The sequence below is a fragment of the Halomarina salina genome (assembly GCF_023074835.1).
In the GTDB taxonomy this organism is placed as follows: Archaea; Halobacteriota; Halobacteria; order Halobacteriales; family Haloarculaceae; genus Halomarina; species Halomarina salina.
Map to the genome: position 1 here is coordinate 1,393,792 of NZ_JALLGW010000001.1, position 115,343 is coordinate 1,509,134.

A 115,343-nucleotide genomic window follows, 5' to 3' on the forward strand; every position below is an offset into this window, starting at 1 on the left:
GCCTCGCGCACTGCCTGCGACTCAACGACCCCGACGACTACACCTACACCAGTTTCTCCGAGGCGCTGGAGGAGGCTCGCGGCCTCATCGACGACGACGGCCGCGTCCCCAAACACCTCCGCAACGCCGTCGAGGGCCACCTCTCTAACTTCAACATCTCCGTCGGCGTCACGGACGAGTTCATGGACGCGCTCTACGAGGGCGAGGAGTACGTCTTCGAGAACCCGCGCACGGAGGAGCCACACGTCGCGACGCCCGAGACCAAGGAGATGTACTCGCGCTACGGTCTCGGCGAGTACATCGAACCGGGCGAGGTCATGTCCATCCCCGCCGACGTGCTCTGGGACCGCATCGTCTCCGGCGCACACGAGAACGGCGAACCGGGCGTCATCTACCTCGAACGCGTCAACAAGGAGCACTCCTTCGACGTCGAGGAGCACCCCGACCACCGAATCCTCGCGACGAACCCGTGTGGCGAGCAGCCACTGGAGGAGTACGAGGCGTGCAACCTCGGGCACATCAACCTCTCGACCATCGTCGCCGAGGACGCCCCCGACTGGCGCGTCTTCCGCGAGAACCACGACGGCGACCTCGACTCGGCCGTCGAGGCGTTCCTGGCGGAGGCCATCGACACCGAGGAGTTCGACCGTCGCATCGAACTCGGGACGCGGTTCCTGGAGGACGTCGTCACGATGTCGGACTTCCCGGTCCAGAAGATCGAGGACAAGGTCCGCGCGATGCGGAAGATCGGACTCGGCGTCATGGGCCTCGCACAGCTCTACATCCAGCTGGGCATCCGCTACGGCAGCGACGAGGGCAACGAGGTCGCCCGACAGCTGATGACCCACATCAACCACGGCTCGAAGGCCGCCTCCCACGACCTCGCCGAGGAGCGCGGCCCCTTCGAGGACTACGAGGACTCGAAGTACGCGAACCCCACGCAGTACCGCGAGTGGTTCGAGCACCAGACCGGCGAGTCCGCCGACGACTGGGCGGACGGCTACCCGATGCGCAACCACAACACGACCACCATCGCGCCCACGGGGACCACGTCGATGGTCGGCAACACGACGGGTGGCTGTGAGCCCATCTACAACGTCGCGTACTACAAGAACGTCTCCGACGACGTGCAGGGCGACGAGATGCTCGTCGAGTTCGACGACTACTTCCTGCGCACGCTGGAGGCCAACGACATCGACGCCGAGGAGGTCAAGCGCGAGGCCCAGGAGCAGATGGCGACCAACGAGTTCGACGGCGTCGAGGGGCTGGAGACGGTCCCGAACGCTATCGGCGAGCTGTTCGTCGTCACCGCCGACCTCTCGGGCAAGCAGCACGCTGCGGTCCAGTGTGCCTGCCAGGAGGGCGTCGACTCCGCCATCTCGAAGACCTGCAACTTCCCGAACTCCGCCTCGAAGGAGGACATGGACGAGGTGTACCGCTACATCTACGACCACGGCGGGAAGGGCGTCACCGTCTACCGCGACGGCACCCGCTCGAAGCAGGTGCTGACCACGCGCGCGGACAACGCCGAGTTCGCCGACGAGGAGGAGGCCGCCGAGGCCATCGTCTCCCAGATCGAGGAGGTGTTCGGCGGCCTCGACGGGTTCCTCGACGACGAGAACGTCCGTGCGGCGCTCGACACGGAGGTCGACGCCGTCATCGGCGGCGCGGCCGCCCCGGACTACGCCGAGAAGCAGGCCCGTCCCGACGTGCTCCACGGCGTCACCCAGCGCATCGACACGGGCTACGGCAAGGTGTACGTCAACATCAACGAGGACGACCACGGCCGCCCGTTCGAACTGTTCGCGAACATCGGTCACTCCGGCGGGTTCACCAACTCCTTCACCGAGGCGCTGGCGAAGGTCATCTCGACGGCCCTGCGCTCCGGTGTCGACCCAGAGGAGATCGTCGACGAACTGCAGGGCACCCGTAGCCCGAAGGTGGCGTGGGACAAGGGCGAGCAGATCCAGTCCATCCCCGACGCCATCGGGACGGCGATGCGCCGCTACCTCGACGACGAGATCGACAAGCCGTACCCCAAACAGCAGAACCTCACCGAACTCGCGGAGGGCGACGCGGACGCACCCGAAACCGACGGCGGGGTCGCCGCCGAGGCCGGTCTCGCCGCCCAGGACGACACCGCCACCGACGAGAACCAGGACATCACGAAGGACCTCATCGCCGCCGGCGAGAGCCCCGAGTGCCCGACCTGCGGGTCGATGTCGCTGTACATGAGCGAGGGCTGCAAGACCTGCCAGTCGTGTGGCTGGTCGGAGTGCTCGTAAGCTGAACTGAGGCGTCTGGACTACACTTCTTCCCGTCTTTTACGAACCTCCCGAGCGGTAGTGCTGTCTCGTCTCGACTGCCGTTAGCGGTGGCTGGCGCACGCCGCCGGTCGGTCTACTCGCTCTCGAAGGCGACGACGCCGTGCTCGGTCTGGACGTACAGTCGACCGCCAGCGACGACTGGCTCGCCGACGGCATCCGGTGGGAGGTCGTACGTCGCCTGTCGCTCGCCACTGGCGAGGTCGAAGACGCGAAGTGAGGCTCCCTCACGACCCCACTGTGTGTGGGTGAGGTAGAGTCGGTCGCCCGCGACCGTCGGTGTCGAGTACACGTCGCCGCCTCCCTCGTCCTCGCCCACGAACTCCCACCGCTGGTCACCCGTCGCGGTGTCGTAGGCGACGACGCGGTCGGGGTCGACCCCGTAGAACCCGACGCAGGTGAGGACGACGTCGTCGGTCACCGCGCCGACGGTGAACTCGCCGCGGTCTCGCCCACTCTCGTCGTCTGTCGTTCCGAGGTCGTGCTCGACCGACCAGACGGATTCGCGTCGGTCGACGTCGAACGCATCCAACCGCGTGTGGAGTTGCTCCTCGCCGGTCGGTGTGAGCGTGTAGAGTCGCCCGTCATGGAAGGGAACCGTCTCCTGGGTCGGCTGGGTGCTGCCCCAGCGCCGCTCACCCGAACGGGCGTCGAACGCGAGCAGGTGGTCCTCACCGTCGCCGGCGAACTGGCCGTAGTAGACGTCGTCCGGGCCGACCGTCGCCATCCACGGAATCGAACCAGCGACGTCCTGAGCCCACCACTGTTCGCCGGTTCGAGGGTCGAGTGCGGCGAACCGGCTCTCGTCACGCTCGGCGAGCGGTTCCGAGACGTGGACCAGACCGTGGGCGGGAACCGCCGTCCTGGCCTGGCGGAGGTCGAACCGTTTCGACCAGAGAACCTGACCATCGGCAGCATTGAGGGCGTAGAGGGTCGTTCCGTCGTCACTCGTGGCATCCACGAAAACCGTTTCACCAGCGACTGTGGCCTGTGGGCCGACGATGGCGGCGTCGTCCCCACCCTGCACGAAGCGCCATCGCTCCGCACCGGTCCGTGCATCGATGGCGAGGAGCCGAATCGGAAACCGTCGGCCGTAATCGACGACCTGTGTGAGGTACACCTGTCCGTCGGCGACGACCGGTGTCGCCTGGTGGCCCACGTCTCTGCTGTCGAATGACGCCGACCACGTCCGCTGGAGTGGTCCGTCGGGTGCGGCCTCGGCGGGGGCCGCGTTCGTGTTGGCGGCGTCGTAGTTCGGCTGTGGCCAGTCGGTCGGCTCGTGGAGGAACGGGACTGGTGCCTCGGGCGTGGACTGGTCGTCGCCGTCGTCGTCGGAGAACGACGGCACGGAGCTACACCCGGCAGTCAACGCGACACCGCACGTCGCGAGCACCTGCCGGCGGGAGGGCGACATAGGGTCGCCTTCGTTTGGGGTAGAATAAGTCTGTGGACTGACGAGTCCGCCCGACTACTTCACCGTCACGTACGTCAGGAACGTCAGCGCCAGCGCCTGCAACCCGCGCAGGAGGGCGACGACCTGTTCGACGCCTGGGTCCATCGCGTACAGCGACTGCATGCTGAAGAAGAAGTAGACGGCGACTGCGTTCTCGACGAACATCACCGCGCCGAACGCGACGAGGCCGGCGACCATCCCCGACCGGAACGTCCGGTAGTTGCGGAGCCAGATAGCGGTCAGCACGCCCAGCAGGAGGAGGTTGACCCCGGCGAGGGCGGTGGCGAGCAGCATCCAGGAACCCATCTCGGCCATCAGATGTGCTCCGTGATTGCCTCGAAGCGGTCGCGGTGGCGTTCGAAGCGGTCGGTGAGGAAGTACAGTTTCCCGTAGTCACCGCCGCCGGTCTCGACGACGTCGTGTTCCAGTAGCATGTCCAGGTGGTGTCGAACGGTGTTGTAGTCCACGTTCAGGCACTCCGAGAGCTGGTTGGCGTTGCGGGGGCGCTCGGAGAGGGCTCGGATGATGCGCGCCCGGTTCGCGCCGCCGCGGGTCCCGACGAGCAGGTACCAGAGTGCCTTCTCCATCCGTCAGTACGGGTCGCTCGCGTCGTGGTAACTCCATCGGTCGTGAACAGAGCGCTGTCGGGCGCTCGCGCTCGGTAGCACCTGATCACGGCGACACCGTCTTGGTGACCCACCCGGAGGGGCCGCTCGGGAAGGACTGCTCGCGCTTCTCCGGTTGCATCGTCCCCTCGCCGTCGTACGCCCGGACGACCACCTCGTGGTCGCCGTCCGGCGGGTCGTAGCGGTAGGCCCACTGCCGCCAGACGTCCTCCCCCGGCAACTCCTCCGAGAGGCGCGCCTCGGACCACGACCCGCCGCCGTCGGTCGAGACTTCGACCTTCGAGATGCCTCGCGTCCCGGCGTAGGCGTGCCCCGCCACCTCGATAGAGCCGTCGTCGTCGTGGTTCGTGACGTGGAGCTTCGCGACGGTGTTGACGGGACCGGTGCCGTGCCAGCCGCGTTCCTCCCAGTAGCCCGTCGCCTCCTCCTCCAGTATCTCGAGTTCGGTGAGCCACTTCACGTTGATCTCGCCCCAGTGGCCGGGGACGAGCAGTCGGGCGGGCGCGCCGTGTGAACGGGGCAGGGACTCGCTGTTCATCGCGTAGGCGATGCGGGCGTTCCGGAGGGCCGACAGCGGGAACTCCTCGTAGAAGCCGTCCTCGGCGCGGGCCATGACACAGCAGTTCTCGTCGCCGACGCCGACCTCGTCGAGCAACGGGGCGACGGGGACCGTCTCCCACAGTGCGTTGTCCATCTTCTTGCCGTTGAGGCCCTCGCCGACGCAACGGAGCGTGACGAACTCCGGGCTGGAGTCCATCGCGCGCAGGTCGTCGTAGTCGTAGCTGACCTCCTCGGCGACGTTACCCGTGAACGTCAGCGTCCAGGTGTCGGCGTCGATGGTCGGGTCGACGGCGTTGATATCGACGTTGTAGAACGAATCGCTCACCAGCGGTTCGAGCCCCTCGACGTCGAGCGACCGTTCGCTCGCCTGCGCGAGGAGCGTCTCGGTGTCGGCGCTCCCGGCCGGCTCGGACGGTCCTGCGGCTCCCCCGCCCGCCCCGTCGACGCCGCCGAAGCGACTGCCGAGAGTGACGCCGAGGGCACCGAACGCGAACGCGGCGGCCAGCGCGGCGAGTGCGCCCCGTCGGTCGGGGTCGACGCCGCTGGTCCCTGCTGTCCGTCCTGTCGGTCTCTGCTGACCCCCTCGACCGTATCGGGCGTACAGGTCCACCGCGCCGAGGACGACGGCGACGGGCACCGCCGCGCCGAGCGACGCGAGCGGTGCGCCGGTCACCAGCACGGCCCCAGCACCGACGACCACCCCCGCGGCGAGCGCCCCGACCAGCGGCGGCGTGCGTCCCGCGACCAGCAGTCCGCCGAGTGCGAGGGCCGCGACGACGCCGACGACGAGCAGCGTCGCCGTCAGCAGGCTCACCTGCTGGCCGAGGCTCCCGAGCGTCGTGATGGCGAACGTGACGACCGCGCCCGGCATCGCCTGCGACAGGGCCGACTCGACCGGTGCGACGACGTAGCCGGTGGTCGACCCCGCGACGGCGTACGACCCGGCGACGCCCGCGACGCCCGCCGCGAGGGCGACGCCGACCGCCGGGAGAGCCGCTCGTGTCCTCCGCGCGTACTCGTTCATACCCGACCGGAGGCCAGGCACACCTAAACGGGTTGTCCGAACTGGTTCTAGAATTGGACCCGAATCCCAACCGTGAAGCGACTCGCGGCGAACTGCGACGCATGAGCGAACGCAGTGGTCGGCCCTGTCCGTACTGCGAGGCGGCGATGTTCAAGCGCCACTGCAAGTACGTCTGCCCGAACCACGGCGTCGTCGTGGACTGCTCGGACCCGTTCGTCTGAGCCGTCGTCGCTCGTCTCGCTCTCCGCTACTGCTTCAGCTCCCGCCGCTCGTCGGCGCTCCTCCGACTACTCCGGTGCTCCGGTCGTGAGCTGTCGGTACACCGGGCCGCCCAGGAGCAGTGCGCCGACGGCGACGCCGCCGACGACGAGCGGGAGTCCGGCCGACAGGCCCTCCGTCGTCAGCGACTCCATCGAACTCCCGGCGAGCAGCGCGGCGACGACCCACGGTAGTTCCCCCAGCGCCGTCCCGACGAGGTACGGTTCGAGCGCGACGCTGGAGAGGCCCGCACCGTACGAGACGACGTCCGTCGGGAGCGGTGCGAGGCGAGCGACGACCACCCCGCGGGTGTCGCCGGCCGTCTCGAAGCAGTCCGCGCCCGCGTCGCCGACCCACCCGAGGACCCCCTCCGTCGGGCGGTAGCGCCGCGCGAGGAGGTACGGGAGGACGCTCGTCCCGACGGCGACGGCGACGCCGAGTGCCAGTGCGGGCAGGCTGAGACCGAGGACGTAGCCCACGGCACCGACCAGCGGCGTCATCGGCCACGCGACGACCGGCCGGAGGAGGGCGAGGCCGAGCACCGCGAGCGCGAACACGACGGGGTCGGCGGCGACGCCCGCGACGGCGTGCAACACCTGCTCGGGCGAGACGACGAGCGAGGCGACGGCGACGACACCGACGGCCAGCGCCAGTCCCGTCAGTTGCCGCCGCGTCGCCGGTTCCATACAGTGCGGTTCTACGGACCGGGTAAGTCCCTTCTGGTCGTCGCACTCGTCTGCACTCTGTCGTTCCCTCGGTCCTCGCCCCCGCTCGTCGTACCGTTTAAGCGGGCGGCCACTGTATCGCCCTCCGTGAGCGACGAGACGGTCGAACTCGGCGTCCAGCTACTCGAACGCCTCGAACACGAGGAGCTGTCGCTCGCCGAGGTCGTCGACCGTCTCGAGACCATCACCAGCGACCCGACGACGACGCGGACCATCCTCGACACCGCAGAGAAGCGCGGCATCGTCGACCGCGAGGACGGCATCATCCGACCGACCGGCGGCCGATTCCTGCGGTTCCAGAGCGAGGTCGTCGAGAAGAAAGGCGACTTCACCTGCAGGCGCTGTGGCGCGTCCATCTCGACTGGCTACTTCATGCGCCTCCAGGCGGGCGAACACGGTCCGTTCGGCTCCTCGTGTATCCGGAAGGTGACCGGTCGGGAGTCGTGAGCGCGGCTCTCGGTCCACTGCTGTCACGAAGAGAGCCCACGACGGCCGACGCTGACTGTCTGTAGTGTCGCGAGGCCCGCGTGGCCGGACCGCTCGCCGGACGCGCGTCGGGAAAGCGCTTCCACCTTCGTTCCCGTCCCCATCCTCTCGCGTGCCGAACGAGCGGGTCCGGCCGCTACTGTACAACGTAGCGACATAAGTTTTGTTCCCGCAATACTTGCGGAACAGAATACACGGCGTAATTTATTTACTGCATATAGTTTTGAGCGGGAACAACCCATCTCGCCCGTCGTCAGCGGCCCTGGCGGAGCTCCTCGATGAGCAGTTCGAGGGTCTCCTGTTGTCGTTCGATGAGTTCCGTCTGGTGCTCGACGGTCGCCTCCAGCGCCTCCAGTCGTTCGAGCACCTCGTCGTCGTGGACCGCCGTGCCCGTGACGCCGTTCGTCTGCGCGGTAGCGGTGCTGGACGACTGCTCGCTCGCCCGCCGTCCGGTCGGTCCGTCGTCCGAGTCGTCGGTGAGGAGCGGTTCGACCGTCCGTCCGGCGTCGCGTCCCCCGGCTTCGGCGGCGTCCGACTCGGTGTCGCTTCCGTCGTCGTCCCTGTCCTCGCCCGCTCCCCCGCTCTCCGCCTCGGTTTCGTCGGCGTTCTTCGTCCGGAGGGCGACCAAAGAGTCGACGCCGTGGTAGTCACAGAGCGCCCCTTCGAGGGTCTGTCGGACCGTCCCGGCCTGCTCGTTCGGGGTCTTGATTCGCTGTGGCCGACCGTCGACCGTGAGGACGAGTTGCGTGGCGACGCTCCCCTCCTCGACGCTCAGGTCGGTCACCGCCGAGAACGGGTACGACTCGTACTCGGTGTCCCAGAGCGCGGTCCCGATGTGTTTGACGACACGGCCCTCGGTGACGACGAGCGTGAGCTCGCTGAACCGGTACACCGCCAGCATCGCCTCGTCGTCGGCCGTCTCGCCCGCGGCGCGGAGGACGCCGTTCAGCAGCGGCGAGAGGACGTCGTCCAGACGCTTCGTCGGGACGGTGAACTCCTCCTCGCCGGTGAGCGAACTCGTCGCGATGGTCGTCTTCCGGCGACCCTCCGTCAGTTCCACGCGGTCGACGTCGTGTGCGATGGTCTCGACGGCTTCGTCGCGGAGCAGGCCCTCCGCCCGGTAGATGAGCGTTCGTGTCGGCGTGACGACGAGGCGGTCGTCGCCACCGAGGGGGACCTCCGCCTCGACGGGTTCGCCCTCGCACGCCACCGCGAGCAGACTCGGGGTTTCCATGCCACCGCCTCCGTCTGATATCTTATAAATCCCTGGGGGAAGATGGGAAGAGTCAAGTGCGAAACGGGGAAACTCGGAGACGGGCCGGGTGGCTTAGCTGGACATAGCGCCGCACTCATAGGGTTCACACTCGCGCGGCACCTAGCCCGCATCCCGCGGGGTCTCGCCGACCCCGCACCTGGGACATGCGGAGATCGTGGGTTCGGAGCCCACCCCGGCCACTACTCGTTTCGTCGACGGCACTGACTCCCGAGCAGTCGCTCCACGTCTCGCTCTGCACATTCATATCTGAACGCTGACGGTTGCGTGCCGCGATTGCCATCCGTCTCGTGCGGCGAACCGAACGGCCGCATCGCGGTTTCGGTCTATCCACACGCTGAGGCGCGAAATATACCTCTGATTACTTATACTATCGGCTCCAAACAGTTCTATGATGGGTGATGTATCGACGTTGTTCGAACTGCTCGCCTCTGAGACCCGACGTAAACTCCTCGTGATGCTGTGTGATACGGAGTCCATCGACGTATCGAACGGCCTCCCGATGCGGTGTACCGCGGCCACTGCCTCGTCGCCGACGACCCAGCGGACGGCGTCGTCGCGCGACATCGAACTGTACCACGTCCACCTGCCGAAACTGGAGGCGGAGGGCGTCGTCGAGTGGGACCGGACGGTCGGCTCGGTCTCGCGGGGCCCCGAGTTCGACGCGGTGGAACCGACGATACGACTGCTCGCGGAGAACGAATCGACCCTCCCCGGTCCGTTCTACTGACCACGCTCGGAGCGGCTCGACGGAAGCGACGACTCTCAGAGGAGTGAGCGACGCGTCTGCCGGTCGACACGGTCCGCTAGAGTCGTCACAGTACCGGAGCAGTCACCAGAAACCGACAGTTGGTCCTGACGGACGAGGGAGGGACCCCGCTGGACGGGCGCTCACGCCCCTGGGACGCCCAGTGCCTCGAAGCCGACCAGTCCGGCCGTCGCCAGCAGCCACAGCAGCCCCACCGCGACGAGCCACGCGACGACGCCGATAGCCGCCGCGGTGACCCACCCGCCCGGATACTGCCAGTTGATGAGCGTCACCCAGACGACGAGCCCCAGCAACGGGGCGAGCACCGGTATCCCCGGTACGAAGAAGACGACGAGCGCCCACACCAGCGCTCCCGCCAGGGCCGTGATCGCTGCCCGAGTGTAGCCGGTGTCCACGTCGACCACGAGCATCGCGCCGAGGTGGATGGCACCGACGCCGATGACGAGGTTGACGACGAACGCGAGGACGGAGTCGGCGAGTGCGGCGTCGCCTCCCGCCTGCAGGAGCGTCACGCCTCTCGCCCTCCTGTCAGTCGTCGCATCGTCGCGTTCGCTACCCCCCCGCCGCCCGCCGTCGACCTTCTATCGCGAATCATCGATACGACGTGGTACACGAGCGGGGGGACCAAGGGGCTACTGCCAGCGTTCACAGGCGACCCCGTCCGCCGTCGGCCGGTCGGCGTCCTGTCTAGCGATTTGACTATTGGTTCTATCTTTCTTTATTAATTCAAGATTAAATATCTAAAATCTATTCAGTAAAATTGATTGTATGAGCGGGCATGGGTAAAATCGTCATGTCCGATACCAAGGTCTCGACGTTCCTGGCAGAGCACCCGAAGATGACCGGCGTCCTGTTCACGACGCTCCTGTTGCTGTCCCAGTCGGGGGCAGTGTCCGCGGCACAGTGTGCCAGCAACAACGGTCCGTAATCGACTCGACCCGATTCAGTCGAGGCGCAGTTCGTCACTCCAGCCCAGTTCTCCGTCGAAGTTAGTGGGCGTCCGTTCGCTCTTGAGGTACTGGAGGAGTTCCTCGCGGTCGACGACGGACTGCACGAACCGCCCCGAGTTGAGGTAGCGTGTCGTGTCGTCCCCGATGTTCGGTGTGATGAGCGTCCCCATCCCGAACGTCGCGGTCGGGTAGCCGTAGATAGAGAGGTCGTACCGGCCGTCCGACCGTCGAGCGATTTCGTTTCTCACCGGCGTTCCACTCCGACTGTCGGCGATCTGTAGCTGTGCGTCGCCGAGGACGGTGTACTGGCGACCGGTGATGGTGTCGCTCGAGATGATGTCCAGCGCCCCGGCCATCGAGAACCCCGCGTTGAGGAGCCGTGCGAGCGTCCGGCCGACCCGCGTCGCCGGTTCGTTGCCGACCTCGGCCAGGGTGACGACGCCCGCGATGGCTCCCTTCTCGACGAGTTCCATCCCCTGTTCGAAGGAGCGACAGGCGTTGAGGACGAACGCGCGTGCTCCGACGTAGTCGAGCGTCGTCGCGTCGAGACGGCCGTCGGCACACTGCATGCCATCGTCGTCGACGTGGCCGACGTAGTGGACGAAGTCGTAGTCGTCGGCGAGCACCCGCGCCAGTTCCGAACCGGTCAGGTCCTCGAACATGTCGATGTCGAACGCGACGAGTTCTCGCAGGCCGTAGAGGTCGCGCACGTCGGTCTCGGCGCGCATCTCCGGGGAGTTCGAGACGACGGCCACCTCGATGGCACCGCTCGGCTGGGCTTCGAGCCGACGCTTGCACGCCGCGACCGTCGGCTTCGACGCACCCATCGGGACGCCGTCGCCGACCCACGCGTGCTCGATGGTGTCGGTGGGTTCGGGCTGGACGACGGTGACGTCGTCGTCGAACGGGGTGCCCTCGGGACGACGGACGCTGCCGCGTGCGACCCCGCCGTCGGCGCGGTAGAAGTCGCTGATGGCCTCCGACGGCCCCGTCGAGTCGGTGGCGAGCGTCGGTTGCGGGCAGCGGACGCGCGCGAGGTCGGCCGTCGCGAACGGGAGGTGGACGAGGTTCTCTGTGGTCGGCGTGAGGTCGACGGTCGACTTCCAGGTCGGAATCGCCGGTTCGACGACCTCCTGTGGCGTGTCGAGGTACGCCTGCAACTGCTCGGTGAACGGAGCGTCGTACAGCGACGCCACGTCGAACGGTAGGTCACCCTCGACGAGCCGTCGGGCGTGGAGGTCGACGGGGTACAGCCCCTCCGTCCTGACGATACAGTCGAGGGTGAACAGTCGTTCGAGCGTCCGGTGGACGGTCCGTTCGAACCCGCCGTCGCCGTCGAGCGGGTACGACCGACCGCCGACGCGCAGTCGCGGCTCGGCACCGATGGCCACCACGGCGTCGGTGTAGTACGCCAGCGGCGCGACCGGGAACAGCGAGGCCACGTCCGGCGGCACCTCGATCCGGACGGGGCCGTCTCGGCGTTCGGCCTCCGGTGGCGCGTCGAACGTCTCGCCGAGTTCCAGCAGTGGCGGGTGGCCCCGGAGGGTCGGCCACGACCGTTCCGGCGAGGTCGTCTTGAGCGCCGACCCGAGACAGGAGAGCGCGCGGGCGACGTCGTCCGGCCGAGCGGTCGTCGTCACCGTCGTCGCGGGGTACTCGTGCATCGAGCGGATACCGAGCCGGACGTGGTCGGTCCCCTCTACGAGGAGTCGACGCCCCACCTCGTCGGTCGTCGAGCGGAGCGCACCGTCGACGGCGAGGTACGTCTTGACGGCGAGGGCGGTCACCTCGACCACGTACTCGCCGTCCGGGAGGTCGACGTCCGTCCGGTTGACACCCTCGGCGACGACCTGTCCCTCGACGTCGCGGACGATGACGTTGACGTGTTGTGGGATGCGGAGGGCGGTAGTGTCGAGGCGGACCGCCACGTCGACGGGGAACACGAACCCCTCGGGCGTACTCGGTTCGGGACTGACCGGCGTCGGCGTCTCCAGCCGCGTGGTGACGCCCTGGATGTCGTCGGCGACCTCCACGCCCACGGGGTCGTCGATGGCGGTGACGGTCAGATAGCGAGCGCTCACACTGGCTCTTCGACTCCCCACCTATAACAGCATCCACTCGGTCGATTCGTCCGAGTCGATGAACGACCACCGCTGCTCCGGCGGGAGGCCGTCGCGCTGCCGGAGGTCGATGCGGGCGTCGAACGCGGACTGGAGCGTCCTCACCGTGGGTGCGGCGGTCGGACCGGCGACGTGACAGTGGTACATCCCCCGGTGCTCGCGCACGGCGGCTCCGAGCGACCGAACGACCCGACCACATCGCTCCGGACCGTAGCGGTCGGTCAGCGTTCCGAGACCGACGAGGCCGACCCGGAGTTCGGCGGGTGCGAACGCCCCCGGCGCGTCGCCCTCGGCGTCGATGGCGGCGAGCGTCGCGGCGTGGAAGTCGGCGAGCGGGTCGACCGACGCGTTCAACGGGGCCGGTTCGGCGCTGGCCGTGGCTCCCGACCGGAGGGGGTCCGCGTGCTCGACGACGGTGACCCGGTCGTCCGTCGGCGTGACCGGGTGAGGGAGGTACTGCGACGGCGAGGAGTCGTCGGCCAGCGCGAGGACGCGAGCGCGCTCCTCGGACGGCGACCCGAGCAGTCGGCGCGTCTGCTGTGCCCGGACTGCGCGTCCCACCTCTCCCGTGACGAGGAGGCTGGCTCCCTCGCGTTTGAGCCGCTGGAGGGTCGCGGCGACCGCAGGCGACCCTCCGTCTCCTGCTCGCGGCGTTTCGTCCACAGTGGTAACCCAACGACAATTATTAAATAGCTAACGTCTGATACGCTGCGGGCCAGCCACACTCGCGGCCTCCCTCTCCTCTCTGGCTCTTGGATTTATGGTCGGGCCGTGAGTGTCTGGAAACGATACATGGAGCCGTCACTGCCAGTGAGAGGCACCGTACGTCGAACCGAGCGGCCGTTCCGGACCACTCGTCGGTCGGAGGCGGACAGATGAGTACGCTACTCGCGTTACAACAGGACGGGAGCGAGTCGGATGGGTTCACCGTCCCGGAGACGCCCGCCGAGGCGCTCGACGCGTTCAGCGGCGTCATCACGGCCGCGGGGAAGTTCCTCGTCGCCTTCGTCGTCGTCTACCTCCTGGGCCGGTTCGTCCTCGTCCCGCTGACGAAACGTGCGATGAAGGCCCGCGGGTTCAACGCGACCATCCGGAGCCTCGCCGACGACGTGCTCTCCGCGGTCGTCCTGTTCGCGGCGCTGGCCATCGCGCTGACGCTGGCGGGGTTCGGCACGTTCCTCGCGGCGTTCGCCACCATCGGCGGTGCGCTGGCGCTGGCGGTCGGCTTCGCCGCGCAGGACCTCATGGGCAACTTCGTCGCGGGGGTGTTCATCCTCAAGGACAAGCCGTTCGAGGTGGGCGACTGGATAGAACAGGACGACCTCGTCGGCCGGGTCGAGGACATCGACCTCCGGGTGACGACCGTCCGGACGTTCGACAACGAGAAGATAACCGTCCCGAACTCCGAACTCGCCGACAACCCGGTGAAGAACCCGGTCGCGTACGACAAACTCCGGCAGAAGTTCGTCTTCGGCATCGGCTACGACGACGACATCGACCACGCCCGGCGGGTCATCCTCGACGAGGCGAGCAAGCAGGGGGAGATCCTCGACGACCCCGCGCCCGACGTGCGCGTGACCGAACTCGCCGACTCGTACATCGGCCTCCAGACGCGGTTCTGGATGGACAACCCCTCGAGATCGGGGTTCACCACCATCCGCTCGGACTTCGTCCAGGCGGTCAAGGAGCGCTGTGACGCCGAAGGTATCGACATGCCGTACCCCTACGTGCAGGTCGTCGGCGGCCTCGACGTCGAGATGGACGGCGAACTCGCGACCCAGCAGCTACAGCCGTCGGCCGACGACTGACGGCGTCACTCGCCGTCGGCGTCGGACTTCCGTGACCACGGCCGTCCTAGACGGTTTTCCGTCTCGACACTGGTCAATCCGGGAGGGAGAACGGACTTTGCGGCACGCCTCCCTGTTCCCCCTGTGAACCGCGACACCGCGCGCCGGGTGCTCGCCACCGCACTCCCCGAGCGTCGCGTCGAGGCGCTCGCTCCGACGGCGACGGGCAACACGAAACGGACGTTCCTGGCGACGCTCGACGGCGCTGACCGGGTGGTCGTACACCTCCATCCCGCCCCCGAACACCTCCGCCTCGAAGCGGCGCTCGCCCACGCTATCGCCGCCAGGACGTCCCTCCGCGTCCCCGCCGTCCGCGCGACCGGTCGCCTCGACGGGGCCGGCTACCTCGTCGCCGACTACGCACCCGGTGTGGACCTCCACGAACGGTTCACCACGCTCCCACCGGACGAACGGCGGTCCGTCGTCGCCGCGTTCGGTCGGGCGCTGGGGACGCTCCACGAGACGTTCCGCTTCACGGGACACGGCCGACTCACGCTCGACGACCAGGAGGACTGGGACGACAGGAACGGCCGGGAGGACCGGGTGGACCCGCTCCCCGACGGTCACCGCCTCACCGTCGCCGACCCCCAGTCGTGGCCGTCCTGGTTCGACACCCTTGCGAACGAGGGTCTGGCGGCGCTCCCGGACTCGCTGGCTGACCAGCGCGGCCGGGTCGCAGCGGCGCTCGACGACTTCTCACCGGACGACGCACCCGCGACGCTGTTCCCGTGGGACCTCCGCCCCGGCAACGCGCGGTACGCCGAGGACGCCGGCGAGAACGTCGACGCCGACCAGAGCGCCGAGGACGCGACTGTCGACACCCCCACCGGCACTGCGGCCGCCGAGCGCCTGACGCTCATCGACTGGGGCGACCCGCTGACCGCCCACGCCGAGTTCTCGCTGGCGAAGGCGGAGTACGTCGTCGTCGACTGGTACGCGCCCTCCCCGGCGCTCCGGGCGGCGTTCCACGACGGCTACCGCGAGGCGAGGACGCTCGCGGCCGACTACCGGGCGGCGCGTCGCCCCTACTACCGACTGGCGGCCATCGTCCGGACGGCCGTCGACGCACGCGGTGTCGTCACTCGACCGGGCTATCCCGAGCGTGACGGCGACCAGGCGATGGCGTTCCACCGCGCTCATCTGGACCGCGTGCTACGGACGCTCGAAAACGAGTAGTCGTGGTTCGTGGCCGAACGCGGTCGGTCGCGGTCGGTTCAGTCGCGGCGTGCCAGCAGCGCGGTCGCACCGAGTGCGACGAGCGCCGCGAGGACGCCGAAGCCGGGTCCGCTCCCGTCCGACGTGTCGTTCCCCTCGCCACCGATGACCTGTGCGGTCCGCGTGGCGTTCTCGCCAGCGGCCGTCGTCCCCGTCTCGTTGGCGGGTGCGCCAGGCCCGGCGGCCGGTGCCGAGGTGGTGTTCGCCCCACCTTCGCCGGTCGCCGTGTCGTCGGTGGTCGCGGACTCGCTCCCGGCCGTGGAGTCGGTCGTGTCGCCGCCGGTCGCTGCCGAGGTGGTCGCGTCGGCCTCGTTACTGTCCGGCGACTGGTCGATGGTGGACTGCTCGGTGCTCTCTGTGCCGTCGGACCCACCGGCGTCTCCACCGTCGCCAGCACCAGCGTCGCCGTCACCGGCTCCGGCGTCGCCGTCTCCGCTACCGTCCCCGCTGCTACCGTCGTCGGTCGGTGCGGCCGTCGTCGGTGCAGTGGTGGTCGGTTCGTCGGTGGTCGGTTCGCTGGTCGGCTGCTCCGTCGTGGGTTCGTCGGTCGTCGGTTCGTCGCCCACGAGCTGGCCGTCGCCGGTCCGCGGGTCGGTCACGTAGTACGGGTCGAACCGGACGTTCGAGACGCCCGACTCCGACCCCTCGCTGACGCTGTCGCCGCTGCCGTCGGCGAGTCTGCCCGTCGCGGGGTCCTCGACGTTCCCGGAGGGACCGCTGTCGGCACCCCACCAGTTCTCGCGGGCGTCGACCTGCCCGCGCTCGGCGCTCACGCCGTTCCCGTTGCCGGCGATGATGGTGTACTGGATGGTCGTGGACTCCGGCATGGACACACTGATACCGTTGTTACCGTTGTTCTCGACGGCGCTCCGGTCGACCGTCAGCGAACTCGAATCGGTGACGATGCCGTCCCCGTCGTTGTTCGAGACGGTGCTCTGTTCGAGGACGATGTCCGCGTAGAGGCCCCCGATACCGTTCGCGTTCTCGGTCACGTCGACGCTGCTGAGGGTGACCTGACTCTCCTCGACGAGGATACCGTAGTCGTTGCCGGTCGCCGTTGAGTCGCTGACCGTCGCCTCGACGGTCTGGCCGAACGTGATACCGCGCTGGTTCCCGCTGACCGTCACGCCGTCGACGCTGGCACCGTAGGCGTCGACGAGGTCGATACCGTTCGTCCACCCGGTGACCGTCACGTCACCGATGGCGACGTTCTGCTGGCCGCGCTGGACGAGGATGCCGGTGTCCGCGCCACCGGCGTTGTCGACTGAGTGGCCGTTCCCGTCGAGCGTCACGTCGCCCGCCGCGATGGTGAGGCAGGCCTCCCCGGAGGCGTTCGCGCCCACGTCGCTCGTGAGCGTGTACTCCCCGGCCTGGTCGATGGTCGTACAGGTGTCGATTTCGTTCTGTGTCGACTGCTGTGCGGTCACAGCGGCCGACGCGGTGGGTACCGCGACGAGGGCGACGACGAGTGCCAGGATGGCGACCCGCCGCCCGTGCGAGACTGTCATCGTCCCTACTGAGCTAGATGGATGCTTCGTTACCCGGGCGTTTCAATCGAAAGGCAGCGCACAACCGACGTGGAACGGACGGTGAGGCTCCGGTTACCACCCCGGTTACGTGCTGCCGTTTCACCGGCAACAGTTTCCGGATTGACGAGTTCGCTTCGGGTCGTTGTCAGGTGAATCGTATCGTCTCGCTACCGGGGTCGACGACGACCCGACCACCGACGGGGAGGGGGACGGTCGGGTTGGTGTGACCGAAGTCGAGGTCGAAGACGACGGGCGCGTCGGGGTTGTAGCGCGCGAGTTCGCCCAGGATAGCCTCACGCTGTTCGCGCCGATAGCGCTCCCGTCGCTCGTTCGACGGGCGTTCGAAGCGGTTCCGGGTCTGTGGGCGGCCGACGAGCACCGCGTCGAACCGTTCGAGCAGGCCGCGTTCGCCCATGCACATCAGCGTCTGCCGGACCTGCTCTGCGCGGGGGAGGTCCTCGGCGGTCTCCAGGGCGAGCACCTGGCCGTCGAGTCGCTCGGGCGCGGGGAGGTAGCGGTCGGTCGCCAGGTGCCAGTCGACGATAGCGAGACAGCCACCCCACACGCGGCCCGTCACTCGCTCGGTCCCACCTGCCCACGTCCAGTCGGGAGCCGGTTCGTACTCCGGGGTCGTCTCGGCGTACTCCGGGTTCGACCACTCGATGGTGTCGTCGGTCCAGCGCGGGGCGCCGTCGAGGTCACCCAGCGTCTCGTCGAACAGCGCCCGTCGCAGGTAGCGTTCGGTGAACGCCGGGAGGCGACCGGGCGCCCCGACCTGGTTGAGCAACTGGCCGCCGTTGTACGAGACGACGCCCTCGCGCCAGAGGAGCAGCTGGAGGTTCGTGTTGTCGCTCATCCCGAAGAAGCGCGTCGGGTGCTCGCGCAGCACCTCGGGGTCCAGATATCGGAGGACGCGTAGCTGGTCAGCCCCGCCGATGGTGGCGAAGACGGCCCGAATCTCGGGGTCGCGGAACGCCTCGTGGACGGCCGCCGCGCGTGCTCGCGGGTGCGCCGAGAGGAACTCGTCGCCCTGCCGGGCGGTGGGGTGGACGACCGGGTCGAGGCCGAACCGGTCGCGGAGCCGGTCGAGCGCCAGCGAGAGGACGTGTGGCGCGCGGCGCGCACCGCCGCTGGAGGGCGCGACGACGGCGACCCGGTCACCGGCGACGAGGGGAGGCGGGGTGCGGAACTCCATGCGACGGATTCGCAGAGGCTGCGGAAAGGCGTTCGGGGAGCCGTGTCACCGTGTGAGAGTTCGGCGATGCCGGTGGTTCGGCGCGCCGACGCGGCGGCCGTGGTGGTTAAGCACCAGCGACCGTTCCCTCGGAGCGTGGACCCGACCGCCGTCCGTTCGCTCGCCGTCACCGTCGACGACGTGGTGAGCGCCGCGGAGGCCCGACGGAACGGTCGTCCGGTCGTGTTGCGAGCGACGCCGCCGTTCCACGGCCGGATGCGGGCGCGCCTCCACGTGGCGACGCCCGACCGCACCGAGCCCCCGGCCGGCTGCGGCGCGTGGGTGGTCACCGACCCCGACGCGATTCACGTCGACCCGTGGGCGCTGTTCGACGCGGACGCGCCCCCGTACCCGACCACCGCCGAGACGGAGGACCGCCTGCGGGCGAACGATGGGCCGTTCAGCACCGACGCGCACCACGACTACCACGCGACGGCGGTGGCCGCGTGGCGTCGCGCCGTCGTCGACCACCTCCGCGACGACCTCCAGCTCTCCACCGCCGACGGCGCCAGGCGACTCCGGGTCGGCAGACTCGGCTGAAGTGGCCGTGGGCCCGTCTCCACCGGTGAATCGGCACTTAACTCCGGGTTGTACGGCCCCTATAACGCGCCGTGGGAGACGGTGGCGCACGTTGACGGCTTCGTTCGTCCGTCTCGACGACGACAGAATCGACTCGGCGAGAGTGTCACGAAAAGCGACGAGAGCGGGCGATAAAAGTTCTAACCGTCTCTGGGCGCTCCGTGAAAGGTCGGGTATCATTGTCTTCCGGGGTGAAAAGTCATGAAATACGACGAACGCTCTGCGGGCTATAAGCCCTCACAGGATGAGGTGAGGACGAGTCCCCGATGTCAACCGAAACGCTCCGTTCCGAACCGACGCGGACGCCCTCCCTCCCCGTACAGTACCTCAGAACGACGGCGCGGACGGTCTCGGCCATGGCCTTCTGGCTCGCGGTGGCCCTGCCGTTCTGCTACCTCCCGCTGCTCGCGGGCGGTCTCGACTCCCTCTCGACGCAGTCGACCGTCGGCGCCCTCCTCGCGCTGAACGCGGTCTGTCTCGTCCTCGGCCACGCACACCGCCGCGACGGGGACGGGGACGCGGCCCCTGGCGACGCGGCCCCCGTGCGCGACGACTGAACCCGTTCCGGTCCGGCCTGGACGCTCCTCGACCCCCTCCTCTCTTCGTGGCCGAACGCCCGTCGGTGTGACCGTCGGTCCACCGCCGAGCGGTCCACCGCCGCGACTAAGACCCATCCGCACGACGGCGGCGGTATGGACCTCGATACGGTGCCGCTCGGCCGAACCGGTACGACCGTCTCCTCGCTCTCCTTCGGGACGTGGCGCTTCGGCCGCGAGACCGACGCCGGAACGGTAGAGGTCGAGAAGGGCCAGGCGTTCGACCTCCTCGACGCCTACGCCGACCACGGCGGGAACTTCATCGACACGGCCGACATGTACGGCGACGGCCTCAGCGAGGAGTGGATCGGCGACTGGCTGGCGAACCGCGACCGGGAGGACTTCGTCGTCGCATCGAAGGTGTACTGGCCGACCCGCGAGGACGACCCCAACGGTCGCGGCATCGGCCGCAAACACCTCCGACGGCAGCTCAAACACATCCTCCAGCGCCTCGGAACGGACTACCTCGACGTGCTCTACTGTCACCGGTTCGACGACCAGACGCCCCCGGAGGAGTTCATGCGGACGCTCGACGGGTTCGTCGACGACGGCCGGGTGAACTACCTCGGCGCGTCGACGTTCGAACCGAACGCGTGGGAGGTCGCACGGGCGAACGAGATTGCCGACCGACGCGGCTACGAGCCGTTCACGCTCGCGCAGCCCCGCTACAACCTCGTCAACCGCGAGATAGAGTACGACTACGTCGACATGTGCGAGACGTACGACGTCGGTATCTGCCCGTGGTCGCCGCTCGCTGGCGGGTTCCTGACGGGCAAGTACACCCGCGAGGCGGACATGCCGGAGGGGACCCGCGGCGCGGAGTCGAGTCGGTTCGCCGAGCGCTACCTGACCGAGGAGAACTTCGACGCCCTCGACGTGGTCCGCGAGGTGGCCGACGAGGTCGACGCCACGCCCGCACAGGTGAGCCTCGCGTACCTCCAGCACCACCCGCAGGTGACCGCGCCCATCGTCGGCGCGCGGACCGTCGAGCAACTCGAGGAGAACCTCGTCGCGGACGACGTGACGCTCGACGACGACCAGTTCGAGCGACTGGCGGCGTCGAAGAACGTCTCGTTCATGGACTGACCGTCGGACCTCGACTGCGCGTCGTCCCCCCGGCGGACGACACGTCGGTCGCTCTTCTTGGCCCTCCTCGTCCGCCGTCCTACACCTCCTGAATGTTCGACCGGGCTAGCTGGACCGTCTCCTCGTCCAGCGTCAGGTCGGGGTGTGTCTGCTGTGCGTGCGCTTCCGCCTGCGCCATCACCTCGTCCTCGCTCTCGCCCTCGATGGAGGCGTCACAGCCGTCGACGATGCATTCCAGTCTCTTTGACATGTCCGGTGCCGGGTTGGGTAGTCGGTCGGTTAACGGTGTCGTCGGTCATCACGGAACACAGTCACCCTGCGGGGTTGGTCTGGTCCGGGGTGAGTTACGCTACCCTCGCGTCGTGGCCGGTGGAAGGGGTGCCCGATATCCAACCTGTTAAACCGACCGCCGACCGATTCGATTCCATGCAACTGGGCATCGTCGCGCAGCGGGACAACCCACGAGCGGCGGCGCTCGCGGGCGACATCAGCGATGCCGTGGCGGCGGAGGTGGTGGTCGACGACGCGACCGGCGCGGCCATCGACGCGTCCGGCGTCCCCGTCGACGCGATGAGCGACCGCGACCTGGTGGTGAGCATCGGCGGCGACGGAACGTTCCTGTTCACGGCCCGCGGCGCGGGCGAGACACCCGTGATGGGCGTCAACCTGGGCGAGGTCGGGTTCCTCAACGTCACGGCCCCCGAGGACGCCGTCACCGCCGTCGAACGCGTCGTCGACCAGTACCGGCGCGACGAGATGCCCGTCAAGGAACTCCCGCGGGTGCGGGCGACGGGCGAGGACTGGGCGCTCCCGGCGTCGCTCAACGAGGTGGTCGTGATGGGCGAACGGCGCGGCCACGGCGGCGGCGTGGAGGTCGAGGTGCGCGTGGACGGGTCGCTGTACTCGGGCGGCAGGGCGGACGGCGTTCTCGTCGCCACGCCGACCGGGAGCACCGCGTACAACCTCAGCGAGGGTGGGCCGCTCGTCCACCCCGAGACATCGGGCCTGGTCGTCACGGAGATGTGCGCGAGCGAGGGGATGCCGCCGCTCGTCGTCGGCCCCGACAGCGACGTCGTGGTCCGCGTCGACGGCCCGGACCGGGCCGTCGTGGTCAGCGACGGTCGACGCGTCCAGGAGGTGACGCCGCCGACCGACGTGACCATCCGGCGGTCCGGGACGCCGGTGCGCATCGCGGGGCCGGACCTCGACTTCTTCGCGGCGCTGGCGAAACTCGACTGAGCGGAGACGAGCGGCCGGGACCGCTCGGCGACCGCGGCGTCGGCGTCGTCACTTGCCGCTATCTCGGATTCCGACGGTAAGAAGCCGACAGAGTGTACTCGTTACTGGTCTCGGCGTTGGCGCTTTCGGAACCCATAACAGACTGGCAAGCCAACTGTATATTAATGAGCAAACAGCTACCGGACGTCCAGGCGACGAGCCCGGACGTCACGGTTGGGCTCAATCGCGTCGGTGTGACCGGCGTCGAGAAACTCGTGAAACTGGACCGCGACGAGCGACGGCCCATCGTCTTGATGGCCGAGTTCGAGGTGTACGTCGACCTGCCGTCGTGGCGGAAGGGCGCCGACATGAGCCGGAACATGGAGGTCATCGACGAGACGCTGGAGCAGGCCGTCAGCGAGACGGCCTACCGCGTCGAGGACGTCTGTGGCGACGCCGCCGAACGACTGCTCGCGAAACACGAGTACACGACCGAGGCGGAGGTCCGGATGGAGGCGACGTACGTCACCCACGACCGGACGCCCGCGTCGGACCGCGTCACGCAGTCGACGGCCGACATCATCGCCGCGGCGACGGCCACCGACGACGGCACCCGCGAGACGGTCGGTGCGCGCGTTACCGGGATGACCGTCTGCCCCTGTTCGCAGGGCATGTCCGAGTCCCGTGCCCGGACGACGCTGGAGGACCTCGGCGTCGAACGCGAGACCATCGACGAGTTCCTCGACCAGGTTCCACAGCCAGGACACTCCCAGCGCGGGCACGCGACGCTCACCATCGAGGCCGACGGCTCGCCCGACGTCGACCTCACGGACGTCATCGACGTCGCCCGCGACTCGATGAGCGCTCGCATCTACAACCTCGCCAAGCGCCCCGACGAGGACCACATGACCTACGAGAGCCACGCCGACGCGAAGTTCGTCGAGGACTGCGTCCGCGCGATGGCAGACGGCGTGGTCGAACAGTTCGAACACCTCCCGGACGACGCCATCGTCACGATGAAGCAGTCGAACGACGAGTCCATCCACCAGCACAACGCCCACGCCGAACGCGTCGCCGAGGTGGCGACGCTCCGCGGCGAGGTCAACGGGCACGACGAGAACTGACGGAAGACGCTCGGAATCGGCCGTCTGGAGGCTGCTGCGCGTTCTTCACTCGCTCACTTTCACCCCGCTAGGCGCGCGTTCATTGCCGGTCGTTGCCAACTCCGACTGCCGGGGAGTCCCCGGCGGAGCGCACCATGACACACGCTATCATCTGGTTCGACGTACCGGCAGAGGACCTCGACCGGGCGGCCGAGTTCTACTCGACGGTGTTCGACACGGAGCTACAGGAGGCGAGCGACACGGACGAACCCTACCTCATGTTCGCCGTCGAGGAGGGCGAGGTCGGCGGCGGCCTGTTCGAAGCGGGCGAGATGACGTTCGGCGGTGGCGACACCGTGTCGTTCGACCCCGGCGAGACAGGGCCGACCGTCTACCTCACCGTGACCGACGCGATGAGCGACGCACTCGACAGGGTCAGGAGTGCAGGTGGTGAGATCCTCGTCGGGGCGGAGGACATCGAGGGCGAGTCGATGGTGTACGCCATCGTCCGCGACACCGAGGGCAACCGTATCGGACTGATGGGCGACCACTGAGGAGGCCCGTCGGCTATCGGTCAGCTGTCTTCAGTTTTCCACCGCCATCCAGTTCGGACGCTCGGAGTCTGCAGAGGCAGTGCGATGGTGGCGTCACACACAATCGTTCCATCGTACCCCGAGCGAACGCAGTGAGCGAGCGGGGTGACTGAACCACCGAGTGAGCGTAGCGAACGAGGTGGTGAGGGAATCCTTTTATCGAGCTTTTACCCTGTGGGGTGAGCGAGCCGGGCGAGACGGCGAAGCCGTCTCGCTGGAAGCCGGCGGCTCCGCCGCCGGCGACGAAGCGAGCGAACCCCCACTCGTGGATAAAAGGTCGTTTAGAAGCTCAGCGGTTCGGCTCCAGCCCACCGCGGTTCGAACTCGTCGCGGATCTCGCCGGCGAACTCGCGGTCCTTGAGGTCGATCATGGCGAACGTGCCGTCCGAGTGGAGCGGGTGGGGGACCTCGATACAGGCCTCGACACCGTCGATGACGGTGAAACTCCCCGTCACGTCGTCGCTGGTCCGACAGTCGAACTGGTCGTGTGGCGACAGCGAGTTCCGGTAGCGCTGGCCGACCGACTGCGGGAGGTCGTCGATGAGCTGGGGGCGCATGAGGAGCGAAATCTCGACGCCGCGGTCGAGCGCGCGTTCGAGTTCTCGGGCGATGCGCTCGCCCAGGTCGTTCACGTCGAGGCCCTGGGAGAACGTCGAGGCGACCATCAGGATGCGGTCGTCCGCGGCGGCCAGTCGCTCCACCATCAGGTCCTGGGTCTCTCCCGGCCCGACGGCGGCGGTCCAGAAGCGCTCCTCGACCGTGTTCGCAGTGTCCAGGCTCCCGACGAGGTCGTCGACGATGCCCTCGTACTGGGTCTCCTTCTCGGCCAGTTCGCGCTTCTTGTCCTGCAGGAGGCGGTCGAGCGCGGTCTCGGGTTCGACCGCGACGTACTTCTTGGGGCGGGAGGCGCTCTGCGAGCGAACGAGGTTGTACTGCTCGATGCTGTTGAGCACGTCGTAGATGCGGCCCATCGGCACGTCGCTCACCTGCGACAACTCTTTCGCGGTTGTCGGCCCGGTCGTCAGGAGTGCACGATACGCTCGTGCCTCGTACTCGGACAGACCCAGGTCGCGGAGGCTAGCCATTACACGTTCCACGGACCCATCTACCAAAAACGATTCGGGAGTTTAGTTCAGTTCGGGAACACGACGCTGGAGTTCGGCCGGTGTCGTGGCCGTCGCGTGCGTCCCGTTCGCGGTGATTCGAGCGAACGGTGCGTCGCCGTCCTCGGGGTCGCCGTCCACCGTGGCACCGGGGACGACGACCTTCTCGTGGTCCGCGACCCGGAGCGCCGCGCGGTGGAGGTCGCTCCCGGCGTCGCTCGTCACCTCGATGGTCAGCGGCCGGTCGACGACGCGCGCCGCCGCGGTGGCGTAGCCCGCGACGTCGACGCCCATGCGGTCTCGCGCCCCGGCGAACGCTTCGAGGCTCTCGCGGGCCGTCTCGCGGTAGCGCTCTTCGCCGGTGAGGACTGCCAGGTCGACCAGCGCGTCGGCGAACTCGACGGTGGTGTCGATGGGTCGGAGCGGCCGGTCGAGCAGGCCGAGCGCGTCGTCCGCGGGCGGACTGTCGAGGAGGCTCCCGTCGACGAACAGCGTCTCGACGGTGCGGTCGGCGACGCGGCGTGCGGCGTCGACGTACCGCTCGTCGCCCAGGACCTGCGCGGCGGTCGTGAGCGCGCCACAGGGGCGGGCCTGGTCGCCGATGAGGAACGTCGGGCCACCGTCGTGGTGAGCGACGACACCGTCGGATTCGAGCGTGTCGAGGACGGTGTCGAGCGCTGTCGCTGCGTACCGGCGTGCAGTGTCGTCGTCGGTGTACGCGTGGTACCACAGCAGGGCGTCGACCGCGAGCGCGTTGCGGTCGGCGAACGCCGTCGCGTCGACGTGGGGTGCGTCCGCGTCGCCTCGGTCGTCGACCGGGCGTTCGAAGTAGTCGTCCTCCCCGGACTGACTCCCCGCGAACGCGCCCGTCGGCTCGGTCTCTGCCGTCACCCCGCCGTCCGTCGTTTCCTCGTCACTATCGGTCCAGAGCGTCGTCGTGAGGTAGCCGACAGCGTTCTCGGCGACGTCGCGGTACTGCTCGTCGCCCGTGTGGAGGTAGGCGTTGGCGAACGCGCGGAGCAGGGCGGCGTTCTCGTCGAGCAGGCGCTCGTAGTGGGGGTCCGACCAGTCGCGGGTCGTCGCGTAGCGGTAGAACCCGCCGTCCGGGTCGGCGAGGTTCCCGGCGACGGCGTCGAGAGTGCGGAGCGCGCGCTGTCGGTCCCGCTTGAGCGCGAACTCGACGGTCCGCGGGAGCGGGAACTTCGCGTCCGTGCCCCACCCGGCGAACTGCTCGTCGAACGAGTCCTCCAGCTGTCCCGCCATGTGGGCCTCGACGCGGTCGTCCAGCGCGCCACGTGGCGGGTCGGGGTCCTGCAGCGCACGCGGGACGCGCCCCGTCTCCGCGCCGCGTTCGGTCCACACCTCGCGGACGCGCTCGACCACCGAGCGCAGGCCCTCCGGGTCGAGGTACGTCGCGCCGGTGACGAGTCGGCCGTCGGGCGTGAGGAAGACGAGCGACGGGAACCCGCCCATCTGGTAGCGCTCGCGGACCGCGGGCTCCCGGTCGGCGTCGACCCGGACCGGGACGAACGCCTCGCTGACGTTCGCGGCGATCATCGGACTGCCGAACCCCTCGCGCTCCATCCGGTCACACCAGGTACACCACGGCGCGGTCAGGAACACCGCCAGCGGCGCGTCGCGGTCCCGTGCAGACGCGAACGCCTCCGGCCCCCACTCGTACCAGTCGACGAGCGACTCGTTGGTCATGCGTCCGAGTCGGGTGGCGTCCGTCGAAAGGGTTCTGACTCGGGCGGTCGTTGCGACCGTCGTTCTCCGGCCCGGAGACGCGGCAGGCCGGAACACGTTTGCGTCCGGACGGACTATCGTGGCCCATGGGAATGCTGCGTATCGTCGGGCTGTTGCTGCTCATCCCCCTCCTCGACGTGCTCGTGCTGCTCGTCGGCGTGCGGCCGATTCTCGGCCTGGTACCGACCGTCGCGCTCGTCGTCCTGACGGGACTCGTCGGGCTGTTGCTCGTCCGCGCCGAAGGCCGTCACACGGCGCGGCGCATCCAGCGCAAACTCGCCCGTGGGTCGCTCCCCGAGGACGAACTCATCGACGGTGCGTTGCTCGTCGCGGCGGGCGCGTTCCTGCTCACGCCGGGGCTGGTGACCGACTCCATCGGGTTCCTGCTGGTGTTGCCGCCGACGCGCTACCCGGTCCGCGTCGCGGTCCGACGGTGGGTCGTCCGCCCCTACGTCGACGCGAAGACTGGCGGCTTCGCCACCGGGCAGGTGTACACCAGCGGGTTCCCGGACGACGACGACCCGTACGACCTCGACGACGACGAGTACGACGTGGGTCGGAGTAGCGGGAGCGACAACTGAAACCGGGCGACGAGAGACAGTCGACGCTGCCGAAGCGACACGCTTAATTGTATCTCGCCGGTATCCCGAACTGCGCCCTGACGGGTCGATAGCTCAGTTAGGTTGAGCGCTCGGCTGATAACCGGGAGGTCCGCGGTTCAAATCCGTGTCGACCCATCCGGTCGCCACCCGGCGACCGAACCGAAACGGGGCGTACCTCCCCAGCCATTCAATCTCGGACTCGCACTTCGAGGAGCACCTGCGTCGATTCGTACCGGTTCTGTTTCGTTTCCCACGCCGTTCTGTACGACAGAACGTAGTGACGGTTCTTCGGTCGGGAGTGGCCACGAACGCTGAGTCTATCGGTTCGCGACAATTGACACTAGGCTTATGGGTCTGGACTTCTCAGAGAAGTTACACGCACGGCTCCGGTCCGGTCACAGGTGGGTTTCCGAGATGTGGGGATGCGGAACGTGGCCCGTCGAGTAGCGTGGGCCACTGCCCGGCCGGAGCGGTGCGTGTTCCGACTCTCGGGTGCGACGTATTTAACTAATGTCCGGGATTCGCGTGAGTGTGTCCGTCCCATAGGGATAGGTAAGACTGTATTATCGTCCTTAACTAGCCCGAAGTGCGCCGCTCGTCCGACGACGAGGACGCAGTTGCTGGACGTGTCGAGAGGAGTGCCGCCAGTGCATTCCGGGCACTGGCGGTACACACACGGGCCGTCGGGGCCTGTCTGGAGCGTGTGTGGGTCGAGACGTGCCGCCCGTGAGCATGAACGGGACTCGTCCACCTTCCTTCACTGTCGGTCCCGAGGGAGCGACGACGTCTCTACCATCGACTCGCGGCGCACCATACTTAATTCTATTGACAACTATAGCGACCGGGTACCGTCTACTGGCCGTGACGCTCACCGAACGGGGGACTCGCTACGCGGTCGTGAACCGCTGGACCATGTCACGCGAGAGTTCCTCCTTGGAGAAGACCGTCACCACGTCGTCCGGGCGGATGGCGGTCTCACCGCGCGGCGTGATTATCTGGCCGTCGCGTTCGATGGCGACGACGAGGAGTCCGTCGTCGAGCAGGCCGTCCTCGTTGGCCTCCTCGAGCGTGTGGCCGGCGACCGGTGCGTCGGACGTGACGGTCACCTCGACGACCTGCGCGTGGCCCGCGAGACTGATGAAGTCCGTCAGCGAGGCCGTTCCGTGACCGTTCTCCGGGCCGAACGGCGCGTAGGGTTCGATGTGTTCGCGCTGGAGCAGGTCCTCGCCGTCGATCTCCAGGTCGAACGACGCGATGGCCCGCGAGATGCGCGTCAGGTCCTCCATGCTGGTCCCGACGGCGACGACGTGGAGGTTCCGCTGCCCGGTCATCACCTCTCGGACGTTGACGACGCCCGGAATCTGGCTCACCTGCGCGGCGAGTTTCGCCCGCTCCGGGACCGGGACGGTACAGACGATGAGGTTGGTCAGCCGCTTCTCGACCCGCTCGAAGTCCACGTTGACGTGGTAGCCCGTGATGATGTCGTGCTCTTCGAGCTGGCGGATGCGGTTGCGGATGGTGCCCGGCGAGACGTTCATCTCCGAGGCGATGTCGGGCGCGGAGGTGTTCCGCGCGTCCTCCATCAGCCGGTAGATGACTCGCTTGTCTATCTCGTCGAGTCGATAATCCATAGACAAGAGAGCAGGGGTCCGGTACTAATCCTTTCCACTCACAGTCTCCTCGTCACTGCTCGACCGGTCCGAGCGAGGCCCAGTGGAGGTGCGTCGTCCCGTCGGGGTGGCGCTCCTCCGTGACGTGATAGAGGAACGGCCCGTGCGGACAGTCCGAACAGCCCTCGGCGCAGGGCTCTCGTTTCACCACTTCGGTGTACGCCTCCCGCTCGGTGACCTCGACGAACTCCTCGCCCGGTTGCGGTTCGAGGTGTGTCGACACCGGGTCGTGGAGTTCGTCGAGCCGTCGTCGGCAGTACTCGACGAGCGTCCTGACCGCTCGCTCGTCCAGTTCGTCGACGCTGGTTCGCAACTCCTCGGGGACGGTGGCGGTGGTCGCTGTCTCGTCGTCATCGTCCATAGACCCGGTACTCGACTCACCGCCTTAACTCCCACCCCGAATCGCGGGATATTCTACTGCTAGTGTGGGGAATCGAGTTCTAAATTCCTCTTTCGATATCTGAGGAGGATGTAGATACGCCTCCAGCAATAGATCGGGATGCTGCCTGCCCGCTGACCGACACCGAGGGGCCCGTCCTCGGTGAGCGTGCACTTGGTCGCCATCGACCGGCCGGACCCCGACGCCGCTGGCGTGAGGCCGCGGTCAGCTAGGCCGTCCCGGCGTCCGAGTGCGCGGCGGAGGGTACCGTCACCACTGGGACCGAGGCAGTCTGGACGACGTGCGCCGCGACGCTCCCCAGTACGAGGCGGTCGAGGCCGGTTCGTCCGTGTGTGCCGACCACGACGAGGTCGACGCCGTGGTCCGCGACGTACTCGACGATGGCTTCGTGGGGGACGCCCTCGACCAGTTCCGTGCGGACGTGGACTCCCGCCTCGGCGGCCCTGTCGAGCACCGACCGGAGCGCTCGATACCCCTCGTCCTCCACGAACTCCCGGAACGACGAGCGCGCGTATCGTCGCTCGACGACCGATATGGCGTGGAGCGTCGCCTCGTACTCCGCCGCCAGCGCGACGGCGTGCTCGACGGCCCTGGCCGACCCCGGACTCCCGTCAGTCGCGACGAGGATATCGGCGTACTCCGTCGTGGGGTCGCCGCGCTCGGTGGCCGTCTCGTCGGATTCAGCGCGGAGCGTCAGCACCGGTACCGGGGAGGCTCGAACGACACGCTCGGTCGTACTGCCGACGAAGAGGCGACGAATGCGGGACGTCCGCCGTGGTCCCATCACGACGAGGTCGGTCGCCGTCTCCTCGATGGTGTCGAGGACGACCTGTGCGGGGTGACCGTGTCGAATCGAACGGACGACCGATATCGTCGGCGAGCGCTCCTGAGCGAGCAGTGCGAGGTCGTCGAGCGCCGCGTTCGCCTCGCGTTCTGCGTCCTCGTAGACGCTCCTCCAGGCGTCGTCGTCCGGGAACTCCGCCTCCGAGTAGCCCAGGTCGACGACGTACAGCGCGTGGACCGACGCGTCGAACCGCTCGGCGATGGCGAGTCCGTGTTCGAAGGCCGGCGTCGTCTCGGTCGACCCGTCGGTCGGAATGAGGATGGTGTCGTAGGTCACGGTCACTCACGACGTGTCACTACGCGAGCCGGTCGCTTGAGTCGTGTCGAACGGTTCCTGACGCTCGGTCTCGGAAGGAAGTCGCTTCGTCCCGTCCGCGGGCGCAGCGAGCACTGCCCCCCTAGACAGCTAGGCGGTACTGATTCCTCGTTGGGGGACCGACACGTTGCTGGCGGTTGTCGGGGAGTTGTCAGAGGCACCCACCGTCCCCCGCTCGTCGCTCCTCCTCGCATCGACCGGTCAGTACCTGTGACGACCTGTTCCGCACCGACGAGTCACGTCCCTATCACCGCGGTCCAGCACCCCCGTCGGCGACTCCTATCGGCGACCGTTCGGCGTCTCGGTCCCCCCGACGCCCGCACCCGGTCGCTCGGGCCGCTCGCCGAGTTCGACGGTCACCGTTCGCTCCTCGCCGTCCCGGAGCACGGTCACGTCGACTGCCTCCCCGGGCGAGGCCTGGAGCGCGAGGTACGACGAGAGCTGCTGGCGGGTGTCGACGGCCGTCCCACCGATGCCGACGACGACGTCGCCACCCGTCGGTACCGCCGCACCGTCGACGCGCTGTCGGCCGTCGCTTCCCTGCAGGGCACCGTCGGACGGCCCGCCGCCGAGCACCCGGTCGACGTAGACGCCGCGCGGTCGCTCCAGCCCGTTCGCCTCGGCGAGCGCGGGCGTCACCGTCGCCAGCCCGACGCCCACGTAGGCGTGGGTGTAGTCGCCGTCCTCGACCAGTGCGGGGACGACGCGACGTGCGAGCGCCGCCGAGATGGCGAACGCGATGTTCTCGCCGCCGCCGGAGTTGATGACGCCGGCGACCCGGCCGTCGAGGTCCACGAGCGGGCCGCCGGAGTTACCGGGGTTGACCGCGGCGTCGGTCTGGACGGCGTCGGGGATCGTGTAGCCGTTCTGTGCCGGAATCGACCGGTTGACGCCGCTGACGATGCCAGCCGAAGCCGACCCGTCGAACCGCCCGAACGGGTTGCCGATGGCGACGACCTCCGTCCCGATGGCCGGTTCGTCCTCGCGGAACCGGAGGTCATCGGCGTAGTCGGGCCGGTCGTCGACCTGGACGACCGCGAGGTCGCTGGAGACGTCCGTGCCGACGACCGAGGCCGAGCGCCACTCGCCTCGGGAGAAGCGCACCTGGACGTCGGTAGCATCCGCGACGACGTGCTCGTTGGTCACGACGTACTCGTCCCGGAAGACGAACCCCGACCCCTGTCCCTCGCCGCTGGCGGTGGTCACGTTCAGCAGGACGACCGACGGCATCGCGTCGCGGTACACCTGCGTGTACGGGCTCTCGCTCCCGTCCGCGGTGCCGTTTCCGGCGTCGGTCGTTGGGGGCTCGGTCGCGCTCTCGTTCGACTCCTGGTCACCGAGGACGCCCGAACATCCGGCCAGTCCGCTGGCGGCGGCGGTCGCGAGACCGCCGAGGTAGCGCCGACGCGAGAGCGAGCGGTCACTCATCGCTCGCCCTCCAGTCGCCGTTCGTCACGGTTCCGTCCCTGCGTCCGGGGGTCCGTCCGACCGGAGAGCGGTGCGTCGACTGCGTTCGACCGTCGGCTCGTGAGTCGCTCCATCGTGGGTGGAGGTGGGGGCTACGCGGGGAAAGGTACCCGAGCGCGACTAGATTCGATGAAAACGCCCCCGTCGAGCCGGTGGTGCGGTCGGTCGCCCCGGCGCGACGCCTCACTGGTACAGCGAGTAGACGAGCGCCAGCAGTCCGAGCGCGACCATCGTCGTCTGGACGGTCTGGAGTCGCAGCAGCTCCACCCCGCCGAGGACGTACGAGCGCCGGACGACCGACTGGTAGAACGGGATGACGACGCTCCCGGCCGTGAGCAGCGCGAACCCGACGGTGGCGGTGCGGAGCGACCGTCGCTCCTCCCGGCGGTAGGCGAGGTAGCTGACGGCCGCGAGCGCGCCGCCGACGACGAGCAGGAGGAGGGTGCTGACGGCCGTCGTCCAGAGTTCGGGTGGCTGGGACATGGGGGTGCTCGGTCCGTTGGGTGACGCGCCGCGTTCAGTCGGAGGGCGCTTCGAGGTCGTTCCAGAGGTCGCCGAACCGGTCGACGACGTCGAGTTGTCGCCGGACGGTGGCGAGGAACCCCGACTGGTTGAGGTCGAACCGGACGTAGTCGAGGTTCGTGCGGTACACGGTGTAGTGGTTGCCGTCGGGGTCGAGTTCGGTCCGCTCTTCGAGCATGCCGAGGTCGACGAGGGCCTCGACGTGGCGGTAGACGGTCGGGAGCGAGACGTCGCAGTGGTCGGCGAACTCCTCGGCCGAGAACTGCTCGGACGCGGCCGCCACGAGCATCTCGCGGGCGTGCGCGCTGCAGAGCGCCGCGAACACCTCGGCCGACTCCCGCTCCGTGCTCACACACGACTCGGACTCCGGCGTGCACAATATGTCTGTCCCTCCGGGAGGTTCGGAGGTCGAGAGGCATCGGACGGGCGGCCTGCGGCGCGGTCCGGACTACTCCTCGCCCGGTTCTGCGTGGCCGGACCGCCCCGACCCACCGCCCTCCTGGCCGTCGGCGACGAGTCGGAGCGTCGTCCCCTCGCCGTCGCTCTGGGTGCGCGTCACCGTGTACTCGCCAGCGGTCAGCCAGTCGGCGTCGACTTCGAGCAGGTCGCGGGTCGGCGTGTCCCAGACCGTCGCCGAGACGCCGTCGGGCGACGGTTCGGGTGACGGCTCCGTGGGTGGAGACGGTGCGGGGGCCCCACCGTGGCCGACCGCGGCGCGGTAGTCGGCGAGTCCGGCCCCGTCGCGTGGCTGGTCCTTGATGTCGCGGGCGGTCTCCTCGAACGCGGTGACGATATCTGCGGGGGCGGCGTCGGGGTGGACGCCGAGGTACTTCGCGACCATCCCCGCGACCTCGGGTGCGCTGAACGACGTGCCGGAGGCCTTCACCCAGCGCCCGGAGAGCTCCGTGCCCATCGTCGTCCCGTCGGCCTGCGCGAGTCGGTTGTCCTTCCCGATGGCGGTGACGTCGGGGTTGTCGCGCCGTGGGTTGTACGAGGAGAACTCCGCCATCGTCCCGTCCACGGTACACGCGCCGACGCTGAACGCCCGGTCGGCGGTCGCGGGGCTGCCGCCCTTCTCGCCGCTGTTCCCGGCCGCGACGACGCCGCGGACGCCCTTCGCTATCAGTTCGTTGTGCGTCCTGTCGATCTGCTCCGAGCGTTGCTGTGCGCCCCAGGACATGTTGACGACGTCGTACTCGCCGGTGTTGTTGTGGAGCCACTCGTACGCGCGCATGATGACGTTCGTCTTCGTCTGCCCCTGCTCCCCGAAGATGCGGAGGGAGACGAGGTCCGCCTCGGGAGCGAGCCGGGTGACCTGCCCGAGCACGGCCGTCCCGTGCCCGACGGCGTCGCCCCTCCCGCTCCCGGTGACGTCGACCTGCTCGATGGTCGCGTCGCTGAACACGGGATGGGAGGTGTCGACCCCCGAGTCCATCGCCACCACCGTCACGCCGCTCCCGCGCGCGCTCTTCGCGGGGACGTCGTGGAGCCGTCGGACGTCCTCGATGGTGGCGACGTCGTCGGGGTTCTCGCTGACGTACTCGGGTTCGAGACGGAGGGTCGCCGTGTGGTTCTCCTCGATGCTGTGGACCCGGTCGTCGGCTTCTAGCACCGACGCCGCCTCGGCCTCGGTGTCGTACTCGACGAGCGCCGCCGACCCCCAGCGGCCGAAGTCGTAGGTCTCCTTGACGGTACACGGACAGTCGTACAGGAACTCGGGACGTCCCGTGACGAGGATGATGCGTTCGGCCATAGTTCACTCTGGGTCGGCCGCCGGCTACCGGTGACCGACCTCGCTATTGGTTCGCGCGACGTTGTGTTAAACCAACCGACCAGATAGCTGATTGTTCGATTCGGCTATCGTCTCGTCCGTCATCGCCCACCTCCGAACCGGTCCGACATCGACCGGTAGGGCGGTCGGTTGAGCCACCTGTCTAGCACTCCCGCTGGGCACCGCCAGTTTTTATCTGACGACTTCGATCGCGAACCTCTTTTTCATACACTTATAAACATCTTCGAAATCACTGCATTTATCATATACACACGAGACGTTTGAGTGTCGACAAATGCTCCTACGTCGGTTCTCGTCGCACGCCGATTCGTTCGGAACGACTCCTAGCTCCCAGTGCGCGTCATGAGCACTATCGCCCGTTTCGCGATTCCTGCAGACCAGTTCGCGCTGGGTGACGTCCTCGAAGTCCGACGGGGAATCAGAGTCCGTCTCGAATCGATGATTCCGACGGGCGAGGCGACGATACCGTACTTCTGGGTCCCGACTGACGACGCCGACGCCGTCGACGAGGCCCTCCGAGCGTCAGAACTCGTCGACGACGTCCGAATCCTCGACCAGACGGACACGGAGACCCTCTTCCGGGTCGACTGGTCCCGAGCGGTCGACGGTCTCGTCGACATCATCGAGCAGTCCGAAGCCGTCATACTGGAGGCACAGGGCGAGGGAGACGACTGGTCGTTCCGGATGCGGTTCCCCGAGCAGGAGGACATCTCCGAGTTCTACCAGACCTGTGTCGACGCGGGACTCTCCCCGAGACTCGAAGAGATCAACAACCCGCGCTGGCAGAACGACGACGGGTTCGGCCTCACCGACGCTCAGCGCGACGCACTCGTGACGGCGCTCGACGCTGGCTACTTCGCGGTCCCCCGGAAGACCACCCTGCAGGAACTCGCCGAGCAGTTCGACATCTCGGACACGGCCTTCTCACAACGACTCCGACGCGGGCTGACGAAGCTCCTCTCGTCGACGATGGGGGAAGAGCCCCGCCTGTCCGTCGAAGCGGAAGACGACGATTGAGGTCGGTCTCCTCGATATCCTCGCTAGTACTCGTGAGGGCCGGTCGGCTGCAACCAGTCAGTTTATAAGGCATTGACTTCTATACCGAATACGACGACAGATGCCATCGGAGCCTGGCAGTACGTTTCTGGCCGGAGCGACCGGCTACGCGACCCCCCCGACGAGACGTCGGTGTGCGGGTCGACGGGACAGTCGCTCTCGGTGGCGGGTCCACCGATGAGCATCTTCGCCGAGTTCTCGCTCCCGGTGACGGCGTTCCCACCGAGCAGTCGACTCACGGAGGACCCCGACATCAGCGCGGAACTCGAACGGATCGTACCGACCGGGAGCGTCACGCACTACCTCTGGTTCGTCGGCGGTGAGTACGACCGTGCTATCGAACACCTCCGGACCGACGCAGAGGTCGAGTCGCTGGACGTACTCGACGAATTCGACGACCGTGTGCTCGTTCGTATCCACTGGAAACGCCTCCAGATGCCCGTGTTCGACCTCATCGAGGAGACCGGGGGACTGCTGGTCGAAGCGACGGGCACCGCGGCAGGGTGGGACGTCGCCCTCCGATTCCCCAGTCAGGATGCCCTCGCCCGCTTCTACAGCGAGTGTCGACAGCGCGGTATCACGCTCGAACTGCGCGGCATCAACGAATCCGGGTTCGGGGAGCAGGACGGCGACTACGGACTGACGTCGGCACAGCGCGAGACGGTCGAGGCAGCGTTCCAGGCCGGGTACTTCGAGGTCCCGCGACAGACGACGCTCGCTGCACTGGCCGAGGAGCTCGGCGTCTCCGAACAGGCGGTCTCCGAACGCCTCCGTCGCGGCCTGCTGAAGTTCCTCACGGCGACGTTGAAGGCGCCGGACTCCCACTGAGCCGGTCGCCGGACCGTCGGTACCCACTCTCAGGACCGCCCGAACGCCGCGACCCGGTCGGTAGACCGGTAGTGGCCATCGATATCGAAGGCGAAGTCGGATTGCCGTCACTCGGCGACTGTTAGGTATGGGGAGGAGACACACGGCCAGTTCGAGAGAGCTGACCGAGGAGGAACGCACTGCGCTCCGAACGGCGCTCGAAGCGGGATACTTCGCCGTCCCGCGCCGCATCTCGACGGTCGAACTCGCCGAGTGCCTGGAGACGTCCAGCAGTACGCTCGTCGAACGACTCCGTCGAGGGACGGCGAAGCTCGCTGTCACCCAGCTCGAGACAGACTGACCGGGCGACGAGCCTGGGGCTGAGGCTGCCACGAGCGTGAGCTCCGCGGCCGCCGTTCTCGTCTCTGTCGCCTGCGAGGAGGGTTCGGCTCGTGTCGGACCCGTGCGTCGCGGGGGTCACCACACCGGTCACGACGCGTTCGAGCGTGCCGACGACGACGCTCGGTTCGATGGCCTCGCCAGTTCTCCTCACCAGACCGTCTCCGTTCTCGTCTCTCCAGACACCGACGCCGACCATCCCGGCACCGTCGACCCCGTGTCTGTCTCCGCACGAGGGACGTAATTTATATCTCTCTTACTTGGGCATCGAAGGTATTTTAGTCTGGAGCACGTACGTCGCCTCAGGAAACCCAGATGAGTGTTATCGCTAGCATCGAGATCGCAGCCGAGGATTTCAGCTTCGGCGGAGCGCTAGCTGCAGATACTGGTCTCCGGATTCGACTCGAGCGGGTCGTGCCGATGGGGTCGACGTTCATCCCGTACTTCTGGGTGGAGGACGGCTCCATCGAGCACATCGAGCGGTCGCTCGAATCCGACGGAGCCATCGAATCGGTCGACGTCGTGGACTCGCTGAACGGCGAGTCGCTCGTCCGGGTACGGTGGGAAGAGGACCTCGACGGACTCCTCGACGCGATGGTCGAGACGGGTGCGGTCATCCTCGAAGGGACCGGCGAGGAGGGCCGCTGGACGTTCCAGTTCCGGTTCCCGGACCACGACGCACTCACCGACTTCTACCGACAGTGTATCGACCGGAACATCCCGCTCGACCTCCAGAGCGTCCACAACCCCGGTCTCCCCGAGAGCATGGGGCTGGGACTCGGCGTCACCGACGCCCAGCGAGAAGCGCTGCTCTTAGCGCTCGACAGGGGCTACTTCGACGTTCCGCGTCGAATCAACCTCACGGACCTCTCCTCGGAGATGGGCATCTCGGATACGGCGGTCTCCCAGCGCATCCGACGTGGTATCACGTCGATTCTCGCCGCGACCCTCCCCGAGGCCGACGAGGGGTCCCACTGAGCGGTACGTCGATGGCCGCCCCCGCCGTGCCTTCTCCTCTCTTCTTTTAAAACAGAGACCTTGGGAACCGCCGCGTTATTTATGTCGCTGCCGTGCGTGTCGTCGTTGGCCATGCTGCCCGTACCGACTCGACTTCGACCCGTCCAGTCGTCGGCGCACTCCCGCGCCCGTCACGCCTCGACGCCGTTGGAGGGACTGACCGACCCGGTTCTCGAGACGCGACCGTCCGAAGCCACGCCACGGAGCGCTCCTCGCGAGAGCGTTCGTGCCTCGGCGAGTTCATGACCGGCGACCCGGAGGCGGTCACGACCCGCGCGGAGTTCCAGCAGCAGTTGACGGCGCTCATCGCCGCCGCTGTAGCGAACGACGTGAGGGTGAGCGGGGCGTACGACTGCTACGCCGAGACGACGAACAGCCACTACGACGTACAGGTCACCGAGGTCGTGTCCCGCGACTCGTAGACGAACCGGTCCCCGAGACGCACTCGGAGCGCTCTGGTCCCCCGAAGTGTTCCGAGGCGGTGACTGTGTCTCGTCTCTCTACAAAGACATATGTGGTAACATACCATCGTATACGATGGTGCTTAAGTAGCGGTCGGTGGGTCCCGCGATTCGAGAGCACCACAGCGGCCGGGCGAACGAGCGTCCGAACGCTCGGGAAGGTGGAATGTGAGTGCGGTGCTGCGCGGCGGGTCGCCCGACGCGGCGGTCCGATCGGCTGTCAGAGGCACTGACGATGTGAGGCGTGCGGCCCCTCGCCTGGCGCGCGTCGGGACCGCTTCCACTCTCACTTCTCGACTCACTTCTCCGTAGCGCGCGTGGTGTCGCTGTCGTCGCCGTCGACCAGGTTCTCTCCAGCACGTCGACGACAGCACCATCGCTCGCTGGTGGTCAGATGTCGGGCGTGTGAGGATGTGCTCGATGGTTCGAGCACGGGGCTCTGTGATGAGTTCGCGTTCTGTTTCCCTTCTCGATGGTCGTGTATTGTTGGGCCTACCGGTCGTCGTACCGTGTGATGTACGTTTCTCGCAACCAGTAACTCGCCTTCGTGGACCTGTGTAGACTGTGGGTTAGCTGACGAGACGGCTCTCTCGACTGTCGTCGCTCGTGAATCGCCACCCGACGGAAAGTATTGTGTAATCGTGTCGATACGCGCAGTGAGGGAGTTATCAACCAAATACCATAAACCTCTTGATGTTAGCATGACCGACGAGGAATCAGCGGTGTCCCGCAGGGCGTTTCTCGCGACTGGTGGCGTGGCACTCGGTGGCAGTCTCCTGAGTACCGTCGACTCTGGACTCCCCGGCGAGGGTCCGACGGAGTCCGGACCATCGACGGCCACGTCGCAGACGACGACCGAGACCGAGACTGTGGCGAGCGGCCAACCAACCGACACGCCGACGGAGACACCCGCTCCGGGCGAGGTCGTACCGCCGTACCTCGGCGCGTTCTTCCCCGACGGCGACCTGGTCGACGACATGAGCGACCTCTCGCGGTGGTCCGGCGAGGGCACCGTTCGCGCCGACGAGGCCGCCCGATTCCGCGGTGACCAGTCCCTGTACTACGAGAACGAGGGAGCCGTCCGGCTCACGGGCGACTACCACGACGACCCCATCGACCTCTCCGGGCGGGCGCTGTCCGTCGCGACGTGGTTCGGGGAACCGAAAGGCGAACAGCCGACGTTCTCCATCCGCGCCCACGCTCCCGACAGACACAACACGGTCACCATGCGGACGTCCTGGACCGGGAACAAAGACGCCCGGTGGCAGCGACAGGACCTCGCAGTGAGCCAGGTCGACGGCTCACCCGACCTCTCGACCGTGACACGACTCGACGTCGGCGCGTGGGCGTCGGGGGCGACGTTCGAACTCCACCTCGCGGACATCCGCACGCACCCGAAACCCGAGACGGGGAAGTTCGTCTTCCTGTTCGACGACACCCACCGCCACCACTACGACGACTACTTCCCCATCCTCCAGCGGTACGACTACCCGGCCATCGAAGCCGTCGTGAAGGAGTACGTCGGTCGTGGCGACCGACTCACCGTCGCCCAGATTCACGAACTGCGCGACGCGGGGTGGGACGTGTGTAACCACATGGTCGACCACGAGAACGTCACCGAACTCTCCACCGAGGAACTCAGGGCGAACATCGCCGAGATGGACGCGTTCTTCGAGGACATCGGTGCCCCCGAGGGGAAGGCGTTTGCCATCTACTGCTTCGGCGCGTATGACGGTCCGAGCCTCGACGTGATGGCCGAACACTTCGACTTCGTGTTCGGCGGTGGTGGCCTCGGCAACTACGACCTCACGAACCCCGGCGTGGTCGCCTGCGACGGCATCGACGACAACGTCGAGCGTGGCTTCGAACTCGCTACCCACGCCGCGGAGTACCAGAGCGTCGGCATCCCGACCATCCACGACCTGGAGGTGGAGCAGTTCGAACGCCTCGTCGAGCACGTCCATGACCTCGACGAAGCGGGGAAATCGACGTCGTGACCGCCTCCGACCTCCAGTTACACCGTTATGGGTAACTTGGGGTGAGCTACGATGTCAACTTCGGGTATTCCAGGCTGTTGATGTCCTCTTCGCCGCGAACGGCGCAATTCTCTCATAGAATCAGAGAGAGTGCGAAACCTGTGGGAAACGCATATATATTAGCAAAAGTGACTATAACTGTAATGGATCATTCTCCCCAAAGGACCAGAGCACAGAGTGAGGTACTCGGATTCGTGTTACTCGTGGGGATGGTCGCGGTGGCAGTTACGACGATAGTGGTCATCGGAGGCGGTGCGATGGATGATCTCACAGAAGCCAGTAATGCCGAGAACGCTGAAATCATGATGTCGCAGTTCGACTCACAGGTGAGTGCAGTCTCTCTAGGGGACAGCGACCGGCAGTCGTTCACTTTCAGTGGGGATGGCTCAGCAAGTGTTGATGAGGGTGCAGGAACGATCACCGTCACACAGATCGGCTGTGGGTCGTGCTCACAGGAGATTCTCCACACACATCTCGGTGCGGTCAAGTATATGACTGGGTCGACGACAGTTGCCTATCAGGGTGGGGGCGTCTGGCGAACGGACGGTCAGCACACAAGGATGGTTTCGCCACCGGAGTTCCACTACACGTGGCGGAATGACCCTTCCTCAAACCCGACGCTGACCTTCCCTGTCGTCAGTATCACTGGCTCTGAGCCCCTCTCGGGACCTGCAACGATTTCGAAGACCAACTCGAAATCGCTGTTCCCGGGCGACGACGCTGCGCAGACCAATCCCCTTTCATCGGGAAGCATTGAGGTCGTCATTCAGAGCGAGTACTACGAAGGCTGGGCAACGTATTTCGAGGAACGGACGAGTGCAGAAAGCGTAGACGTCGACGATGAAAAGCAATTAGTCACAGTCATTCTCTCGGTACCGAATAAGAGTCGGGAAGTCGCCGACGGCATCGCAACCGCTGACCCGACGCTCAAGATTCAGGGAAGCGGCGGCGTCGACAGCTATGACTCCTCGGTAGGCTCCTATGCCGCGACGAAAGGGGAGGAGGGCAGTGTCTTTGTCGGGAACGGGCTGAAATACTCCGGAGGGAGCACAATCAAAGGCGACATGCGCATTAACGGTGATTTCGATGCCGGTGGCGGTATCGATGTCACTGGCCGTCTCATCGTCAACGGCGATGTCACATTCGGTGGCGGGTCGAAAATCGACAACGAGGTCATTGCCGATGGCGACCTCACGTTCTATGGGAATTCTATCAACGCCCCTGTGACCATCGCCGGGGACATCTACACGAAAGGCGGTTCCAATGTGAATGGGGAGATTACTGCCGGTGGCGACTTCGATTGGGACGGGAATAGCATCAACGACAATGTCTACCTCGGTGGTGCGTTCAATCCTAAGAGCTGGAACGAGCCACCGGCTGGGACGGTCCACGAACACTACGCTGCGCTTGACCTCAGCGCAGTCGATGAGGCAGCTGACCTCACGCCTCCTGAGATGACTGCAATTGACCCGACGATTGAGGCACGTGTCGATGCCTACCGGGCGACAAACGACAACACAGGGTCAGATGCCAGTCGCATCGAGGCAGGGCACTGTGCAGATGGGTACTCGTCGTGCACGCTCACAGCGGGAACGTACTATTTCGACGACTTCGAGTTGCAGAACGACGACATCACGTTCGACACGAGTGATGGACCGATCTACATCGCTGTTGATGGCGAAGTTAGCTCTACAGGATCGGCGAGCGTTCAAATCACGGGATCTGACCGGGTCCACCTCTACACGACCGGCGACACCAAGGTAACGAGTGGGACGACCTGGAAGAGCGATGACTCACGTGGTGACCATCTCTGGCTGTATGGGTCGAGTAGTTCGACGGTGAAGATTTCGGGTGGAGCCACCTTCTATGGCGTCGTCTACGCCCCAAGTAACGAGGACATTACCGTCACTGGTGGCTCGGATGTCTATGGCGCGCTCGTTGGGAGCGCAAGTAAGGTCACTGGGGACTCGGCAGTCCACTACGATATCGTGTTAAAAGATCAGAAACCGGACCTCGTTGGTGGTGGTGGCGTTCCGCTGACGTACCTCCACATTAGCCACAATGAAGTCGTTGTCAAGAACGCAAACTGAACGACCTCACCAAACTCGTCTCCAAACACCTCTCCATTCCAGCCATCGCCAAGAGTGGTTCTATCCACCCCGGCAAAAGGAGTGGATCACTGGTGTCTTCGAGATATGACGATAGCGATGTTGAGCGACCGACGGTAAGCGGGCTCGTGTCCACCCTAACCCGATTGATTCACTTCTCGATTCAACCTCACCTGCGAGATGTGCCTGCGTCATGTGATTAAACCGACGATTAATCTCTATTTGCACCTCGGCAGAATACGTTAGCGATACTATAGCTTTGGTGGGATAGTCCTGAATCCCATCTATGGGGGAAAGCATCAATTATCCAAGCCGTCCATCGGACACCGGAATGCAACCTGGCTGTTCTGGCTTAACGGCCGAGACACCAGTCGCTACTCCGCCCAGTCCAACGATACTCCCAGCGTTCGATTCTCACTGCGGATGGACACCCTCGGACCTCCTGTGGTTTGTTGATGGGGTCTTTGAGGTGGTTACGACAGTGAATCGGATCGTTCTCTCGCGCAAATCAGTCTCCATTGAGATTGCATGTGCCCGAGGAATCTACCACGTCACGACGCGCATTCGTGGAACTACATACAACCATCACCAGGCCACGACACTTCGGACAGCGTTGGCTGGTGTCCGCCGTGATCTCAGCCGAGAGCAACTCTGAGCGAATTGAGTGAAGCGCACTGATCACAGAAAGCCGAGGAGAAAGCCCACAGCTTCAATCGTGGGAGAAATCACTTGGTCGAGAGCTCGATTCCCCAGTGCCTGACCGCCTGCTGCAGTACCTCTGGTGACTACTCCCACGACTGAAGTCGTGGGCTTCCCTCACTGAGGGTTAGGCCCACGTCGTCTGGGGAGTTCGCAGGTTCCATCTCACCGTTAGGTCCTTCGAGTACGACCTGCGTTTCGGGCTGAGCCACAACAGCCCCCACCGTCGATAGCGGACTCTGAATGTTCTTACCGACGGCTCGTTTGCCGATGTTCGTCGCACCATTCTTGTCGCCGTTGTCGTCCAGTCCACAGTCGTGGCACTCGACACGCCCCTGCACTTCCCGCGATGTGTTCTGCGACCCACAGCGCCAGCACGTCCGCGACGTGTCGTGTTCTTGCACCGGCAGACACTCCCGCCCATCGAGGAGCGACTTGTATGTGAGGATGTTCGCCATCTTCGCGTACGGCATCTTGTGGGTCTTGTCGTTTACGTATCGCCCCTTGTCGTTGTCGAAGCGCAACCCCGTCATATCACCGAACACGATGACGGCGTTGCGCTCCCGAGCGCGAGCGACGAGTTCGTTCGCCACTTGGTGCAGTTCGTGTTCGACCGTTCTGGATTCCTTGTTCCCGAGGCGTTCGATGACCTGCGCTCCCGAACGCACCTTCGCCTTCCCGATTGACTTGCGGAGTTGCTTGTAGTGTTCACGGACGCGACGGACTTCTGCACCGTGGAACTGTGTGTTTCGGTCGGAGAGGAACGTGCTGACCGAAATCCACTTCGCACCCATATCGACGGCGAGTACGTCGTCGTATTCGTCTGCGACGGCCACAGACCGTTTGCAGACGACGTGGACGTACCACTCGCCGTCTCGGTGGACAAGTTCTGAGTCGCGGATGCAGTCGTCGGTGAGCAGGTGCGTGTCCTTCTCGGGGACGCGAACGGGCACCCAGATGCTATCTCCGCGTTCCTTCTCGGGGTTGTAGACGGGGAGTTTGAACCACCACGACGAGAGCACGGTGTCCTCGTCGTGTTCGATGGTGATGCAGTCGTTGCGGAGAACGACGGGTTGCTCGGTATCTTCTCCCGGGTTCTTGTTCGAGCGGACTTTGCCCGCCTGTTGTTTGGTGGCGGAGTAGAGGTTCGCGTCGTCGTTACCGTGAACGGCGTCTTGGAACGCGGAGTATTCGCGTTCAACGAGTCGGGCTTTCCACTCGGTGAGTGAGTGGAGTTTGACCCGTACCGTGGTGGTGACGTCTCGATGCATCGTTATCGTCCAGTCTGTGCATTGATGTACTCCTCGATGGTCTGACTCGACACTTCGCCTGCTGAGGAGACGAAGTACGAGCGCGTCCACAGCGAGGGGAGGCCGAAGTCGAACTCGTCGCGGAGGTTGCGCGAGGTGTAGCCCTTGACCTGCTGGATGATTTTGTTCGGGGCGAGTTTCGGGTTCCCCGTGATGAACAGGTGTACGTGGTCGGATTGGATTGCCAGCCGGAGGATGTCGAGGTCGAGTTCGTTGGCTTTCTCCTCGATGAGTTGTTCGAGGCGGTCGGCAACCTCGTCGGTCAGCACCGGCTTGCGGTACTTCGGGCACCACACGAAGTGGTAGTGGAGGTTGTGAACCGACGTTCGCTCTCGACTGTACCCCCGGGGCATACTGTTAGATAAAACCTATCTATATTAGATATTGCGATTTCATCAACCCTCGGTCGGCTATTGAGGATGGTTTGTGTCGTGTGTGGTCGGATTCATCCCACGACTGAAGTCGTGGGCTTTCTCCTCGATTTCGTGTAACGCCAGCTGGCCTCGAAGAGTTCTTCCGAGAAGTCGGGATGGCCGCTCAACGGCGTGAGACACCACCGCCTGCGGAACCGGATGCCGCCGCACTGACTGCGGCCGCAGCGCCGTACGGCCTCGACATCCTCGGCCCCCTCCCGAGATAACTCGACAACGTGCGTTCTGCCCTCGCACTACTCGTCGAAGTGGTAGGAGACCCTCCGCTGGTGTGCATCCTGTCAGTATGGTCGTGCCGTAAACTGTCTCGGTGTCAACACACGAGCCACTGCCGGCTCCGCTAGAAGTGCCCGACGACGAGAACCTGCCCGCACACTCGATACGCACGACCAGCTCTCAACAACGGACTCGTGAGTAGTATTCCGACTCGGCGAAGCCCTCCTCCGACAGATGGTCTGCCACGGTCGGTGACAGATATTCCTCAGCCTCGGGGGTTGACCCTACGTCACCGCCTGCAGACAGCCACCCGCCCTCGGTGTGGCCCGTCTCGTCGGTGAACTCGGTCTGGCCGACGACGTTGTGCAGCAACTCGTGTGTCACCGTATTCACGCGAAGGCTGACGCTCCCTTCAAGGATATTCGAGCGATACTCCCCCTCGACAAACGAGAACCGACCTGGTGTCTCTCCGAGCCCTGCAATGCCCTCACCAGCGATTTCGCCGACGACGCTGAGGTGGTACGAACACTGGCGCTCACCCATGTAAGCGCGTGTGTAGTAGCGCTGTTGATAGTCTCGCATCTCGCTGCCCGTGGTGAGAACCGGTTGCTCCTCGAGGGCCGTCTCGACGAGGTGGATGTCAATGCCCGCTGAGCCATCGGGATTCGAGACTGGCATCTCAGCCCACACCTCCCGGAGGTCTGCCTTCTCGGTCTCTGTGAGCGCCTCCACATCAGTGGCGTAGCTCACCTGCACGTAGAGGTCTGTTCGCAGTGGATCTGCCCCCGGGAGGTCCGCGCCTTCGTCCGTCCGCTGTTTGACCTCCCACCCATCGCCCAGTCGGTCACCGTCAGTGTCCCATGCCCATGGGTCGGTCCCGAGTGCTCGTTCTCGGTTCGAGGAGAGCCCGTCACGGTCAACGTCGAGCTCGCCCACGAGGTGGTCGACCTCGTCGCCGAGCGTCTCAGGGACCGAAACCACCCCCAGTCCGACCACAATCGCGACGAGGAGTGCGCCGAAGAGCGTCACGAGGAGTGCGTATCGGACGAGTCTCCGGACGACGCTCCCGATTGACTGTATGCTCTCGCGCCAGGACCAATCGCGTCTCACTACTAGACCTTCTAGGTGACCGAGGCAGGTAGCTTTCACGCTGGGTCGGCCGGGAGTGAGAATTCCACACGACTCGCAGTCCGTCACGAATCATCGGCTGCCCCTCCTGTTACTATCGAGACTCCGAGAATACAGACAGGCGCATCAGGCTCGGCAGCGTCGATGCTTGAATCGAGGCCCTCGAACCCATGAGCAGCCAGGCCACCGTGACGGTTGCACTCGTGGACGAACCCTCACCCGACGACTCTGCCACCCAACCGTCGGCCGTCAATACGCCTCCATTGTGGGCCGACTGTCGACGCGGCCAGAATCCCGCTCAGGATGCGCTTCTAGCAGTCTACCGACGAAACGCACGTAGAGTACTTAATCACGCTTTTCAGATAGCATCAGACACTTTCCGACGGCCCACGAATGTATATTCACGTGTCAGAGGGTCTGTCAACCGGTGCTCCACTCTGGAGGAGTCAGTAATGTCGGAGGATAAGCAATCGCTCTGGAGGGGACAGGTGGGCGGTGGAGGCGTCCTCGCCGAGCGACTGCTCGAGTCACTGGGTGAGTCGGAGACTGGTTCTGTCGAGGGATACATACGATGACGACGGCCACAGCCTCAGACGGACGTGGAGAGACGCTCGACTCCCCGCACGGATGGTTGGTCGTCGCGCTCGGCATCTGTATGCTCACGCTGATATGGGGGACTGTCTTCACCTTCACTGTCTACGCGGACCGACTCGCAGCCACCTTCACACTCTCGGAACTGCAGGTCTCGTCCGTCTTTTCGATCACCACCTCCGTGTTCCTCGCCGTTGGTGGACTGTTCGGTATTTTCGCGGCTAGATTCCCACTTAGGCCAGTCCTCACAGCAGTCGGCGTCGGTCTGACTGTCGCAGCGTTGCTCCTGCAAGTCGTCACCTCGTATCTCGGTGTTCTCGCCGCCTTCGCGCTGCTCGGTATGGCGGGTGGAACTGCGTTCACGATTATCGTCTCGCTGGCTCCGCAGTGGTTCGACACCTACCAGGGACTCGCGACCAGTGTCACGATGACTGGTGTCGGCTTGGGCCCGCTGGTACTGCCATTTGCGTGGCTTTGGCTCTTCAACCGGACCGGCTTCAGGACGTCACTCGCCACCATCGTCGGTGTAATGGTGGCCATCGTGTTCGTCTCGAGTCTCTTCTATCGTCGACCGGCCGGCCCTGCGCAAGCAGGGGAGACTGTGGACACAGCGTGGATTCGGAGGAGAGTACGCAATCCTCGATTTCTGAGCACGGCAATCGGATTTCCCCTCGTGTTCGTTTGGTTCTACGTCCTGTCGGCACATCTGGTCAGTATCCTCACGACGAACGGTATCGACGCCGGCGTGGCCGCGGCTGGCATCAGTGTTATCGGCGGTGTCAGCGTGTTCACTCGTGTCGGGGGTGGGTTTGTCGGCGACCGAATCGGCCAGCGTGCGACGTTCCTGATGAGTGCTGTCCTCGCCAGCGTGTGCGCGCTCTCGCTGCCGTTCGCTCACTCTCGCCTACTCGTCTACGGCACACTCTTCGGCTTGGGTGTCGCCCTCGGCCCCCTCGCCTCGCTCTGGTCGCCGATCATCCTGACTCGGTTCGGACAGGAGAACGCGACCGCGACGGTCGGCTTACTCAATATCTCGATGGCCGGATTCGCACTGCTCGCACCACTGGCAGTCGGTCCGCTCAAACACATGACTGGGGGGTACGTCGTGCCGCTCGTCGCACTGGGTGTCGTCACTGCCCTCGGAGCAGGCCTCTTCGGCTGGGGAACGACACCCGTCGGCAATCGACCAGAGAGAGGACGTTGACCCCGAACAGGGGTTGTTGAACGAATAAGCGGTACAGAGGTGAAGTACCACGGGGACAAGCCCCGTGGCTTCACCGTTTAGGGACCGCACCGCGCCCGCAGGCGAATTTAGTTCCCCTCGGCCTCCCGCTCGCGCGGTCGGCTGGAATCAACACCCGAACGCTCGGTGCGTCCGTGAGGGTCGGGCCCTCCACCAGCCCCCGATAGTACCCGTCTTACCGCCATTGGCGGGTGTTGAAAGATACCACATTTCCTGTCCGAACGACCGCTTCACGTTACGGTCGTTAACGCCCTTTACGGTCGTTAATCGCCCTACAATCCTCCGTTAGGTAACTGTTCGTGTCGGCTTCACCCTCGGGGTCAAGCCTTGAGGCACTCGCCTGGTTTATCTGTAGATGCTCAGGCGGGCCGATTGTGAAAATCGCTCGCCTTCCTGTTCGCCTGGCGTCGCATCGTGTGTCTCCCTTCCAGAACCGCTGCGGTTCACTACCGTGGAGCGTCCCGTGTGTAGGGACAATCCCACAGAGTAACTACAAATTCTGGCCCCCCATTTGTCCGTTCATGTCTCATCGAGGCAGATCAACCGCGACGAACCGTCACGTAACACCGGTAGCGAGCACGCGAGGAGTCGAGCAATGAGCGAGCAAGAACTGACGGATTATCTTATCCTTCGAGAGATTGATCCACCGGTGACACACGCCGAACGTGAACGTGCCAGCGAACGGTCGATCGCGGCCCTGGAAACAGTGCGAGATGACGGTGCGGACATCGATTGGGTACAATCGGAGATAATGACCAACGAAGACGACATGGTAACAGGAACGTTCTGTCACTTCAGGGCAGAATCGGAAGAAGCACTCTACGACCACGCAGACTGTGCGGGGATTCCGGTGTCACGGGTCTTTCATCGTGGACCGTTCGTAGACGGCCCGGATCAGTAGGAGAGATCTCACACACTCAGTCTCTACGTGTCAGCGTCGATTGCCTCCCGAAGCGCCTTTGGATGGAACCGATTCAAGCGGGTCGCTTCGCTCCAATATGATTCGAAGAGTGTCTCTGCCCACGCACGTGCTGTCGGTGTGTCGATATCGATAAACGCCTGGGGGACTCCCGAATCTTGGTCGCGAATCCCGATGCCGATACAGGAGTCGAAGAGAACGAGTCCGAATGGGAGAGAATCGTGCAACCGCATCCGTAGGTAGTCGCTCGCGCAGAGTTCGACGCACTTCCGCGGGTAGTTCTCCATGATGTCCAACGCGATGTCGGGTTGCTCGATGACGTCTGTCACCAACCCGTCGAGCACTCGGCCGTGGATCTCATCCATATACGTCGGGGCAACGGCATACGAATCGAACATGCGTAGCGTCTCGGTCTCTTCGACCAGTGAGACGAACCGAGCCAGCGGGCCGAATGGGTCACCGCGCTCTGCTGTCGTAACCGTCGCGTCCGAGAATTCCTCGATGGGGCACTCAGGTTGGACGCTGGACACGACCTCGAACAGTGGGGCGAGTCGGTGAGCGGTCTGCATCTCCGCTTCGAACGTTGCAACGATCTCTGCGACTACCTTGCCGAACTCGGTGAGTTCGTACTCCCCATCGACTCGCTCGATGAGGCCCCTCTCGGCAAGTGTGGTGGTGTTCCGATGGGCGGTCGATTTCGAGATGTCGAGTCGGTGCTCCAGGGTTCGTCGGTCGAGGGCCCCCTCACGCAGGGCCGAGATCATCGATGCTCGCTTGATGACCTCGACCCGGAGATCGGAACCGTCCGGGAGATCTCGTACCATAGACGTGGTTGTTGGTAACACTATACAATAATTTCTACAGCCAGTGGTCCGACTTCTGACGAAGGTTCCAGCATCCCGTTCGGCTATATTTCGACAGGACAGATATCTTAACGCCCCGTACCAAACAAAAATGGCAACCAGTGAACTGGGTTGTCTTCAGGCCGATCGCGGTGACTCGGCTGGTAGATTCGTTCCGCGAGTCTAACACCGACGCTCCTACCAGATTGCGTGCATATCGTCCCCTGACCTGCTGAATATAGAGGGTGTATCCAGCACGGGTACGTACGGCGCCACCTGTTGAGGGAACCTCATAGCAACCGGCAAATCGGCCGGCAAATGGAGTCGTCTTGACCGCTGAGCAGAGACGGTACATTCGGTGGTAGAGTCGCTCGGTCGGGTATTTACTCGTCCGTGACGATGACTGCACCGCGCATCCCGAACTCGTTGTAGACCTCTCCTCCGATGCCGTTCACCTTACGGGGTGCTCCGTGAGGCGTGCAGTAGTAGAGGTAGTTGCCCGGCTCGTCGAAAATGTGAGAGAAGTCCGGGAGGACGGGGCCACCTGGGGAGGCAGTTCCTCCCGGGTAACGGTATCCACTGTTGAACAGTCCGTCCAACGAAACCACGTCGTGAGGAATCGGAATCGGGTACTCTGGCCACACCCAAGTGACGGTCGTCCCAGGGGTGACCTTGATGGCCATCGGGTTGAACGCGACTGGCGCCACTTCCATCTCTTCGAATCCTTCGATTGGTATTTCGACGTTCGTTATCGCACCGCTGAGCACTTCGACAGTGTCCTGCTCGGTCATATCGACGACCCCGTCAGCCCAGATAGGCGAGGGCTTATACAGGGCTTTCTCGTTCAGGAAGGCCCCGATTCCGTTCCCGTTGCCGAAGTTGTTGCCCTTCCGCTCGGGCTTGTCTGCAAGCGCGGTACCGACGCCAACAGTCGTGAGCAGCGAGAAGGCCCCTGCGGTCTTCAGTACGTTACGGCGACTGATAGTTGGAAATTTTGATTGCTGCATAATGTACGACTTCGAATGTAGTCACGCCCCAGTAGTATGCTGACCATATGAATGTATATGTGACAACACTTAGCGCAGCACTGTTATCACCACCGAACTTGGAGGGGTTGGCCACTCCACTGATGGACTCACGCTCTCTGTCTAACAATAGCGGCAACCGATGCGACCGGTTTCTTTCGCGGTGAGTCGCGGTGACTCAGTTGTTAGACGTGTGCTGCGAGTGTAACAGTTGTATCTCTTCTAATTTCACAGAAAGCTTATCGCTCGAACGTTTCTGTTCACCGATATAATGGTCCGTTCACGGTCCCGGCGTCGTGCCCTCTTCGCGTGTGGAACGGCGCTCACAGCGCTCGCGGGCTGTGTGACAGACTCGCGCTCCACTCCTGAGACCGCTGAGCCGAGCCCCACTCCTGAGACAGCCACTCCGCAATATGACGTGCCAGTTCAGAACCTCCTCATCACGCCATCGCTGGTCGTGGCCGGTGACGACTCGATTGGTGTGGAAGGAGCCCCCTCCGAGCAGTTCGTCGTGGTCGACGTATCGGACAGAGGACTAGCATCGTCGGAGGACCAGTCGTCACCCAGCGACTCGACGTACCGCCTCGTCACTGGGTCGGCGACGTACGACCCGGTCGTCAACGGTCAGCCCGGTCGTATCGACGGGTATAGTGGGGCCTTCTGGCCACAGGTCTACGAGGGTCTCAGGAACCAGCCGGTCGTCTTCGCCGTCCCGAAGCCGCTCGACGCCAGTTCGGTGTCGTTTCACTGGCAGGGTGGCGACTACGCGTTCGGGGACCAGCTAGTCCAGTGCCTCACCCGACCGCCGACGGCATTCACTGTTCGTGAGTTCTCCGCCCCGGACACGGTCGCTGATGGAAGGGAGATAACCGCGATGCTCGTCGTGGAGAATACGGGAGACCACGACGGGACCTTTGTGGGGGCGCTCAACCGCATCGGGCCGGAAGTCGCGTACACCCCGGTCACAGGCATCTGGCTGGACATCACGGCGGGAGAACAAAAGACATGGACGTACTCGTACACGCCGACACCGTCGCCGAACGTCGAAGACCCACGAATGCAGTACGTTCTGGAAGTTCGTGACGGGCGAGAGGACCTCAATATCGACATCTCCCGAGATTCGTAACACTCACGCTCTGCGTCTCTCGAACGGGCCGAGTGAGCGATGCGTGCCGCGTGTGTATCAGTGTAGTAGAGCCGTTCGATTCTACGAGTCAGTATCCGGTGGAGTAGCAGTAGGCCATATATCTAAACAAGAGCGAAGTTCAGAATATAATTAACATTTGGCATTCTATGGGTCAGCACTTGCACCTACCACCAGTCCTCCTCGATACCGTCCTACACGACACTGACCATCACCCAGTTCTGATCCGCCAACAACGTATTCACACTATCCAATATCCGATTCACTCATTTCATGTGGTTAAGACAACATATAAGCCGCTGCCCAGAGTACAGTAACGGCGGACGTACGGACCGCAACGAAGAGGAGATGAGTACCACAACGCAGGAACCAGGATCATCAGCGAACCCACCCGGGCCCACTACAACTGGAGGGACGGAGGATGGAACATCGCTCGCTCGATTGTACCTACTCTCTGGACTAACTATCATCGGTGTCGTCGCACTCCTCATTGGAGTCGCCATCTTCGTGCAGATGACGGGCATCGTCTCATTTGCTCCCACCATCAGCATTGGTGACCTCTTCACCGGGCTGTCACTGATTGCAGGCGCCATCATCGCACGAGCGGAATATCGACGTGCAAAGAAGGCAGCTCAAATCGGCCATACAACTGACCTCCTGACAGAACTCTCGACGAACGATAGCCTGTTCGAATCACTGACAGCTGTCTACCACATGGACGGCGCTGCCGTCGCCGCCGCATTCAAACACGATAGTCTCGACCAGTCACAACTGGAACACATCGTTCGCGTCTTCAATTACTACAATTTCGTCGCCAACTCTTGTTCGGCTGGATACGCCAACAGAGACTCGATATTTACCCTCCGTGGTGAGGCCATGTGGCAAACCTACACCAATTACTATGAGTTCATCACCGAGGTGCGTAACCAAAGGGATGATCAGACGGTTTGGTGTGAGTTCACCGCGCTCGCGGAAGCGTACGGCCGAAAAAAAGGAAAGTCCCTTCCTGCCCCATCACCCAGTAATGACTCACTCCCATCTCCGATCTAACCACCGCCGCAGTGACCGAACCACACGCTCACACCGTACCGATTCCCCCGATCCACACTGCTAGTGACGATCACCTCCGTTCTTCTCTCCGAACCCACCAGAACGAACTGAACCACGCCCACCCCCGGTCGCCCCCCTTAATCTCACTAACAATCACGCCCTAGCCGCCACAATTATATTGGACCTTCATCACATCCGTGACTCCCCACGACCCCCACAACCCCTGAAACACCAGATAACGCCCCATTAAGCCCGTCTCTGCAATGTTTAAGGCGGAGATACTCTTCAACAAGTGAAAGTTAGGAATTTAGGATAGACTTATATTCTCCCAGTCATACAGGTGTAATTGAAGCGAACCCGACGCTCAGGACAACGGTGACACAACGCCCGGTGGGATGACCCACCGCGGCGATACTCGCCGCGCATCCGCGCACTCCGAGCCACTGCTGTGGCTCACGTGGAGGTGTGGCAGCCCGACTCCGAGCAAAAGTTCGCGACAGGTACGACAACATGATTCAGAAACTCAAAGCGCGGTTCGACGCAGACGATAGGGCAGTCAGTCCTGTCATTGGTGTGATTTTGATGGTTGCTATTACTGTGATTCTGGCAGCCGTCATTGCTTCAATGACGCTCGGGCTTGGGAACTCTGTGAGCAACACTGCCCCTAACGCCCAAATGTCTGCAGAATACGACGGAACTGAACTCACGATAGAACACAAAGGCGGAGAGAAGCTGAAATCGGGGGAGACCGAAATCGTCGTTGACGCAGACACTGAAGAGACCTTTGGCCCCGATGGAAGTGCTGAAGTAGGCGTTGGTGACTCCATTACTATCACTGCAGGGACTGCTGGAGCTAACTGGCAGGGAACTACGGTTGCAAGCTCAACTTCCGTTGCCATCAGTAGCGACCAGACGATATCGGTCACAGTAATCGACACAGAGAGCAACCAAATTATCTACGAAACTGAGATTGATGTCTGAATGATTCAAAAGATAATCGGACAGTACAAGACCGAAGATAGGGCCGTGAGCCCTGTCATTGGTGTGATTTTGATGGTGGCTATTACAGTGATCCTGGCTGCCGTCATAGCATCAATGACGCTCGGCCTTGGGAACTCGGTGGGCAGTACAGCGCCAAGTGTGCAGATGGACGCAAATGTAGATGCTGGTGACGGTGTCTACGACGACGACGACTCTGACGGAACCGATGACCAGAGTGCAACAATTACTTTGGAACACAAGGGTGGAGAAAGTCTAGATTCGGATAGAACGGAGGTCGTCGTTGAAGCAAATGGCGAACGATGGGTGTTGACAGGAGACGGAAGCTCTCAACTCTCTGTTGGTGACAGCTCTACCTTAATGATGGTGTCCAAACTTGACACTGTACCTACGCCTAGTGAGTATTCAACTGAACTCTCACCAGGTGGGAGTTGGCTTGGTTCTGCATCCGCTTCAGTAGATGCTAATCCCATAGATTCGCCATCTGATGTCCCGGAGATCGCCTCAGGAGACACTGTCTTAATCAAGGTCATTGACACCGGAAGTGACCAAATCGTTTATGAGACAGAGATAGACGCGTAAGCAGTTCCATCTGAACGAATTTCTCGATTCGTTCTTATCTTGCCATAGCGGGCACTTCCCCACGATGCTGCCCTACCGTGGCTCTCATTTTTCGAACGCTAGCTAACGAGCGACAGCCCTGTAGAGGGCTACCGACTCATCCTGTTCTCCCACTGGACGTGGCAGGACCGACAGAGCGATACGAGGTTCTCCAACTGATTCGCCGTCCCGAGTGAGTCGAACGTCCGCACCTTCTGCAGATGGTGGACATCCAACCCTTGGCCGTACTGAACGCGATGCTCGTGGTCGGTCATCTCGCAGTTTTCGTCCTGGCACACCCAGTCGTCGCGCTCGAGTGCTTTGAGACGCTGAGTAGCCCAGTTGACGCCGTATTCGACGGTTCCCTCAACCGTGCCGTGTTCTTTATTAATGCTGAGGCCCGCCGCCTCGACTGCTTCGTTGTGCGACCCGAAAGCACGGATGTATGGCCAGATGGAGTACTCCCCGAGTTCGTTCACTTGGTCGAAGGTGGGAGTGCGACCCAACTCCGTGGCGAGTTCACGCAGCGCTCTCAAGAGGTTCTCGTCGGAAGTGGCCTGACTCCGCCCTGCATTGGGGTCCAGCCCCGCCGCTTCCAGTGCAGTGCCCCATGTTCCGAACTCCCGATAGTAGGGCCTATGGCAGTACTCACCACTCTGGTTCATCTCCTCCTGTGAGGGTGGTCGACCCACATCTTCGGCTAACTCAACGAGCGCAGAGAGCAACGCTTCCCGTCCAATCTTCCGCGTCGTCTCGGTCCGTTGTTGCAACCCTGCGGCCTTCCGCGCTGCGGGCCACGACCCGAACCGTCGATGATACGCTGAGGCCGAAAACCTGCCATGCTCGTCCATATCGGCCATACGCGGCACCCTTTCAACCTCTTCAGCAACCCTGCGCAACTCCTCTATCAACTCCTCCTCTGGAACCGTATTCCGGTGATTGGGACCCATCCCAGCCGCTTTTAGAGCATCGTTCCAACTCCCAAACTTCGTATAATACGGCTGACCCGAATATCGACCCTGTTCGTTCATCTGCGTGCGCGTGGGCGTTCCACCGACCTCTTCAGCCAACTCACACAACGCTTCGATCAACTCGTCTGCAGAAATCCCGGACATTACCGAGTGTCTCCCTGTCCTATTATTTCAACCTGCGACTCGACTGCGCCCTGGGGCCGTTCTACCGTGTTGTTGTGTTGCTGTGCTCCCTGCTTACTGGTGTGCAATTCGGGCACGCCCTGTCGTGCCCGACGATAAACTCGGGGAGTGAGCAGTTGGTGACGAGAGTGAGCTGAGCGGGTTCGTTGAATACTCGACGTCTCACTCGCTGGTAGACATCAACTGTTACATCAACATCCAGCAAGTGGTGGTTTGGTCAACACCACTACAAGCGAAGTACCCGAATATGTGAAACAGATGTTATATACTCGACCGCCGTAATTCATACTGAACACAACGGTTAGAAGACGCAGCTCACGTGGAGGGTATATCTAGAACGTTGGAGCGTCCTAGCAAACCCCAAGACGTACCTTCGATTGGTGAGCCCGGGAGTGCTGTCATCACTACTCCGGTCGAATCACCCCCCCGCCGTTGTGTGGTCTACAGTTGACCATTCTCTAGGAGAGTGGGACTGTACTGGGCTGCGTTTTCCTCGTTCCTATTGATGAGCATTAGCTGGTAGTTAGTAGCCGACGTTCACCGTTCCCAATGCATCAGCGATGTTCGGGTACTCATCGGTCACGTTTTCGATGACCTGGTCTCGTTTATCAGCAGCCACGGCGGAATACTCGGAGGGTGTCTCTGGACATACCCCACCTTCCGACCATGCGACAAATCGGTCCCGAGGAAATTCTCCGCATGTGTTTCGAATCGTGGTCGGGCTATAAGGAATTTTATCATAGAAGCCTTTTCTCGCATTACTCCACTGGTCGTGATTGCGAGTACCCCGGAGAGTAATATCAAGGCGGATTGTCTCCACCTCGCTACCATCTCTCTGATCAATTTCATATTCGATTTTCGCAAGCCGATGTGAGAGGAGGGTCGCAAGCAACGCTGTTGGATAGTACGAATCGAGCTGTACGCAGTTCGTCATTGCAAATTCCTGGTTGAGGCCGCTCAGTGCTCTATAGACATGAACAGCAGTACTTTCATTACCACTGTCCATGATAATTGCGTCACTCTCAGCAGAGAGGTCTGAGACGAGCAGTGCCGACTGAATCGCTCGTATCTTAACTTCGTTAACGGTCTGTGGCTTATGAGTCTCGAATCTGAATGCCTGAATATGATCTTCAAGATTGGGGAAACGCTCTCTCAGAATCCTTACCAGCTCAATATAGTATTCTGGGTTATGTGAGTCGAAGTGCCCCTTGTTATTCATATTGAAGAAGCGTAGTTCGGGGGGCTCCCCGCCAACATTCAATTTCGCTTCAATCATTGCGTCAAATATCTCTAGCTCTTCTTCCCGAGTTGCCTTGACCCCTACAGACACAAAGACTCTGCTGTCGGTCGCTTCTTCTGGATGAGAGCTTTGAGCCAACATGATCGAGGTGTCAGTATTGAATCTTCCATCTGGACTCTCAAACGACTCCATGAGATATTGTAGTCTTGTCTGAATATCTTTTTAACTACTCTTCTCGGAGTAATTCTTGTTCTTTTACCAATGAATCACTCCGTACAGAAATTTGGGTCTCCAGTTTGTCGATAGCGAGCTTGACATCATCATTCATCAGTGGAATACCTTTCTCGTATACTTCAAACGACGAACAGAGATAATTGAGAAAATAAATGCCGTCTTCGACTCGCCGTAGACTCATGCTCTGTTCTCGAAGGTCTTCGAGTAAACCTTTCACATCACCCGCATCGCTTTCGTGAATCATTCTGTATTCGACACCATCAAGTATATTCCTCGTAGCTCGATTTTTCGAATGTAGGTACTTCGCCTTCAACGCTTTGACAAGTAGGTCTGCCCTCGCTAATGATTCCAGTTCTCGCTCAATCTGCTCGGCCTTGTTTTTCCGTTCAAACAGCTCAATATTACGTTCGTATTCCCGCTCAAACAGTTCTTTGTCACGCTCGTACTGTTCATCGAACTTCTCTTTGTCACGCTGATACTCTTCGTCAAACATTTTTCGTGTCCTGTAGGCCTGCCAAATCGTGAGCAACACCAGAAACACCGTCGCAACGCTGGAGGAAATCGAAACAATGTCTCGCGTCCCCGCGGTCTCACCTTGCAAAAATAGCTGGTAGCCGGTCCAGCCCAATATCAGAATCACGATCGTGAACGTGACAATCGGAATCCAGAAAATCAGATCTTTAGCCTTCATCATGCAATCCTCAGACTACTCTGGTCATGTCAACGATTAAATGCACTGTTGGTTCAGGTTCTCAATCAATCGATTCTATCTTCATCATTGACCGAGGCCATCTTCGATATCTTCGGGGCGTTGGCGAACGTACGCCGGTTGTCGGGTGGAGTCCCCACTGAAGTAACCCTCGCTCTAGAACTTCCAAAGGTCCGATTGGAGGAACTGCTCATTACGTCGTCGCCCCTCAGTGACGATGTAAATCATCGTCTAGACACAGAGATACTGCGAATCGCGGAAGATACTTGCCCGCCCACACCTGCGTTCTCAACATCTCCGATATAATCGGAAACAATAATGAATCTCGAAGCCCGCCTTGCTGCGATTGGTCCCGCATTTCAGGTGACATGGAAGAGTACCGAGGTGCGAACGGTGACGATGGCCGTCGTCCTCGGTGAGTTATTGGTCCGCTGGGTGCTCATCTGGCAGACCACCCCCGTGGTCGCCGTCCTGTGCCCGCCCGTGTTCGCCGTCCTCGGGGCAGCGGCGGCCGTCTCGCCTGCTCGTGAGGCGCTCGGTGACGCTGCTTTCTCGCAACTCCCGCCCTATCGGGGTCGACTCCCTTCGTTGATTGCGCTCTCGGTCATTGGGCACGTTCTCGCGCTGCTGGGTGGGCTTGTGCTGTTCTTCCTCGTCGATACGCCTGTTCGGTTCATGTTGTACGCACTGGCCCGGGGTGACCTCATTTCGGCGGGGGTGGTGGCGGTTGGCCCGCTCATCGAGATTGCGATTGGGACACTTCTGGTGTGGGTCATCCCCGGTATCGCGGTGATTCGGTGCGTAGAGGGTGAGTCACTCACTGTAGCGCTTCGGAACGCACTTGCGGTACTGTTCGACACCCCACGAACCGTGGTCGTCGGGATGGGATTCAACGGCTATCTAGCGCTGGTTGGTGGGTTGTTGCTCGTCGTGTTCTTCCAGACGAACTCGAATCCCGTGTTTGGCAACCTGCGCTATCATTACCGGATTCAGTCGCTGTTTCTCACGGTGCTCCTCGGTGGGGTTGCCGTGGTCGTGCTTGGGTTGGGGCTCGCCGTCTCGGTGTCGTATTTCGTGAGCCAAGTTCCACCGCGACCGTCGCCCACACCGCTCCCATCGACGGGTCGGCTCCTGATCGCTGGAGTCGTCGTACTGTCGCTCGCCGCTGGGGCAGGCGCGATACGAGCAAGCGAGACGCGGCCACTGGGAACGGGAACGACGCCGTTGCCTGATGATGCAGACCGGATGTACGCGGCAGCGGTGTCGAACACGTTTGCTGGGGGTTACGAACACCGTGCGGTCACAATCGAGGACGGGGCCGGATCGAATAGGTTGTGGCAGGTAGATCGCCGTAACCGGCAGGTCCGCTACACGTGGTGGGAAGAAGGTGAGTCAAGACCGACCGGAGTGACCGATGGCTCTGTCTCCTACGCGACGATGGGGTTGTACGCACCGGGGTCTGAGTCACCCTTCAGGTTGGGGTCGTGGACGGTGATGGAGGTTCGAGAGGCAGACATCGCGCCTGGATACGCTGCTGTTGACGACGAGCGCCTGTCACTCGCGAACCGTCGGTTAGCGCCGATTGACGCCGAGGGGTGGACTGTCATCGACCGGTCTGCAGAGACGGTGATGCTCGAAATCGACCTGCAGCGCCACCTGCTTCGGGAGACGTACGGCTACACAGATCACGACCTCCAACCGGTCGAGACGGGTGACGGTCGAACGTTCGTTATCGTCGGGTCTGAGACCGGGGCGACGGTTCACGTACAGGAGACGACCGTCCGAGTGGTCGTCGACCGCGAGACGGGTGAACTCCGCTCTGGCACACAGACTGTTGACGTTCGTATCGAACACGACGCTGGGGAGACGTCGACGGCTCGTACAGAACGGCATCGACGGGTTGTCTCACACTCCTTCCAGACCGAGACTGACGTCACACGTCCGGCCGACCTCGGACCCGTCCGCCCAGGAGAGTGGGTGTGGAGACTCCTCGCGTACTGATTCAGTGTGTCCTGTGCAGTCGAACGACGGACGACATCACTGTTCGCCCTTGTCTCCTGTCCGAGGATGGCTCCGATGTGCCGAGTCCCGAGCAGTGGTAGCTGTGGGCGGACGCTCTCTGCAAAGCTGTTGTCCGATGGGTGAGGGTTAGGACCTGTCGTGCCCGACGATAAAATCAGGGAGCGAGAAGCGTGCCCGCCATCAACTCGTTGCAGGAAGTCGTTGTAGTCAACTGCCGTAGCTATGAGCCTCTCCCGTCCGATAGCACGTCGCGTGGGAATACCGAAGTCCATGAAAGCACTCAGATCAGTGGTTCCAACAGTCTCACCACAAAGAATATGCTACGGACTACTTGAATTGTCAGTATGAGAACCAGACGGTCCCTGCTCACTGTTGCGATTCCCCTCCTTGTCGGTGGTTGTCTCACCGACATGCCCGCGACTGACTCCTCAGAAACGTCCTCAACTCCCGAGTCGACCGGGGATGCCCCCTCCACGAGTGATCAACCGACGAGTAATCAACCAACTGACGGTCTGTCTACGCCGGAGTGCGTGCAAGGGTACACGGTCTCGCTATCTGCGTTCGCTCCCACCAGGCAGTTTCCCACGACGTTCCGCCCGTCTCAACAACGGCTTCTCGAGCGAATCATCGCTGAAGACGGCGTTGCGTTGCAGACGTACGGTCGGCCGCCACTCCGGGATGGACAGTACGCCGAGCACGAAGCAGCCTATTATCACGTTGAGGTCGATCGATTGGGGACTGAAGAAGTGCCCGGCCGTCTCGCCGCCCTCTCGTGGGAGAACGGGCAGACTGCACCTGCAGGCGAGACCGCCATCGCCTATTCGAATCTTCCTGCAGTCGACCAGCGTGCCCTCGACCTGTTGATACACGGCCCGGAGTATTCGCCGAAAGGGCTTCCCACACAGCGTCTGTCCGTTTCGGATGCTCCGGCACCTTATCCAGACGGCATTGATGACTCGACACTCGTCGGCGCAGGGACGACGTGGGTGGAGTGGGATGACCGGGTGTATGATATCACCATCTCTGACGAAGCGGAGTCACTCACTCGCCGAGGATACGACTACAGCGTAACGCAGGTTGCCACATCCGAAGCGGAGTTCCAGGAGTTCGTTGCCGACAGGTACCTGATAGCGCTCGATGACCTCTCGAGCGAAGAGCGGTCTGTCCTCGACAGAGCAGTGGACGCTGGCGAGGACGATCACTACGAAGACTGCAACGAGCCCTCACCTGGGTACACACAGTTGCGGCAGCGAATGAAGAACGAACGTGGGCTCCCGAATCCACAGAGTGGCTGGTACGTTACCTACGAGGGTGAGCGGTATCTACTCGACATTGGTGAATGGGTCGTCTGAGTCGTTGGTTAGGGCAGATCCTTGGGCGCTCTGAAGGATGCACCCTCGAGGGATGCTGCGGTAATCGATAACGAATGAAATCGTGTCACTATTGATGTGGTCAGTTGCTCGTGAGAGGTCGCCCTATGGTGCCTGATGATAATGCGGGTCGTGATTGCGATACCAAAGAGCGTGATGTCACTTTTCGTACGTTACGAGTTCGACATCCGAGGAGGATTCGAGGGCGGAGAGGACGCGACTGAAATCTTTCTCGTTGGCAGAAAGCACTGACTCGCTATGGACGAGGTCTGTTGCGGCGATGATGACATCAAGTGGCCCGACTTCGTTCCCTTCTGCGACGAGGCGGCCGTGTGTCTGGCCTGCGGTCTTCATCACTTGGGTGTCGGCATCGAGAACAGGCCGGTCGTCAAGTACGGCCTCGATTTTCTCGCGCCGCTCATCGGGTTGGTCAACACGAGCGATGCTGTGGTGCAGTTCGAAGAGCGTCACACTCGAAATGAACTGCGGTTCAGCGGTGGCTTCGAGGTCATCGAGCGCTGCCACGGCCCCCTCTTGACCGGCCATCACGTCGATGATGAAGTCAGTGTCGAGTAACACGACTCAATTCGATGTGAACCGGGCAGCGGTCTCATCGAGATCATCCTGGGTTTGCTTATCGAGGTCCTCGAGATATCCCCGCATCTCCTCGGCCTCATCATCGGAGAGGATACCAACGAGTTCTCGTAGTGACCGTCCGCCCGCGAGGCGGTCGATCGTCTCAACGAGCGATTCGCCCTCGCGCTGATGCGCCTCGACGCGCTCGTAGACATCGTCGGGGAGTCGAACCGTCTTGCTCATGCTGACCCATTGGTGTCCCGGACCAAAAACACCCGGTCGCGTGGTGCCTCCGACCGTTCTATACCACTAATTCGCCTGTTCAACGTACGCGTCTGGGTGTCTCCGGCCATGTCGTATGACACCTCGATTAGCTTCTCCTCGGAAATCCCGAGCCAGTACTGATGTTCCCCCTGTCCTGGTAGTCCACCCTGCAACTCGACCGCGCTCAGGGGCCGTTCTGCCGTGTCGTTTGACTGCTGTGCTCCCTGCGTACTGGCGTGCAATTCGGGCACGCCCTGTCGTGCCTGATGATAAACGAGGGGTTAGAATCGACGCGAGACACGTGGGGACGATTCAGTACGTCTCGGTACGACGGTTTATTCCCCGCAGTCAAGAGATGCACTCTCTCTGGTGAATGCCCGGAAGCGAAGCGTACGTCAGTGAACCCGATTTGATCCGCCCGGTGGTCTCCAGGCCACGTGAGCCATCATTCCTGACAGAGTGCTACGGCCAGGGGAGTGAGCCTGTCTTACGATCTGTCCTCAACATCGGTGGCTGTAGTCGGAGGAGACGGAACTCTTTTCAATAAGATAGACAAGTTGAATGTAACCTCCTCCCACATGGACTGTCCTGACTCAATGTACTCGTCCCCCTCCGAGACAAGAAATGGCGTCTGAGCACTCATCCCCGAATGTTCTGTTGGTAGTCCTGGACTCCGTCCGGGCGTCGAGTACGTCGCTCCATGACCCCGAATTGACGACGACACCGACGCTTGCGTCCCTCGCGGAGTCAGCGACGGTGTTCGAGCAGGCGCGAGCGCCAGCGAGTTGGAGTCTGCCAAGCCATACGAGTATGTTCACGGGCGTTCCTGCCCACGAACACGGCGTCAACGCGGTGAAAGACAGCCTCGAGCCGGGAAACACCGTGTTCGAGGAACTGTCAGAGGCGGGCTATCAGACGGGCGTGTTCTCCAACCTTCCCTGGCTAGTGAAGACGGACAATGGGCTCAAGAGCGCCTTCGACCACGTTGGTGGGAAGGACAACGTGTTGTTCCCCAGTGCGATGGACCCGAACACGTTCGTCTTGGAGCACGGGACCGGCCAGTTCAGCGACTATCTAGAAGCCTGTTTGCGTAGTGGTCGGCCGGTTCGCTCATTGCTCAACGGCGTCGCGCTCAAGGCCAACTCGGATTTCGGGATCCTCCCCGGTCTCTCGAACGACCACCCGACGGACCAACCGGTTATTGACCGGTTCGATGCCTGGCAGTCGTCGGTCGACGACGCTCCGTGGGCGGCGTGTATCAACCTCCTCGACGCCCACACTCCATTTGCGCCGGTTGAGCGGACGGAGGCGACAGACGAGGACGTTGAACTGGCCACTGATATTGGAGACTACGTGTGGGATTTCTACTCCGAGCGTCTTCCGTGGTCCCAGCTCGAGCAGATGGAGCGACTATACCGCGATAGTATCCGGCAGGTCGACGCATTGGTCGACAATCTGGCTCACCTGCTCAAGCGGCGTGGTGAACTGGAGAACACCTTGCTCATCATCACAGGTGACCACGGGGAAGCGTTCGGTGAGGAAAGTGAAGTCGTCCCTGACTGCCCTGTCGCCAGCCATGGCCGATTCACCCATGAGGAACTCCTCCATGTCCCACTGCTGGTCAAGGCACCGGGACAGCGCGTCGGCCGTCGTGAGTCGAGTCTCACGAGTCTGGATGCCATTCCAGACGCTGTTCACGCAGCGCGAGAGGGCACGTCTGTCGACGAGGCCCTCACTTCGGGTAGGATAGAGACTGCCTTCGTCAGGTGGTCAGACCGCCAGTTCGCGGATGTTGACGACCTCGATACAGAGCTCCTCGGTGAACTTGAGACGCCCGCCCACGTCGTCTACATTGATGAGGTGCCCGCAAGCGTGGTTGTGGAGGCAGAAGGGAGAACGCCGATTGGCGAGTGTTGACACCCGAACCAAAAGCGTTTGAGGCGCCGTGACGAATGGACGAGTAGCTATTCGGAGTTCGCATCGATAACTGACTCCAAGACAACGTAACTGACATCTTCGATTACAATGTCCAGAATTCAACCGCACGGTTCACCTACACCTCTCAATGGATCCCCGAGCCCACTAGGCCCAATCCAGAGTGAGTTCAGGCGGCTTAACCAGTTCTTGGGTCTTCTGTTCGAAAACCCAGAGGAAGAGCTCCAGGACCTCACGACTGATATTCTGGCGCTGGATGAAAACGAGCGCTTCACCTCGTCTCTCGAGCTGGTGCACGAACGACTGCTCGGAGAGGACGGGGACATCGAAACCATACAAGCGATTGCTCCGAATGTGAACCCTGAGCGGATTCAGCGGTTAATGGATGTTGTCCTCGGAGAGATCAATCAGGGCCTGTACGGTCTCATCGACAGTCACCGTAACGCAGAGATTCCGACAGCGTTGCTCGCTGCGTTCGTCGCGCTCGCTGCAGGGATAGACGAACTCGACAGCGATGCACTGAGTGACGATAATGAAGAGCAAGTCCTCTCTTCGATGGTGGCGCTCTTTTGCCGGCTTCAGCGTCTCGTCGATGCCGACGAGACGAGCGATGAGTCTGTACGAATTCTCATCCACGATGTCGGAGCAACCCTGTATTACGTCGATAAGGCACTGGACGATGAGTCTGACTTTCCATCCCCTTCTGAGACGGATTTTGAAACACTCCGTGCATCTGTCCTCGAATTCGGAGCTGCGGTTGCCTACGCTAACATGCCGATTTCGATTGGCAGGGGTGCGGAACTAGCTGACTGCTCTCGTTTTGAATTTGAATCGGTTCTTGAGGATCTCGATATTGAGGTTCGTCGAGGACCGTCTTCCGTCGAAGAATTGCACAACGATGGTACTGGAATCCTGAATGAGTAGGCCAGCAGGGTTCATCCTCGATACAAACGTCCTCTCATCGTTCTACGCCGTTGACTGGCTGTCCAACCTATCGTTCTGGCATCCCGAACGCATGCTCTGGTCACCAGAACGTGTCTGGACAGAGTTCACAGCGTACCACAACGCGGAGCAACCGTCCTGGCTTGAGATACACGATGTCGCTCTCGAAGACGTAGAGGTGGAGGATCCAATGCGGCTGGCCACGGCTGACTGGGCATGTATCATTCTTGCAGAGACGATGGACGATGGCTGTGTCGTGACGAACGACCGGGCGATGCATGATGCAGCAGAGCAACGAGATGTCTCCTATCAGTGGGGGACGCAGTTTCTTCTCAGCACCTTTCATGGTTGTGGCATCTCTGAACTTGAGCTATCGGCTGGTCTTTCTGAATACACCACTGACCTTGGGTTGACCGACCGCGTCGTTGCAGAGGTCAAATCAGCCGAGAAATAAGTGGAAATCAACGCTCCGAGAGGGGGAGTCGTTCAAAGGACATTACTTGGAATGAGGCGCTACGCCCCCGTCCTCAATGAGCGAACGGAGCGGCCGAATAGGATGGAATCAAGCGGCTGGTAGTCGCTGATCGACTCGAATCCGCTCGAACTAGGGCTGATTTTCATAATCGGTTTCCGTCTATCGATTATGGGTCTCGAAACCGGCCATTGTATTCGCCTCTCGTCCCGCTACTGTCTACCCCGGTTGTCCTGAACCGGGCAGCGAGCGTCGCTCGCGGCCGTCTGGCTGAAACTGGTGAGGAGTGGAGCTGGTTCCAGGTCGGGTGATTCGGTGTTCATACTCAGATTCGCGGGCGTAGCGTCGTTTCTGGCCCGTATGGCGCGTTCTGCGTTCTCAACGGCCCGGTCATAATCGGGCGATTCCTCCGCAAGAGACCTGCAGCAAGCTGTGTATGAGCGGTTCAGTGTGTGGTGACCAGAGACGGAAACCTGGTGTTTGGAGGTCCCTTGGGCGCTCAGACGGCCACTGCGTGAGTTCGAGGAGAGCATCGCTGGTGCTGTCTCGGGCAGCTGTGTTTCATACTCGGTTGCCGTCTGGCGATTCTGGGTGTCTGGAACTGCGCTCATTCGACTGTCTGGTTGGTTATGAATCGTTGCATTGCGCTCAACAGGTGATAGCGGCGCGCTCCGTGCTGTCTGACTCGTCGCAGGAACACTCGTATTCACGCCATCCGGGGGCACCTCCTGGTTCATAGTTGGCTCACACGGGGGCTCTTGCGGGGGAAAACACCGATTATGATGATTCGACCAACGGTGGAGCGACCACGAGAACGATGCTTGAGAGCACTGGAGCCGCGACACCGAGTATGAACCCTGGCGGCCATCCCCTGCGGTACAGATTGGCGGGTGCCCGCTCGTTGGGCACCCATTGATTCCCGCGTCTTTAGGCGCGGGAGGAGGTCAATACTTTGACACTCCACCGCCTGAGATTAGATAGGTATCAACAACGCACGAATAGTAAAATCGTAATTAGTAAAATCCACGTTTAGATAACCGACGCGATTATGCTGAGTGACCTCGAACGACGTGCATGGCCACGCCGCATTTTGTGAACCGGGAAGAGGAACTCACGCTGCTCGAATCGCGGTTTGGGAGTGAGAGCGCGGAGTGTCTCGTCGTCTACGGACGCCGACGACTCGGCAAGAGTGCACTCGTTCGGGAAGCGATTCGAGACCGCGATGATGCGGTCTACTGGCAAGCGACTGAGGAAACCGCCGATGCACAGCTCACGAACTTCGTCGAGACGGCTGGCGAGGTGTATCCACAAGTCACGGACATCCAGCGCGATTGGGAAGCACTCCTTCGAACGCTCGGCAGAGAAGACGCGGTCGTCATCCTCGACGAATTTCCATACCTCATCGCATCGGATGAGGCACTCCCATCGAAGATTCAGCGCGTCTGGGACCTTGACCTCGAAGAGACAGCGATGACACTGGTTCTCGTCGGGTCGTCGATTAGCGTCATGGAAGAGAAGGTTCTGAGCGGTGGCAGCCCACTGTACGGCCGCCGGACTGAGACAATCGACCTTCCACCACTCACGCTCGATGAGTCCCTCCCGTTCTATCCAGAGACGGAACCGGAAGCGGTCATCGAGACGTGGAGCGTGTTCGGCGGGACGCCGTACTATCTGCGTGCGTTGACCCCATCGGAATCACTGGCAGAGAACGTTCAGCGACACATCCTTTCTGAACATGGCGTTCTCCACAACGAACCAGAGTTCTTGTTGCGAACAGAATTTGGGATTCGTGAGCCCCAGACGTACTACACGATTCTGCGGGCGATTGCGCGAGGAAAACGAGCGGCGAACGAGATTGCGGATTTCGCCGGGGTTGAGTCGAACGTGTTAGGAACGTATCTCGCGAAGCTCCGACGACTTCGACTCGTTAAGCGAGACATCCCTATCACGGCGGACCCAAACGCGACACGGAAGAGTCGGTATCGACTGACTGAACCGCTGTTTCGGTTCTGGTTTCGCTACGTCTATGCCCAGGAAGCGACACTCACCCAACTCGGTGATGCAGCGTACGAGCAGGTCGTTGCCCCGACGTTTTCGGAGTACATGGGGCCGATGTTCGAAGTCGTCTGTCAGAACGCACTCCCCTCGCTCGTGTCGAAAACCTATCGAGGAATCGGCTATTGGTGGCACAAGCACCACGAACTCGATGTCGTCGGCCTGGCGAGGGATGGGACCCTCGTCGTCGGAGAGTGTAAGTACACAACTCGGGAGATGACCGAAGGGGACCTTGCAGACGTAGAACGAAGCGCAGCACAGGTCAGATGGACGCCACCAGCCGGTGGGGACCCAGAGTACCACTACTGCTGCTTCAGCCGGTCAGGGTTTTCTAACGGCCTCGAACAGGTTGCTGCCGAGCGTGAGAACCTCTCATTGTTCACACCCGCCGATATCGTCGGGAATCCACCAGTAGAGGAAAGAAAGTAGTGAACGATGTCTGTTCGGCCGTCGATAGTCGAGGGCCCTACGACGACGTTGAGAAGGTCCGGGCCGTAAACTACCCCACCCTACTTCGCTCGTTCGAAACCGACCTCGCTCGTTGAGGGTGTCGTCAGAACGCGTCGCGTTCTGACTGCTAACCAGAACTCGGATATTTCTGGTGATGGGGCTTTCGCGTGGACTCCCGTTCTATGCCGTCGAGTGCTCGCTGGCAGGGGGAACGTACTCCCCACTCACGTTCAGCGTCCCGCGATTCAAGCGCACGTCTACAGGTGCGCCTCCGTCGTCTGCATTTTGCCGACGGCGGAGATACTTCCAACCGATGTTTTTCGCCGCGTTGTAGTCCGCGTGGTTCTCGTAGCCACATTTCTGACAGGCGAACGCCTCACCAGAGCGATTATCGTCGTGGGTACACCCGCACGTCGAACAGCGTTTCGAGGTGTTCCGTGGGTCCACCTGCACGACTTCGAGGCCGTACTCGGCGGCTTTGTACTCGACGTACTCATAGAGGCGACGGAACGCCCAGACGTGTTGCCACGTCGCCTCGGGAATGTTCTCGCGGATGTGCGTCAAATCCTCGAAGACGATGTGCGAGCAGTTGGTGTCGAGGGCTTCCTCGATTAGTTCGTTCGATACCGTGTGCAACTGTATCTCGAATCGACCTGTCTCTTTCCGACCGACCGATTCGATATTCTCGTGGGCGTGTCGAGAGCCACATTGCTGAAGCGACCCACGACGCTTCTCGTACTCTCGACGCCAGTGGTTAAACTCGTCTGCTGACCAGAATCGCCCTGTCGAAGCAACGGCGAGGTTGTTGACACCCAAATCAACACCAAGGACTGTTCTTCCTCCCCGCCCTACTCGTTCCCGTCGGTCGCTCCTTGAGGACGGGGCCTCCACCTCGGTTTTCTGGTGAAGCCACGGATTGTCCACCGTCCACGCCTCCGGTCGAGATACGGGGGGCTCCCGCTGTGTTGTCTGTGACGCTGGCGAAGGTGTAGGACGAAGCGTACCGAAAGAGGGTCTCGAATGGGCGGTCGGGCCATCACAGTCGTGTGCGAGTACTGCACATTCTAATAACGGCAACCCGGAGTGATCCACAGGCACTCATGATGGCCAGCATAGATGAGTTCCACACATGGCTTCAGTCCCCGGTAGAACACCTCGCAAACGGATTTGTGGATATGGGATGGCGTTCAGGGACACTCTGAGGGGTACTGTGGGGTGGAGCGACTCGGCGGTGGTGACCCGGCTGAAACGCTGTCTTCATGGCCCAGAAGGGTTCTTAGTATGGAATCGGGATGGTGGCGATCGCCCCTTGATTCACTGTTGTCGCTCTCCTCGACACGAACCGTGCGCTCAATATTCCACACTTGGGTGCCGTGTGGCGATTTTGCAGTTGGGAAGCTGGTCGAGTGAGTTGAGACGGACCCACTATGTAGCTGGCGAAATGCGAGTGTAGAATGCTTGAAACGGCGCTCTCCTTGGCGTTTGCCGGTCGCGACAGTACTCGAGCGTCGCCACTGAACGCCGACTATAGAGCCCGCTGTGAGTTCCACACATGGTCGCAGTAGGGCGATTTTTCAATTGTGGTGCCCTGGTGCGTTAGGCGATCGTCGCCGAATTCGAATCGCTCTACAGCCTGAATTCGAGGGGTTCACTCGACTGCCAACCGTGGCGCCTCTCTTGCCTCCGCTGGGGCAGTAATCGAGGGCGATGAATAGTCCACAATCCACTCTCTAGAGTCTTCTACCGGAGACTACGGCCATGTGTGGTACCTGCGGTCGGACTTCGGTCTGCTGCGTTGCTGGTCGGTTGTCACTCCCATGGATGCGTCCGTCAAAGACGTGCGCACTTCGTACAAGGCTGACCCTCCCCTGAACAAGACTTCACAGGGATCCATCGATGTGATGAGGGAGACGAGTCGGGCCATGTGACGGGCTTCTCGACCAACTCTGGCCAAAACGAAGATAGCAATGAAGATAGGCGGTAAGCCTACCTCAAGGAGCGAGCACAGCGAGTGGGTAGGGTAGTTCACACCGGTGGGTACGACGCTTCGTCGAGGACGATTCCGTCTTCGTTGGCGACCAACACGGTGTCGGGATTGCTGTTGTTCAACACTGGACCACCGAAGTCAGCGTAGAGCGTCGACTCGGTGTCCTCACCGGGCCCGTTCCGGACCGTGACCGTCTCGCCGGGGCCGAGGGTGAACTCACCGAAGGTGTAGTTCTGACTTCCCGCTTCGAAGCTGAGGATGAACCCCGAGAAGTCGATCGTGGTGTCACCCGTATTTTTCACCGTCGCATACTCGTTGTTGAGGTCGCCGTCCTGGTTTGGTCTGATGTCTGCGATTTCGACGGCGGTCTGCTGGGGTTGGGCGGGCCGTTCGGAGGCCAACGTCGCACCTGGCTCGCCGGCATCAGTCGTGAACGACGCGACCGTGCTCACGGTGGCTTCAGGCTTCTCGACCGTCGAAACGACACGATAGTCGGTCTGCCACTGCTCAGGGGTGATCGTACAGCGGACGTACCCTCGGTCGTCGTTGAAGAATCGCTGCCAGGGCTCACCGAGTGACGGCCCGTACTGTGTGATACCGGACCCATCGCCGAACGAGGATGCCGAGGTGCCGACGTACTCGGTGCCGACCGTCTCCGAGTCAGGATTCGAAAAGTCGGCTTTGAGATTGTACGCGTAGTTCCGATGGACGTCGCCGGTGATTACGACCGGATTCAACTCAGGATCGTCGGCCATGACACCGAGTAGTCGCTCGCGGTCGGCTCGGTAGCCGTCCCATTTGTCGCCGCCACCGAAGTCCTGGACGTCTGGATTCGGGTTCTCATCGGTCGCCGCGAACGGAACTTGATTCGCCAGCACGTTCCACTGGGAGGTGGAGTCGGTCAGCCCATCGACCAACCAGTTTTCTTGTTCATCGCCGAGGATGGTCCGTCCAGGGTCGTCGGCTTCCTCGGCAGAGTAGACCTGGTCGTCGCGGTACTGCCGCGTGTCGAGGACGTTGAACTCGACTAAGTCTCCGAACGTGAACCGTCGATACAGCGGCAGGTTTGGGCCCTCGGGCATCCGCGAGGGGCGCAACGGTTGGTGTTCGAAATACGCTTGATAGGCGTTTGCCCGGCGTTCGAGGAACTCCTCTGTCAGGGCGTTGTCTTCAGACGTCGCATCAGCGTAGTTGTTTTCGACCTCGTGATCGTCCCACGTCACGAGCCACGGGAAGGCGGCGTGGGCGTCCTGGAGGTTTGGATCCGTCTTATACTGTGCCTGCCGGATTCGGTAATCGCTGAGATTCTGAATTTCGCGTGGCGGCTCGTGCCCGCGGCCGAACACGCCCTGGCCGCCGCCTTCGTAGATGTAGTCCCCCAACTGGATGGCCAGATCAAGGTCTTCATCAGCGAGGTGGTCGTGAGCGGTGTAATACCCGAAGGGGTAGTTCTGACACGAGGTGAACGCGAAGGTGAACTCGCTGACATCCATCCCCGGCTCAGGAGCGGTTTTCGTTCGTCCGACCGGGCTCCGGTCGGAGCCGACTTTGAACTGATAGTAGTACTCTGTGTCGGCATCCAGTCCTTTCACGTCGATGTGGACCGAATGGCCGTATTCAGGACGGGCTTTTGCGGTGCCTTTTCCAACGACCTGGCTCATCGCCTCGTCGGTCGCTATCTCCCACTGTACCGGCACCTGGTGGCCGGGCATTCCACCGGCTTCGGTGAGTGGTTCTGGTGCGAGGCGCGTCCAGAGGACAACGGAATCCGGTAGCGGATCACCAGAGGCAACGCCGAGCGTGAACGGGTTCTCGTGTTGGGGTGCCTGTCCGCCGTGTTCCTCTGCAGCAGCGACCTCAGTCCCTGATGCACCGAGACCGGCGACTGTAGCGGTGGTGACTGCCTTTCGAAGGAATTCGCGTCGGGTGTCGTCGAGTGGGTGGGCTGAGTGGTCGTCCACACCTCATTTCGGGCCGGTAACATGGATGAATTTATATATTTTTAGTATTTACTAATCGAATTAGAAATTGGTTATATAGTCGGCTGTGGAGAGGAACCCTCTCCAAGGGATTGCGAGCAGTACCGCATGGGACGGGGCTGCTGTTCACACTACTCGAGGGCGATCCTCGGGAGGGGATTCTCCGTCGCTGTGGCTGCAGTGGGGTCTAGTGACGGAGCCAGTTTACGGAGACACAAGGAGGAAGCTCGACCCTTCAGAGGCGGGTAGTTGACAGCATAAACACCGTTTACGCCCCGGCAGCCCCGGCGTCCACGCCGGGAAGGATGTCACTTGTGACCGCGACTCGCCCTGTGGAGGTCACGAACCTCGGTCATGCCATCGACGTACGCCTCTAAATCCACTGAGTTCGTAGTGAACGTCTTCTCACGGAGTGACTGGTATTCTTCCTCCCAGTTGTCCTGGAAGCTCTGTTCGATGGCCGCCTCATGGATGCGTTCGATGAGCTCGTCATCGCTGACGTCTGGTGACTCCAATTCGTCTATACTGACGACGTCATCTGCGATGGCTTTCACGACGACACCTGCGGTGTAGTCGCCTTCGCGGAGTTCGCGTTCCCACGTCGTGACCCAGTTTCCGATGCGTGCGAGGCGCTGGGCGTCCCAGACGACCTCCCGGAGCTCACCGATGTCGGTCGCGGCGAACGCTGGTGAGTGCATGATGTCGATTGCAGCGTAGCTGAACATGGTCATATTGTGCGGGCCGTACGTGTCTGTGCCACGTGGAGTAGCGGCCTCCGGGGTGTCGTTGATGAGCCACCCGTAGTCCATGGCGTTGATCGCCTGCCGAAGGTCGAAGTGGAACAGGGTGACGAACTCGTTGTACCGCGGGGCCTCAAGGAGACAGTCCTCGAAGGTATGCCAGACGCTTTCGGTAAAGGAGAGGTAATCGGTGTTGACTCCCTCCCGCCCGTAGTCAAGCGGTGCGTCGGAAAAGGGGAGTCGTCGAGCTTCGTCGAACGTGGTTTGTCGTCGTAGACGTCGGCGAAGTCGTCGAGCAGAGTGATGTACATCGTGAGGAGGACTTTCTGCTCGAGAACCCGTTCAGTGGAGGCGGCAGGGACGCTGGAGAGACGGATTGGTGGGAAGACGGCATGCAGCCACTTCCAGATGTATTCATCACGGTGGCCGATAGTGGCGTTGTATTCCTCGGTGAGTTCGGCCACGCTCGGAGAGAGGATGATGCAGCCAATATCGGCCTAGCTGGTGGATGTATCGGCTTCTGACTGTGAACTACCAGCTTTGGGACGTTATTATTGGGGCCAACGAACGTCAAACAGCCCACTCGAAGATGATGAGCGACTGAGCGCTACTGATACTCACGGTGGGTCGAGTTGAGTTGTGAAAGAATGTTGTGATGTAACTACTATCTCTGAGTATATATTGGGTTTGAGACTGTGACAGTGCCATTAGTTAGGGTTATGTGTCTTGTTAGGCCAATGTGTGGCGTATGGTACTGGATGACGTGGACGAGCTCAATGCAACCGTCCAAGACGATGTGTTTCTCATCGAGATTGGTGACCTGAACGAAGCGGTTCACAAGGGGTTCGGTGAGGCGTTCCGGGCGGCCTACGAGGCCGACACTCGCGTTGTTGTCGTAACGGGTCAGGGAGAATCGTTCATGGGGCCGACGGAGTACGACCCCAACTATCTCGAGATGATGAAAGACCTCGACTACTGGCGTGACAACACCATGCGCGAGGCCGAGGAGATTCTTGAGAGCATGCTCAACGTCGAACAACCCATCATCGCCAAGGTCAACGGCCAAGGTGCACACAGCCTCGGTGCTTCCATCGCCCTTACCTGTGACCTTATTATTGCTGGTGACGGGGCCTCGTTCAGTGACCCACATGTCTCCGGGTTCGGCGTGCCTGCTGGCGACGGTGGGTGTGTGATGTGGCCCCGACGCATCGGTCTCACTCGCGCCAAAGAGTACCTCCTGACGGGCAAAGCCATCCCCGCAGAGGAAGCTGTCGAGATCGGCCTCATCAACCGGGTTGTCCCAGAAGAAGAACTCGATGACGAGGTCGATGAACTCGTGGATACTCTCGCCTCGTCCGCCCAGAACGCTGTTCGATACACCAAGAAAACCCTGAATCAGTACGTCCAGCACGACATGAACCTGACGTGGGGGTACGGCGTCGCTCACGAAGTCGTCTCTGGAACCGCTGACTTCCACGAAGGTATCGATGCTGTCATAGAAGGACGCGAACCGGACTTCCCCAGCGGACGCTAACGAACCAACCCCTCGTGGGTAATTACTCCCTCACGTTTCGCCTACAACGCCCCCTCACTCACTAAAACCAACCATGACTACGGTCTGCCTCGAAGCTGCGCTCAACGGTCCGTGGGGAACCGACCAGCAACCGAACAGCCCGATTCGTATCGACGACTGTATTGAGCAGGGTATCGCGTGTGCGGAAGCTGGCGCTGCTATCATCCACCTCCACTCCTACGATACCAGTGGCACTGAACACCACGATGCGTCCATCTACACGGACATCATCGACGGCATTCAGCAACACGTCGACGCGATAGTGTACCCGAGTATTCCCCTCCTCGGAAAACCGGGTGTCGACGGCATCACACCCACCGAACGGTTCGCGCACCAAGATGAACTCGGTGAGATGGGATTGCTTGAGTGGGCAGTTGTCGACACTGGTAGCGTCAACTTCAGCACGTACGATGATGTCGAACAGGACCAACTCGGGTTCGTCTATCAGAATCCAGAAGCCCACATTCGCGAGGGCCTCACCGTTTCGGCCCGGCACGGCGCGAGACCCTCTTATGCAATCTACGAGCCAGGGTTCGTTCGGTTGGGAGCAGCCCTCCATCATCGCTATCCGACGCTCACCCAGCCGCTCTACCGCTTCATGTTCTCTGAGAAGTTCACCTTCGGGTATCCCCCACAACCGTACGCATTGGAGAGCTATCTGACGCTACTCGAGGACGTTGCCCCCGAGGCTCCCTGGATGATATCCGGACTCGGGGTGGACATCACTCCCCTGATTCCAACAGCGGTTGAACGGGGTGGCCACGTTCGGGTCGGGCTTGAGGATGCGCCGCTTGGCTCACCAAAACCAAATGTAGAGGTAGTGAAGGAAGCCCGTGAGAAGGTCGAAGCCAGCGGCGGGACTCTCGCAACACCGAGCGAGGTTCGAACCAATCTCTCTTGACGTCTTATCACGGCTTCAGCAGCGGGATTCCCGACCATACCGCGGTTTGGGATGTTTGGGGTTTGTAGCCACCCGGCATGGGCAACCACTGGCTGCGCAACTCACGTCACTGCAGGAGTCGCTTCAAGATCAGCAGCTCCTCATCTTCAGAGATACTCGCCGACTTCAGACAGGCGTGGACGACCTTATAGATGAGTGCTGAATCGTCGAAGACGACAGTCGTGCGCGCTGCTTCGCGTTCGGTGAGGGTTGCGACGTCTTTTTCGAGTATGGCGACTCGGGCCAGTACCTCGTCTAATGACGGGGTCGGATCGGGCTCACTGGATACTATAATTGTGGAAAAGACTATCACCATTCAATGAATGATACATCACAATGAGCGTGAAAGGATGTCTGACAGCAACTGACGATTCGAGTGGGAGGCGATGGGCTGCGTAGTCTGTGGGTCGCCTGCGGGGTACAACCGTGCCGTCGTCGACACGGTCTTCGATGACGAGATTGGGGGACTCTGTCTGCAGTGTGAACAGCGGGTGTTCGATCCGAGTCTTGTCCCCGACCGAGAAGCCTCGCCTGGGGCGTGTTGGGTCTGCCGGCGTGATGGGTTCTACGCGTTCCCACAGTGGAAACCGTACAGCCAACAGGATGGTAGCGAAGTCTTGTGCAACGTGGATTTCAAGATCGATCAGGAGACCCTTCGACTCTGTGATGAACACTTCCTGTGGATCAAGCAGCATGGTCTGCGCGGGAACACAACGCTGCGCCCTCGGGAAGACTAGTGAACTACCCCACCCTACTCACTCGCATGTGCTCGCTGTTTGAGGGTGTCGCCAGAACGCAGAGCGTTCTGGCTGCTAACCAGCAGTCACGGACTTGGTGATAGGGCTTGTCGGTGACTCGGTAGGCGTCGGCGTTGGCCACTCTTGATGAGAAAAATGCCTGTCAAGACAAAGGAGTCCCGACGTCAGGACTAGAGACTGACTCAGCTAACGAGATTCGACCTGCTGAGTAAACCAATCATAGTACGACTCCAGTGCCTGCTGTCCAGTGTCCGATATCGCGTAGTAGTTAGTGCGCCTGTCGATATTCCCTTTCTCGACGAGTCCCTCGCTGACGATGACGTCGAGATTTGGATAGAGCCGTCCATGAGTGATCTTCTGTTTTCGCTGCTCCTCGAGGTGGTTTCGTACCGTCTGGCCGGATGGCTGGTCCAATCCCTTGATGACGGTCAGGAGGTCCCGCTGAAACCCCGTGAGCCGATGCACTGTTTGAGCAGACCCGTCTGCTGGTTCGCCAGCCGTATCCTGTGAATCAACCATACTGACTCCTTTTCGTGAATTAGTATTGTTATCCACCGCAAACAGCCCAGTAGGGCCCCCTTTCTAACAGCGGCGCTGCAGACTCGCTCTGCTGCCGACACGCACTGGAGTGCACACCACTTCCAGTAGGGCCTGCAGATGGCAGGAGACCGGTGAGAATGAGTTGGAGTGGCATCGATGCGTGGCTCCCGATGAGTGGGTGATGCCGCCGATGAGGGAATAGCTCAGAAATCTCCGAGCAAGACGGCAATCGGTGTCAGGTGGTTGTGGCCATCACTTATGGCTCACCTCCTGAACGACGAGGTTTGTGCCTCGTTGCTACGCGCTAATCCGATGGTTGGACATCGAGGTCAGCACGCGCGACAGCGTCGACGGACGCCAGTGCGAAGGGCTTCAGTCCACCGGGTTCGGGCTGTTGGGAGACGAGATAGACCGTATATTTCGTACCGGGCCGGTAATCACCGGTGACCGTTGCGACGGCCTCGCCATACTCCTTGATGGTAATCGTCTTCTCTGGATCGACCTCAAGATAGTCAGTCGAGTCGCCGAACGTCGCCTCTTCGACGAGTGTCTCACCACCACTCATCGAGCCGTCGAGATTCGTCTCGCCCCCGGCAGTAATCTTCACGGGGCCTGCGTCCGGGAGTGCGTGGACGAACCGGACCTTCGTCTCGTCAGGCGCTGGCAGTTGATTTCGGCCGTAGCTGGGGCCCTTCTCTCCTTCATTATCGACGAGTGGCAGTGCCTGGACGGGGGGTTCGTCATACCCCTCTGATTTCGCCTCGCCGACAGCAAGCAATGTGTAGTTGCGTCCGGCTTTGAACTTCTGACGTTTGATCTCGATGATCGGGTTGTCTTTCTCGCCGGCAGGGGTGATTTTGATACCGAGTGTAATCGCCGGAATATCGGCGTACTCGGCGGGGATGTTCGGGCGAATCGACCCGTACTTCAGGTCCGTGTTGATGGGCACCTCGCCGAGACTCTTATACTGCGGTAAGTAGGCGTAGACGTCGACCGGTTGTGCATCGGGGATGAGATGTCCAAATCGAACCCGGGCGGTCTTGATGCCGTTCCCTTTTGTGAGCCCGTTGACCATCCCTTCTCCTGGACCCTTTCCGTTACCGTCTCCCTGGCTTTGGGCAGCGACGACCCCTGCACTGCCAACACCAGTGATTGCCCCGGCCGCGCCGAGCAATTTCAGAATATCGCGTCGAGTTGAATCTCCCATAATTCAGGAGTAACATCCCACTCACGGGTCTTAGTTTCTAGCAAACATTATCTCGAAATTTAGTTCGCTGCTGTGACTTAGTGCTCGCTGGAACTGTGACGTGAGGTCTGTGTTCTCTCGGTTGGTATGGTGTTCCTTTCGATTATACTGTTTGTTAATATGCCAGGTTGGGGGTAACATTTGAAGGGGTCTCCTTCGCACAAATCGTCGGTGGTCTGTACACTGTCTAGACAGTTCTAGGGGCAGTTCAGCAGGGGTATTTGAATGCTGGCCTGCTGATTTAGGCATTCTGAGCGGTGAATTCGGTGGGTGGACTGGTTGTATCGTGGATGGCGATACTGCAATTCGTCTCCTCCGATGTCCCCGGGGGTCGAATCGGATAGGGTCTTGTACTGGACCGCGAAGTCAGCGCTGTAATGGGGGCTTACTCGCCTCCGATTCCGATGGTACCACGGCCGACGACTCCGACCGACGTCCCTGTTCGATTGCGCGAGCGAGACCAGTGGGTCTGCTGGCGTGAGCAAGAGCGCGACGGTCGATCGACGAAGGTTCCACTCAACCCACAGACAGGGAGGTTCGCCTCGACGACTGATTCGTCTACCTGGCGTTCGTTCGACGATGCCTTCACAACAGCCAGTACTGAAGATCTCGGTCTTGGCTTCGTCTTCACCGACGACGACCCGTTCGTCGGCGTCGACCTGGACCACTGTCGGGTTCCAGCAACCGAATCGATCCAGTCGTGGGCGCGGACCATCGTCGACCGCCTGGACTCCTATACAGAGGTCAGCCCATCGGGGACTGGCGTGCACGTCATCGTGGAAGGAACGCTCCCAGGGAGCCGGAATCGCCGAGACGACGTGGAACTGTACGAGACGGGCCGCTTTTTCACCGTGACCGGGGCTCACCTGAACGGAACACCGGAGACAGTTCACCAGCGACAAGGTGCACTCGATGTTGTCCATCGCGAGCACGTCGCCTTGGACGACGAAGAGTCGGACTCGTCTGAGGACTCGCAGGAACCGTGGCCACCACGAGAGCCGCGGGATGGAATGTGACACCATCGCCGCCACGAGCGAGGTGGGTTCGTCGGCTGGTTTCGGGACGAGTCGATAGAACTCACCACTCGCACTCGACAGTGCCCCGCTCAGCGCGTCGAGTGCGTCTGTGGCTTGCGGCCCGCAGGCGACGGCGCGTGTCGCCACGTCGAACGTGTGGCGCGTCTCGGCTGCCCGAATCCGGTCGATACGTTCGAGGTGTGTGGGCTCCGTCTCTCGCTCCGTGATCTGCTCGCCGGTAACGCCGAACAGGAAGTCACCGAAGCGCTGTCCGCGCGTGTCGCGGTTCTCTTCGAGGTCCCAGCACCGAGCGTCCGCCACGGCCGTCCAGTCCGATTTCGCCGTGACGAGTGTCTGGTAGACGACCGTGGCATCGATGTTCGCGAGCGCGTCGACTGCGGATGTGAGAGCGGTCTGGGCGTCTGAGTGGTCGTCTTCGTTCACTAGCGGACGGAGTCCCGTCTGCCAGTCACTGGAGCGAGCCCCATGGCCCTCGTACTCGACACCAACGAGTGAGTCCTGGTTGAGGGGAACCGGTTCGACGCCATCGGTTCGTGTGAGCGCGTACTGCGAGAGGGCTTCCCGGAGAATTGGTTCGACTCGGTCAAGCGTGTCCTCCTCTGCAGCAACGTGATACAAGCACTCGCCCTCGTGGACCATGAGTCGCCAGTCAATACTGGAGTCTTCGAGGACGCCGTGACATCGACTGAAACACCGGGCGATGGCTGGATGTGAGAGGGAGTCTGTCGTCGGCTCGATTTCGATCGCTGGGTGTACTGACCACGAATCGAACGTCTCTGCCGGTTGTGAGTCCTCTGACGGCACGTACTGCGACCGCCAGCAGTGCAGTGTGTTAACTCCATCTGGTGTGACTTGATTCGCGTGGTTTCGATGTCCAGAACGAGTGATACCACCGATTCGGTGTCGGAACTTTCGACGGATTTGAACGGCCGATACTCGTGGGGTGACTACTCAAGCTCTCTGAACCACAAGTAGATGGCCCGATACACTTGTGGCACACGTCGCTCGCCCCGCCCATTCGAGCACCCCCGAGCGTGGGTCTATCGCCCCTCTGATTGTTTACTGCCGGAGAAGAAATATCACGTCCGCACGGTCTACGAGAGACACAGAGCGTGAATCTAACAGGAGTACCGGTACAGTATCCTTCCGGGATTCTTCACATCAGACGGCCACGCCAGTGTTTCCTACCTCGATCACTTGACCCCCTTAGACCAATGGGTCAACATCGGTGATGTGTGCGCCTCGTGAGACCGTCTGGGCCGTCGTATCGAATGAAACGATGTCCTCGTCGGCAAGTTTCGGAAGGTCACGATGCATCAGTGCAACCTCCATCTGCTCGTAGTCCGTTTCACCAGTCATTGACGACCTATCGACCATTCGAGTCACGACTTTGCTCGCGAGGAGTTCGAGTTCGTATTCGCTATCGTCTTCTGAGAGAATATCGACGATCACTCGTCGTCGCTCAGTCGCCACGGCCTCGAAAGCCGCGTTTTTGGAGATCTCGTCCGGTTCGTACTCACGCATACTGTCACTAACTAACGTATCACAACACGCTAATTGTTTCGGTTAGTGTTCTCTCCGAAATATATTACTCACTGGAATCCAGAGAAATCACGTGAGCGAAAAGTATGGATGACGCTGCTCCAGGTCAGACCGGGTCGGCTGAGCACTACACATACGATATTGGGCCAGAAGATCCGATGAGTGCAGCGATTGTCTATGCAGCTGCTGATGCCCTCGATTGTGATCCATTAGCGATGCCCGAGTTGCTGTATGATGCCGTCAATGTGGATGCTCTTGACGCAATGTATCCTCGTGGCGGTCACAAGCACTCCGATAATCCGTCAGTCTCGTTTCGTTACTGTGATCTCTCGGTTACCGTTGATGGTGACACAGTCGTATTGGATGCGACGACCACTGTCGACCAATCTGATGGCTAATCGCTGCTGTGTCTCGAACTGCGTCGATTGCCGGTACTGATAGACTGAGAGCGTGGGTCTATCGAACCGAACGGTCCCAGTAATTGAGGATATCGCGAATCTCCTGCCAGACGGTGTTCACACAGAAACAGTCGCCTCTACTGGAGCCCTATTGATGGATACGTCCCGAGTGAAATAGGGGTTGCATTCATCCGTTCGTCGAGGTCTACGGTTTGGCTTCGAACACGTGATTCAGCGGCGTCTCGGCGGCCCGACGGAATCGGGTGAACCCCCCGTCGGTAACGACCTCTCTGATAGCTGCTTCACCAGCCTGAGCACCCAGTACGCGCTCACCTTCTTGATCGAGTGCACACGGCGTACAGGCTAGCGTCGAGATCGAGTAGGCAGCTCTTCCCATTGGGTTGAGGTTGTCTTCTACTGCATCGCTGGCGGCGAACTCGACGAGCATCCACGTGCCGTCGTCGGTGAGCGTGTCGCGGATGTGTGCCGCTGCACCCACAGGATCACCCATGTCGTGAAAGGCGTCGAACGTGGTGACGAAGTCGTATCTAGCGCCGTCGTAAGACTTGGCGGTCGCCACCTCGAAGCGTACGCGGTCACTGACGCCGGCGTTCGTGGCTCGCTCGCGTGCCGCCTCGATAGACGCCTCGTGGTAGTCGACGCCGACGACCGTCGATTCGGGGTACGCCTCGGCCAGCAGAATGGTGGATGCGCCGTGGCCACAGCCCACGTCGGCGACGCGCCCACCTGCTCGAAGCGTCGAGTCCACTCCGTCGAGCGCGGGAATCCAGTTGTCGGCGAGGTTCGCGGCGTACTGTGGTCGCCAGGAGCGCTCGGTCGCGTCGAACAGGTCTACGTCGTGTTCGTGCCAGCCCACCCCCTCGCCCGTGCGGAACGCCTCGGCGAGTTGGGGTTCGATCTTGGCCGCCGAGAGTGCTACCTGGAAGTTGCCCGCCATGAACGCCGGGCTGTTCTCGTCGACCAGCACGGCGGTCTGTTCCGGGGTGAGGCTGTAACGGTCGGTCTCAGGGTCGTAACTGACGTACCCGCCGGCGGCCTGCGAGCGTAGCCACTCGCGGACGTACCGCTCTGCCGTGTCGGTCTCCTCGGCCAGTCCGGTTGAGGTGAGCGGGCCCGCGTCAGCGAGCGTCTCGTATAGGCCCAGCCTGTCACCGATGACGACAAGTGGTGCATGCGCCGTCGCTCCGACGTCGTTGAGGGCAGTCTGTACGTGTTGGTTCAGTCGTTCTTCGTCGAGTGTCATGGTCGGTCGTAGTCGGTGTTGTGGGTTGGTGAGGTCCCATACCCGGTGAGCGACTTCGTCTACAGCGACCGTATAGGCATTTGGTGGAACCGTTTCACACCGTGCAACACGTGCAGTTTCCAGCGTTATTCCTCGCACAGGGCAGAATCGGGTCGCTTCGAACCACCCATTCCAGCAACTGGTTTCGGGACTGTAGTTCTCCAGTGCACGGAGCACCTCGCCATCGATCCAACGTCTCGAGATCGCTGTACTACTTCTCCGCCTCAACGGATTCACGGCCGTTTTTGAACTTCGACGTGGTGAGTCGGACCGACGCGTTTCGATACTCGTCGAACATCTCCGTGAGCCGAGCGACGAAGGCTGGATGGTCCGATTCGATCACTCCGACGTTGACGTCTCGATCGTCGGCGACGATGAGGTACGCCGTTCCGTCATGAGTGCCACCCGGCGGAACGTCGCCGTCGTAGACGTACACCGTGGAGTGATCGGCGACGACGATGTCCTCGAACTTGTCGGCGTATGGAGACGCCATCACGGACTCGATTACGTCCGACGTGGTCACCAGTTCAGACGTCTGCGAGCCACCCACGACACCCTCGTGTCTGGCTTTGACGCACGACTCGGGGAGTCTGTCTGCAAGCGTGTTCGTCCAGTTGGATTCACGCTCGATAGCCAGGACGCGGGCCACTGGTGCCATCGGGTTGTCGGGGGTCGCCGCCGTGATTCTAGCTCCAGTCAGGATATCGAGGTCGACCTCGGCGTCTAGTTTCTCCAGTGGGAACCACGGAAGCAAGTCTCGTAGCTCACTGGCGGTCGACATCCGTTCGTACAGGTTGACGAACGTACTCGCGACGTACTCTCCGAGCGGCGTCAGCGCGTACCGGGTCCCGTCCCTCGTTATCCACGCGCGGCTCTCGAAATCACCGAGGAGGCGGCTGATAGTGGCTTTAGAGGCTCCGGTCGCGCTCCGTAGTTCCGCCCTTGTTTGCGGGCCTGCGACGAGGATTTCGAGCGCGGTGAATCGATTCTGTGAGTCCGCCAGAAAGCGGATGTCATCGAGGGGAGTGAACATACGAACCACGACGACAGATCGTTACATAGCTGTATTCACAGTAACCGAAACGTGAATAGGATACTCTGTACATCGGCTGGTGGAATAGTCGATTGGAAAGCGCCGTAGTATTAGACCCGCAGCACACGTCGCTCACTCGACCTGTTCGATACACTCAGAGCGTAGGTGTATCAAAGAGAGGCTCAAGCCCTCACGGTTCTGCCAGTTTCGTCGTGGCTGCATACAGGGGGGCGAGTTGGTTACAGCGAGAGAGGCCAAATAGTCCGCTGGCAGTGATTCGGAGTACGCTTCTGGTCTCCTCACGGGCGACTCTTGGTACTCTCCAACCGCTCTATAAGATGTTCCACGACGTATCTCGCGTCTTCACCGACGCCGTAGAGGAGGCCCGATCCACGTGTGTAGAGCCAGTGGAGGCCGACAAAGTACAGTCCCGGCGTATCGGTAACGCCTCGTCGGTGCATCGGATACCCGAACTCGTCACGGTCCACGGATTCGATCCACGAGAAGTCTGCTTGGTAGCCGGTCGCCCAGACTATGCTCCGAACGTTCGCCGCGGCGAGGTCGAGTTCTGGAACCGATTCGACGGCAATTTCGTCGGGAGCCGGTAGTGTGAACTCTGGCTCAGGGGCGTCCATGTCGGCCGTCTCCAGGAACTGCTCGATGCCCTCGACGAGTTCGACGTAGAACCGGTAGGCGTTACGGAGGTTCTCTTCTACGTCGTCCGCAAGATGGATTCGGCCGTCCTCGACGCCGACCACTCGTCCGAGCAGGGTCATCCCATCGTCTGCGAGTTCGAGGAGGTCGATCTCTCGACCTCCATCTTTTCCCGAGACGTACGCCGACGGGGCGAACCGGGCAGCAGGTGATTCGAGGTCGTCGACCGTAGTCTGGAAGCCACCCATCATCTCCAGCCAGTGCCCGACGTCCCGCCCACGATAGCGACGTGGAAGCTTGGGTGCAGAACTCACCGAGAGGTAGACGTCACGAACGCAGTCGTGGAGTTCCGAGGCGATCTGCGCGCCGGATTGACTGGACCCAACCACAAGAACGGGACCCTCGGGAAGCGCGTCGGGGTTGGTGTACTCGCTGGAGTGTAGTTGGTGGACTGCCGTAGGGACCTCGTCCGTGATGTCGGGGATTCGGGGTTCTTGAAACGATCCTGTCGCCACCACGACGTTCGCCGCCTCGTAGGTCCCGTCCGTCGTTTCGATGATGAATCCGGCGCTGTCGGATCGAACCGCTGTCACCTCGACGCCGACTCGTACCGGGAGGTCGAACCGCTCGACGTACTCCTCGAGGTACGCGATTACCTCCTCGCGTGAGAGGAAGCCCTCCGGGTCGTCACCATCGTACGGAAACCCAGGGAGTCGATTCCACGAATTCGGGGTGACGAGCGTGAACGAGTCCCAGCGTTCGGTCCGCCACCGCTCACCGACACGATTTCGTTCGAGGACGACGTGGTTACATTTTGCCTCTGTCAGATGGAAACTCGTTGCCAGCCCCGCCTGTCCCCCTCCGATGACAACGACATCGTAGTGAGTGTCCATTACATGGTCCAACACGCCAGATTAGGCGATGAGCGTTGCGCAGGTCCGTACGGTTGTGAGATCGCAACCTCGACTGTTCGAGTCGAGTGGTTGTTGAACGCGCCCTCTGTGCTCGGCGCGACGAATAGAATCATCTCGTAACTGATAGCTGGCTGGAGATACACACGCCGCACGCGTCGCCCACTTAGCCCGTTCGAGATGCGGATCGCCCACCGGGTGCGCGGCGGGTTCGAACGGTCGGGCATCGAAGCGAGAATCGTGGACAGAGTGAGTGCGGGCGTGGACCTGCAGGCAGCCGTCCTCGACACACTCGAGGAGGTGAGAGCGACACCAGGAGCCATCGTCCCTGTCGACGACATCGGGAGCGTGGTTCGTGGTAAGGTGGACGTTGAGGGTCGAGTCGTGGAGTTGTGGACACCCTCCCATCCATCGATTGCGCAGGTGGGGTTGCTCGAAGACGAGTCGGGGACGGTCAAGTTCACCAGTTGGGCGAGGAGCAACCAGCCCTGGCTGGCCGGAGGCGAGGTGGTCCGGTTCCAGAACGTCGCACGGAACTGGTATCGAGGACGCGTCTCGGTGGCGCTGACGGGCTGGTCGCGGGTCGAGTTCCCAGGGGTGAGCGCGCAGCGACTTGGATAGCGGGCACTGCGGCGTTCTTTTTTCTTACTCCCATTACCTACCCCACCCACCGCTCCCGTGGCTTCGCCACGGCAGCCACAACCGGGTCGGTGGGATGAGATTGGTAGGGTGAATAGTCGTGCGATCAGGAGATACGACCGGTGGGTTCAATGGAGGAGCGAAATCCGGTGGAATCAGCCACCCCAGAGATTGCCGGTATTGGTAGACAGAGAGCGTGGGTCTGTTACAGGATGTATGCAACGACACAGGGTCGCTCAAGAATGACCTCCTTCACGAATACGTTCGGTACCATCGCCGATGTACTCGTTATCAGTGGCGCACTCACCGCAGGATTTAGACTGTACGAACAGACGACAAATAGATGCACGACGGGGATCGGTCTACATATCACCCAACTCCAGCCAAACGAGACGGTCAACGACACACATCGACAGACGTTCGGAAACCTCTCTGCAGCGCAACAAGCTGTGTCCCGTGACGAACTTCCGGTCGACGAGTCTGTCCGTGCTGAAGAACCCGGAACGTTCGATGAATCATCAGTACCGTCGTACCGTACCAGGATGAACAAACTATATCGGGCACGTTGAGCACTCGGACTGCCCACCAATCGGTCGGTCGTCTCTCAAAATTGGAAGAGGAGCGATTCGAGCCGGTAGTATCGGAGCGGCTCTCGTTGGTACCGTACGAGCAAGTCGGTAATCGACTGTTTTCAAACCCGACAGGTGTCCGCTGACGAGGTGGTATCTCCCACACTCAGCGAGCCGTCGGTATGACCGCTTCGTCGATTCAGTAATAACAGTAGATAAGCTCTCGTCCTGTGTTGAGAGAGTCGCTCGATGAGAGAGCTCACGAACGCGAGGACATCTGGCCGCCCTGCTGGCGGGATTCTCAAGTACTACCTGTACAAGGCCACGAAGGGTGTCGAGTTCTATCGGCCGATCATGTATCTCTTCTTCCTCGCACAGGGACTCTCATTCACGGAGATAGCGGTTCTCGAGGTCATCTATAATCTCACGACCTTGCTCGGGGAGATACCGACTGGATACATTGGAGACCGAATCGGTCGGCGTCAAAGCCTGCTCGTTGGGACGACGCTAATCTCTGGCACGCTCGTCGCCATTGGATTCGCCGACTCGTTTCTCCCGTTGGCTGGACTGTACGTGGTATGGTCGATGGGCTATAACTTCCGCTCGGGTAGTGAGGACGCGTGGCTGTACGACACCCTCTCTGACGAGGATTCGACCGACAACTTCGCCCATATCCGTGGTCGTGGCGAAGCAGTGTCGATGGCGGTTGGTGTCGGTGCAGCGGTTCTGGGAGGGTATCTGGGGAGTGTCGACCTCTCGTATCCGTGGTTCGTCGCCGCGGGTGTGACCGGGTTAGGTATCGTCGTACTGCTAACACTCGACGAACCAGAGTCGTTCGAACAGGAGCAATCTGACGAGCTGAGCCTTCGCCAGACGGTTGGTATCGTCGGCGATGTCCTCGGTCATCCAACGCTCCGGGCGTTTCTCCTGTACTACTACGTCCTCTACGCGGCCGTTTCGTACCTCGTGTTCATATTCTTCCAGCCGGTGTTTCAGACAGTCGTTCTCGACTTTGGTATCAGTCAGTCGCTCGTTGAGTCACTGCTTGGCTGGTTTTACGCCGCCTATAGCCTAGTCGGAGCGCTCCTCAGCTACTACACAGGGGCGATCAAGCGGACGATTGGCCTTCAGACGTGGTTCATGATTTTGCCCTTTGCCGTTGGTTCCACGCTCGTCGCCATGTACGTCATCCCGGTTCTGGCGCTCCCGACGTTCTTGCTGATCCGGGGGCTCTCTGATGTCACCCGGTCGCTCGCTGGTCAGTACATCAACGACCGAATCGACTCGCTCGGCCGAGCGACCGTTCTGAGTGCGATGGCGATGGTGAGCGGATTAGCAGTCATCCCATTCCAGCTTGGAAGTGGCCTCATCTCTGATACTGTCTCGCCACTGTTCGCGCTGGGTATCGGTGGAATCGTTCTCCTCGTCGGGTCGACCGTTATCCTCCTCTGGGAAACCCCCGTCACCGATGACCTGCCAGACTCTCGTCCCGAAGATCGACGACAGCAGGAAGAGCAAGTGTGACCGCTGAAATTTGAAACGGGCCCAAGCGAGTCGGGAAAATGGCAGGGTAACGAGTGGTGTTGGCCAGTATTCGCCCTCTGAAGCCCCCGAGTAATGGAAGTGTCACACAATCTAGAAGGTGCGGACGAAGACGCTGGACCGACTCCTTAGCGGAGCCAGCCCAGAAGCTTGTAGTCGTGGTCGGGGGTGTACGTCCGGAACAGGAGGCTGTTCGAGAGCACCGACACGCTGGAGAAGGCCATCGCACCGGCCGCGAGCACTGGCTGGAGCAGGCCGAGCGAGGCCAACGGAATCATCGCCGTGTTGTATCCGAGTGCCCACACGAGGTTCTGTTTGACCTTCGAGAGCGTCGCATCGGAGATACGAATCGCCTTCACGACGTCGACTGGGTCGTTCCGCATCAACGTGACGTCCGCAGCCTCGATTGCGACGTCCGTCCCCGACCCGATGGCGGTTCCGACGTACGCAACAGCGAGGGCCGGAGCGTCGTTGACGCCGTCACCGACCATCATCGCGCGTCGCCCGTCGTCCTGAATCGACTCGACAGCGTCGGACTTGTCTTCGGGGAGCACCTCGGCCCGGACGTTCTCACGGGGGATGCCGACCTGCTCGGCGACGGCGTGTGCCGTCCGCTCGTTGTCCCCAGTGATCATCATCACGTCGATACCGCGCTCATGGAGCTGGCTGATGGCGTCTTTCGCACTCTCCTTGACCGTGTCCGCATTTGCAACCACGCCCAGAAGTTCGCGCTCATAGGCGACGAGCATCGCCGTCTTTCCCTCGTTTTCGAGACGCTCCATCGTCTCCGACGCGGGAGTGGGGTCGATATCGTTGTCGCGCAGGAGCTTCCGGTTGCCAACGAGAACCGCACTGTCACCGACAGTGGCCCGAATGCCGTGGCCAGGGACGTTCTCGAAGTCGTCCGGATCGGGTATGTCGATACCACGGCTTTCGGCACCTTCGACGATGGCCTGTGCGAGCGGGTGTTCGCTGCCACTCTCTGCGGTTGCGGCGAGCTGGAGGACGTCCTCCTCCGAAAGCCGGTCACGGGCGGTGAGTTGGCCGCCATCCGTAGCCGCTTCGCCACCGTCAGTGACAGGTCTACCGCTGTCGTCGAGCACGACCACGTCAGTCAGCTCCATCGCACCCTCAGTGAGCGTCCCCGTCTTGTCGAAGACGACGGTGTCCACGTCCTTGGCGCGTTCGAGAATGTCGCCGCCTTTGAACAGCACACCGTTCTGCGCACCGATGGTGGTACCGACCATCGTCGCAGCAGGGGTCGCCAGCCCGAGCGCGCAGGGGCAGGCGATGAGCACCGCACTCGCGAAGACGACGACTGCGAATTCAAAGACTGAAATCGACCCTCCAGCAACTTCGGGGCCACCGGCGACCAGACCCCAGAGTGGAAGCGACTGGATGAATCCCGCCAATGCCTCGGGGAACAGGTACCAGACGACCCCCCACAGTAGCGCGTTGAAGATGACCGCGGGAACGAAGTACGCGGAAATTCGGTCGGCGAGGTTCTGAATCTCTGGCTGACGCGACTGAGCGTCCTTGACCGTCTGGACGATTTGTTGGAGCGCCGTATCGGACCCGACCTTCGTCGCTTCGATGAGGAGCACGCCATTCTCGTTGATGGTCGAGCCGACGACTTCGTCGCCCTCGCCCTTCTCGACAGGGACGGATTCGCCGGTCACCATCGACTCGTCGACAGCCGATTGCCCGTCGACGACTCGGCCGTCGGTGGGAATCCTCTCACCAGGACGGACCTTCATCCGGTCGCCGACCTCGACGTCTTCGAGGGGAATCTCCTGCTCGTCTCCGTCGTCATCGACGACGGTGGCCGTTTCGGCTTCCATCTCCAGTAGCTTCCGGAGCGCATCGCCAGCCTGGCCTTTCGAACGGGCTTCGAGGTAGTTCCCGAGCGTGATGAACACGAGGATCAACGCCGCGGTGTCGAAGTACATCCCGCCGGCGATGAGTCCTGCGAGGACGGCGACGGAGTAGACGTACGCCGTACTCGACCCGAGTGCGATGAGTACGTCCATGTTGGCGCGACCGTTCTTCACGAGTGCCTTGTAGGAGTTCTTGTAGAAGGGCCAGCCCAGAATGAGTTGGACGGGCGTTGCAAGAGCGAACTCTACCCACCCGAACTCGACGCCGAAGACCGTCTCGGGGACAATTCCACCACCGAGTAGGAACTTCTCGACGAGGAAGAAGAGCATAGGCGCCGACAGGGCTGCACCGAACAGTGTCAATCGACGTTGCCGTCGAATCTCCTCTCGCCGAGCGGCATCGCGGGCGTCCTCGTCCGAACCTCCTTCAGTCGACTCCTCACGTACGGGTGAGTACCCAGCGGCCTCGATGGCATCGTACAGCGCCTCGATTGACGTGTCTGCAGGATTGTAGACGACCTGTGCCTCATCTGTGGCGTAGTTGACGGTCGCCTCGACGACGCCTGGCGTCCCTTCGAGTGCACTCTCGTTCGTCTCGGCACAGTTCGAACACGTCATATCGGTGATTCCGATGCTCACCGACTCCGAGACCACGCCATACCCCGCGTCGTCGATTGCGTCGTAGATTGCACCGAGCGATACCTGATCGGGGTCGTACTCGACCGACCCTTCGTCAGTGGCGAAGTTGACGTTCGCCGTAGAGACACCATCGAGAGATTCGACAGCGTCCTGGACGGAACCTGAACAGTTTGCACAGGACATCCCCGTGATGGTGAGGTGAGCTGTTCGCTGACTCATTGATTCCTACTAGGGGTTCCTCCTTTTCACGAATTGCTACTTCGAGAGTGTCGTTTTGCGCGTCGTATTCTTACGAGAACTAAGCGAGCTGGGCGAAGCCCCTCACACCTCGGCGTCGAACCGTTCGTAGCGCTCTTCGAACCGAGAGCGACACGACGGACAGCAGAAATGATAGACGCTCTCGTCAAGCCGTCTCGATTCACCCTCGCTATCGACGGTATTTCCACACTCGGCACACGACAGAGCGAACTCAGTTCCGTCAATCGACGGTGTCCACTCGACATCATCCACGAGCGTGACCGAGTAGTCAGTCGTCGAGCTGTTCTTGAAGAATCCGTTAACCCAATTTCTGATGTTCTGGGCTTCTGACCTGCCGTAGAACCACAGTTCACCGTTGACCGTGACGAAGAGGTGTTCTACTCCTTCGGCGTCGGCGAGACGCGCACGAAGCTGTTCGGTTTCCTCTCCCTGTGGCTTCACGCGAACGAACACAGGCACACCAGCACGCAGGATTCCGCGGTTGACGTCGATCGTGAATCGGTTGATGACACCGGCTTCCTCTAAGCGCTTGACTCGATCGGAGACGGCTGGTCCAGAGAGGCCGACGGTTTCTCCAATTCCGCTGTACGGCCGCCGGCCATCCTCTGCCAACAGCGAGAGGATCTCTAAATCGGTATCGTCTAACTCGCGCATATCTCTATGACTTTGAGCCACCCGCTCATTACTGTTGTCAGCATCTCGCTAACGAATGTAAAGTTTCGATGGCCCAGTACACTAGCCCCAAAGCAACAAACCACATAGATGACCCTCCCGTACTTGAGTATGGAATGACTCAGACCATCACCGTCGAAGGAATGACGTGTGGACACTGCGAGCAGACTGTCGAAGATGCCCTCAATGAAGTCGCTGGCGTTACCGATGTCAGCGCCGACCGCGAGGCCGAACAGGTGAGCATCGAAGGCGACGCGGATACTGATGAACTCGTACGCGCCGCGGAAGATGCTGGATACACAGGTCACGCCTAATCAGGAGACCTCGACTCAGGCGCGAACTGCTTTCTCCCTCGTCTTTTGACCAGATACCCTCTATCAGTGTTTAGTACCAAACCTGATGGCTGAGATTCGTCGCGGTTTTTGACAATCACGGAAGCCCCTGTACTGGTCGATAGGGCGGACGCCCTTTTGGCAAGAGTCCTGAGTATGTTTTATCTGGCTGGAATTATCCTCTCCCGTATGTATGAGGCGACATTCGAATTCCAGGCAGACGGACTAGTCGCCGCACTCTCTCGAGAGTACGACGCTGCTATCCAGTTGTGGTGCAATGAGCACTGTGACTTGTTGTATGTCCGGTCAGAACGGATAGATGATTTGCGCTCGGAGCTGGATGAACAGGTTGGACTTCAGGAGTCTATTCTGGAGGGTAATCAACTCGTCACAGTGACCGAGCAGTGTCTGCGTCAAGAAGAACAGACACTCGTCGAGACTCATTTAGCGAATGAGGGGTGCCTCTCACTGCCCCCGCTAATCTACGAAAGCGGCCGAAAGCAGAGCAAGGTTCTTGCGCTCGACCCGGCAGCGCTCACTGCTGTGTACAATAGTCTCAGACAAGAAACACGAGTCAATGTATTGGCCAAACGAGAGATCAACGGACTCCATCCAGAGGTACCCATTCTCGGTCTGGACGATGTCCTTCCCCGGCTTTCGGCCCGACAACTCGAGACGTTCCGAATCGCTCATATGCAGGGCTACTACGAACTTCCGCGTGAGACGACCACTGCTGAGTTAGGCGATGAATTGGGGGTTAATAGACGAACCGTAGAAGAACACCTCAGACGTGCAGAAAATAAAATCGCCGCCGCGCTTGCAGACCACCTCACACTGTTGCAGTGAGTGACCTATGCGATAGCATATAAAGAATTGCGCGTTTGGAAGGGGTATCTTTATCTACAACCTATGGTAGATGTGAGTCATACCCATGGAGAATAGTATCACCCGCAGGACATTACTGGGGGCAGTCGGGGCAGGGGGGTTCGTGAGTATCGCAGGATGCGCAGGAGATTCGGGGGACGGCGGTGGCAACGATGACCCGTACAGTAGCGAGACGACTGCGGGGGATGGGCAATCGACTGATAGTAGTACAGATGACACTTCGACGGCAACTGGTGGATCGGCGAACGTCGCCTTGTCGATGGACCCGACCGAAGGGGTCTGGCAGGTGTACGGAGGTGTGAGCCCGTACTACACGAACATCCTCGAGCCACTCATCTGGGTGAGCGAGAAGATGGAGTTGGAGCCGTGGCTCGCGACGGAGTGGGAAGCGACCAACGAGACGACGTGGGAGTTCACGCTCCGAGAGGGCGTGAAATTCCACAATGGGGAGGAGCTCGTCGCAGAACACGTGGTTTGGTCGTTCGAGCAGGTGCTCAACGAATGGTCGTACGCCCCTGGGTGGCTCCACGTCGAATCAGGCAACGTGAATGCGCTGGACGAGTCAACCGTCGAGTTCGAGACGACCGACCCATTCCCGACGTTTCCCGGGACGATTGCACACAACATGATCGCGATCCAGCACCCGGACCGGAGTCGGGAGAACACCGAACCGATCGGGACTGGCCCGTACCAGGTCGAACAGCGTACACAGGGGCAACACGTCCGGACCTCGGGGTTCGACGACTACTGGAACGGAACGCCGTCGCTGGACGAGTTGACGTTCAGTGTCATCACGGACCCGAACACACGCGCACTCTCCCTCCAGAACGGGGATGTGGACGTCGCGTTCGACCCACCGAAGAGTCGGGTCGACAAACTCGACAGCAACAGCGGGACGAACGTCACCACGCAGTTGTCACCTGGTGCAGTGTACGTCGGCTGTAACATCTACAAAGCGCCGATGGACGACCCGAAGCTTCGTCAGGCGCTCAACTACGCGACCTCTCAGTCGGACCTCGTCGAGACCATCCTCTCGAACATCGGCGTGCCCGCGAAAGGCCCGGTTGCCGAGAGTATCTTCTGGTCTGCCCACGAGAAACTCCCTGCATACGAGCGTGATACGGAGAAAGCCAAGCAGTTGGTCGAAGAGTCCAGCTACGACGGCGAGGCGCTCCAGTTCCACCTCTCGAACCAGCAGGTCGACGGGGAGCTACTCGCACAGGCACTCCAGCAGTGGTACGACGAGATTGGCGTCACCGTGGATATTCAGGTTACAGAGGAGGCAAGCTTCGAGGATACTGTCCGGTCGGGAGAGCCCCACCTCGTCTTGGAGTCCTCTGGGACGAACAGTGGTGCAGCGGACTACCTGATCTACGAGACGTTCCACTCGGAAGGAGACGTGAACGAACGTCTCTACAACGAGGAGGGGACTGGCATCTACAATCTCGGTGAAGAAGTCGACCAGCTCATCCAGGCCGGGTTCCAGACGGGTGACCAGGCCGAGAAGGAACAGAAATACGAACAAGCACTACAGCGAATCATGGAAGAGGCAGTCGTCGTTCCCATCAACTACTCGGAGTACATCGTCGCTGCCTCCGACGGGATCTCCTCGATGGACCTCAGACCCATTCCAGAGATGACTCGCTGGACTGGACTGAAAGTCGGCCAGTAATCTCTACACATCAACACTTCGTAATGTACCAATTTGTTGCGCGGCGCACGGCAACCATGCTGCTCGTTCTGGTCGGGGTGTCGATTCTCACGTTTCTTTTGTTGTTCCTCACACCGGGCGACCCGGCTGAGACGATTCTTCGCCAGCAGATGGGCGGACGAACACCGTCGCTCGAAGCAATCGAGCAGTTTCGCCAGAGTGAGGGACTGAACCGCCCGATACCGATCCAGTACGTGGACTGGGTGACCGACGTCCTCCAGGGCAACCTCCGGGAGTCCTACTATCAGGAGACGCCAGTGAGTACGCTCATCATCAACCGGATTCCTGCCACGCTCGAACTCGCTGTCGCCGGAATGGCGGTTGCTCTGACGATTGCGATTCCGACCGGAATCGTCAGTGCCGTCCACAAAGGAAAGGCCCCTGATTACCTCAGTCAGTTCGCTGCGCTAGTTGGCGTCTCGATGCCGAACTTTTGGCTCGGATACATCCTGATCATCATCTTCTCTCTCCAGTTGGGACTATTTCCAGTGGCGGGAGTCGGCGGCCTAGAGTCCCTCGTCCTGCCAGCGATAACGCTCGGATCGGGGATGGCCGCAATCGTCACTCGGTTAGTCCGCTCCTCGATGCTCGAAGTACTTGACGAGGAGTACATCGACACGGCCCGGTCGAAGGGCCTGAGAGAACGCATCGTTATCTACAAACACGCACTCAGAAACGCGCTTATCCCGGTCGTGACCATCGTCGGACTCCAGTTCGGCTACCTGTTGAACGGCGCTGTCATCGTCGAAATCGTTTTCCAGCGACCGGGGTTGGGGGCACTCCTCATCGATGCGATTTTCGCACGCGATTACCCAGTTGTTCAAGGGCTCGTCCTCGTCATCGCTGTCATCTTCGTATTGACGAACTTCGTCGTGGACCTGACCTACCGCTACATCGACCCACGAATCTCGTTCGGAGGTGAGAGTGCGTGAGTAATCAAGACACTACTACGAAGCAGTCGGTCATCGCGACGACCCGTCGTCGCTACCGTTCGGTGAAGAACTCGCGGCGGCTCGGCCGCTTCCTCAGCAACCGTCTCAACGTGGTCGGCTTGCTGTTCGTCAGCGTGGTCGTTCTCTCGGCGATCTTCGCACCGGTGATTGCACCGGAGGGACCGAACGAGCAGGACCTGTTCAACCGTCTCGATTCGCCGTCGGTCGACCATCCGATGGGGACCGACCAACTCGGCCGCGACGTCCTCTCACGGCTGCTCTACGGGGCCAGAATCTCGCTGCAGATCTCCCTCGCCGTCGTCGCAATCACGCTCGCTATCGGAACGGCGGTCGGCCTCGTCGCAGGCTACGCAGGCGGGTGGGTAGACGAAGCGTTGATGCGGTTCGTCGACATCTTACTCGCCTTCCCAGGGATACTACTGGCACTCGTCATCGCGGGGATCCTTGGCCCGAACCTGACGAATATCATGATCGCCCTCGCGGTGGTCGGGTGGACGCAGTACGCCCGTATCATTCGTGGGAGCGTCCTGAGTGTCAAACAAGAAGAGTTCGTAAAAGCGGCACAGTTGATGGGAGTCCCACGCAGGCGCATCGTCCTTCGGCACATCCTCCCGAACGTGGTGACGCCGGTCATCGTCCTCGCGACGATGGACATGGCGTACGTCATTCTGGGAACGGCGGGGCTGTCGTTCCTGGGCCTCGGCGCGCAGCCACCGACACCAGAGTGGGGAACGATGCTCTCTCAAGGGCGGAACTTCGTCGACACCGCGTGGTGGGTCGTCAACTTCCCCGGACTCGCCATCATGATCACCGTCCTCGGGTTCAACCTACTAGGGGATGGACTACGCGACGTTCTCGACCCGCGCGACATGGGTGACGTCGAAAACAAGGGTATGTGAAATGAGTGAGACACTACTGGAGGTCGAAGACCTCCACACGCGGTTTGCAACGAGAGAAGGGACAGTCCACGCCGTCGAAGGCGTATCGTTCAGCGTCGATAGGGGTGAAATCGTCGGGGTCGTCGGCGAGAGTGGTTCGGGGAAATCCGTAACGGCTCGTTCGCTCATCCGCCTCGAAGACCCCGGCTACATCGAGCGGGGTTCAGTTCGGTTCGATGGCATCGAGATGACTGACGCCGATGACCGCACGATTCGTCGCGTTCGTGGCGATGGGATGGCGATGGTGTTCCAAGACCCGATGGAGACACTGAACCCCGTGTTCTCGATCGGGGAGCAGATCGTCGAGTCCATCAAGGTCCACGAATCGCCCGAGAAACAGCGGTTGCTCGACTACCTCAACGTTCCCCTGTTCAGTAGCAGGGGGAAACGGAGTCAGATGCGACAGCAGGCTATCGACCTCATGAGCGAGGTTGGAATCCCGCATCCCGAGACGCGTGTCTCGGCGTACCCCCACGAGTTCTCGGGCGGGATGCGCCAACGCGCGATGCTGGCCATCGCACTCGCCAGAGAACCCGACCTCTTGATCGCCGACGAGCCAACGACAGCGCTCGACGTGACGATTCAGGCCGAAATCCTCCAGCGCATTCGCGACCTCAACGAAGAGTTGGGGATGGCCGTCCTGATGATCACACACGACCTCGGTGTGGTCGCCGAACTCTGCGACAAGGTCGTGGTCATGTACGGTGGTCAGGTGATGGAAGAGGGGCCCGTCGAAGACGTGCTGACGAACCCGAAACACCCGTACACGGAATCACTGCTCGGGTGCATGCCACAGACGTGTGACCGAGGGGAGCCACTGAACGTCATCGAAGGCAGAGTCCCGTCGATGGTCGGTGAACCCACTGGTTGCCCGTTCGCTAGTCGATGCTGGTGCTCGTCTGAGAGCTGTACTACCGGGGACCTACCGACAGAACGGGTTGGAGAGGACCATACCTCGCGCTGTCATCACGTCGAAGAACTCAGCGAACCGATGGAGGCCGACCAGTGACACGGCCTATCGTCGAGATCGACGACGTCGTCAAACGATTCCCTGTCGACGATTCACTCTTTGCGAAGCTCCTCGGTAACGACACGTACGTCACTGCAGTCGACGGCGTGTCACTCTCTATCGAACCCGGTGAGACGCTCGCGTTGGTCGGCGAATCCGGTTCTGGGAAGTCGACGCTCGCCAACTTGGTCACCGGCCTTCACGCACCGACAAGCGGGACGATACGATTCGAAGGCGAGGCTGTCGGAGAGGCAACCACCCGAGACAAAGAGACCCTCGCGGCCATCGGAATGGTGTTCCAGAATCCCCGTGGGAGTCTCGACTCTCGACACACTATCGAGCAGATAATCGCTGAACCACTCAAGGCCCGTGGCTGGTCCGCATCTGAGCGTGAGCAGAAAGTCGAGTCCCTCATCGAACGGGTGAATCTCTCGCAGGCATATCTCTCGAGACATCCCCACGAACTCTCGGGCGGTGAAGCCCAGCGGGTTGCTATCGCTCGAGCCATCGCTCTCAACCCGCGATTGATCGTTCTCGACGAACCTGTGAGCGCCCTTGACGTGAGCGTCCAGGCCAAGATCGTCAACCTGCTGATGGAGCTTCAAGAGGACTTGAATCTGACGTACCTGTTCATCGCGCACGACCTCAACGTCGTCGAGCACATCGCAGACCGGATTGCGGTCATGTACCTCGGCCAGCTCATGGAACTCGCCCCGACGGAGGCACTCTTCACACAGACGAGCCATCCCTACACGGAGACCCTTCTCTCTGCGATTCCGAGTGTCGACCCGACGACCCAGAAAGAGCGGGTAATCCTCGATGGAGATATCCCGAGTCCAATCAACACGCCTAGCGGCTGCGTGTTCCATACCCGTTGTCCACTGGCAGACGAGCAATGTGCGACTCAAACACCAGTGCCCGAGGATATTGGAGAGTCCACTTCGTGGTGTCACTATGCCACCGAATTTACCAATGATGAGAAACAGATTGCAGGGCGGTGAGCGATGAATAACGACGATTCAGAGGCCACAGAAGGTTCGATAGAGCCTGCTGAGGAGGCCCTCCCACCAGAGAAACTCAACTATCCCGAATTCGTCTTCGAAGAAGGGGAAATCGATGCCGACGGCGGGTTCGACCTCACACAGGGGATGAAGAGAGAGGAGATGGTCTCGTGGCTTCGTGACCTCGCGGACGGGCTAGAGAGCCACGACGTCGCCGTCGAGTCGCCGGATGGTCACGTGACGTTTGGCGTCGGGACCGGCGACGTCAGGATGCAGTTCGACCCCGACGAGAACCATCGCGGGACGCTTTCTGTCGAGTTCGGACTGAAGGCCAAAGCGATGTTCGTATCGGACGACCCAACGAGCCGAAAAACCGGTGCGCGTGGGAAGACGGGGTTCATTCCACTGTCGATGCTCACAGACGACAAGCCACCCGAGTCCTACAGATGTTATAGTTGGATTCGGGACCCGACAGACCCGTAGTCGGTTCACGCAGACTAGTCGACTCCTTTGAGAATGGGATCCCGAAGAACATCGCCAACAGGGCGTAGGTGAGCGACGAGAGATGAGAGTCCGACTGTCGGTGCTAACCACCCTACTGGAGCGATCCCATCGATCAACGTCGTCGTGATTCTTTCCCCGACTGTAATATTGCATTCTTTGAAGTAATGGGATGCAGAATTTATTCCATCTCTAATACTTTCCCTCCAGAGGCTCTGTGTGGTGAGGACATCATCGCCTTATCAGGGAGGCCGATCTCACCTACCTCCCCGAGTTAGAGGAAGTCGTTGACGTTGAGGCCGCCACTCTCGCCGTGGCCGCCGTCGCCGCCCTCGTCGGGGTTGGCCTCCTCGTAGGGTTGGAGGAGGACGAACCCGTCGGGGGTGGCGAACTCCAGCTGGAACGTCTCACCCGACGAGCGCCCGAGGAAGCTCTTGACGTTCAGGTCGTGGTTCGCACTCGGGGAGACGTTCGCACTCCAGGCGACCGTCGCGTTCGGGTCGGTCCGGACCGGCGTCGGCACGACGAGCGGTTCGCCGTGGGTCGTGATGGCGATGTGGCCCGGTCCGCTGAGGTAGACGTTGAACAGTCCACCGGAGGACGCACCAGCGATGGAGTTCAGCATCTTGATCTCCCAGCCCACGGTGTCTTCGAACGCGAGGACGTCGTTCCCGTTCACGCTGATCTCGTCGTCGGCGTCGAGGGAGAGAATCTGGACCTCCTTGCCCTGGTCGGCGAGATAGAGGTGCCCGGCTCCCGACGCCTGCATCATCACGCCGCCTTCGCCCGTCACCTTTCGCTTGAGCATGCCAGTGAGGCCGCTGCTGGCGGACTTGCGTTCGAAGGCGATGTCGCCGGTGTAGCCGATCATCGACCCCGCCTTGCACATGACGCTCCCGTCCAGGTCGACGTCGAGGAGCTTCGAACTCTCCAGTTCGAACGTTTCGACGGTCTCGCGGGGTTCGTGCGACGCCACGAACTCGTCGAGGTTCATTCGCACCCCTCCACGTCGGCGACCGAACTCGCCCGCGGCTCTGTCCGGGCCCTGCCCGGTGTCGACTCGGCCGCTCGTCCTGTGGGTGCAGTTCCGTCCGTTACGGCCATCGAGAGTGTCGCGTGTCTCATAGTTCACTCCGCCGCTCCCGTGACTACCCACCGGTCGGAGCGGACCGCTCCCCCGATCGACTGTCACGTAGGGCGGATAGTGACAGGGGAGGGGGAGACCAATTATAGTCGACTATCGACCCGTGTTCACGCCGTGAACAGCGTGTTCGACCGGTCGCCGACCTCCTCCTCGAAGCCGTGGAGTCGCCCACCGCCGCACTATCGAGCGCTCACGCTCCCACCGCGCTCGCCGACTCGATAACCGAACTGGAGTGGCCTGATTGCCGACTGTCATCTGTCGAACCCCGACGTGTCACCCCCCTCGATGGTACCCCGGTCTGCCCGGAGATGACAACTTTAGAAGTTTCTTCCCAGTATTCTCCTGGTTTATGACTGGGGCGTCGGAGGACTCTCGCGACTACAGAGAGAAGAGTGCAGGTGAAGTCGGCGGTGCAGCCGGCCGTTCGTGGAACGTATCGAATGCACGAGGGGCGCACAGTCCATAAATTCACGATATGAGACAGTTAAAATCGAAACGAGACGTTCGACAGTATATACGCTCTTCTATTTCCGACTTGACCATCGGAAGTTCGAATTCGTCCTAAAAGATTCACTTCCGGATTCGGTGGTGCGTACTGCCGACGCTCGTCTCGAACCGCACCGGCGAGCAACTGCTCGTTGAAGCCGACGAACGGGTCGTCGATTGGCTGCTGAACACGTTCCGACACCTCTCAGACAGTACTCTACCCCTGGAGCCAATCGTGGCCATCGGTGCCAAGAGTGCGAATGCCGCTACCGCGACGACCCGGCCGCCCGACTCCATCCATGACGCGATCGCCGATAGCGACCGACTCATCTCGCTCTGCGAAGCAAGCGAGCAACTATTTATGAACACAAAGCCTGGGTACTGTCGATTCGGAGGCCGGGGAGGACCACCACGCCTCAGTTCTGAGCGTCTCCGACGTGGGGAGTCGTCACCCAGGGACATCGCTGAGTGGTGAATACCTCACCGTGATTCGAACCGCTGAGACAGAAGAACGAAGCAGCGGTCGATTGGAGGTACCGACTGGGTGGCAGTGCTCAGCGACACGTTCCACGCCCCCGAGGATTCCCCCCGGCGAGAGGCGGTGAACGACGCCTCCAGTATCCCGACCGGTGCAGCGGTGCCGTGGGGGTCACGCGTCGGTGCGCCGAGCGGGTCACTGCGCGAGGTATCCCCCATCGACGACGAACGACTGGCCGGTGACGAAGCGGGCGTAATCCGACGCCAGGAACGTCGTCATCGCACCGATATCCGCTGGGGTGCCCAGATAGGGGAGTGGCGTCTGCGACTCGAACGCTTCCCGGCGCTGTTCGTCGGCGAGCGCGTCTCGGGTCAGTTCCGTTTCTACCACGCCTGGGCAGACTGCGTTGACCTGAATCGGCACGTCGGCGTAGTCGAGCGCGAGCGACCGCGTCAACGATACGACGCCGCCCTTCGACGCGACGTACGCCGGCTTCCGGCGCTGGGCGACGAACGCGAGTTGCGACGCCACGTTGACGATGCGCGGCGCAGGACTCTCCTTCAGATACTCGACGGCGTGGTGTGCACCGTTGTAGACCCCCGTCAGGTTGGTGTCGAGTACCGCCTGCCACTCCTCGGGGTCGGTCTCCACCACCGACCCCTCGTGGGAGATGCCGGCGTTGTTGACGAGCACGTCGAGACCGCCGTAGGTGTCGACGGTCGTCTCGACGAGTTCGGCGACGTCGTCGCCGTCCGCGACGTCCGTCTCGACGAACTCCGCGTCTCCTCCCTCGGCGCTGATGCGCTCGACGGTCGTCCGGTCGGCGTCGGTCGGGGGGTCGCGCGTGACGTCGGCGACGACGACCCGAGCGTTCGATTCGGCGAGCGTCGTCGCGATGCCGCGACCGATGCCCGCGCTTCCACCAGTGACGATAGCTGTCCGGTCGGAGAGATCGATGTGCATCCTCGACGGTACCAGCGCGGCGAGCGGTCGAAAGCTTTGGGAGGCTCGTCGGTCTGCGGTCTGCAGCCGTGGGAGTCGTGAGGAGTCACAGCAGCGGTGACGAACCGCGGGGGCCGAGCCACGGAGTCCGGCGCTCGCGCTTATCCCTGCAACTTGGCGCGCGTGTAGGGTTTCAGTCCGCCCTGTTCGACGATGGACTGGAGGAACTCCGGCAGTGACTCCGCCTCGTACTCCTCGTCCCGCGTGTGATTGACGATGGTCCCGGTCGCGAGCTCCATGTGGATGTCGTCGCCGTCCCGGATGCGTCCTGCCTCCGGGCTGATGAGGACCGGGAGGCCGAGATTGATCGCGTTCCGGAAGAAGATGCGGGCGAACGACTCCGCGACCACTCCCGCGACACCGGCCCCGACGAGCGAGAGCGGGGCCTGTTCGCGCGACGACCCGCTGCCGAAGTTCTCGCCACCGACGACGAACGCTCCTGGTTGTACCTCCCGGGAGAACGCCGGACGGAGGTCCTCGAAGGTGTGCTCGGCTAGCTCTCCGGCCTCGCTGGAGACGATGAACCGCGACGGGATGATCTGGTCGGTGTCGATGTCGTCGCCGAACACCCACGCACGGGCGGGCTTCGACGGGTCCTGTGCATCGTCGGTCATGGCCGAGCCCCCTGGGCGAGTGCCACGTCGTCGAACCGCTTCGTCTCGACACGGCGCGGGTCTGTAATCTCACCGTACAGTGCCGAGGCGCCGACCGTCGCCGGACTGGCCAGATACACCTCGGAGTCCATCGACCCCTCGCGACCGGGGAAGTTGCGGTTCGCGGTCGCGAGACAGACGTCGCCGTCCCCGAGGACGCCCTGGTGGTAGCCCGCGCAGGGTCCACACCCGGCGCTCTGGACGACCGCACCGGCGTCGACGAATGTCGTCAGGACCCCCGTTTCGAGCATCTTCTGGTAGACGGCGCCCGACGCGGGGACGACGACCATCCGCACGTCCGGTGGGAGTTCTTCGCCCTCGATGATGTCGGCGACGACCTGCATGTCCTCGAATCGGCCGTTCGTGCAGGTTCCGACGAACAGCTGGTCGACCGCCGTCCCCTCGACCTCGCCGATGTCGACGGCGTTCTCCGGGTTCGACGGGACCGACACCTGCGGGGCGATCTCCTCCGCACGATAGCGGTGGACGGCCTCGTACTCGGCGTCCGAATCCGAGTGCAACGCGGGGTCCTCGACGTCGATGTCCGGTGGACTGCCGGTCTCGGCTTCGAGGTATCGCGCGGTCCGCTCGTCGGGTTCGACGATGCCGGCCTTGCCGCCCATCTCGATGGCCATGTTCGTCAGGACGAACCGCTCGTGAATCGGGAGGTCCTCGATAGTGCTCCCGCCGTACTCGGCCGCCATGTACGTACAGCCCGCGAACCCGACGTCGCCGATGAACTTCAGGATGAGGTCCTTGGCGTAGACGGCGTCCGGGAGGTCACCCTCGACCTCGAAGCGCTTCGTCTCGGGGACGCGAAACCAGAGTTCGCCGGTCGCCAGCGCCGTCCCGAGGTCTGTCGACCCGACGCCGGTCCCGAACGCGCCCAACCCGCCGTAGGACGTCGAGTGGGAGTCGGCACCGATGACGAGGTCGCCCGGTCCGACGTGGCCCTCCTCGACGAGGACCTGGTGGCAGATGCCGTCGCCGACGTCGTACTGGTGGGCACCGTGTTCGGCGGCGAACTCCCGGAGCGCGTTGTGGTTGTTCGCCGCCTGGACCCCGTCGGCGGGGGCGTGATGGTCTATCGTGAACACCGTCTGCTCGGGCGCGAACAGCGACCCCTCGCCGTCGGTCACCTCGTCGAACGTTCGAAACGCTAGCGGTCCCGTGATGTCGTGGGCCATCGCCACGTCGATGTCCGCCTCGACGTAGTCGCCAGCACGAACGTCACGCCCGGACTTCTCCGAGAGCTGTTTTTCCGCGAAGGTCTTCCCAGTCATGGTCGAATCGTAGCCGTGTTCCGGCCGGCCAACGGGCGAGATAGTGTGTGGGGAGTCATCAATCGTTCGCCTCCTCGACTGTCTCCAGCACGCGCTCCACGGTACCGCCCATGAGCACGTGACTCGTCGCGCCCAGCCCGAGTGCCTCGCTGACGTGGTGAGCGACCGCCTCGACCCGGTCGGGGTCGGCGCTCGTCTCGATACCCATCGCCGTGAGCATCTGGACGAGGTCCTCGGTCGGCGTGTTGCCGACTCCCGCCATCCCCTCTGGAAGCACGACCCCTCCACCGAGGCCACAGACCGAACTGTCGAACCGGTCGACCCCGGCCTGCATCGCAGCGAGCGTGTTGGCGAGGCTCATCCCGTTCGTGTCGTGGAGGTGCAGTCCGTACGTCGTGTCCGGCCAGCGCTCCATGATCGTCGAGAACAGGTCGGTGACCTGAACGGGGTTGGCCAGTCCCATCGTGGTCGCCAGCGTCACCTCGTCGACGCCTGCCTCGACCGCCCGTTCGACGACCCGTTCGGTCGCTGCGGGGTCGATGCGGCCCTCGTACGGGCAGTAGAAACTCGTGCCGATGCCGGCCTCGACGGTCACGTCGGTCCCGTCGGCGAGGTCGACGATAGCGTCTACCTCCTCCAGGATGTCGTCGACCGTCATGTTCTGGTTCTTCCGACTGTAGCTCTCGCTGACCGTGATGAGCGCGTTCACCTTGTCGACGTCCGCGTCGAGCGCCCGTTCCATGCCGACCGCGTTGGGCACGAGCGCCCGGTAGGTCGTGTCTGGGTTCCGGTCGATACGTGCGGCCACCTCGTCGGCGTCCCGGAGCGTCGGGACGGCGTCGGGGTGTGTGAACGAGGTTATCTCGATCTCGTCGACGCCGGTCGAGGAGAGGCGGTCGATGATGTCGACTTTCTCGTCGGTCGGGACGAACTCGTCGAGCCGCTGGAACCCGTCGCGCGGGAGCATCTCGACGAGCGTGACGTCCTCCGGGAGGTCGAGCGCCACTCAGATCACCTCCTCGTCGACGAGGTCGGCGATAGTCGCGTCGTCGTACCCCAGGAGCCCGCCGTAGACGGGTTCGTTGTGTTCGCCCAGGCTCGGGCCCAGGTGCCGAACCTCACCCGGCGTCTCGCTGAACTTCGGGAAGGCGTTCTGCACCGTCGCGTCGCCGAGTTCGTCGTCGTCGACGGTGACGAGGGCGTCTCGGGCGCGGTACTGTTCGTCCTCGAAGATGTCCTCGACGTTGTAGATGGGGGCGATGGTGGCGTCCGCGTCGTTGAACGCCTCCAGCACCTCCTCGCGCGTGTGGTCGTCCATCCACTCCTGGATGATACGGTCGAGTTCGTCCACGTTGTCGAGACGAGCCTCGTTGTCGGCGAACCGCTCGTCGTCTTTCAGGTCCGGTCGGTCGATGGCGTCGAACACCCGCATCGCGGTCGGTTGGGCGCTCGCCGAGATGGCGACGTACCGGTCGTCGCCCGTCGGGTAGACGTTCCGCGGTGCCGACGACGTCGAGCGGTTACCGGACCGCTCCTCGACCGTATCCAGCTGGTCGTAGCGCAGGGGCTGTGGACCGAGCAGCGAGAAGATGGGCTCGGTGAGGCTCGTGTCGATGTACTGACCGCCGCCGTCGTGGACCTCGCGGTGGTACAGCGCGAACATGATGGCGAACGTCGAGAACAGGGCGGCGACGCCGTCGGCGAGCCCCGTCGGCGGCAGCAGGGGCTCCCGGTCGGGGTAGCCGTTGAGATACGCGAACCCGCTCATCGCCTCCGCGAGCGTCCCGAACCCGGGCCGCTCCGCATAGGGGCCGGTCTGTCCGAACCCCGAGAGCCGGCACATGACGAGGTCCGGATTCAGCTCCGAGAGGCGCTCGTAGCCGAGGTTCCACCGTTCGAGCGTTCCGGGCCGGAAGTTCTCGACGAGGACGTCAGCCTCCGAGACGAGGTCCTCGAAGACGACCTGTCCCGCCTCGACGCCGAGGTTCAGCGTGACCGAGCGCTTGTTCCGGCCCAGGTACTTCCACCAGAGACCGGTCCCGTCCTTCTGGGGGCCGAACTGGCGCAGGTGGTCTCCCGTCGCTGGATGTTCGACCTTGATGACGGTCGCACCGAAATCGGCGAGGAATCGGCCGACCGTCCCCGCGGAGATCATCGTCCCCGCTTCGACGACCGTCAGGCCTTCGAGCGGTCCGTGCGCTGCATCTTCGTCCATCGTCGTCTCGATTCCGTTCATACGGTACTCCTCCTCGCGTCGTGGCAGGCTACTCGCGGAGCGGCTCCGGCGGCAGCAGACTGCGTGTGTGATGTGATGTGGTGCATCGGTTGGCGTCGTCGTCTTCGATCGGTCGACGGGGTCCGTGCTGTTGTCGCTCAGATGGGGCGGTCGATGTGCGTTCCGTGGCCGGCGTCGCCGACGATCTCACCGTGCTCGTAGGCCACCTGGCCCTTCACGACGGTGTGGGTCGGCCACCCCGTCACCTCCCGGCCGTCGTACGGGGAGTAATCGGCGGCACTCTTCAGTAGTTCGGGCGTCACCTCCCTTTTCTCGTCGAGGTCGACGACGGCGAGGTCGGCGTCGCTGCCCACCCTGACGGTGCCTTTCTTCGGATAGAGGTTGAACGCCTTCGCCGTGTTGGTCGACGTCACCTCGACGGCACGCTCCAGCGAGATGCGGCCCTCGTTGACGCCCTCCGAGAGTATCAGTGGGAGCATCGTCGCCGTACTCGGGAATCCGGGGAGGCTGTCGGGGACGTCCTGGCCGATCTTCTCCTCGGCCATGTTACAGCAGTGGTCCGTACCGATGCAGGAGATGGTCCCGTCGGCGACCCGCTCCCAGAGCGTCTCGCGGTCTTCCGCGGAGCGGACCGGTGGGTTGACGTTGTGACGTTCGTCGGCTTCCTCGCTCGTGAGCGTCAGGTAATGCGTGCAGGTCTCGCCGGTGAGCCCCCAGCCGGCGTCCTTGAGCGTCGCGAGTTCGTCCGCGGTCTGGCCGGAGGAGACGTGGACGGCGTAGAAGTTCTCGCCGTAGTCGTGCTGGCGGGCCAGCGCCGCCCCGGAGATCATGCTCTGGGCCTCGGCGTACCCCGGGAACTGCTCGACGAGGGCGTCGTAGTCGCGGTACTCCTGGTCGTCATCCAGCTCCGTCTCGAGGTACGGGTTGTCGCCGAGCGAGTTCGTTATCTCGACGTTCTCGGAGTGGTAGCCCAGCGTCGTCGGGACGTCCTGGTCGGCGAGCGCCTGGATGAACGCGTCACCGAAGTCGTCGCGCATCTCGCAGTCGACGCCGAACTTCTCGGCGGCGCTGTACTTGTAGTTCATGTACCACTTGAACGTGGTGATGCCCAGCTCGTCGACGATGTAGGGGATCTCCTCGACGTGCTCGAACGACAGCAGTCCCAGCGAGAAGAAGTAGTCGTGGTAGTAGTTGGGTTCGGCCTGCTCGAAGTACTCACCCATTATCTCCTCGTACGACCCCGGTCGCCGGAAGTAATTCCCGATGGTGGTCACGCCACCGACGAGGTCCGACTGGGATTCGCTCTCGGCGTCCTCCGCCAGCGTGCGGTAGATGCCGTGGTGCGTGTGTGGGTCGATGGCTCCTGGGAGGACGTGCTTGCCGTCCGCGTCGATCTCGCGGTCGCCCTCGACGCTCCCCGGACTGGCGATTGCGCTGATGAGACCGTCCGTCGCCGCGACGTCCGCCTCGAACGTCCCGTGTTCCGGCGTGACGACGGTACCGTTCCTGACGACGAGGTCGTGGGTCATGGTTCCTCCAGTGTCTCGACGTACTCGCGGACCTCCTCGGTCTCCAGGACCTCGGCGTACTTCATCCACATGTCGAGGAGGCCGATCTTGTGCGACGCCTCGATACGGTCGAAGAGACACTCCTGGGGTAGAACGACGCCGTACCCGTGCTGGGTGGCGTCGACGACCGTCGCCCGGACGCACCCGCTGGTCGAGTTCCCGACGACGATGAGCGAGTCGTGCTCCCCCTCGGTCAACAGGTCGTCCAGCTCGGTGTCGAAGAAGACGCTCGCGTACGTCTTGTCGATGACCGTCTCGCCCTCCTCGGGCGCGACGGGGTCGACGATGTCGAGGTCGGGGTGGTCCGGGTCGTCGTAACTCGACGGCACGACCCGACTGTACACGACCCGGAGTCCCTCGTCGCGCGCGAAGTCGAGGAACGGGTCGATGTGGTCGATGGCGTCCCAGGCGATCTCCCCCATCGCCGTCCGGTACTCCTCGACTGCATCGAGGATCGGGACGTCGTCGCCGACGATGAGTCGCTGCATGTCGATGACCAGTACCAGCGGGTTCTCACCGAGCCCTCGTGACTCCCACGAGGACGCTCCCTCCTTGTCGTACCCGGCCGCCGTGATGACGGCCTCGTCCCGCTCGGAGAGCAGGTCCTCCCAGATTCGCTCTGTCATTGTCTCACACACGGCTGCGGTGCCCACTGGCATAAATTTTCGTCACTCCTGCCGCGATGGGTCGGGTTCTCGTGGTCGAGTGCGGCCGACCCACTACGGCGACCTCGACCCCCTGCTCCGCTATCCGGACCGCTCCGGCGCGAAGGTCTCCAGGGTACGCTCGACCCACTCGTCGTCGGTCCCGGACGGCGTCCGGACGATAGGCAGGTCGACGCCCAGTGCACGAAGCTCTTCCAGTTCGTCGCGCGCGGTCGTCGGCGTTCCGACGAGGCCGACGACATCGAGAAACGACTCGGAGAGTTGGCCCGCGGCGGCTTCGGTCGTCTCTGCCTCGCGGGCGGCCTCGACCTCGTCGCCGAACCCGGCCTCCTCGGCGACGCGGGCGTAGTATCCGGGGATGTCGCGGAGGTAGTACGCCACGTGGTTCGCGGCGGCCTCGTAGGCGACGGTCGGGTCGTCGTGGACCGCCGTGAGGACGTACATGGCCACGTCGATATCAGCCGGGTCGCGGTCGGCGCGGCTCGCCCCCTCGGCGAGCCACCCCGTCGCCTCCTCGAACCGCGACGGTGGGTAGAGGTTCGGCAGCCACCCGTCGGCCACCTCGCCCGTCAGTCTGACGTTGCCCGGCCCGAGCGCCCCGTTGTAGATGGGAATCGACGACCGCTCGGGTTCGAACGCCTCCCAGAAGCTGGTCCGGTCCGGGCTGTAGAACTCTCCCTCGAACCCCTCGGCCTCGCCTCGGAGGTATCGCCGGACGAGTTCGACGTACTCGTGGAGTCGTGCGAGCGGTCGGTCGAACTCGACGCCGTGGAACGTCTCGACGACTCCCGGGTGAGCGACGCCGAGGCCGAGGATGGCACGGCCACCCGAATGCTCGTCGAGCGTCGCCGCCGCGGCCGCCAGCGCGGCCGGCGTCCGGGAGAACACGTTGACGATACCCGTCGCCAGACCGATCTCGTCCGTGTGGACCGCCCACCGCTCCAGTTTACCGAACGCTGTCTTCCCCTGCCCCTCGGCCGCCCAGACGGAGTCGTACCCCAACTCCTCCGCGCGAACGACCTGCTCCGGGTCGTCGCGGAGCGCGAACAACACCCCCGTTCGCTTCCGGTCGCTCGTCACGCCAGTCCCCGGATGCTCACTCGGTACGCCCATCGTTCACTCATCAGCGGTCTCGTCTCGACCATGTCATGGAGTTGCACGCCTCGGCGTGGTAAAGCTGTCGCGCCGCCCGGCCACTCGCGAGTGAACCACTCCGACGGTCGCTCTCGACGGTCTCGCTCCTCCTCGTCCCGCCAGTCGAACCTCCGAACGTCGTCGCTCGGTCACCCCGTCGAGTGAACGCCGCCGTCGACGACCAGCGACTCCCCCGTGACGTAGCTCGCCAGGTCGCTCGCGAGGTACAGCGCCGCGTCGGCGACATCCTCTGGCCGACCGAACGCGTCGAGCGGAACGCGTTCTCTGAAGGCCTCCCCCGCTGCCGTGTCGATGACCTCGCTGTCCTCACGAGTCATCGCCGTCTCGATGACGCCGGGGTGGATGACGTTCGCCCGGACGCCACTCGGGCCGAGTCCGTCGGCCAGTGCGTACGTCATGAGCCGAATCGCTCCCTTCGACGCCGAGTAGGCGACGTAGTCACCGACCCCGTACAGCCCCGCCGTCGACGAGAGGTTCACGATGCTTCCCTGCCCCTGCTCGACCAGCCGTCGCGCGGCGGCCTGCGACCCGAAGTACGTCCCCTTCACGTTCGTCTCGAACACGCGGTCGAACTCCGCCTCCTCGGCCGTCAGGAACGACTCGGCGTGGAAGACGCCGGCGTTGTTCACCATGACGTCTATCTCGCCGAACGCGTCGGCCGCTGCGACCGCCCGTTCGAGCGCCGCCGGGTCACGCACGTCGCACTCGACGAACGTCGCCCGGCGGTCGGTCTCCTCGCGGATGTACTCGTGTGTGGGGCGACCCGTCTCTCGTGGCTGCTCGCGCAGGTCTGCGACGACGACGTCTGCGCCCTGTTCGGCGAACCGTGTGGCGATAGCCCGACCGATTCCACTCGTGGCACCGGTGACGACCGCGGTCTGGCCGTCGAGTAGGTGGTCCATGCGACCACGTCGCAGTGTGATGGGTTGACCGTTTCGCCCCGCGACCGTCCGGAGTGCCGTGTGCGAGGGCGTACCAACGCTTAAGTTGGTACCTCACATCTGCCGTGTCAATGGCACCGCTTCTGGAGACCACCGACCTGGAGAAGACGTTCGGCGCTCTCGTCGCGAACGACGGCATCTCACTCACCGTCGACGCGGGCGAGGTCCGGGGAATCATCGGACCGAACGGCAGCGGAAAGTCGACGTTCTTCAACACGGTCACGGGCTTCTACACCGCCGACGGGGGGACGGTCACGTTCGATGGCGAGGACATCACTGGCTGTTCGTCTCACGAGATCGCACGCAAGGGACTGGCACGGACGTTTCAGATCGTCTCGCCGTTCGAGAACCTGACCGTCCGGCAGAACCTGCTGGCGGTCCACTCGAAGGGGGTGCGAGTCAGCGAGGACAAACGCGAGCGGGCGGACGAGATTCTGGAGTTCCTCGACATCGCTCACCTCGCAGACGACGAGGCCAGCGAGATGAGCGGCGGGCAGCAGAAGCTCCTCGAACTCGCCCGCCTCCTCATGCTCGACCCGAAGTGCATCATGCTCGACGAGCCGACAGCGGGCGTCAACCCCGCCCTCCAGGACCGCATCCTCGACCGACTCATCGCGATGAACGACCGCGGGACGACCTTCGTCATCGTCGAGCACGACATGGACCTCATTCGAGCGTTCGCGGACACGGTGACGGTGTTCGACCAGGGCAGAATCATCGCGGAGGGGACGTTCGACGAAGTGACCGCGGAGTCGCGAGTCCGCGACGCGTATCTGGGCGTCGAGAGCGACCTGAAGGAGGTGCTCGGATGAGCACCGACTCCGACCCGACGACCGACGCCGAGGACCGCCCGACGACCGGGACGAGCGACCAACTCGTCGTCGAGAACGTCGTCACCGGGTACGGCAATCACGAGATCATCCACGACGTCTCCGCGAAGAGTCACGAGGGGGTGACCTGCATCTTCGGACCGAACGGCTCGGGCAAGTCGACGCTCATCAAGGCGATGGGCGGCAAGCTACCGCTGTGGAGCGGACGCAAGCGCATGGGCGACCGGGACCTGACGGACGCGAACGCGAGCGACATGGTCGACGCCGGCGTCATCACCGTCCCGCAGGACGGCGGGCTGTTTCCGTCGATGACCGTCCGAGAGAACCTCCTCATGGGTGGGCACTCCGTCGACGACGACGACCTCGTCAGCCGTCGGATGGATGAGGCCTACGAGGCGTTCCCTATCCTCGAGGAGAAGACGGCTGCGAAGGCCACCTCGCTCTCGGGCGGGCAGCAGATGATGCTGAGCTTCGCCCGAGCGATGGTGTCCGGAGCCGACGTGTTCCTGCTCGACGAACCGTCGGCAGGACTCGCGCCGACGCTCGTCGACGACGTGATGGAACAGGTCCGTACCCTCGTCGACAGGGGCGTTCAGGTCGTCCTCGTCGAGCAGAACGTCAAGACGGCCCTCCGCGTCGCCGACCACGTCTACATCCTCGCCCAGGGGCGCACCCAGTTCGACGGGCCACCCGCCGACCTGGCCGAGGAGGACGAACTCATCGAACTGTACCTCGGCATCAAGTAACTCCCTCATTCCTCTGTACCGTCGCTCTGAACGAGGTGTAGCGATCCTCCTCGGCTATCCTAACTCTCCGTCACCGGATCGAAGCAGTTCGAAGAGCGTCGTCGAATCCGCAGGACCCTCTCGGGTCGCGGCCCACAGGTCGTTGGCGGAGTCGGTGCCCAGCACGGGACCGACGAGGTCGGTGAACTTCTCGCGGACGACGCTCTCCTCGTACGGCCGTTCGGCACCGCCGGCGGCGTGAACGACCTTCTCCGAACGCGTCGAGCCATCGGTCGTCGTCACGGTGACTCGTGCGGAGCGCTGGTCGGGAAGCCGGTCACGCATCTCGTCGGTGGCGACGACCTCGACGCGGTCGGCGAGTGCCAGCGTCGGTTCGTCGATGGCGTCGGCGACGAACGCCGGCTTTCCCGAGGTGCCGTGGACGAGGCGCGTCGCGACGGCGAACGGCACCGAGAACTTCGCCTGGAGCGCACTGCTGGGTCGGGTCTCGGTGAGCGCGGCCGCCGCGGGGTAGGTCTCGACGCGGACGCCATCGACGGTAGCCGGATCGAGTCCGCTCTCCAGCAGCGCGTCGACCGCGTCGATAGTCGGGTGGGTGTACCGACAGGCGGCGTGTCGTTTGAAGTACCCCTGCGTCACCTCCCACCGCTCACCGAGGTCGGCCCCGAGCGCGTCGCGGTCGACCGTCCCCTCGACCGCGAGGTCGAGGTGTCTCGCGATGCCGTCGTCGACCCCCGAGAACCCGGCAGCCGCGAGGTCGGCGGCCAGGAGCCCCGAGAGGTTCGCTCCCCCGGCGAACGCCTGCCGAACGGTCGCCCCTTCCGTGGCTGCGGCCATCAACGTGTGCTGGGCGTCCTTCGCGGCGATTCGAGCCGCCTGCTCGACGGTCGCGGCGTCGTACCCGCGATTCACCGCGACGCCGACCGCCGCGCCGACCGGGCCCCAGACGCCGTGCGGGTGGTAGCCCTCCGCCAGTGGCTGACAGGCTCGACCGGCCCGGGCGGCCGCCTCGTACCCGGCAACGAACGAGACGAGGAGGTCGTCACCGGACCCGTCGTCGACCTCCCAGTCGGCGAGCAGCGCCGGTAGGACGTGAATCGCGGGGTGGCCGGCGGCGTACTTGTGCCCCTCGTCCAGTTCGAGCACCGTCCCCGACGCGCCGCCAGCGAACGCGGCGAGATAGCGCGACGTCGTCGCGTCGTGTCCGACGACCGTCGCCGACCCCGGTGTCCGCTCGCAGGCACCGTCGACGAACCCCCGAACGTCGGGGTCGGTCGAGCCGCCGACCATCGCTGCGACGGTGTCCGCAACCACCAGTCGGGCGTGCGAACGGACTGGTTCCAGAACGTCGTCGAACGAGAGAGTGGCCGCGAAGGTCGCCAGTTCCGTCTCGGCGCTCATGCGTCGCCCTCTGTCGTGGTCGAATCGGCGTCACCCGCGACCGACTCGGCCACGAACTCGCCGACCAGGTGTCCCTCGGTGAGCGCCGTCATGAGGTCCATCCCTGGGATGTAGACGTTGGGGTCACCGCCTTCGAGGCTCTCGGCGGCGTTGCCGCCGGCGTAGAGGTTCTCGACGACCGATCCGTCGTCGCGAACGACTCGCATCCGCTCGTCGACGACGATACCCTGTCTCGCCTTGACGTACATCGGCTGTATCTTCGCCGTGTAGAACGGCGGCGTGAGTTCGTGAGGGTAGGCACGCCCGTACGGGACGTCGGCCGCGTCGTCGGTCGCCCGGTTGACGGTCGCGATGGTGGAGCCGAGCCGGTCGCCGTCGAGACCGTAGCGGGCTGCGACCTCCGCGACGGTGTCGGCCACGTCGAAGCAGTCCTCGTCCAGCAGGAAGGAGAACTGGTGGTTCGTGAGCGGTTCGTCGAGGAACAGGTCGACGATGGACCCGTCGAGGACGATGTAGCCCGTCGCGTCGGGCTGGTCGAGGAGGTGCATGTCCATGACCCGGTAGGGGACGTTCCCGCAGTCCATGAACCGCTCGGCGTCGTCGTTCACGATGATAGCGCCGGCCTTGACGAGTTCGTTCGGGAGGTAGACGCCTTCGGGGACGGTGAACGGACCGTGCATGTCGTACAGCGGTTCGTCGAGTCGCAGCCCGAGTTCCTCCGCGATTCGAAGCGCGTCGCCGGTGTTCTCACGGGTGCCCCAGTAGTCGAGCCCGGCGATCTCCGGGACGCGCTCGGCGATGAGTTCCGGGTTGGCCGCGAACCCGTCGCAGGCCAGGAGGACGTGGTCGGCGCGAATCATGTGGGTGGTCTGGCGGCGCGGGACGGCGGTCGGGTTCTCCTTGGAGGCGACGCCGATGACCGCGCCAGTCGTCTCGTCGCGGAGCAGCTGGTCACAGGGGAACTCGGTCCGGACGTCGACGCCGCGTTCCACTGCCGCCTCGTGGAGGGCGTCGGTGACGGGTTTTCCGGCCCGCGGGATGACGCCGTCGTCGCGGACGGGGTAGTGCGTCCGGTGGACCCGGTGGCCGGCCATCTCGAACCGGCCGGTGTGGAGGGTGAGGTCGGCTCCGATCTCCTCCCGTAGCCAGTCGAGCGTCCGACCGGAGTTCCCGGCGACCGTCGTCACGAGCGTCCGATCGAGCGTGTACTGGTCGGCGGACGACTCCGTCTGCTGGGCGAGGAGGTCGTCGTAGAACGCCTCGGCCGAGTCGTCGATGCCGCGTTCTCGCTGGAGCGACGAGTCGACACCGCAGATCTGACCGGTCGCCACTCTGGCTTTGCCGCCGATGCGGTCGGCCTTCTCGAGGAGTACCACGTCGGCGTGGACGGCCGCTGTCGCCGCTGCCGCGAGGCCACACCCGCCCCCACCGACGACGGCGAACTCCGTCGCCGCTTCCCAGTCGACCAGTTCCGGGTCGACGTCTCGAACGAACATACGTGCACCTTGTGACACGCTCGCATAAGCGTTAGTGGAACCGAAGCTCCGCAGCCATCCCAAACCAAGATTTATGTGGTCTCCGCAGAGAGGTATGGGACAGAAGTCCATGTCAAGGGATAGCAAATATAGCAGTACCAGCAGGCGACAGTACATCGCAGCCCTCGGCGCCGCGGGGCTCGCCGGGTTAGCAGGGTGTGCGAGCGGAGAGGACGCCACTACCACGGAAGGGGGGAACGGTGGCGGTGGCGGTGGTGGCGGCGGTGGCGGCAACGGCACTGGCACTACCACCGGCACGACCGGCGGGAGCGCCGAGGAGGTCGTCATCGGTGCCAACGAACCGCTCTCGGGGAGTCTGTCGCGAGCCGGGTCCGCGATGGCGCGCGGAGCCGAACTCGCGACGATTCACGTCAATCAGGGCGGCGTCGTGCCCGGGTTCGACGAGGGGGGAATCCCGAGTCTCGACGGGGCGACGCTCGCGCTCGAACGAGGCGACAACGAGGGGACACAGGAGCTGGGCGGTGAGGTCGAACAGCAGCTCATCGACGCCGGAGCGGTCGCCATCACGGGCTGTTACTCCTCGCCGGTGACGCTGTCGGCGGCCCAGATCGCCGAACGCGAGCAGGTCCCGCACGTCATCGACGTCTCGGTCGCCAACCGTATCCTCCAGGACCGACAGCTCGAATACGGCTTCCGCGTCTCCCCGAACGCAGACCGTTTCGCCCAGAACTACGCGACGTTCATGCCGGAGATGGCACGGGCGAACGGGGCGACGATGGACACGGCCGGGCTGGTCTACCTCGACAACGCGTTCGGGCAGTCCATCGCCGAGACGCTCCAGGCCCAGCTTCCGGAGAACGACGTGGAGGTCCTGTTCGCCGACGCGTACGCGTTCGACCAGGGCAACCTCTCCACCGAGGCGACGAAGGCGAAGCAGAACGACCCCGACGCCCTCGTCTTCACGGGCTACGGCAACGGTGGCATCAAGATGATGAACGGCCTGCAGAACGTCGACTACCGCCCGTCGCTCCTGACCGGCTGTTCGACCCCGACGTTCACGTCCGAGCAGGTCATCTCGGAGATCGGTTCGTTCGTCGACGGCGGCTTCGGCAACAACTACGACTTCGATCACAACCTCGACTGGACGGAGACGATCTTCACCGACTACGAGTCGGAGTTCGGTGACCCGCTCAACGTGATCCACACCTCGATGAGCTACACGGCGGTCATCGTGATCGCCAACGCCATCGAACAGGCCGGGTCGACCGACCCGACGGCGATTCGGGACGCGCTCAGCCAGGTCACCGTCGAACAGCACCCGGCTGCCATGGGACCGGTCACCTTCCGCGACGACGGCGAGAACGAGAACAGTCTGGCACCCATGCTCCAGGTTCAGGAGGGGGAGGCAGACGTCGTCTACCCCGAAGAGTACGCACAGTCGAGTCCGCAGTTCTGAGCCGCTGTCGACCGTTGAGCAACTATTAAATAGCCCTTCCCCCATCGTAGAGCTATGTTACGCATTGTCTTACAGAGCGACTTCCTTGGACCGATCCAGGAC

At 62.5% G+C, this 115,343-nt stretch carries 107 protein-coding genes, 2 tRNA genes and 1 pseudogene (2 of these 110 only partly in view); 54 read left to right on the top strand and 56 right to left on the bottom strand.

The genetic code is table 11. The features are described 5' to 3' along the window. Window positions 1–2,285, top strand: partial view of an adenosylcobalamin-dependent ribonucleoside-diphosphate reductase gene (locus MX571_RS07085; RefSeq protein ID WP_247414960.1) — the 3' portion only. It extends 829 nt beyond the left edge of the window; 2,285 of the gene's 3,114 nt are visible here — the last part of the coding sequence; its start codon lies off the left edge, out of view; it ends in the stop codon at window positions 2,283–2,285. Between the two features lie 115 nt (window positions 2,286–2,400). On the opposite strand, the gene MX571_RS07090 is transcribed toward MX571_RS07085, so the two are convergent. From MX571_RS07090 to MX571_RS07105, 4 genes are all read right to left on the bottom strand, one after another. Beyond that, window positions 2,401–3,738, bottom strand: coding sequence for a PQQ-like beta-propeller repeat protein (locus tag MX571_RS07090; protein WP_247414961.1), 1,338 nt, complete (start codon window positions 3,736–3,738; stop codon window positions 2,401–2,403). 54 nt (window positions 3,739–3,792) lie between these two features. Next, complete coding sequence (locus MX571_RS07095; protein WP_379751277.1) at window positions 3,793–4,092, bottom strand: DUF8036 family membrane protein; 300 nt, start codon at window positions 4,090–4,092, stop codon at window positions 3,793–3,795. Then, on the bottom strand, window positions 4,092–4,364 hold the full coding sequence (locus tag MX571_RS07100) for a winged helix-turn-helix domain-containing protein (RefSeq protein ID WP_247414963.1): 273 nt from the start codon (window positions 4,362–4,364) through the stop codon (window positions 4,092–4,094). Before MX571_RS07100 ends, MX571_RS07095 begins: the two co-directional genes overlap by 1 nt. Window positions 4,365–4,449: 85 nt before the next feature. Beyond that, entirely contained in the window at window positions 4,450–5,988 is a 1,539-nt protein-coding gene (locus tag MX571_RS07105) for a molybdopterin-dependent oxidoreductase (protein WP_247414964.1), read from the bottom strand. A gap of 101 nt (window positions 5,989–6,089) precedes the next feature. Here MX571_RS07105 and MX571_RS22615 point away from each other — a divergent pair, with 101 nt between their 5' ends. Next, window positions 6,090–6,209: an HVO_2523 family zinc finger protein gene (locus MX571_RS22615; RefSeq protein ID WP_303647135.1), complete on the top strand. Its 120-nt coding sequence runs from the start codon at window positions 6,090–6,092 to the stop codon at window positions 6,207–6,209. Between the two features lie 66 nt (window positions 6,210–6,275). Here MX571_RS22615 and MX571_RS07110 read toward each other — a convergent pair whose 3' ends face one another. Continuing rightward, on the bottom strand, window positions 6,276–6,932 hold the full coding sequence (locus tag MX571_RS07110) for a TVP38/TMEM64 family protein (RefSeq protein WP_247414966.1): 657 nt from the start codon (window positions 6,930–6,932) through the stop codon (window positions 6,276–6,278). Window positions 6,933–7,058: 126 nt separating this feature from the next. Between MX571_RS07110 and MX571_RS07115 the strand changes: the two genes are divergently transcribed. Further along, window positions 7,059–7,418: a DUF5830 family protein gene (locus MX571_RS07115; RefSeq protein ID WP_247414968.1), complete on the top strand. Its 360-nt coding sequence runs from the start codon at window positions 7,059–7,061 to the stop codon at window positions 7,416–7,418. 292 nt (window positions 7,419–7,710) lie between these two features. Here the strand turns inward: MX571_RS07115 and MX571_RS07120 are convergent, their stop codons facing one another. Beyond that, entirely contained in the window at window positions 7,711–8,691 is a 981-nt protein-coding gene (locus tag MX571_RS07120) for a DUF7115 domain-containing protein (protein WP_247414969.1), read from the bottom strand. Between the two features lie 82 nt (window positions 8,692–8,773). Here MX571_RS07120 and MX571_RS07125 point away from each other — a divergent pair. Both MX571_RS07125 and MX571_RS07130 read left to right on the top strand, forming a co-directional pair. Next, window positions 8,774–8,912 (top strand) — tRNA-Met (locus MX571_RS07125). A gap of 212 nt (window positions 8,913–9,124) precedes the next feature. Then, a complete protein-coding gene (locus MX571_RS07130) occupies window positions 9,125–9,460 on the top strand; it encodes a DUF7344 domain-containing protein (protein WP_247414971.1) in 336 nt (111 codons plus the stop codon). A 161-nt stretch (window positions 9,461–9,621) separates the two neighbouring features. Here MX571_RS07130 and MX571_RS07135 read toward each other — a convergent pair whose 3' ends face one another. Next, window positions 9,622–10,011 carry a hypothetical protein gene (locus MX571_RS07135; RefSeq protein WP_247414973.1) on the bottom strand — a complete coding sequence of 130 codons (390 nt, stop codon included), beginning with the start codon at window positions 10,009–10,011 and terminating at the stop codon, window positions 9,622–9,624. A gap of 281 nt (window positions 10,012–10,292) precedes the next feature. Here MX571_RS07135 and MX571_RS22360 point away from each other — a divergent pair, with 281 nt between their 5' ends. Beyond that, window positions 10,293–10,427: a DUF7503 family protein gene (locus MX571_RS22360; protein ID WP_282594471.1), complete on the top strand. Its 135-nt coding sequence runs from the start codon at window positions 10,293–10,295 to the stop codon at window positions 10,425–10,427. A gap of 15 nt (window positions 10,428–10,442) precedes the next feature. Here MX571_RS22360 and MX571_RS07140 read toward each other — a convergent pair whose 3' ends face one another. Together MX571_RS07140 and MX571_RS07145 are read right to left on the bottom strand one after the other, a co-directional pair. After that, window positions 10,443–12,530 (bottom strand): CHAT domain-containing protein, encoded by a 2,088-nt coding sequence (locus MX571_RS07140; protein WP_247414975.1) that lies wholly within the window; start codon window positions 12,528–12,530, stop codon window positions 10,443–10,445. Between the two features lie 21 nt (window positions 12,531–12,551). Beyond that, window positions 12,552–13,232: a DUF7504 family protein gene (locus MX571_RS07145; RefSeq protein ID WP_247414976.1), complete on the bottom strand. Its 681-nt coding sequence runs from the start codon at window positions 13,230–13,232 to the stop codon at window positions 12,552–12,554. A gap of 212 nt (window positions 13,233–13,444) precedes the next feature. On the opposite strand from MX571_RS07145, the gene MX571_RS07150 reads away from it, so the two are divergent. Together MX571_RS07150 and MX571_RS07155 are read left to right on the top strand one after the other, a co-directional pair. Further along, window positions 13,445–14,377: a mechanosensitive ion channel family protein gene (locus MX571_RS07150; protein ID WP_247414979.1), complete on the top strand. Its 933-nt coding sequence runs from the start codon at window positions 13,445–13,447 to the stop codon at window positions 14,375–14,377. Between the two features lie 123 nt (window positions 14,378–14,500). Continuing rightward, a complete protein-coding gene (locus tag MX571_RS07155; protein ID WP_247414981.1) occupies window positions 14,501–15,592 on the top strand; it encodes a phosphotransferase family protein in 1,092 nt (363 codons plus the stop codon). 38 nt (window positions 15,593–15,630) lie between these two features. Here the strand turns inward: MX571_RS07155 and MX571_RS07160 are convergent, their stop codons facing one another. Then, complete coding sequence (locus tag MX571_RS07160; RefSeq protein WP_247414983.1) at window positions 15,631–17,139, bottom strand: right-handed parallel beta-helix repeat-containing protein; 1,509 nt, start codon at window positions 17,137–17,139, stop codon at window positions 15,631–15,633. Between the two features lie 166 nt (window positions 17,140–17,305). Next, a complete protein-coding gene (locus MX571_RS07165; protein WP_247414985.1) occupies window positions 17,306–18,355 on the bottom strand; it encodes a S66 family peptidase in 1,050 nt (349 codons plus the stop codon). Window positions 18,356–18,490: 135 nt separating this feature from the next. On the opposite strand from MX571_RS07165, the gene MX571_RS07170 reads away from it, so the two are divergent. The 3 genes from MX571_RS07170 (at window position 18,491) to MX571_RS07180 (ending at window position 20,655) form a co-directional block, all read left to right on the top strand. Beyond that, window positions 18,491–18,934: a DUF8009 family protein gene (locus MX571_RS07170; RefSeq protein WP_247414987.1), complete on the top strand. Its 444-nt coding sequence runs from the start codon at window positions 18,491–18,493 to the stop codon at window positions 18,932–18,934. Window positions 18,935–19,239: 305 nt separating this feature from the next. After that, the gene (locus MX571_RS07175) at window positions 19,240–19,530 is read left to right on the top strand and encodes a DUF8028 family protein (protein WP_247414989.1); all 291 of its coding nucleotides are present in this window, start codon (window positions 19,240–19,242) and stop codon (window positions 19,528–19,530) included. A 135-nt stretch (window positions 19,531–19,665) separates the two neighbouring features. After that, window positions 19,666–20,655, top strand: coding sequence for an aldo/keto reductase (locus MX571_RS07180; RefSeq protein WP_247414991.1), 990 nt, complete (start codon window positions 19,666–19,668; stop codon window positions 20,653–20,655). 79 nt (window positions 20,656–20,734) lie between these two features. On the opposite strand, the gene MX571_RS07185 is transcribed toward MX571_RS07180, so the two are convergent. Beyond that, window positions 20,735–20,905: a DUF1059 domain-containing protein gene (locus tag MX571_RS07185; RefSeq protein WP_247414994.1), complete on the bottom strand. Its 171-nt coding sequence runs from the start codon at window positions 20,903–20,905 to the stop codon at window positions 20,735–20,737. A gap of 176 nt (window positions 20,906–21,081) precedes the next feature. Between MX571_RS07185 and MX571_RS07190 the strand changes: the two genes are divergently transcribed. The 3 genes from MX571_RS07190 to MX571_RS07200 all read left to right on the top strand — a co-directional run bounded on the left by MX571_RS07190 (window position 21,082) and on the right by MX571_RS07200 (window position 23,530). Then, the gene (locus MX571_RS07190) at window positions 21,082–21,894 is read left to right on the top strand and encodes an NAD(+)/NADH kinase (RefSeq protein WP_247414995.1); all 813 of its coding nucleotides are present in this window, start codon (window positions 21,082–21,084) and stop codon (window positions 21,892–21,894) included. Window positions 21,895–22,058: 164 nt separating this feature from the next. After that, a complete protein-coding gene (gene mptA / locus MX571_RS07195; protein ID WP_247414997.1) occupies window positions 22,059–22,997 on the top strand; it encodes a GTP cyclohydrolase MptA in 939 nt (312 codons plus the stop codon). 134 nt (window positions 22,998–23,131) lie between these two features. Beyond that, window positions 23,132–23,530: a VOC family protein gene (locus tag MX571_RS07200; protein ID WP_247414998.1), complete on the top strand. Its 399-nt coding sequence runs from the start codon at window positions 23,132–23,134 to the stop codon at window positions 23,528–23,530. 320 nt (window positions 23,531–23,850) lie between these two features. Here MX571_RS07200 and MX571_RS07205 read toward each other — a convergent pair whose 3' ends face one another. After that, window positions 23,851–24,654, bottom strand: coding sequence for a TrmB family transcriptional regulator (locus MX571_RS07205; protein ID WP_247415000.1), 804 nt, complete (start codon window positions 24,652–24,654; stop codon window positions 23,851–23,853). A 42-nt stretch (window positions 24,655–24,696) separates the two neighbouring features. Next, the gene (locus MX571_RS07210) at window positions 24,697–26,379 is read right to left on the bottom strand and encodes a DUF255 domain-containing protein (RefSeq protein ID WP_247415002.1); all 1,683 of its coding nucleotides are present in this window, start codon (window positions 26,377–26,379) and stop codon (window positions 24,697–24,699) included. A gap of 131 nt (window positions 26,380–26,510) precedes the next feature. On the opposite strand from MX571_RS07210, the gene MX571_RS07215 reads away from it, so the two are divergent. Both MX571_RS07215 and MX571_RS07220 read left to right on the top strand, forming a co-directional pair. After that, a complete protein-coding gene (locus tag MX571_RS07215) occupies window positions 26,511–26,999 on the top strand; it encodes an FxsA family protein (RefSeq protein WP_247418454.1) in 489 nt (162 codons plus the stop codon). A gap of 82 nt (window positions 27,000–27,081) precedes the next feature. Beyond that, window positions 27,082–27,155: transfer RNA gene (locus MX571_RS07220), tRNA-Ile, on the top strand. 752 nt (window positions 27,156–27,907) lie between these two features. On the opposite strand, the gene MX571_RS07225 is transcribed toward MX571_RS07220, so the two are convergent. From MX571_RS07225 to MX571_RS07255, 7 genes are all read right to left on the bottom strand, one after another. Continuing rightward, window positions 27,908–28,651 carry an Lrp/AsnC family transcriptional regulator gene (locus MX571_RS07225; protein WP_247415003.1) on the bottom strand — a complete coding sequence of 248 codons (744 nt, stop codon included), beginning with the start codon at window positions 28,649–28,651 and terminating at the stop codon, window positions 27,908–27,910. A 52-nt stretch (window positions 28,652–28,703) separates the two neighbouring features. Beyond that, a complete protein-coding gene (locus MX571_RS07230; RefSeq protein ID WP_247415004.1) occupies window positions 28,704–29,051 on the bottom strand; it encodes a hypothetical protein in 348 nt (115 codons plus the stop codon). A 247-nt stretch (window positions 29,052–29,298) separates the two neighbouring features. Next, window positions 29,299–30,210 carry a universal stress protein gene (locus tag MX571_RS22670; protein WP_247415005.1) on the bottom strand — a complete coding sequence of 304 codons (912 nt, stop codon included), beginning with the start codon at window positions 30,208–30,210 and terminating at the stop codon, window positions 29,299–29,301. Window positions 30,211–30,528: 318 nt separating this feature from the next. Further along, window positions 30,529–31,677, bottom strand: coding sequence for a S1C family serine protease (locus tag MX571_RS07240; protein WP_247415007.1), 1,149 nt, complete (start codon window positions 31,675–31,677; stop codon window positions 30,529–30,531). A 222-nt stretch (window positions 31,678–31,899) separates the two neighbouring features. Further along, window positions 31,900–32,199, bottom strand: a complete 300-nt coding sequence (locus MX571_RS07245) for a DUF7521 family protein (RefSeq protein ID WP_247415009.1) — start codon at window positions 32,197–32,199, stop codon at window positions 31,900–31,902. Between the two features lie 34 nt (window positions 32,200–32,233). Further along, window positions 32,234–32,590, bottom strand: coding sequence for an ArsR/SmtB family transcription factor (locus tag MX571_RS07250; protein ID WP_247415012.1), 357 nt, complete (start codon window positions 32,588–32,590; stop codon window positions 32,234–32,236). Between the two features lie 96 nt (window positions 32,591–32,686). Next, window positions 32,687–33,991 (bottom strand): S8 family peptidase, encoded by a 1,305-nt coding sequence (locus MX571_RS07255; RefSeq protein ID WP_247415014.1) that lies wholly within the window; start codon window positions 33,989–33,991, stop codon window positions 32,687–32,689. Window positions 33,992–34,372: 381 nt separating this feature from the next. Between MX571_RS07255 and MX571_RS07260 the strand changes: the two genes are divergently transcribed. The 7 genes from MX571_RS07260 to MX571_RS07290 all read left to right on the top strand — a co-directional run bounded on the left by MX571_RS07260 (window position 34,373) and on the right by MX571_RS07290 (window position 41,896). Further along, the gene (locus MX571_RS07260; RefSeq protein ID WP_247415016.1) at window positions 34,373–35,047 is read left to right on the top strand and encodes a helix-turn-helix domain-containing protein; all 675 of its coding nucleotides are present in this window, start codon (window positions 34,373–34,375) and stop codon (window positions 35,045–35,047) included. A 216-nt stretch (window positions 35,048–35,263) separates the two neighbouring features. Beyond that, on the top strand, window positions 35,264–35,914 hold the full coding sequence (locus MX571_RS07265; RefSeq protein WP_247415018.1) for a helix-turn-helix domain-containing protein: 651 nt from the start codon (window positions 35,264–35,266) through the stop codon (window positions 35,912–35,914). Window positions 35,915–36,041: 127 nt separating this feature from the next. Beyond that, window positions 36,042–36,254, top strand: a complete 213-nt coding sequence (locus tag MX571_RS07270) for a helix-turn-helix domain-containing protein (protein WP_247415020.1) — start codon at window positions 36,042–36,044, stop codon at window positions 36,252–36,254. 353 nt (window positions 36,255–36,607) lie between these two features. Further along, window positions 36,608–37,270, top strand: a complete 663-nt coding sequence (locus MX571_RS07275) for a helix-turn-helix domain-containing protein (protein ID WP_247415022.1) — start codon at window positions 36,608–36,610, stop codon at window positions 37,268–37,270. Between the two features lie 281 nt (window positions 37,271–37,551). After that, entirely contained in the window at window positions 37,552–37,731 is a 180-nt protein-coding gene (locus tag MX571_RS07280; protein WP_247415024.1) for a hypothetical protein, read from the top strand. Between the two features lie 740 nt (window positions 37,732–38,471). After that, window positions 38,472–39,767: a polysaccharide deacetylase family protein gene (locus MX571_RS07285; RefSeq protein WP_247415026.1), complete on the top strand. Its 1,296-nt coding sequence runs from the start codon at window positions 38,472–38,474 to the stop codon at window positions 39,765–39,767. Between the two features lie 182 nt (window positions 39,768–39,949). Continuing rightward, entirely contained in the window at window positions 39,950–41,896 is a 1,947-nt protein-coding gene (locus tag MX571_RS07290; protein ID WP_247415029.1) for a DUF7289 family protein, read from the top strand. 803 nt (window positions 41,897–42,699) lie between these two features. Here MX571_RS07290 and MX571_RS07295 read toward each other — a convergent pair. From MX571_RS07295 to MX571_RS07305, 3 genes are all read right to left on the bottom strand, one after another. Then, complete coding sequence (locus MX571_RS07295) at window positions 42,700–43,884, bottom strand: RNA-guided endonuclease InsQ/TnpB family protein (RefSeq protein WP_247415032.1); 1,185 nt, start codon at window positions 43,882–43,884, stop codon at window positions 42,700–42,702. 2 nt (window positions 43,885–43,886) lie between these two features. Then, the gene (gene tnpA, locus MX571_RS07300) at window positions 43,887–44,276 is read right to left on the bottom strand and encodes an IS200/IS605 family transposase (protein ID WP_247415033.1); all 390 of its coding nucleotides are present in this window, start codon (window positions 44,274–44,276) and stop codon (window positions 43,887–43,889) included. A gap of 474 nt (window positions 44,277–44,750) precedes the next feature. Then, complete coding sequence (locus MX571_RS07305) at window positions 44,751–45,680, bottom strand: hypothetical protein (RefSeq protein ID WP_247415035.1); 930 nt, start codon at window positions 45,678–45,680, stop codon at window positions 44,751–44,753. 589 nt (window positions 45,681–46,269) lie between these two features. Between MX571_RS07305 and MX571_RS07310 the strand changes: the two genes are divergently transcribed. Next, window positions 46,270–47,493, top strand: coding sequence for an MFS transporter (locus MX571_RS07310; RefSeq protein ID WP_247415037.1), 1,224 nt, complete (start codon window positions 46,270–46,272; stop codon window positions 47,491–47,493). 634 nt (window positions 47,494–48,127) lie between these two features. Beyond that, on the top strand, window positions 48,128–48,433 hold the full coding sequence (locus MX571_RS07315) for a nickel-binding protein (protein ID WP_247415039.1): 306 nt from the start codon (window positions 48,128–48,130) through the stop codon (window positions 48,431–48,433). Between the two features lie 23 nt (window positions 48,434–48,456). Here MX571_RS07315 and MX571_RS07320 read toward each other — a convergent pair whose 3' ends face one another. After that, window positions 48,457–49,275 carry a helix-turn-helix transcriptional regulator gene (locus tag MX571_RS07320; RefSeq protein WP_247415041.1) on the bottom strand — a complete coding sequence of 273 codons (819 nt, stop codon included), beginning with the start codon at window positions 49,273–49,275 and terminating at the stop codon, window positions 48,457–48,459. Window positions 49,276–49,676: 401 nt separating this feature from the next. Beyond that, on the bottom strand, window positions 49,677–50,300 hold the full coding sequence (locus MX571_RS07325) for a cupredoxin domain-containing protein (RefSeq protein WP_247415043.1): 624 nt from the start codon (window positions 50,298–50,300) through the stop codon (window positions 49,677–49,679). A gap of 289 nt (window positions 50,301–50,589) precedes the next feature. Here MX571_RS07325 and MX571_RS07330 point away from each other — a divergent pair, with 289 nt between their 5' ends. From MX571_RS07330 to MX571_RS07345, 4 genes are all read left to right on the top strand, one after another. Beyond that, entirely contained in the window at window positions 50,590–51,444 is an 855-nt protein-coding gene (locus MX571_RS07330) for a hypothetical protein (RefSeq protein ID WP_247415045.1), read from the top strand. A gap of 366 nt (window positions 51,445–51,810) precedes the next feature. After that, window positions 51,811–52,512 (top strand): DUF4760 domain-containing protein, encoded by a 702-nt coding sequence (locus MX571_RS07335; protein ID WP_247415046.1) that lies wholly within the window; start codon window positions 51,811–51,813, stop codon window positions 52,510–52,512. Window positions 52,513–52,977: 465 nt separating this feature from the next. Then, window positions 52,978–53,493 (top strand): type IV pilin domain-containing protein, encoded by a 516-nt coding sequence (locus MX571_RS07340; protein ID WP_368408997.1) that lies wholly within the window; start codon window positions 52,978–52,980, stop codon window positions 53,491–53,493. After that, entirely contained in the window at window positions 53,494–54,093 is a 600-nt protein-coding gene (locus tag MX571_RS07345; protein WP_247415048.1) for a type IV pilin domain-containing protein, read from the top strand. Between the two features lie 128 nt (window positions 54,094–54,221). On the opposite strand, the gene MX571_RS07350 is transcribed toward MX571_RS07345, so the two are convergent. The 3 genes from MX571_RS07350 to MX571_RS07360 all read right to left on the bottom strand — a co-directional run bounded on the left by MX571_RS07350 (window position 54,222) and on the right by MX571_RS07360 (window position 57,433). Then, window positions 54,222–55,226, bottom strand: a complete 1,005-nt coding sequence (locus MX571_RS07350) for a homing endonuclease associated repeat-containing protein (RefSeq protein WP_247415050.1) — start codon at window positions 55,224–55,226, stop codon at window positions 54,222–54,224. A gap of 562 nt (window positions 55,227–55,788) precedes the next feature. Beyond that, window positions 55,789–56,697 carry a hypothetical protein gene (locus tag MX571_RS07355; protein WP_247415052.1) on the bottom strand — a complete coding sequence of 303 codons (909 nt, stop codon included), beginning with the start codon at window positions 56,695–56,697 and terminating at the stop codon, window positions 55,789–55,791. A gap of 34 nt (window positions 56,698–56,731) precedes the next feature. After that, window positions 56,732–57,433: a hypothetical protein gene (locus MX571_RS07360; RefSeq protein ID WP_247415054.1), complete on the bottom strand. Its 702-nt coding sequence runs from the start codon at window positions 57,431–57,433 to the stop codon at window positions 56,732–56,734. A gap of 414 nt (window positions 57,434–57,847) precedes the next feature. On the opposite strand from MX571_RS07360, the gene MX571_RS07365 reads away from it, so the two are divergent. Both MX571_RS07365 and MX571_RS07370 read left to right on the top strand, forming a co-directional pair. Beyond that, window positions 57,848–59,449 (top strand): hypothetical protein, encoded by a 1,602-nt coding sequence (locus MX571_RS07365; protein ID WP_247415055.1) that lies wholly within the window; start codon window positions 57,848–57,850, stop codon window positions 59,447–59,449. Window positions 59,450–59,814: 365 nt separating this feature from the next. Next, window positions 59,815–60,822: a DUF7979 domain-containing protein gene (locus MX571_RS07370; protein WP_247415056.1), complete on the top strand. Its 1,008-nt coding sequence runs from the start codon at window positions 59,815–59,817 to the stop codon at window positions 60,820–60,822. Window positions 60,823–60,999: 177 nt separating this feature from the next. Here MX571_RS07370 and MX571_RS07375 read toward each other — a convergent pair whose 3' ends face one another. Both MX571_RS07375 and MX571_RS07380 read right to left on the bottom strand, forming a co-directional pair. Further along, window positions 61,000–61,419 carry a PIN domain-containing protein gene (locus MX571_RS07375; protein WP_247415057.1) on the bottom strand — a complete coding sequence of 140 codons (420 nt, stop codon included), beginning with the start codon at window positions 61,417–61,419 and terminating at the stop codon, window positions 61,000–61,002. Between the two features lie 3 nt (window positions 61,420–61,422). Further along, a complete protein-coding gene (locus MX571_RS07380; protein ID WP_247415059.1) occupies window positions 61,423–61,659 on the bottom strand; it encodes an antitoxin VapB family protein in 237 nt (78 codons plus the stop codon). 645 nt (window positions 61,660–62,304) lie between these two features. On the opposite strand from MX571_RS07380, the gene MX571_RS07385 reads away from it, so the two are divergent. The 4 genes from MX571_RS07385 to MX571_RS07400 all read left to right on the top strand — a co-directional run bounded on the left by MX571_RS07385 (window position 62,305) and on the right by MX571_RS07400 (window position 67,513). Then, on the top strand, window positions 62,305–63,597 hold the full coding sequence (locus MX571_RS07385; protein WP_247415060.1) for a sulfatase-like hydrolase/transferase: 1,293 nt from the start codon (window positions 62,305–62,307) through the stop codon (window positions 63,595–63,597). A 207-nt stretch (window positions 63,598–63,804) separates the two neighbouring features. Further along, window positions 63,805–64,539, top strand: coding sequence for a hypothetical protein (locus MX571_RS07390; protein ID WP_247415062.1), 735 nt, complete (start codon window positions 63,805–63,807; stop codon window positions 64,537–64,539). Continuing rightward, window positions 64,532–65,011, top strand: a complete 480-nt coding sequence (locus tag MX571_RS07395; protein WP_247415064.1) for a PIN domain-containing protein — start codon at window positions 64,532–64,534, stop codon at window positions 65,009–65,011. Before MX571_RS07390 ends, MX571_RS07395 begins: the two co-directional genes overlap by 8 nt. Window positions 65,012–66,103: 1,092 nt before the next feature. Beyond that, window positions 66,104–67,513: an ATP-binding protein gene (locus MX571_RS07400; RefSeq protein ID WP_247415066.1), complete on the top strand. Its 1,410-nt coding sequence runs from the start codon at window positions 66,104–66,106 to the stop codon at window positions 67,511–67,513. A gap of 201 nt (window positions 67,514–67,714) precedes the next feature. On the opposite strand, the pseudogene MX571_RS07405 reads toward MX571_RS07400, so the two are convergent. The 3 genes and pseudogenes from MX571_RS07405 to MX571_RS07415 form a co-directional block, all read right to left on the bottom strand. Further along, a pseudogene (locus MX571_RS07405) lies at window positions 67,715–68,374 on the bottom strand (RNA-guided endonuclease InsQ/TnpB family protein); the annotation flags it as partial. A 1,185-nt stretch (window positions 68,375–69,559) separates the two neighbouring features. Then, complete coding sequence (locus tag MX571_RS07410) at window positions 69,560–71,482, bottom strand: alkaline phosphatase D family protein (protein WP_247415067.1); 1,923 nt, start codon at window positions 71,480–71,482, stop codon at window positions 69,560–69,562. Window positions 71,483–71,808: 326 nt separating this feature from the next. Continuing rightward, window positions 71,809–72,309 (bottom strand): hypothetical protein, encoded by a 501-nt coding sequence (locus MX571_RS07415; RefSeq protein ID WP_247415069.1) that lies wholly within the window; start codon window positions 72,307–72,309, stop codon window positions 71,809–71,811. A 152-nt stretch (window positions 72,310–72,461) separates the two neighbouring features. Between MX571_RS07415 and MX571_RS07420 the strand changes: the two genes are divergently transcribed. From MX571_RS07420 to MX571_RS07430, 3 genes are all read left to right on the top strand, one after another. After that, window positions 72,462–72,764, top strand: a complete 303-nt coding sequence (locus MX571_RS07420) for a hypothetical protein (RefSeq protein ID WP_247415071.1) — start codon at window positions 72,462–72,464, stop codon at window positions 72,762–72,764. Between the two features lie 224 nt (window positions 72,765–72,988). After that, window positions 72,989–73,774: an enoyl-CoA hydratase/isomerase family protein gene (locus tag MX571_RS07425; RefSeq protein ID WP_247415074.1), complete on the top strand. Its 786-nt coding sequence runs from the start codon at window positions 72,989–72,991 to the stop codon at window positions 73,772–73,774. Between the two features lie 73 nt (window positions 73,775–73,847). Next, on the top strand, window positions 73,848–74,714 hold the full coding sequence (locus tag MX571_RS07430) for a beta-keto acid cleavage family enzyme (RefSeq protein WP_247415076.1): 867 nt from the start codon (window positions 73,848–73,850) through the stop codon (window positions 74,712–74,714). A 106-nt stretch (window positions 74,715–74,820) separates the two neighbouring features. On the opposite strand, the gene MX571_RS07435 is transcribed toward MX571_RS07430, so the two are convergent. The 5 genes from MX571_RS07435 to MX571_RS07455 form a co-directional block, all read right to left on the bottom strand. Beyond that, window positions 74,821–75,069, bottom strand: a complete 249-nt coding sequence (locus MX571_RS07435) for a hypothetical protein (protein ID WP_247415077.1) — start codon at window positions 75,067–75,069, stop codon at window positions 74,821–74,823. Between the two features lie 628 nt (window positions 75,070–75,697). After that, entirely contained in the window at window positions 75,698–75,976 is a 279-nt protein-coding gene (locus MX571_RS07440; protein ID WP_247418456.1) for a helix-turn-helix transcriptional regulator, read from the bottom strand. Window positions 75,977–76,355: 379 nt separating this feature from the next. After that, window positions 76,356–77,126 (bottom strand): DUF4397 domain-containing protein, encoded by a 771-nt coding sequence (locus tag MX571_RS07445; RefSeq protein WP_247415078.1) that lies wholly within the window; start codon window positions 77,124–77,126, stop codon window positions 76,356–76,358. Window positions 77,127–77,494: 368 nt separating this feature from the next. Next, window positions 77,495–79,138, bottom strand: a complete 1,644-nt coding sequence (locus MX571_RS07450; protein WP_247415080.1) for a hypothetical protein — start codon at window positions 79,136–79,138, stop codon at window positions 77,495–77,497. 402 nt (window positions 79,139–79,540) lie between these two features. Next, window positions 79,541–79,858, bottom strand: a complete 318-nt coding sequence (locus MX571_RS07455) for a DUF7344 domain-containing protein (protein WP_247415081.1) — start codon at window positions 79,856–79,858, stop codon at window positions 79,541–79,543. A 104-nt stretch (window positions 79,859–79,962) separates the two neighbouring features. Between MX571_RS07455 and MX571_RS07460 the strand changes: the two genes are divergently transcribed. After that, window positions 79,963–80,274, top strand: a complete 312-nt coding sequence (locus MX571_RS07460; protein WP_247415082.1) for a HalOD1 output domain-containing protein — start codon at window positions 79,963–79,965, stop codon at window positions 80,272–80,274. Window positions 80,275–80,479: 205 nt separating this feature from the next. On the opposite strand, the gene MX571_RS22380 is transcribed toward MX571_RS07460, so the two are convergent. From MX571_RS22380 to MX571_RS07475, 3 genes are all read right to left on the bottom strand, one after another. Next, a complete protein-coding gene (locus tag MX571_RS22380) occupies window positions 80,480–81,754 on the bottom strand; it encodes a class I SAM-dependent methyltransferase (RefSeq protein ID WP_247415083.1) in 1,275 nt (424 codons plus the stop codon). Window positions 81,755–81,788: 34 nt separating this feature from the next. Next, window positions 81,789–82,610 carry a helix-turn-helix transcriptional regulator gene (locus MX571_RS07470; protein WP_247415084.1) on the bottom strand — a complete coding sequence of 274 codons (822 nt, stop codon included), beginning with the start codon at window positions 82,608–82,610 and terminating at the stop codon, window positions 81,789–81,791. A gap of 299 nt (window positions 82,611–82,909) precedes the next feature. Further along, a complete protein-coding gene (locus MX571_RS07475; RefSeq protein WP_247415086.1) occupies window positions 82,910–84,157 on the bottom strand; it encodes a flavin-containing monooxygenase in 1,248 nt (415 codons plus the stop codon). Between the two features lie 198 nt (window positions 84,158–84,355). Between MX571_RS07475 and MX571_RS07480 the strand changes: the two genes are divergently transcribed. The 3 genes from MX571_RS07480 to MX571_RS07490 all read left to right on the top strand — a co-directional run bounded on the left by MX571_RS07480 (window position 84,356) and on the right by MX571_RS07490 (window position 86,907). Continuing rightward, complete coding sequence (locus MX571_RS07480) at window positions 84,356–84,796, top strand: hypothetical protein (RefSeq protein ID WP_247415088.1); 441 nt, start codon at window positions 84,356–84,358, stop codon at window positions 84,794–84,796. Window positions 84,797–85,056: 260 nt separating this feature from the next. Further along, window positions 85,057–85,383, top strand: coding sequence for a hypothetical protein (locus MX571_RS07485; RefSeq protein WP_247415090.1), 327 nt, complete (start codon window positions 85,057–85,059; stop codon window positions 85,381–85,383). A 249-nt stretch (window positions 85,384–85,632) separates the two neighbouring features. Then, complete coding sequence (locus MX571_RS07490; RefSeq protein WP_247415093.1) at window positions 85,633–86,907, top strand: MFS transporter; 1,275 nt, start codon at window positions 85,633–85,635, stop codon at window positions 86,905–86,907. Between the two features lie 146 nt (window positions 86,908–87,053). On the opposite strand, the gene MX571_RS07495 is transcribed toward MX571_RS07490, so the two are convergent. Further along, on the bottom strand, window positions 87,054–89,660 hold the full coding sequence (locus MX571_RS07495; protein ID WP_247415095.1) for a heavy metal translocating P-type ATPase: 2,607 nt from the start codon (window positions 89,658–89,660) through the stop codon (window positions 87,054–87,056). Between the two features lie 102 nt (window positions 89,661–89,762). Next, complete coding sequence (locus tag MX571_RS07500; RefSeq protein ID WP_247415097.1) at window positions 89,763–90,353, bottom strand: AsnC family transcriptional regulator; 591 nt, start codon at window positions 90,351–90,353, stop codon at window positions 89,763–89,765. 134 nt (window positions 90,354–90,487) lie between these two features. Between MX571_RS07500 and MX571_RS07505 the strand changes: the two genes are divergently transcribed. The 8 genes from MX571_RS07505 to MX571_RS07540 all read left to right on the top strand — a co-directional run bounded on the left by MX571_RS07505 (window position 90,488) and on the right by MX571_RS07540 (window position 97,683). Beyond that, window positions 90,488–90,685, top strand: a complete 198-nt coding sequence (locus MX571_RS07505; protein ID WP_247415099.1) for a heavy-metal-associated domain-containing protein — start codon at window positions 90,488–90,490, stop codon at window positions 90,683–90,685. Window positions 90,686–90,892: 207 nt separating this feature from the next. Further along, window positions 90,893–91,549, top strand: coding sequence for a helix-turn-helix domain-containing protein (locus MX571_RS07510; protein WP_247415100.1), 657 nt, complete (start codon window positions 90,893–90,895; stop codon window positions 91,547–91,549). 85 nt (window positions 91,550–91,634) lie between these two features. Continuing rightward, entirely contained in the window at window positions 91,635–93,260 is a 1,626-nt protein-coding gene (locus tag MX571_RS07515) for an ABC transporter substrate-binding protein (RefSeq protein WP_247415101.1), read from the top strand. 23 nt (window positions 93,261–93,283) lie between these two features. Beyond that, on the top strand, window positions 93,284–94,231 hold the full coding sequence (nikB, locus tag MX571_RS07520) for a nickel ABC transporter permease (RefSeq protein WP_282594474.1): 948 nt from the start codon (window positions 93,284–93,286) through the stop codon (window positions 94,229–94,231). Beyond that, entirely contained in the window at window positions 94,228–95,151 is a 924-nt protein-coding gene (nikC, locus tag MX571_RS07525) for a nickel transporter permease (RefSeq protein WP_247415105.1), read from the top strand. Before nikB ends, nikC begins: the two co-directional genes overlap by 4 nt. 1 nt (window position 95,152) lies before the next feature. Then, window positions 95,153–96,199, top strand: coding sequence for an ABC transporter ATP-binding protein (locus MX571_RS07530; RefSeq protein ID WP_247415107.1), 1,047 nt, complete (start codon window positions 95,153–95,155; stop codon window positions 96,197–96,199). Continuing rightward, the gene (locus MX571_RS07535; RefSeq protein ID WP_247415109.1) at window positions 96,196–97,200 is read left to right on the top strand and encodes an ABC transporter ATP-binding protein; all 1,005 of its coding nucleotides are present in this window, start codon (window positions 96,196–96,198) and stop codon (window positions 97,198–97,200) included. The genes MX571_RS07530 and MX571_RS07535 overlap by 4 nt, the downstream gene beginning before the upstream one ends. 3 nt (window positions 97,201–97,203) lie before the next feature. Continuing rightward, window positions 97,204–97,683, top strand: coding sequence for a hypothetical protein (locus MX571_RS07540; RefSeq protein ID WP_247415111.1), 480 nt, complete (start codon window positions 97,204–97,206; stop codon window positions 97,681–97,683). A 292-nt stretch (window positions 97,684–97,975) separates the two neighbouring features. Here the strand turns inward: MX571_RS07540 and MX571_RS07545 are convergent, their stop codons facing one another. The 10 genes from MX571_RS07545 to MX571_RS07590 form a co-directional block, all read right to left on the bottom strand. Then, window positions 97,976–98,695, bottom strand: a complete 720-nt coding sequence (locus MX571_RS07545) for an AIM24 family protein (RefSeq protein ID WP_247415112.1) — start codon at window positions 98,693–98,695, stop codon at window positions 97,976–97,978. Window positions 98,696–100,004: 1,309 nt separating this feature from the next. Beyond that, window positions 100,005–100,772, bottom strand: coding sequence for an SDR family NAD(P)-dependent oxidoreductase (locus MX571_RS07550; RefSeq protein WP_247415113.1), 768 nt, complete (start codon window positions 100,770–100,772; stop codon window positions 100,005–100,007). Between the two features lie 140 nt (window positions 100,773–100,912). After that, a complete protein-coding gene (locus MX571_RS07555) occupies window positions 100,913–101,425 on the bottom strand; it encodes a LeuD/DmdB family oxidoreductase small subunit (RefSeq protein WP_247415115.1) in 513 nt (170 codons plus the stop codon). Further along, the gene (locus MX571_RS07560; RefSeq protein WP_247415118.1) at window positions 101,422–102,747 is read right to left on the bottom strand and encodes a 3-isopropylmalate dehydratase large subunit; all 1,326 of its coding nucleotides are present in this window, start codon (window positions 102,745–102,747) and stop codon (window positions 101,422–101,424) included. Before MX571_RS07560 ends, MX571_RS07555 begins: the two co-directional genes overlap by 4 nt. Before the next feature lie 58 nt (window positions 102,748–102,805). Beyond that, window positions 102,806–103,753 carry a hydroxymethylglutaryl-CoA lyase gene (locus MX571_RS07565; protein WP_247415120.1) on the bottom strand — a complete coding sequence of 316 codons (948 nt, stop codon included), beginning with the start codon at window positions 103,751–103,753 and terminating at the stop codon, window positions 102,806–102,808. Further along, window positions 103,754–104,983 (bottom strand): CaiB/BaiF CoA transferase family protein, encoded by a 1,230-nt coding sequence (locus MX571_RS07570; protein ID WP_247415122.1) that lies wholly within the window; start codon window positions 104,981–104,983, stop codon window positions 103,754–103,756. 137 nt (window positions 104,984–105,120) lie between these two features. Further along, window positions 105,121–106,512 (bottom strand): dihydroorotase, encoded by a 1,392-nt coding sequence (locus MX571_RS07575; RefSeq protein ID WP_247415124.1) that lies wholly within the window; start codon window positions 106,510–106,512, stop codon window positions 105,121–105,123. Further along, window positions 106,509–107,177, bottom strand: coding sequence for an isochorismatase family protein (locus tag MX571_RS07580; protein ID WP_247415126.1), 669 nt, complete (start codon window positions 107,175–107,177; stop codon window positions 106,509–106,511). The genes MX571_RS07575 and MX571_RS07580 overlap by 4 nt, the downstream gene beginning before the upstream one ends. 120 nt (window positions 107,178–107,297) lie before the next feature. Beyond that, on the bottom strand, window positions 107,298–108,329 hold the full coding sequence (locus MX571_RS07585; protein ID WP_247415129.1) for an LLM class flavin-dependent oxidoreductase: 1,032 nt from the start codon (window positions 108,327–108,329) through the stop codon (window positions 107,298–107,300). 170 nt (window positions 108,330–108,499) lie between these two features. Further along, window positions 108,500–109,273, bottom strand: a complete 774-nt coding sequence (locus tag MX571_RS07590) for an SDR family oxidoreductase (protein ID WP_247415131.1) — start codon at window positions 109,271–109,273, stop codon at window positions 108,500–108,502. A gap of 110 nt (window positions 109,274–109,383) precedes the next feature. Here MX571_RS07590 and MX571_RS07595 point away from each other — a divergent pair, with 110 nt between their 5' ends. Further along, window positions 109,384–110,124: an ABC transporter ATP-binding protein gene (locus MX571_RS07595; RefSeq protein ID WP_247415133.1), complete on the top strand. Its 741-nt coding sequence runs from the start codon at window positions 109,384–109,386 to the stop codon at window positions 110,122–110,124. After that, complete coding sequence (locus tag MX571_RS07600; protein ID WP_247415135.1) at window positions 110,121–110,888, top strand: ABC transporter ATP-binding protein; 768 nt, start codon at window positions 110,121–110,123, stop codon at window positions 110,886–110,888. The genes MX571_RS07595 and MX571_RS07600 overlap by 4 nt, the downstream gene beginning before the upstream one ends. A gap of 54 nt (window positions 110,889–110,942) precedes the next feature. On the opposite strand, the gene MX571_RS07605 is transcribed toward MX571_RS07600, so the two are convergent. Next, entirely contained in the window at window positions 110,943–112,289 is a 1,347-nt protein-coding gene (locus tag MX571_RS07605) for an MmgE/PrpD family protein (protein ID WP_247415137.1), read from the bottom strand. Beyond that, complete coding sequence (locus MX571_RS07610) at window positions 112,286–113,785, bottom strand: FAD-dependent oxidoreductase (protein ID WP_247415140.1); 1,500 nt, start codon at window positions 113,783–113,785, stop codon at window positions 112,286–112,288. The genes MX571_RS07605 and MX571_RS07610 overlap by 4 nt, the downstream gene beginning before the upstream one ends. Before the next feature lie 109 nt (window positions 113,786–113,894). Between MX571_RS07610 and MX571_RS07615 the strand changes: the two genes are divergently transcribed. Both MX571_RS07615 and MX571_RS07620 read left to right on the top strand, forming a co-directional pair. Continuing rightward, window positions 113,895–115,241, top strand: a complete 1,347-nt coding sequence (locus tag MX571_RS07615) for an ABC transporter substrate-binding protein (protein WP_247415141.1) — start codon at window positions 113,895–113,897, stop codon at window positions 115,239–115,241. Between the two features lie 54 nt (window positions 115,242–115,295). Next, window positions 115,296–115,343 carry the 5' end (the start) of a branched-chain amino acid ABC transporter permease gene (locus tag MX571_RS07620; protein WP_247415143.1) on the top strand. The gene runs 891 nt beyond the window's last position, so the window shows 48 of its 939 coding nt (coding positions 1–48); the start codon lies at window positions 115,296–115,298; its stop codon lies off the right edge, out of view.

Bases quoted from the DNA above. Each gene is read 5' to 3' on its own strand.
- MX571_RS22360 (WP_282594471.1), top strand. From the start codon at position 10,293: ATGTCCGATACCAAGGTCTCGACGTTCCTGGCAGAGCACCCGAAGATG.
- MX571_RS07590 (WP_247415131.1), bottom strand. From the start codon at position 109,273: ATGGACCACCTACTCGACGGCCAGACCGCGGTCGTCACCGGTGCCACG.
- MX571_RS07315 (WP_247415039.1), top strand. From the start codon at position 48,128: ATGAGCGAGCAAGAACTGACGGATTATCTTATCCTTCGAGAGATTGAT.
- MX571_RS07580 (WP_247415126.1), bottom strand. From the start codon at position 107,177: ATGACAGAGCGAATCTGGGAGGACCTGCTCTCCGAGCGGGACGAGGCC.
- MX571_RS07230 (WP_247415004.1), bottom strand. From the start codon at position 29,051: ATGGACGATGACGACGAGACAGCGACCACCGCCACCGTCCCCGAGGAG.
- MX571_RS07275 (WP_247415022.1), top strand. From the start codon at position 36,608: ATGAGTGTTATCGCTAGCATCGAGATCGCAGCCGAGGATTTCAGCTTC.
- MX571_RS07460 (WP_247415082.1), top strand. From the start codon at position 79,963: ATGGATGACGCTGCTCCAGGTCAGACCGGGTCGGCTGAGCACTACACA.
- MX571_RS07180 (WP_247414991.1), top strand. From the start codon at position 19,666: ATGGACCTCGATACGGTGCCGCTCGGCCGAACCGGTACGACCGTCTCC.
- MX571_RS07380 (WP_247415059.1), bottom strand. From the start codon at position 61,659: ATGAGCAAGACGGTTCGACTCCCCGACGATGTCTACGAGCGCGTCGAG.
- MX571_RS07120 (WP_247414969.1), bottom strand. From the start codon at position 8,691: ATGGAAACCCCGAGTCTGCTCGCGGTGGCGTGCGAGGGCGAACCCGTC.
- MX571_RS07350 (WP_247415050.1), bottom strand. From the start codon at position 55,226: ATGTCCGGGATTTCTGCAGACGAGTTGATCGAAGCGTTGTGTGAGTTG.
- MX571_RS07310 (WP_247415037.1), top strand. From the start codon at position 46,270: ATGACGACGGCCACAGCCTCAGACGGACGTGGAGAGACGCTCGACTCC.
- MX571_RS07480 (WP_247415088.1), top strand. From the start codon at position 84,356: ATGCGGATCGCCCACCGGGTGCGCGGCGGGTTCGAACGGTCGGGCATC.
- MX571_RS07500 (WP_247415097.1), bottom strand. From the start codon at position 90,353: ATGCGCGAGTTAGACGATACCGATTTAGAGATCCTCTCGCTGTTGGCA.
- MX571_RS07600 (WP_247415135.1), top strand. From the start codon at position 110,121: ATGAGCACCGACTCCGACCCGACGACCGACGCCGAGGACCGCCCGACG.
- MX571_RS07585 (WP_247415129.1), bottom strand. From the start codon at position 108,329: ATGGGCGTACCGAGTGAGCATCCGGGGACTGGCGTGACGAGCGACCGG.
- MX571_RS07595 (WP_247415133.1), top strand. From the start codon at position 109,384: ATGGCACCGCTTCTGGAGACCACCGACCTGGAGAAGACGTTCGGCGCT.
- MX571_RS07605 (WP_247415137.1), bottom strand. From the start codon at position 112,289: ATGAGCGCCGAGACGGAACTGGCGACCTTCGCGGCCACTCTCTCGTTC.
- MX571_RS07200 (WP_247414998.1), top strand. From the start codon at position 23,132: ATGACACACGCTATCATCTGGTTCGACGTACCGGCAGAGGACCTCGAC.
- MX571_RS07540 (WP_247415111.1), top strand. From the start codon at position 97,204: ATGAATAACGACGATTCAGAGGCCACAGAAGGTTCGATAGAGCCTGCT.
- MX571_RS07110 (WP_247414966.1), bottom strand. From the start codon at position 6,932: ATGGAACCGGCGACGCGGCGGCAACTGACGGGACTGGCGCTGGCCGTC.
- MX571_RS07615 (WP_247415141.1), top strand. From the start codon at position 113,895: ATGTCAAGGGATAGCAAATATAGCAGTACCAGCAGGCGACAGTACATC.
- MX571_RS07095 (WP_379751277.1), bottom strand. From the start codon at position 4,092: ATGGCCGAGATGGGTTCCTGGATGCTGCTCGCCACCGCCCTCGCCGGG.
- MX571_RS07455 (WP_247415081.1), bottom strand. From the start codon at position 79,858: ATGCGTGAGTACGAACCGGACGAGATCTCCAAAAACGCGGCTTTCGAG.
- MX571_RS07530 (WP_247415107.1), top strand. From the start codon at position 95,153: ATGAGTGAGACACTACTGGAGGTCGAAGACCTCCACACGCGGTTTGCA.
- MX571_RS07510 (WP_247415100.1), top strand. From the start codon at position 90,893: ATGTATGAGGCGACATTCGAATTCCAGGCAGACGGACTAGTCGCCGCA.
- MX571_RS07150 (WP_247414979.1), top strand. From the start codon at position 13,445: ATGAGTACGCTACTCGCGTTACAACAGGACGGGAGCGAGTCGGATGGG.
- MX571_RS07320 (WP_247415041.1), bottom strand. From the start codon at position 49,275: ATGGTACGAGATCTCCCGGACGGTTCCGATCTCCGGGTCGAGGTCATC.
- MX571_RS07330 (WP_247415045.1), top strand. From the start codon at position 50,590: ATGGTCCGTTCACGGTCCCGGCGTCGTGCCCTCTTCGCGTGTGGAACG.
- MX571_RS07560 (WP_247415118.1), bottom strand. From the start codon at position 102,747: ATGACTGGGAAGACCTTCGCGGAAAAACAGCTCTCGGAGAAGTCCGGG.
- MX571_RS07485 (WP_247415090.1), top strand. From the start codon at position 85,057: ATGACCTCCTTCACGAATACGTTCGGTACCATCGCCGATGTACTCGTT.
- MX571_RS07260 (WP_247415016.1), top strand. From the start codon at position 34,373: ATGAGCACTATCGCCCGTTTCGCGATTCCTGCAGACCAGTTCGCGCTG.
- MX571_RS07325 (WP_247415043.1), bottom strand. From the start codon at position 50,300: ATGCAGCAATCAAAATTTCCAACTATCAGTCGCCGTAACGTACTGAAG.
- MX571_RS07175 (WP_247414989.1), top strand. From the start codon at position 19,240: ATGTCAACCGAAACGCTCCGTTCCGAACCGACGCGGACGCCCTCCCTC.
- MX571_RS07445 (WP_247415078.1), bottom strand. From the start codon at position 77,126: ATGGTCAACGGGCTCACAAAAGGGAACGGCATCAAGACCGCCCGGGTT.
- MX571_RS07225 (WP_247415003.1), bottom strand. From the start codon at position 28,651: ATGGATTATCGACTCGACGAGATAGACAAGCGAGTCATCTACCGGCTG.
- MX571_RS07505 (WP_247415099.1), top strand. From the start codon at position 90,488: ATGACTCAGACCATCACCGTCGAAGGAATGACGTGTGGACACTGCGAG.
- MX571_RS07285 (WP_247415026.1), top strand. From the start codon at position 38,472: ATGACCGACGAGGAATCAGCGGTGTCCCGCAGGGCGTTTCTCGCGACT.
- MX571_RS07345 (WP_247415048.1), top strand. From the start codon at position 53,494: ATGATTCAAAAGATAATCGGACAGTACAAGACCGAAGATAGGGCCGTG.
- MX571_RS07550 (WP_247415113.1), bottom strand. From the start codon at position 100,772: ATGCACATCGATCTCTCCGACCGGACAGCTATCGTCACTGGTGGAAGC.
- nikB (WP_282594474.1), top strand. From the start codon at position 93,284: ATGTACCAATTTGTTGCGCGGCGCACGGCAACCATGCTGCTCGTTCTG.
- MX571_RS07570 (WP_247415122.1), bottom strand. From the start codon at position 104,983: ATGAACGGAATCGAGACGACGATGGACGAAGATGCAGCGCACGGACCG.
- MX571_RS07240 (WP_247415007.1), bottom strand. From the start codon at position 31,677: ATGAGTGACCGCTCGCTCTCGCGTCGGCGCTACCTCGGCGGTCTCGCG.
- MX571_RS07610 (WP_247415140.1), bottom strand. From the start codon at position 113,785: ATGTTCGTTCGAGACGTCGACCCGGAACTGGTCGACTGGGAAGCGGCG.
- MX571_RS07425 (WP_247415074.1), top strand. From the start codon at position 72,989: ATGGTACTGGATGACGTGGACGAGCTCAATGCAACCGTCCAAGACGAT.
- MX571_RS07415 (WP_247415069.1), bottom strand. From the start codon at position 72,309: ATGGACTACGGGTGGCTCATCAACGACACCCCGGAGGCCGCTACTCCA.
- MX571_RS07470 (WP_247415084.1), bottom strand. From the start codon at position 82,610: ATGTTCACTCCCCTCGATGACATCCGCTTTCTGGCGGACTCACAGAAT.
- MX571_RS07490 (WP_247415093.1), top strand. From the start codon at position 85,633: ATGAGAGAGCTCACGAACGCGAGGACATCTGGCCGCCCTGCTGGCGGG.
- MX571_RS07280 (WP_247415024.1), top strand. From the start codon at position 37,552: ATGACCGGCGACCCGGAGGCGGTCACGACCCGCGCGGAGTTCCAGCAG.
- MX571_RS07295 (WP_247415032.1), bottom strand. From the start codon at position 43,884: ATGCATCGAGACGTCACCACCACGGTACGGGTCAAACTCCACTCACTC.
- MX571_RS07355 (WP_247415052.1), bottom strand. From the start codon at position 56,697: ATGGAGTCGTTTGAGAGTCCAGATGGAAGATTCAATACTGACACCTCG.
- MX571_RS07555 (WP_247415115.1), bottom strand. From the start codon at position 101,425: ATGACCGACGATGCACAGGACCCGTCGAAGCCCGCCCGTGCGTGGGTG.
- MX571_RS07165 (WP_247414985.1), bottom strand. From the start codon at position 18,355: ATGGAGTTCCGCACCCCGCCTCCCCTCGTCGCCGGTGACCGGGTCGCC.
- MX571_RS07205 (WP_247415000.1), bottom strand. From the start codon at position 24,654: ATGGCTAGCCTCCGCGACCTGGGTCTGTCCGAGTACGAGGCACGAGCG.
- MX571_RS07515 (WP_247415101.1), top strand. From the start codon at position 91,635: ATGGAGAATAGTATCACCCGCAGGACATTACTGGGGGCAGTCGGGGCA.
- MX571_RS07360 (WP_247415054.1), bottom strand. From the start codon at position 57,433: ATGATGAAGGCTAAAGATCTGATTTTCTGGATTCCGATTGTCACGTTC.
- MX571_RS07130 (WP_247414971.1), top strand. From the start codon at position 9,125: ATGGGTGATGTATCGACGTTGTTCGAACTGCTCGCCTCTGAGACCCGA.
- MX571_RS07265 (WP_247415018.1), top strand. From the start codon at position 35,264: ATGAGCATCTTCGCCGAGTTCTCGCTCCCGGTGACGGCGTTCCCACCG.
- MX571_RS07400 (WP_247415066.1), top strand. From the start codon at position 66,104: ATGGCCACGCCGCATTTTGTGAACCGGGAAGAGGAACTCACGCTGCTC.
- MX571_RS07385 (WP_247415060.1), top strand. From the start codon at position 62,305: ATGGCGTCTGAGCACTCATCCCCGAATGTTCTGTTGGTAGTCCTGGAC.
- MX571_RS07335 (WP_247415046.1), top strand. From the start codon at position 51,811: ATGAGTACCACAACGCAGGAACCAGGATCATCAGCGAACCCACCCGGG.
- MX571_RS07545 (WP_247415112.1), bottom strand. From the start codon at position 98,695: ATGAACCTCGACGAGTTCGTGGCGTCGCACGAACCCCGCGAGACCGTC.
- MX571_RS22615 (WP_303647135.1), top strand. From the start codon at position 6,090: ATGAGCGAACGCAGTGGTCGGCCCTGTCCGTACTGCGAGGCGGCGATG.
- MX571_RS07475 (WP_247415086.1), bottom strand. From the start codon at position 84,157: ATGGACACTCACTACGATGTCGTTGTCATCGGAGGGGGACAGGCGGGG.
- MX571_RS07290 (WP_247415029.1), top strand. From the start codon at position 39,950: ATGGATCATTCTCCCCAAAGGACCAGAGCACAGAGTGAGGTACTCGGA.
- tnpA (WP_247415033.1), bottom strand. From the start codon at position 44,276: ATGCCCCGGGGGTACAGTCGAGAGCGAACGTCGGTTCACAACCTCCAC.
- MX571_RS07395 (WP_247415064.1), top strand. From the start codon at position 64,532: ATGAGTAGGCCAGCAGGGTTCATCCTCGATACAAACGTCCTCTCATCG.
- MX571_RS07495 (WP_247415095.1), bottom strand. From the start codon at position 89,660: ATGAGTCAGCGAACAGCTCACCTCACCATCACGGGGATGTCCTGTGCA.
- MX571_RS07365 (WP_247415055.1), top strand. From the start codon at position 57,848: ATGGCCGTCGTCCTCGGTGAGTTATTGGTCCGCTGGGTGCTCATCTGG.
- MX571_RS07185 (WP_247414994.1), bottom strand. From the start codon at position 20,905: ATGTCAAAGAGACTGGAATGCATCGTCGACGGCTGTGACGCCTCCATC.
- MX571_RS07160 (WP_247414983.1), bottom strand. From the start codon at position 17,139: ATGACAGTCTCGCACGGGCGGCGGGTCGCCATCCTGGCACTCGTCGTC.
- MX571_RS07215 (WP_247418454.1), top strand. From the start codon at position 26,511: ATGCTGCGTATCGTCGGGCTGTTGCTGCTCATCCCCCTCCTCGACGTG.
- MX571_RS07370 (WP_247415056.1), top strand. From the start codon at position 59,815: ATGAGAACCAGACGGTCCCTGCTCACTGTTGCGATTCCCCTCCTTGTC.
- MX571_RS07105 (WP_247414964.1), bottom strand. From the start codon at position 5,988: ATGAACGAGTACGCGCGGAGGACACGAGCGGCTCTCCCGGCGGTCGGC.
- MX571_RS07090 (WP_247414961.1), bottom strand. From the start codon at position 3,738: ATGTCGCCCTCCCGCCGGCAGGTGCTCGCGACGTGCGGTGTCGCGTTG.
- MX571_RS07255 (WP_247415014.1), bottom strand. From the start codon at position 33,991: ATGGCCGAACGCATCATCCTCGTCACGGGACGTCCCGAGTTCCTGTAC.
- MX571_RS07270 (WP_247415020.1), top strand. From the start codon at position 36,042: ATGGGGAGGAGACACACGGCCAGTTCGAGAGAGCTGACCGAGGAGGAA.
- MX571_RS07430 (WP_247415076.1), top strand. From the start codon at position 73,848: ATGACTACGGTCTGCCTCGAAGCTGCGCTCAACGGTCCGTGGGGAACC.
- MX571_RS07575 (WP_247415124.1), bottom strand. From the start codon at position 106,512: ATGACCCACGACCTCGTCGTCAGGAACGGTACCGTCGTCACGCCGGAA.
- mptA (WP_247414997.1), top strand. From the start codon at position 22,059: ATGAGCAAACAGCTACCGGACGTCCAGGCGACGAGCCCGGACGTCACG.
- MX571_RS07190 (WP_247414995.1), top strand. From the start codon at position 21,082: ATGCAACTGGGCATCGTCGCGCAGCGGGACAACCCACGAGCGGCGGCG.
- MX571_RS07245 (WP_247415009.1), bottom strand. From the start codon at position 32,199: ATGTCCCAGCCACCCGAACTCTGGACGACGGCCGTCAGCACCCTCCTC.
- MX571_RS07210 (WP_247415002.1), bottom strand. From the start codon at position 26,379: ATGACCAACGAGTCGCTCGTCGACTGGTACGAGTGGGGGCCGGAGGCG.
- MX571_RS07435 (WP_247415077.1), bottom strand. From the start codon at position 75,069: ATGGTGATAGTCTTTTCCACAATTATAGTATCCAGTGAGCCCGATCCG.
- MX571_RS07100 (WP_247414963.1), bottom strand. From the start codon at position 4,364: ATGGAGAAGGCACTCTGGTACCTGCTCGTCGGGACCCGCGGCGGCGCG.